The 115,343-nt window shown below is 49.0% G+C and carries 108 protein-coding genes, 2 tRNA genes, 1 pseudogene and 1 other annotated feature (2 of these 112 cut by a window edge); of the genes and pseudogenes, 59 read left to right on the forward strand and 52 right to left on the reverse strand.

Translation table 11 applies throughout. From position 1 onward, the window contains the following. Window positions 1-1,321, reverse strand: partial view of a GntR family transcriptional regulator gene (locus BN6539_RS13390; protein ID WP_067539524.1) — the 5' portion only. The gene continues 137 nt to the left of window position 1, outside the view; only the first 1,321 of its 1,458 coding nucleotides appear in the window; it begins with the start codon at window positions 1,319-1,321; the stop codon falls past the left edge of the window. 166 nt (window positions 1,322-1,487) lie between these two features. Here BN6539_RS13390 and BN6539_RS13395 point away from each other — a divergent pair, with 166 nt between their 5' ends. The 4 genes from BN6539_RS13395 to BN6539_RS13410 all read left to right on the forward strand — a co-directional run bounded on the left by BN6539_RS13395 (window position 1,488) and on the right by BN6539_RS13410 (window position 8,101). Next, on the forward strand, window positions 1,488-3,911 hold the full coding sequence (locus BN6539_RS13395) for a PAS domain-containing hybrid sensor histidine kinase/response regulator (RefSeq protein WP_082907519.1): 2,424 nt from the start codon (window positions 1,488-1,490) through the stop codon (window positions 3,909-3,911). Window positions 3,912-4,054: 143 nt separating this feature from the next. Then, a complete protein-coding gene (locus BN6539_RS13400; RefSeq protein ID WP_067539527.1) occupies window positions 4,055-5,758 on the forward strand; it encodes a hypothetical protein in 1,704 nt (567 codons plus the stop codon). A 35-nt stretch (window positions 5,759-5,793) separates the two neighbouring features. Then, window positions 5,794-6,591 (forward strand): hypothetical protein, encoded by a 798-nt coding sequence (locus BN6539_RS13405; RefSeq protein ID WP_067539530.1) that lies wholly within the window; start codon window positions 5,794-5,796, stop codon window positions 6,589-6,591. A 4-nt stretch (window positions 6,592-6,595) separates the two neighbouring features. Continuing rightward, entirely contained in the window at window positions 6,596-8,101 is a 1,506-nt protein-coding gene (locus BN6539_RS13410; RefSeq protein ID WP_067539533.1) for a Hint domain-containing protein, read from the forward strand. Window positions 8,102-8,332: 231 nt separating this feature from the next. Here BN6539_RS13410 and BN6539_RS13415 read toward each other — a convergent pair. Both BN6539_RS13415 and BN6539_RS13420 read right to left on the reverse strand, forming a co-directional pair. Further along, window positions 8,333-8,405 (reverse strand) — tRNA-Ala (locus BN6539_RS13415). 91 nt (window positions 8,406-8,496) lie between these two features. Next, window positions 8,497-9,558 carry a BtrH N-terminal domain-containing protein gene (locus tag BN6539_RS13420; RefSeq protein WP_067539536.1) on the reverse strand — a complete coding sequence of 354 codons (1,062 nt, stop codon included), beginning with the start codon at window positions 9,556-9,558 and terminating at the stop codon, window positions 8,497-8,499. A 125-nt stretch (window positions 9,559-9,683) separates the two neighbouring features. On the opposite strand from BN6539_RS13420, the gene BN6539_RS13425 reads away from it, so the two are divergent. The 7 genes from BN6539_RS13425 to BN6539_RS13455 all read left to right on the forward strand — a co-directional run bounded on the left by BN6539_RS13425 (window position 9,684) and on the right by BN6539_RS13455 (window position 18,007). After that, window positions 9,684-10,511: a MerR family transcriptional regulator gene (locus tag BN6539_RS13425; protein ID WP_067543358.1), complete on the forward strand. Its 828-nt coding sequence runs from the start codon at window positions 9,684-9,686 to the stop codon at window positions 10,509-10,511. A 28-nt stretch (window positions 10,512-10,539) separates the two neighbouring features. Then, window positions 10,540-10,632, forward strand: a tRNA-Ser gene (locus BN6539_RS13430). Window positions 10,633-10,803: 171 nt separating this feature from the next. Then, entirely contained in the window at window positions 10,804-11,379 is a 576-nt protein-coding gene (locus BN6539_RS13435) for a manganese efflux pump (protein WP_082907520.1), read from the forward strand. A 342-nt stretch (window positions 11,380-11,721) separates the two neighbouring features. Continuing rightward, entirely contained in the window at window positions 11,722-14,136 is a 2,415-nt protein-coding gene (locus BN6539_RS13440; protein WP_067539539.1) for a hybrid sensor histidine kinase/response regulator, read from the forward strand. Further along, on the forward strand, window positions 14,133-14,741 hold the full coding sequence (locus tag BN6539_RS13445) for a response regulator (RefSeq protein WP_067539542.1): 609 nt from the start codon (window positions 14,133-14,135) through the stop codon (window positions 14,739-14,741). Before BN6539_RS13440 ends, BN6539_RS13445 begins: the two co-directional genes overlap by 4 nt. 157 nt (window positions 14,742-14,898) lie before the next feature. After that, window positions 14,899-15,306 (forward strand): hypothetical protein, encoded by a 408-nt coding sequence (locus BN6539_RS13450; RefSeq protein ID WP_147363135.1) that lies wholly within the window; start codon window positions 14,899-14,901, stop codon window positions 15,304-15,306. 13 nt (window positions 15,307-15,319) lie between these two features. Beyond that, window positions 15,320-18,007 (forward strand): carbohydrate-binding domain-containing protein, encoded by a 2,688-nt coding sequence (locus tag BN6539_RS13455; protein ID WP_067539548.1) that lies wholly within the window; start codon window positions 15,320-15,322, stop codon window positions 18,005-18,007. 70 nt (window positions 18,008-18,077) lie between these two features. Here the strand turns inward: BN6539_RS13455 and BN6539_RS13460 are convergent, their stop codons facing one another. Continuing rightward, entirely contained in the window at window positions 18,078-18,353 is a 276-nt protein-coding gene (locus BN6539_RS13460; RefSeq protein ID WP_330385088.1) for a TIGR04076 family protein, read from the reverse strand. 120 nt (window positions 18,354-18,473) lie between these two features. On the opposite strand from BN6539_RS13460, the gene BN6539_RS13465 reads away from it, so the two are divergent. The 5 genes from BN6539_RS13465 to asrC all read left to right on the forward strand — a co-directional run bounded on the left by BN6539_RS13465 (window position 18,474) and on the right by asrC (window position 22,749). Further along, on the forward strand, window positions 18,474-19,136 hold the full coding sequence (locus BN6539_RS13465) for a Crp/Fnr family transcriptional regulator (protein WP_067539551.1): 663 nt from the start codon (window positions 18,474-18,476) through the stop codon (window positions 19,134-19,136). Between the two features lie 80 nt (window positions 19,137-19,216). Continuing rightward, complete coding sequence (locus BN6539_RS13470; RefSeq protein WP_067539554.1) at window positions 19,217-19,984, forward strand: formate/nitrite transporter family protein; 768 nt, start codon at window positions 19,217-19,219, stop codon at window positions 19,982-19,984. 2 nt (window positions 19,985-19,986) lie between these two features. Beyond that, window positions 19,987-21,006 (forward strand): anaerobic sulfite reductase subunit AsrA, encoded by a 1,020-nt coding sequence (gene asrA, locus BN6539_RS13475; protein ID WP_067539557.1) that lies wholly within the window; start codon window positions 19,987-19,989, stop codon window positions 21,004-21,006. Beyond that, on the forward strand, window positions 20,993-21,787 hold the full coding sequence (asrB, locus tag BN6539_RS13480) for an anaerobic sulfite reductase subunit AsrB (protein ID WP_067539560.1): 795 nt from the start codon (window positions 20,993-20,995) through the stop codon (window positions 21,785-21,787). The genes asrA and asrB overlap by 14 nt, the downstream gene beginning before the upstream one ends. Then, window positions 21,787-22,749 carry a sulfite reductase subunit C gene (gene asrC / locus BN6539_RS13485; RefSeq protein ID WP_067539563.1) on the forward strand — a complete coding sequence of 321 codons (963 nt, stop codon included), beginning with the start codon at window positions 21,787-21,789 and terminating at the stop codon, window positions 22,747-22,749. Before asrB ends, asrC begins: the two co-directional genes overlap by 1 nt. 41 nt (window positions 22,750-22,790) lie before the next feature. Here the strand turns inward: asrC and BN6539_RS13490 are convergent, their stop codons facing one another. Continuing rightward, on the reverse strand, window positions 22,791-23,576 hold the full coding sequence (locus BN6539_RS13490) for a hypothetical protein (protein ID WP_067539566.1): 786 nt from the start codon (window positions 23,574-23,576) through the stop codon (window positions 22,791-22,793). A 770-nt stretch (window positions 23,577-24,346) separates the two neighbouring features. Between BN6539_RS13490 and BN6539_RS13495 the strand changes: the two genes are divergently transcribed. Beyond that, entirely contained in the window at window positions 24,347-24,856 is a 510-nt protein-coding gene (locus BN6539_RS13495; RefSeq protein ID WP_067539569.1) for an HD domain-containing protein, read from the forward strand. A 4-nt stretch (window positions 24,857-24,860) separates the two neighbouring features. After that, window positions 24,861-26,870 carry a hydantoinase/oxoprolinase family protein gene (locus BN6539_RS13500; protein WP_067539572.1) on the forward strand — a complete coding sequence of 670 codons (2,010 nt, stop codon included), beginning with the start codon at window positions 24,861-24,863 and terminating at the stop codon, window positions 26,868-26,870. 45 nt (window positions 26,871-26,915) lie between these two features. Here the strand turns inward: BN6539_RS13500 and BN6539_RS13505 are convergent, their stop codons facing one another. Both BN6539_RS13505 and BN6539_RS13510 read right to left on the reverse strand, forming a co-directional pair. Next, the gene (locus tag BN6539_RS13505) at window positions 26,916-27,947 is read right to left on the reverse strand and encodes an ArsR/SmtB family transcription factor (RefSeq protein WP_067539575.1); all 1,032 of its coding nucleotides are present in this window, start codon (window positions 27,945-27,947) and stop codon (window positions 26,916-26,918) included. Window positions 27,948-28,026: 79 nt separating this feature from the next. Next, complete coding sequence (locus BN6539_RS13510; protein WP_082907522.1) at window positions 28,027-29,706, reverse strand: ABC transporter ATP-binding protein; 1,680 nt, start codon at window positions 29,704-29,706, stop codon at window positions 28,027-28,029. A 154-nt stretch (window positions 29,707-29,860) separates the two neighbouring features. Here BN6539_RS13510 and BN6539_RS13515 point away from each other — a divergent pair, with 154 nt between their 5' ends. Further along, window positions 29,861-30,334: a GNAT family N-acetyltransferase gene (locus BN6539_RS13515; protein WP_067539581.1), complete on the forward strand. Its 474-nt coding sequence runs from the start codon at window positions 29,861-29,863 to the stop codon at window positions 30,332-30,334. A 15-nt stretch (window positions 30,335-30,349) separates the two neighbouring features. On the opposite strand, the gene tsaA is transcribed toward BN6539_RS13515, so the two are convergent. Next, window positions 30,350-31,030, reverse strand: coding sequence for a tRNA (N6-threonylcarbamoyladenosine(37)-N6)-methyltransferase TrmO (gene tsaA / locus BN6539_RS13520; protein WP_067539584.1), 681 nt, complete (start codon window positions 31,028-31,030; stop codon window positions 30,350-30,352). Window positions 31,031-31,161: 131 nt separating this feature from the next. On the opposite strand from tsaA, the gene BN6539_RS13525 reads away from it, so the two are divergent. After that, window positions 31,162-34,815 (forward strand): PAS domain-containing hybrid sensor histidine kinase/response regulator, encoded by a 3,654-nt coding sequence (locus BN6539_RS13525; RefSeq protein ID WP_067539587.1) that lies wholly within the window; start codon window positions 31,162-31,164, stop codon window positions 34,813-34,815. Between the two features lie 313 nt (window positions 34,816-35,128). Here BN6539_RS13525 and BN6539_RS13530 read toward each other — a convergent pair whose 3' ends face one another. From BN6539_RS13530 to BN6539_RS13570, 9 genes are all read right to left on the reverse strand, one after another. Further along, entirely contained in the window at window positions 35,129-36,505 is a 1,377-nt protein-coding gene (locus BN6539_RS13530; RefSeq protein ID WP_067539590.1) for a TrpB-like pyridoxal phosphate-dependent enzyme, read from the reverse strand. 158 nt (window positions 36,506-36,663) lie between these two features. Next, window positions 36,664-36,919 (reverse strand) — a binding site (T-box leader). 116 nt (window positions 36,920-37,035) lie between these two features. Beyond that, window positions 37,036-37,827: a ZIP family metal transporter gene (locus BN6539_RS13535; protein ID WP_067539593.1), complete on the reverse strand. Its 792-nt coding sequence runs from the start codon at window positions 37,825-37,827 to the stop codon at window positions 37,036-37,038. Between the two features lie 60 nt (window positions 37,828-37,887). Next, on the reverse strand, window positions 37,888-39,129 hold the full coding sequence (locus tag BN6539_RS13540; protein ID WP_067539596.1) for a glutamate-5-semialdehyde dehydrogenase: 1,242 nt from the start codon (window positions 39,127-39,129) through the stop codon (window positions 37,888-37,890). Between the two features lie 7 nt (window positions 39,130-39,136). Continuing rightward, on the reverse strand, window positions 39,137-39,934 hold the full coding sequence (gene proB / locus BN6539_RS13545; protein ID WP_067539599.1) for a glutamate 5-kinase: 798 nt from the start codon (window positions 39,932-39,934) through the stop codon (window positions 39,137-39,139). Next, a complete protein-coding gene (hydF, locus tag BN6539_RS13550) occupies window positions 39,927-41,156 on the reverse strand; it encodes a [FeFe] hydrogenase H-cluster maturation GTPase HydF (RefSeq protein ID WP_067539602.1) in 1,230 nt (409 codons plus the stop codon). Before hydF ends, proB begins: the two co-directional genes overlap by 8 nt. Beyond that, on the reverse strand, window positions 41,131-42,561 hold the full coding sequence (gene hydG / locus BN6539_RS13555; protein WP_067539605.1) for a [FeFe] hydrogenase H-cluster radical SAM maturase HydG: 1,431 nt from the start codon (window positions 42,559-42,561) through the stop codon (window positions 41,131-41,133). Before hydG ends, hydF begins: the two co-directional genes overlap by 26 nt. Before the next feature lie 227 nt (window positions 42,562-42,788). Beyond that, window positions 42,789-43,829: a [FeFe] hydrogenase H-cluster radical SAM maturase HydE gene (gene hydE / locus BN6539_RS13560; protein WP_242869416.1), complete on the reverse strand. Its 1,041-nt coding sequence runs from the start codon at window positions 43,827-43,829 to the stop codon at window positions 42,789-42,791. Further along, complete coding sequence (locus BN6539_RS13565) at window positions 43,822-44,067, reverse strand: TM1266 family iron-only hydrogenase system putative regulator (RefSeq protein ID WP_067539617.1); 246 nt, start codon at window positions 44,065-44,067, stop codon at window positions 43,822-43,824. The genes hydE and BN6539_RS13565 overlap by 8 nt, the downstream gene beginning before the upstream one ends. A 76-nt stretch (window positions 44,068-44,143) precedes the next feature. After that, entirely contained in the window at window positions 44,144-45,541 is a 1,398-nt protein-coding gene (locus BN6539_RS13570) for a sigma-54 interaction domain-containing protein (protein WP_067539619.1), read from the reverse strand. Between the two features lie 168 nt (window positions 45,542-45,709). Here BN6539_RS13570 and BN6539_RS13575 point away from each other — a divergent pair, with 168 nt between their 5' ends. From BN6539_RS13575 to BN6539_RS13585, 3 genes are all read left to right on the forward strand, one after another. Further along, window positions 45,710-46,513 (forward strand): DAPG hydrolase family protein, encoded by an 804-nt coding sequence (locus tag BN6539_RS13575; RefSeq protein ID WP_067539625.1) that lies wholly within the window; start codon window positions 45,710-45,712, stop codon window positions 46,511-46,513. A gap of 17 nt (window positions 46,514-46,530) precedes the next feature. Next, window positions 46,531-46,740: a hypothetical protein gene (locus tag BN6539_RS13580; protein WP_067539628.1), complete on the forward strand. Its 210-nt coding sequence runs from the start codon at window positions 46,531-46,533 to the stop codon at window positions 46,738-46,740. A gap of 191 nt (window positions 46,741-46,931) precedes the next feature. Continuing rightward, window positions 46,932-47,540: a glycosyltransferase gene (locus tag BN6539_RS13585; RefSeq protein ID WP_067539631.1), complete on the forward strand. Its 609-nt coding sequence runs from the start codon at window positions 46,932-46,934 to the stop codon at window positions 47,538-47,540. 405 nt (window positions 47,541-47,945) lie between these two features. On the opposite strand, the gene BN6539_RS13590 is transcribed toward BN6539_RS13585, so the two are convergent. After that, entirely contained in the window at window positions 47,946-48,473 is a 528-nt protein-coding gene (locus tag BN6539_RS13590) for a TetR/AcrR family transcriptional regulator (RefSeq protein ID WP_067539634.1), read from the reverse strand. Window positions 48,474-48,640: 167 nt separating this feature from the next. Here BN6539_RS13590 and BN6539_RS13595 point away from each other — a divergent pair, with 167 nt between their 5' ends. The 9 genes from BN6539_RS13595 (at window position 48,641) to BN6539_RS13635 (ending at window position 57,525) form a co-directional block, all read left to right on the forward strand. Next, window positions 48,641-49,537: an alpha/beta hydrolase gene (locus BN6539_RS13595; protein WP_067539637.1), complete on the forward strand. Its 897-nt coding sequence runs from the start codon at window positions 48,641-48,643 to the stop codon at window positions 49,535-49,537. Between the two features lie 340 nt (window positions 49,538-49,877). Continuing rightward, a complete protein-coding gene (rihC, locus tag BN6539_RS13600; RefSeq protein ID WP_067539639.1) occupies window positions 49,878-50,792 on the forward strand; it encodes a ribonucleoside hydrolase RihC in 915 nt (304 codons plus the stop codon). Window positions 50,793-50,802: 10 nt separating this feature from the next. After that, window positions 50,803-51,705 (forward strand): ribokinase, encoded by a 903-nt coding sequence (locus BN6539_RS13605; RefSeq protein ID WP_067539641.1) that lies wholly within the window; start codon window positions 50,803-50,805, stop codon window positions 51,703-51,705. Between the two features lies 1 nt (window position 51,706). Further along, window positions 51,707-52,240, forward strand: coding sequence for a cysteine hydrolase family protein (locus tag BN6539_RS13610; RefSeq protein ID WP_067539644.1), 534 nt, complete (start codon window positions 51,707-51,709; stop codon window positions 52,238-52,240). An 11-nt stretch (window positions 52,241-52,251) separates the two neighbouring features. Further along, entirely contained in the window at window positions 52,252-53,013 is a 762-nt protein-coding gene (nadE, locus tag BN6539_RS13615; protein ID WP_067539647.1) for an NAD(+) synthase, read from the forward strand. Between the two features lie 59 nt (window positions 53,014-53,072). Continuing rightward, complete coding sequence (locus BN6539_RS13620; protein ID WP_330385089.1) at window positions 53,073-53,999, forward strand: cation diffusion facilitator family transporter; 927 nt, start codon at window positions 53,073-53,075, stop codon at window positions 53,997-53,999. Between the two features lie 118 nt (window positions 54,000-54,117). Further along, complete coding sequence (locus tag BN6539_RS13625) at window positions 54,118-55,539, forward strand: UDP-N-acetylmuramoyl-L-alanyl-D-glutamate--2,6-diaminopimelate ligase (protein ID WP_067539649.1); 1,422 nt, start codon at window positions 54,118-54,120, stop codon at window positions 55,537-55,539. Window positions 55,540-55,597: 58 nt separating this feature from the next. Beyond that, a complete protein-coding gene (locus BN6539_RS13630; RefSeq protein ID WP_067539652.1) occupies window positions 55,598-56,854 on the forward strand; it encodes an AfsR/SARP family transcriptional regulator in 1,257 nt (418 codons plus the stop codon). Window positions 56,855-57,093: 239 nt separating this feature from the next. Continuing rightward, on the forward strand, window positions 57,094-57,525 hold the full coding sequence (locus tag BN6539_RS13635; protein WP_082907524.1) for a DUF2383 domain-containing protein: 432 nt from the start codon (window positions 57,094-57,096) through the stop codon (window positions 57,523-57,525). Window positions 57,526-57,533: 8 nt separating this feature from the next. Here BN6539_RS13635 and BN6539_RS13640 read toward each other — a convergent pair whose 3' ends face one another. From BN6539_RS13640 to BN6539_RS13670, 7 genes are all read right to left on the reverse strand, one after another. Beyond that, window positions 57,534-58,115 (reverse strand): phosphorylase family protein, encoded by a 582-nt coding sequence (locus tag BN6539_RS13640; RefSeq protein ID WP_082907525.1) that lies wholly within the window; start codon window positions 58,113-58,115, stop codon window positions 57,534-57,536. 31 nt (window positions 58,116-58,146) lie between these two features. Continuing rightward, window positions 58,147-59,823: a recombinase family protein gene (locus BN6539_RS13645; protein WP_019727566.1), complete on the reverse strand. Its 1,677-nt coding sequence runs from the start codon at window positions 59,821-59,823 to the stop codon at window positions 58,147-58,149. A gap of 100 nt (window positions 59,824-59,923) precedes the next feature. Continuing rightward, window positions 59,924-60,151 (reverse strand): transposon-encoded TnpW family protein, encoded by a 228-nt coding sequence (locus BN6539_RS23115; protein ID WP_004607973.1) that lies wholly within the window; start codon window positions 60,149-60,151, stop codon window positions 59,924-59,926. 417 nt (window positions 60,152-60,568) lie between these two features. Continuing rightward, entirely contained in the window at window positions 60,569-60,829 is a 261-nt protein-coding gene (locus BN6539_RS13655; RefSeq protein WP_019727567.1) for a helix-turn-helix domain-containing protein, read from the reverse strand. After that, entirely contained in the window at window positions 60,810-61,250 is a 441-nt protein-coding gene (locus tag BN6539_RS13660; protein WP_008978027.1) for an RNA polymerase sigma factor, read from the reverse strand. The genes BN6539_RS13655 and BN6539_RS13660 overlap by 20 nt, the downstream gene beginning before the upstream one ends. A gap of 535 nt (window positions 61,251-61,785) precedes the next feature. Next, window positions 61,786-62,775 carry a 23S rRNA (adenine(2503)-C(2))-methyltransferase RlmN gene (gene rlmN, locus BN6539_RS13665; RefSeq protein ID WP_008978028.1) on the reverse strand — a complete coding sequence of 330 codons (990 nt, stop codon included), beginning with the start codon at window positions 62,773-62,775 and terminating at the stop codon, window positions 61,786-61,788. A gap of 22 nt (window positions 62,776-62,797) precedes the next feature. Next, entirely contained in the window at window positions 62,798-62,977 is a 180-nt protein-coding gene (locus BN6539_RS13670) for a cysteine-rich KTR domain-containing protein (protein ID WP_002588768.1), read from the reverse strand. A gap of 382 nt (window positions 62,978-63,359) precedes the next feature. Here BN6539_RS13670 and BN6539_RS13675 point away from each other — a divergent pair, with 382 nt between their 5' ends. The 4 genes from BN6539_RS13675 to BN6539_RS13690 all read left to right on the forward strand — a co-directional run bounded on the left by BN6539_RS13675 (window position 63,360) and on the right by BN6539_RS13690 (window position 65,934). Then, on the forward strand, window positions 63,360-63,713 hold the full coding sequence (locus BN6539_RS13675) for a helix-turn-helix transcriptional regulator (protein ID WP_008978029.1): 354 nt from the start codon (window positions 63,360-63,362) through the stop codon (window positions 63,711-63,713). 267 nt (window positions 63,714-63,980) lie between these two features. Next, window positions 63,981-64,310, forward strand: a complete 330-nt coding sequence (locus tag BN6539_RS13680; protein WP_008978030.1) for a plasmid mobilization protein — start codon at window positions 63,981-63,983, stop codon at window positions 64,308-64,310. After that, on the forward strand, window positions 64,271-65,617 hold the full coding sequence (locus BN6539_RS13685) for a relaxase/mobilization nuclease domain-containing protein (RefSeq protein ID WP_008978031.1): 1,347 nt from the start codon (window positions 64,271-64,273) through the stop codon (window positions 65,615-65,617). The genes BN6539_RS13680 and BN6539_RS13685 overlap by 40 nt, the downstream gene beginning before the upstream one ends. A 65-nt stretch (window positions 65,618-65,682) precedes the next feature. Beyond that, window positions 65,683-65,934, forward strand: a complete 252-nt coding sequence (locus BN6539_RS13690; RefSeq protein WP_002585088.1) for a helix-turn-helix domain-containing protein — start codon at window positions 65,683-65,685, stop codon at window positions 65,932-65,934. A gap of 177 nt (window positions 65,935-66,111) precedes the next feature. Here the strand turns inward: BN6539_RS13690 and BN6539_RS13695 are convergent, their stop codons facing one another. The 20 genes from BN6539_RS13695 to rpsT form a co-directional block, all read right to left on the reverse strand. Further along, on the reverse strand, window positions 66,112-66,477 hold the full coding sequence (locus tag BN6539_RS13695) for a cysteine-rich VLP domain-containing protein (protein ID WP_067539660.1): 366 nt from the start codon (window positions 66,475-66,477) through the stop codon (window positions 66,112-66,114). Then, complete coding sequence (locus tag BN6539_RS13700) at window positions 66,474-66,686, reverse strand: transposon-transfer assisting family protein (RefSeq protein WP_004607965.1); 213 nt, start codon at window positions 66,684-66,686, stop codon at window positions 66,474-66,476. Before BN6539_RS13700 ends, BN6539_RS13695 begins: the two co-directional genes overlap by 4 nt. Then, a complete protein-coding gene (locus tag BN6539_RS13705) occupies window positions 66,683-67,636 on the reverse strand; it encodes a hypothetical protein (protein WP_008978032.1) in 954 nt (317 codons plus the stop codon). Before BN6539_RS13705 ends, BN6539_RS13700 begins: the two co-directional genes overlap by 4 nt. Before the next feature lie 3 nt (window positions 67,637-67,639). Then, a complete protein-coding gene (locus BN6539_RS13710) occupies window positions 67,640-71,008 on the reverse strand; it encodes an antirestriction protein ArdA (protein ID WP_008978033.1) in 3,369 nt (1,122 codons plus the stop codon). 240 nt (window positions 71,009-71,248) lie between these two features. Next, window positions 71,249-73,339 carry a DNA topoisomerase 3 gene (locus tag BN6539_RS13715; protein WP_008978034.1) on the reverse strand — a complete coding sequence of 697 codons (2,091 nt, stop codon included), beginning with the start codon at window positions 73,337-73,339 and terminating at the stop codon, window positions 71,249-71,251. 200 nt (window positions 73,340-73,539) lie between these two features. Beyond that, on the reverse strand, window positions 73,540-74,241 hold the full coding sequence (locus tag BN6539_RS13725; RefSeq protein WP_002585094.1) for a DUF4366 domain-containing protein: 702 nt from the start codon (window positions 74,239-74,241) through the stop codon (window positions 73,540-73,542). Continuing rightward, on the reverse strand, window positions 74,234-74,512 hold the full coding sequence (locus BN6539_RS13730) for a DUF4315 family protein (protein ID WP_002569175.1): 279 nt from the start codon (window positions 74,510-74,512) through the stop codon (window positions 74,234-74,236). Before BN6539_RS13730 ends, BN6539_RS13725 begins: the two co-directional genes overlap by 8 nt. 38 nt (window positions 74,513-74,550) lie before the next feature. Continuing rightward, entirely contained in the window at window positions 74,551-76,389 is a 1,839-nt protein-coding gene (locus tag BN6539_RS13735; protein ID WP_456318618.1) for a CHAP domain-containing protein, read from the reverse strand. A gap of 266 nt (window positions 76,390-76,655) precedes the next feature. After that, window positions 76,656-77,615 (reverse strand): DNA-methyltransferase, encoded by a 960-nt coding sequence (locus tag BN6539_RS13740; protein WP_008978036.1) that lies wholly within the window; start codon window positions 77,613-77,615, stop codon window positions 76,656-76,658. Continuing rightward, window positions 77,612-80,050: a VirB4-like conjugal transfer ATPase, CD1110 family gene (locus BN6539_RS13745; protein ID WP_067539662.1), complete on the reverse strand. Its 2,439-nt coding sequence runs from the start codon at window positions 80,048-80,050 to the stop codon at window positions 77,612-77,614. Before BN6539_RS13745 ends, BN6539_RS13740 begins: the two co-directional genes overlap by 4 nt. Beyond that, the gene (locus BN6539_RS13750; protein WP_067539664.1) at window positions 80,001-80,402 is read right to left on the reverse strand and encodes a PrgI family protein; all 402 of its coding nucleotides are present in this window, start codon (window positions 80,400-80,402) and stop codon (window positions 80,001-80,003) included. The genes BN6539_RS13745 and BN6539_RS13750 overlap by 50 nt, the downstream gene beginning before the upstream one ends. 177 nt (window positions 80,403-80,579) lie before the next feature. Next, the gene (locus BN6539_RS13755; RefSeq protein ID WP_016289915.1) at window positions 80,580-81,449 is read right to left on the reverse strand and encodes a VirB6/TrbL-like conjugal transfer protein, CD1112 family; all 870 of its coding nucleotides are present in this window, start codon (window positions 81,447-81,449) and stop codon (window positions 80,580-80,582) included. Between the two features lie 19 nt (window positions 81,450-81,468). After that, window positions 81,469-81,684, reverse strand: coding sequence for a Maff2 family mobile element protein (locus BN6539_RS13760; RefSeq protein WP_002569168.1), 216 nt, complete (start codon window positions 81,682-81,684; stop codon window positions 81,469-81,471). A 411-nt stretch (window positions 81,685-82,095) separates the two neighbouring features. Beyond that, window positions 82,096-82,266, reverse strand: coding sequence for a hypothetical protein (locus BN6539_RS22645; protein ID WP_002569167.1), 171 nt, complete (start codon window positions 82,264-82,266; stop codon window positions 82,096-82,098). Next, complete coding sequence (locus BN6539_RS13765) at window positions 82,253-84,061, reverse strand: VirD4-like conjugal transfer protein, CD1115 family (protein WP_016289916.1); 1,809 nt, start codon at window positions 84,059-84,061, stop codon at window positions 82,253-82,255. Before BN6539_RS13765 ends, BN6539_RS22645 begins: the two co-directional genes overlap by 14 nt. Beyond that, on the reverse strand, window positions 84,058-84,534 hold the full coding sequence (locus tag BN6539_RS13770; protein ID WP_002569165.1) for a PcfB family protein: 477 nt from the start codon (window positions 84,532-84,534) through the stop codon (window positions 84,058-84,060). The genes BN6539_RS13765 and BN6539_RS13770 overlap by 4 nt, the downstream gene beginning before the upstream one ends. A 41-nt stretch (window positions 84,535-84,575) precedes the next feature. Further along, complete coding sequence (locus BN6539_RS13775; protein ID WP_002569164.1) at window positions 84,576-84,797, reverse strand: DUF5348 domain-containing protein; 222 nt, start codon at window positions 84,795-84,797, stop codon at window positions 84,576-84,578. Window positions 84,798-84,828: 31 nt separating this feature from the next. Then, window positions 84,829-85,812: a DUF6017 domain-containing protein gene (locus BN6539_RS13780; RefSeq protein WP_008978068.1), complete on the reverse strand. Its 984-nt coding sequence runs from the start codon at window positions 85,810-85,812 to the stop codon at window positions 84,829-84,831. Between the two features lie 284 nt (window positions 85,813-86,096). Next, the gene (locus BN6539_RS21935; RefSeq protein ID WP_330385090.1) at window positions 86,097-86,270 is read right to left on the reverse strand and encodes a hypothetical protein; all 174 of its coding nucleotides are present in this window, start codon (window positions 86,268-86,270) and stop codon (window positions 86,097-86,099) included. 116 nt (window positions 86,271-86,386) lie between these two features. After that, window positions 86,387-86,659, reverse strand: a complete 273-nt coding sequence (gene rpsT, locus BN6539_RS13785; protein ID WP_067539667.1) for a 30S ribosomal protein S20 — start codon at window positions 86,657-86,659, stop codon at window positions 86,387-86,389. A 114-nt stretch (window positions 86,660-86,773) separates the two neighbouring features. On the opposite strand from rpsT, the gene gpr reads away from it, so the two are divergent. From gpr to BN6539_RS13830, 10 genes and pseudogenes are all read left to right on the forward strand, one after another. After that, window positions 86,774-87,661, forward strand: a complete 888-nt coding sequence (gene gpr, locus BN6539_RS13790) for a GPR endopeptidase (protein WP_067539670.1) — start codon at window positions 86,774-86,776, stop codon at window positions 87,659-87,661. A 32-nt stretch (window positions 87,662-87,693) separates the two neighbouring features. Continuing rightward, window positions 87,694-88,542: a stage II sporulation protein P gene (gene spoIIP, locus BN6539_RS13795; RefSeq protein ID WP_067539673.1), complete on the forward strand. Its 849-nt coding sequence runs from the start codon at window positions 87,694-87,696 to the stop codon at window positions 88,540-88,542. 203 nt (window positions 88,543-88,745) lie between these two features. Beyond that, complete coding sequence (gene lepA, locus BN6539_RS13800; protein ID WP_067539676.1) at window positions 88,746-90,554, forward strand: translation elongation factor 4; 1,809 nt, start codon at window positions 88,746-88,748, stop codon at window positions 90,552-90,554. A 176-nt stretch (window positions 90,555-90,730) separates the two neighbouring features. After that, window positions 90,731-91,087, forward strand: coding sequence for a nuclear transport factor 2 family protein (locus tag BN6539_RS13805; RefSeq protein WP_067539680.1), 357 nt, complete (start codon window positions 90,731-90,733; stop codon window positions 91,085-91,087). A 41-nt stretch (window positions 91,088-91,128) separates the two neighbouring features. Further along, the gene (locus tag BN6539_RS13810; protein WP_067539683.1) at window positions 91,129-92,058 is read left to right on the forward strand and encodes an alpha/beta hydrolase; all 930 of its coding nucleotides are present in this window, start codon (window positions 91,129-91,131) and stop codon (window positions 92,056-92,058) included. 397 nt (window positions 92,059-92,455) lie between these two features. Further along, a complete protein-coding gene (locus tag BN6539_RS13815) occupies window positions 92,456-92,653 on the forward strand; it encodes a hypothetical protein (protein WP_067539686.1) in 198 nt (65 codons plus the stop codon). A 69-nt stretch (window positions 92,654-92,722) separates the two neighbouring features. After that, window positions 92,723-92,908 (forward strand): annotated as a pseudogene (locus BN6539_RS21940) (nucleotidyltransferase substrate binding protein); the annotation flags it as partial. 1 nt (window position 92,909) lies between these two features. Further along, window positions 92,910-94,013, forward strand: a complete 1,104-nt coding sequence (gene hemW / locus BN6539_RS13820; RefSeq protein ID WP_067539693.1) for a radical SAM family heme chaperone HemW — start codon at window positions 92,910-92,912, stop codon at window positions 94,011-94,013. A 101-nt stretch (window positions 94,014-94,114) separates the two neighbouring features. Continuing rightward, window positions 94,115-95,605: a glycerol kinase GlpK gene (glpK, locus tag BN6539_RS13825; RefSeq protein WP_067539697.1), complete on the forward strand. Its 1,491-nt coding sequence runs from the start codon at window positions 94,115-94,117 to the stop codon at window positions 95,603-95,605. A gap of 24 nt (window positions 95,606-95,629) precedes the next feature. After that, window positions 95,630-96,763, forward strand: a complete 1,134-nt coding sequence (locus BN6539_RS13830) for an acyltransferase family protein (RefSeq protein WP_067539700.1) — start codon at window positions 95,630-95,632, stop codon at window positions 96,761-96,763. A 310-nt stretch (window positions 96,764-97,073) separates the two neighbouring features. Here the strand turns inward: BN6539_RS13830 and BN6539_RS13835 are convergent, their stop codons facing one another. Next, on the reverse strand, window positions 97,074-97,862 hold the full coding sequence (locus BN6539_RS13835) for a Uma2 family endonuclease (RefSeq protein WP_067539702.1): 789 nt from the start codon (window positions 97,860-97,862) through the stop codon (window positions 97,074-97,076). Between the two features lie 187 nt (window positions 97,863-98,049). Between BN6539_RS13835 and BN6539_RS13840 the strand changes: the two genes are divergently transcribed. From BN6539_RS13840 to yaaA, 6 genes are all read left to right on the forward strand, one after another. Next, entirely contained in the window at window positions 98,050-98,526 is a 477-nt protein-coding gene (locus tag BN6539_RS13840; RefSeq protein ID WP_182435448.1) for an RNA polymerase sigma factor, read from the forward strand. Beyond that, window positions 98,523-99,392 carry a hypothetical protein gene (locus BN6539_RS13845; RefSeq protein WP_067539707.1) on the forward strand — a complete coding sequence of 290 codons (870 nt, stop codon included), beginning with the start codon at window positions 98,523-98,525 and terminating at the stop codon, window positions 99,390-99,392. Before BN6539_RS13840 ends, BN6539_RS13845 begins: the two co-directional genes overlap by 4 nt. 167 nt (window positions 99,393-99,559) lie before the next feature. Continuing rightward, window positions 99,560-99,646 (forward strand): type II toxin-antitoxin system HicA family toxin, encoded by an 87-nt coding sequence (locus BN6539_RS23475; RefSeq protein ID WP_408606594.1) that lies wholly within the window; start codon window positions 99,560-99,562, stop codon window positions 99,644-99,646. 28 nt (window positions 99,647-99,674) lie between these two features. Then, window positions 99,675-100,067, forward strand: coding sequence for a type II toxin-antitoxin system HicB family antitoxin (locus BN6539_RS13850; protein ID WP_067539711.1), 393 nt, complete (start codon window positions 99,675-99,677; stop codon window positions 100,065-100,067). A 459-nt stretch (window positions 100,068-100,526) separates the two neighbouring features. Further along, complete coding sequence (locus BN6539_RS22965; protein ID WP_242869417.1) at window positions 100,527-101,105, forward strand: DUF4190 domain-containing protein; 579 nt, start codon at window positions 100,527-100,529, stop codon at window positions 101,103-101,105. After that, window positions 101,099-101,839, forward strand: a complete 741-nt coding sequence (gene yaaA, locus BN6539_RS13860) for a peroxide stress protein YaaA (protein WP_067539714.1) — start codon at window positions 101,099-101,101, stop codon at window positions 101,837-101,839. The genes BN6539_RS22965 and yaaA overlap by 7 nt, the downstream gene beginning before the upstream one ends. Window positions 101,840-102,035: 196 nt before the next feature. Here yaaA and BN6539_RS13865 read toward each other — a convergent pair whose 3' ends face one another. Genes BN6539_RS13865 through BN6539_RS13885 form a run of 5 tightly spaced genes read right to left on the reverse strand, consistent with a single transcriptional unit; the run spans window position 102,036 to window position 106,986 of the window. Further along, entirely contained in the window at window positions 102,036-102,830 is a 795-nt protein-coding gene (locus tag BN6539_RS13865) for an SDR family oxidoreductase (RefSeq protein ID WP_067539717.1), read from the reverse strand. Window positions 102,831-102,844: 14 nt separating this feature from the next. Next, complete coding sequence (locus BN6539_RS13870) at window positions 102,845-103,741, reverse strand: fumarylacetoacetate hydrolase family protein (RefSeq protein ID WP_067539720.1); 897 nt, start codon at window positions 103,739-103,741, stop codon at window positions 102,845-102,847. Between the two features lie 12 nt (window positions 103,742-103,753). Further along, entirely contained in the window at window positions 103,754-104,791 is a 1,038-nt protein-coding gene (locus tag BN6539_RS13875; RefSeq protein WP_067539723.1) for a Gfo/Idh/MocA family oxidoreductase, read from the reverse strand. A gap of 13 nt (window positions 104,792-104,804) precedes the next feature. Further along, a complete protein-coding gene (locus BN6539_RS13880) occupies window positions 104,805-105,782 on the reverse strand; it encodes a succinylglutamate desuccinylase/aspartoacylase family protein (protein ID WP_067539725.1) in 978 nt (325 codons plus the stop codon). A 13-nt stretch (window positions 105,783-105,795) separates the two neighbouring features. Beyond that, complete coding sequence (locus BN6539_RS13885; RefSeq protein WP_082907527.1) at window positions 105,796-106,986, reverse strand: pyridoxal phosphate-dependent aminotransferase; 1,191 nt, start codon at window positions 106,984-106,986, stop codon at window positions 105,796-105,798. A 168-nt stretch (window positions 106,987-107,154) separates the two neighbouring features. On the opposite strand from BN6539_RS13885, the gene BN6539_RS13890 reads away from it, so the two are divergent. The 6 genes from BN6539_RS13890 to BN6539_RS22775 all read left to right on the forward strand — a co-directional run bounded on the left by BN6539_RS13890 (window position 107,155) and on the right by BN6539_RS22775 (window position 114,164). Further along, window positions 107,155-108,963 carry a sigma 54-interacting transcriptional regulator gene (locus BN6539_RS13890; RefSeq protein ID WP_067539727.1) on the forward strand — a complete coding sequence of 603 codons (1,809 nt, stop codon included), beginning with the start codon at window positions 107,155-107,157 and terminating at the stop codon, window positions 108,961-108,963. A gap of 218 nt (window positions 108,964-109,181) precedes the next feature. Beyond that, window positions 109,182-110,711, forward strand: coding sequence for a Na+/H+ antiporter NhaC family protein (locus BN6539_RS13895; RefSeq protein WP_067539729.1), 1,530 nt, complete (start codon window positions 109,182-109,184; stop codon window positions 110,709-110,711). 65 nt (window positions 110,712-110,776) lie between these two features. Continuing rightward, window positions 110,777-111,709: a dimethylarginine dimethylaminohydrolase family protein gene (locus tag BN6539_RS13900; protein WP_067539731.1), complete on the forward strand. Its 933-nt coding sequence runs from the start codon at window positions 110,777-110,779 to the stop codon at window positions 111,707-111,709. 6 nt (window positions 111,710-111,715) lie between these two features. Continuing rightward, window positions 111,716-112,648 (forward strand): dimethylarginine dimethylaminohydrolase family protein, encoded by a 933-nt coding sequence (locus tag BN6539_RS13905; RefSeq protein WP_067539732.1) that lies wholly within the window; start codon window positions 111,716-111,718, stop codon window positions 112,646-112,648. 2 nt (window positions 112,649-112,650) lie between these two features. Then, a complete protein-coding gene (locus BN6539_RS13910) occupies window positions 112,651-113,757 on the forward strand; it encodes a DegT/DnrJ/EryC1/StrS family aminotransferase (RefSeq protein WP_067539734.1) in 1,107 nt (368 codons plus the stop codon). Between the two features lie 239 nt (window positions 113,758-113,996). After that, window positions 113,997-114,164 (forward strand): hypothetical protein, encoded by a 168-nt coding sequence (locus BN6539_RS22775; protein WP_207645100.1) that lies wholly within the window; start codon window positions 113,997-113,999, stop codon window positions 114,162-114,164. A 28-nt stretch (window positions 114,165-114,192) separates the two neighbouring features. On the opposite strand, the gene BN6539_RS13915 is transcribed toward BN6539_RS22775, so the two are convergent. Then, on the reverse strand, window positions 114,193-114,936 hold the full coding sequence (locus tag BN6539_RS13915; protein WP_197492890.1) for a creatininase family protein: 744 nt from the start codon (window positions 114,934-114,936) through the stop codon (window positions 114,193-114,195). A gap of 157 nt (window positions 114,937-115,093) precedes the next feature. Here BN6539_RS13915 and BN6539_RS13920 point away from each other — a divergent pair, with 157 nt between their 5' ends. Continuing rightward, window positions 115,094-115,343, forward strand: partial view of a purine-cytosine permease family protein gene (locus tag BN6539_RS13920; protein ID WP_067539736.1) — the 5' portion only. 1,184 nt of this gene lie beyond the right edge of the window; the window shows 250 of its 1,434 coding nt (coding positions 1-250); its start codon is at window positions 115,094-115,096; the stop codon falls past the right edge of the window.

Below are 115,343 nucleotides of genomic sequence, written 5' to 3' on the forward strand. Positions count from 1 at the left end.
CTTTCTTAAGGGAGGCAATCATCTGTTTTGTAAACTGAATCGTCGTTTCCTCTATACCTGATTCTTCTCTGCGATGTCTCAGTAAAGGAACTCCCCAGAGCATCAATCGATATAGTTTTTCGTAAACTTCTCTTAGTTCTGGTAATGGACTGTAAGTAGAGATAAATACAAGCAGTTCGTTTGACGCAAGCTGGCTGCTATGGGACTGCAGATGCGACTCCAGATGTTTTATCAGATCATTTCTGATTGAGGGGGAAATGACCGGCAGGGTGATGCGGCTGATGCCTTCAATGGAAAATTTTAAGATTTCAAACGCGTTAATAAAATACGCCAGGTTGCGCCTAATGGCAGGGTTATCAAAATTTGGCTCATGCCCTTGTTCATCAAAAGAAAGAATATGCGTCCCTTTCCCATTGATGGAATGAACCGCTCCAATTTCATTGAGAAGACGGATGGTCCGCCGTATAGTACTGAGAGATACTCGATATTTATCTGCCATTGTCTGATAGGAAGGCAAAAAACTTTCCTTGCGGTATTCGCCTAGATAAATATGATGAAGAATACGCGTTGCCAAATTATAACAAATCTGTGGACGATCTCGATAGATTCTCCAACGAAATGAAATCGGTTTCCTGACAGTTTCTTTTGACGTTTGCCCAGCTAAATAGTCGATAAACTTTTCTGATATATCTCGCTCTAAAGCACCTTGAGAGTCAATGATTAATTTGTGGTCCTTTTTCTGACCGCTTGTGATTAATTGAGAAATACGTTCTTTCATCAGCTCGATACTATAAAAACCAGGCAGGTCAATTTGATTCAAAGAGGGAAATCCCAAGAATAGTGAGGTCTCCCAAAAAAGATTTAATACCAGAGGATTCTCCAATTTCTGCAGTAGAAAGCAATATAAATTGACTAAGTCGTCAGTATTTAAACGCTCTGTAATATGGCGAAGATAGGTCAAATCTTTTTCATCCATGCGCTGAAAACTCTCTACGTAAAGCGGTAGAAATATCAAATCCATTGTTTTGTAAAAGCCAGAGTACAAGGGAACGCGGTCGGCAAAGAAATCTTGTTTAAATTGTCTATACGCTGATTCATCCTGCTGAAAGGTCACTTGGGTGCATTTGCCATGTTGGATAGACACATAACCTTCTTCTTGCAGACGCGTGAGGGCCGCCTTGACGGTTAGGGGCGATACACCGAATTTGCGGCATAACGTTTCGATTGGAGGGAGCTTGTCTCCATATTTATAATATTGGAATTGAAAACGCAAAACAAAGTATTCGTAGATTAATTTTGAATAGGCAGGCTCGTTATGCATAAATAATACCTCCGATCATTTTATTTCTCTTTCCATTTTAACATTTTTAGAAACAAATTTCTACGGAGTGTTGAGCTATTTGTTTTTCTGTATTATAATAATAGAGATATATACATGAACAAGGTTGTCCGACCTTGCTGCTGGGGTGAATTCGGAGGAGAATGACATGACAGATTTGGAAAAAGAGATGGTGAAATCAGACGGTAATAGACGTTCATGCCCGTCTGATTACGAATATGATACTTTGATGCAGCTGCTGGGAGTCAGCGTGAGTAAACATTTGCTCGATGAACACTTCACTGTTATCTGGGCCAATGATTTTTATTATCAGACCATCGGTTGGGAAAAAGAAGAATATGAAGAGGTCTTTCAAAACCGGCCGGATCTCTATTATGCGCAAGATCCTGAGGAGTGGGAGAAACTGATGGAAACGGTCATCGCCGCTCTAAACAATCAGGAAAATGGATACAAGCTGGCGGCACCCATGCGGAAAAAGAACGGCGATCGCGTATGGGTTCAACTTTCTACGGCTTTTGCCGACGAGTATGTAAATGGGTATCAAGTTGCTTATACTGTCATGACCAATATTGACGATATTGTGAAGATACAAAGAGAGAAGTCCATTGCATACGAAAGTCTGCCGGGATTTGTCGCTAAATATCGCATCGGTCTGGATTACAGTCTGGAGTTATTAGACAGCAATTCCAGGTTTAAAATGTACTTTGGGGAACCTTCTGACAACAAAGAGGCCATTTTCCTGCACATGAGCAATATACGGCACAATAGGGAGGTGCTTGAGGCACACAAGACGGATATTATGGCGGGCAGGCCCACTCAGTTTGTCCTGCAGGTTGACGATTTTCGTGGCAGAAATCTCTGGCTGCAGGTCAGTGCGACCTGCATTGAGTGGCAAGAGGGCTGCCCGATTTATCTAGCCATTTTCATCGATATCACTGACGTGACAGAATTGAGAGAGATGCAGAAGAAGCTGACGGAACAGACAAAAGCTTTACAGAATGCGCTTGAAGCTGCAGAAGAGGCCAATCGGGCAAAATCTGATTTTCTCTCACGGATGAGTCACGATATCAGGACACCGATGAACGCCATCATGGGAATGACGGCTATCGCATCTTCTCACCTGGACAATCCTGAGCGGATTGAGGATTGTCTTGGTAAGATATCCGTTTCCTCTAAACTATTATTGAATTTAATCAATGAAGTCCTGGATATGTCAAAAATAGAAAGTGGTCATATGGTGTTGGCAGAGGAAGAAGTCAGTCTGGCAGAGCTGGTTCACGGAGTCGTTACCATGGTACAGCCTCAGATTTCTGCAAAACGGCTCTCCTTTAACGCTTACATTAATGATCTTTCCCACGAAACAGTAATCAGCGATATGCAGCGGCTGCAGCAGCTGCTGTTAAATTTGCTGTCTAATGCCGTAAAGTATACGCCGGAGAGGGGCCGTATCACCTTGGATATCAATGAAATCTCCTCCCCGTGTTCAGGGACAGGTTGTTACGAGTTTATCGTGTCGGACACGGGAATTGGCATGAAGCCAGATTTCTTACATAAATTATTTGAACCCTTTGAGCGGGCAAATGACGAGAAAATTAAAATGGTACAGGGAACTGGATTGGGTTTATCTATCTGTAAAAGTATCGCAGAGTTAATGGACGGCACCATTGAAGTTGAAAGCGAGTACGGAAAGGGCAGCCGCTTTACTGCGAGAATTCAACTGAGGATTCAGGATGAACCGATTGGATATGGCGCTTTGGCGGATCTGTCTGTGCTAGTCGTGGATGATGATGAACTCATATGCCAGAGCACCTGCACGAGGCTATTGGAACTAGGGATGAAAGCAGACTGGACGCTGGAAGGAGAGGAGGCAGTGAAGATGGTCATGGACGCCCACCGTAAGGGCGAGGACTATTTTGCTGTCATCGTCGACTTAAAAATGCCGGCAATGGATGGAATGGAGACGACACGCAAAATAAGAGAGGCAGTCGGCTTTGATCTGCCCATCATCATGATTTCAGCCTATGACTTGTCCGATCAGATGGATTCGGCTATCAGTGCCGGCGCGAACGGTTTTATTACTAAGCCGCTGTTCCGCTCCCGTCTCATTTACAAACTCAATCAGTTTGTTGAATCAGGTGTAAGACAGAGGATAAGTGAGTCAAAACCGCTAGAGCGCCGCCTATATGCAGGAAAGCGGGTTTTGTTGGCTGAGGACAATGAGTTAAATCGGGAAATCGCGGTAGAACTGATTTCTTCTACAGGGGCAGCCGTTGAATCAGCAAAGGATGGAAATATTGCATTGGACATGATGGCATCTTCGCCAGAAGGATATTATGACCTGATTTTCATGGATATGCAGATGCCGGTGATGGACGGATGTACTGCCGCAAAGGCGATCAGAGAGCTGCCGCGCAAAGACGTTAAGAGAATGCCTATCATTGCAATGACGGCCAATGCCTTTGCCGACGACCGGCAGAAGACGAAGGAAGCCGGCATGAATGAGCACTTGGCAAAGCCGGTCGATATGGAACAACTGCATCAGGTTCTGCATAAGTGGCTGTCAAAGAAGTGAACGATTTAGATATAACAAACACATCCTTTGAGTAGTCGTGCAGCTCCCCTCTGTAGAATTGACAGAATAATTTGACCATTTGTACGATATATGATACAATCATATATTATAAATATGGTACCATTGCGGAATGGAGGTAGTAGATGTCAATTAAGATAAACTCGATTTGCTTTAACCAGGACGGCGACCCCGCTGCGGGAAGTCTGCACTGCCGGGTAGACGGCAATAAGCCGATCCCGCCCAGGTTCGAACTGGGGGCCGGATTGTCACCCGTAGGTGTATTTGTTCCGAGCGCATTGGGACCAAATATACCTATAGAGATTGGGGTAGACAATACCGCACCGACGCCGATAAACTTAATCATTACGGCAAAGGAAACCTCCCACCCGTCATTGTTTGGAAACCTTACTTTTCCGGGGGTCATGGTTCCTCCGCGCGGCAGCGTGGTTTTAAACCTGAATGTTCCCAGTGCGCATTTTGCATCGCCAGCTTTGGCAAACCAGACCATGCGATTGCTTCAAAGCTTTGATTGGTACTATCAGGAAGCAGGTTCAGCAATTAAGCAGAAGATCACTTCCACAGACCAGACAGTCTATCTTTTACCAGATCTCCCTTTTGAACCGTGGTTGAGTGACAGCGAAACATATTCTGAGAGCGAAATTAATTATGTCTGGACGTCGGTGCTTGATATCTGCTGTTCTGCTTGTGATGATTATGCCGCGGCTCACGCCGGCGTTAGACCCAATACCTTTGCTCAGCACCTGGAGGCTTTGACTGAAGAGCTGAACACTTGCGGGCGTTTTCGTTACGATACTCGTCATGGCGCCTGTTTTTATGCCGTACCTGCTGACGATGAAAACGGAATAAAGCTGCAGAAGTACATACACGATCGCAAGTTTACAACCCCGAGCAGGCTGAATTGTTCTGACTGTGCAACCATTGTAGCGACCGAAGCACTGGCATTAGGCGTACCTGCCGGAATTGGGCACATATACAATCCGGTCCCTCCACACAATGGCTTTGCATGTAATCCGATTATTTCTATTGGCGGGAACGCGTGGGCGCCGCCATTTGCCGGCAGCTTCCATTATCACGAGGTCACTGTCGATGGTGCAGCATCAGTTCAGAACACACCGGTGTTTGACGCCTGCCTGAAGATTGACGCAGGCACAAATCCGGGATTGCCAGGGCCAGCAGGAAAAGCAGCGCAGCTGCCCCTGGGAATCCCTTTTGCGGAGACTGCCCTTAATAATGTAAACGTACCAGTGGGGGTGCCTTATGTTAACATGTTTTATCGTGAACGTCTGGTCGCTGACGGAGAGGACTGCAATTTTTTTGCCGTCAACGCCAAGGAAGTAGGCGGGCTGAGTATGGAGAATGCTCTGCGTGTTATCTACGATTCAGAAACAGATAAAGGCCAGTACTGGCGTTTACTCCAGCGCTTTGGTGTCATTGAAAATCCGCTGCCCCTTGCGATGCGCAATCTTAACAAGGAAGCAGCGTCGGATTTCTTCGAGGAGTCGGGATTAACAACTTGTATCATGCTGGAAGAGTCGGAAAGTCATACCGTTTATGATGTAGTGCATGCGGGAGAACAATATCAGATTGAACTGATTTTTGCCCCCGGTCGTGAGGAGACGTTGATGGTGATTGCCTCAAAGCTGGCTGGAGTGGCAAATCCAGAGATCAAGAGTCTTGCCCTCGACTTTACTAACTTTGCCTTCGGAATAGACCATACATTCTGGCTTTTCGTCATAGAAAATGCAGTCGTGCAGGTTTCCAGTGAAGGCGCAGACATCGCACCTATTTCAAGACGTCTTGCCGAAGCATTGGCTGTGCGTCAATAAACAAATAGTACCCAGATAGAGAAAGGAAATACAATATGAAAAATGGAGTATTAGAAACAATTGGATCTACACTGATTACAGGCATAGGTCAGCTTATGGGAAGGCTGATCGGCGTAAACAGCATAGAAGATGGGATTCTTTACTTTGTACACCAGCCGGCAAAGAGCGGCCAGCAGGGAGATCTCGCCAGCACTGTATTCGTCGAAGATGGCAAGTACTATCTATATAATCCAGAGGTTCAAAAGAATGATCACTTTGTATCTGGCGCGTTGCCTGGAATGGGCAATATCGGCGCCCAGACGGTAACACTGGGCAAGCGGCAGTCCTTTGATATTACGCCCTTGTTTCAGCAAGGCGCCGATCACGATAATACTAGTTTTGAAATTACAGCTTGCCAGGCAGGTCAGGTAAAACTAGGTTCACAGCAGTCTTCTTTGGTGCAAATTTCCACTTCAGGTAAGCTCCTTGAAGTAGGGCAGCAGAGACAGTCTCTCGGTGCTTATATGGATGTGCAGGTTTCACAGGATGAAGTCACAATACTGCCTAAGGGGAAAATAAAATTGGATTCTTTACCGACGATCACAGTACAGACACAGGGTCAGGGTGTGATGAGTGCAGCCAATATTGAAAGCCAGGGTGGTGAAGAGGCTGTATTTCCACTGACCCAGCAGCTGTTGTCCTCAGATCTTGTCAACGTCTCCGTTACTGCCAATGTCGATACTATGGACACAAAGGAGTTTTTAACGATGCAGCCTTTCGCACATCTCATTCAGACCGTTGACGATGAGACTGCTGCCAGAATAGCAAAAGCGCCTAGACTCAACAGGAGGTAAGGTTATGAAGTCTTATGCTTTACAGCAGCTTGGAGGAGAGCAGATAAAATCAGAATTTCCAGTGGCGTATGCGGTTCTTTCAAAAGTGCAGCGGCTAGATAGCCGCGCGCTGGCAGTAACCAATGGTAACGACAGTTCGTCCGATATCTACGCTGAAATTGAATCAGCCTTTCTCAGCTCTCACGGTTTCAATATATTGATGCGCGCCGCGATTGCCGGAAAACCAAAGATTTTGTTTGTCGTAGCGGAAATCTTTGAACTGGAGAGCGGCAAACGTGTCGATGCGATTCATCGTTATTATGAAGACAGCGCCTATAATGAAATACGGATCCAATCTAATAATTCTCACACGATGGCGGCAGCTAGTGAAGGCGTGCGGATTAAAAGTACTTTCTCCTGGAGTATTGACGGGGTTTCTACAAAAGAAATCACCCGTGAGTATACCCTTCCAAAGGGAGATAGCCGGGGTGCGGAGATGTTCACCGAACTTTCTATTTCGGCGCCACGGGCAAAGGACGGCAAGCTGACTCAGGTTCTCTATGATCGTGAGGAACAGGTCAGCGAGCATACTGACTATCACTATACAAACACAGTCGATCGCTACAAAAAAGTTGCACATGTAAAACTTCCGTACAGTGGAAAAATCAGGGTTGACGATAAGCTGCACATAAGAAGTGTAATGAAAAACCCAGGAGAAGAGCCGACACTGAGCTTGATACTTGAAAACGGCAAATCAATTCAGTATCAGAATCCAAAGGGAATCATAGGACAATATGTCATTAGTCCCAATGAGAAAGAACTCAATTGGAACTTCGATGTGGACTGGCGTGCAGATCTGGATTTCAGCAACTTTTCTGTCCAGACTGTAGTGAATCTCTCAGCAAAATTTACACTCAGTATTGTCCATGAGGATTATCCGGGCTACGCATTACATCCGGTGATTACAGTGGATAGCGTCTTGAACCCGCAGACCAATGTTTCAACTGTGGCAGAGATCGAACGCATACAGATCAAATGGGGCTGTGTTGCGGCCGATACACTGATTAAAATGTCCGATGGTTCCTGCCAGCGGGCCAGTGAGATTCAGATTGGAGAAGTCGTTGCGACGGACCACGGCCACAGTATCGTTCGCAACATATATAAAGGAACAGAGAAGACGATCGTCCACCTTGAGACGATGGATGGACACATGTTGCGTGGAACTCATGAGCACCCGGTTAAGACCGGCAGGGGTTATATGCCGATGAAAGAAATCAACGCTGCAGACCTGATCTGCACGGAAAATGGAAATTCTCAAGTAAAGTACATTTACGAAATAGGGTACGGTGATGCGGTGTACAGCTTTGACTTGAGCGAATCCTCCGCCATGCTCTGCGGTGGCATCTGGGCCGGCGATTTTGCAATGCAGAATGGTTCGGCATGCAATCAAAGCACAGATGGCCCAAAAGAAAGGAGCGCCTTGCAGAAGGAGATGTATGAACTGGTCTCAAAGGCTGATATGAATACGTGATTAGGCATATGATGAGCGGGCGACATGTGGAAAAAGGGATCTTTGATTCCGTTCTTTCCTCGCTTACGCTCTTGCCCTTGCGGCCTTTTTCGCGCAGCTTTAGCTGCAGTGCGAAAACGGACAGCGAAGCATGGTGAAGCCATGCGGAGGAGTGAACGAAGTGAACGTTGGTTCGAATCCCAATAATTTAGATACAACAAAACCATCCCGAATGGGATGGCTTTGTTGTAATGGACCCGAAGGGATTCGAACCCTCGGTCTCCGCGTTGCGAACGCGGCGCTTTCCCAGCTAAGCTACGGGCCCATACTGATTTATTACACAACATATTATAGTACAAATTTTCTTGAATAACAATATGAACTTGTCTTTTTTCGATTAGTTTGTAATAATTCAGTCACAGTCCGAGTTTATGATATGCCTGTTTCATTAACGATAAGACATCAGAAAATAAATTGGCCAGTTGCTCTGTTTCATCTCTTTCATCTGCCAGATAGGCGATGATGATAAGGGATATCTTTTCAACGACAATGCTGGCGTGAAAAAAATAGTTTGCAGCTTCCAGCCATTGGGAATTTCCATACTCCTCCCCCATACACCTCAGCATTTTGCTCATTTTATCAAAACTGCCTTTGAACACCACTTCATCCGGCTCATTGACACCCTTTAAAACGTTCGGCAGGGTGGGTACGGTGCCAAAGAAGGTAACCATATTCAGCAGAATTTTATCATACTCTTCTTTCCCCAGGGTTAGTCTCAGAGTCGGCAGGTCAGCGATGAACTTCTCAAACCCCCGATAGCCCAGAAAACCCCGGGGAGGATTTAAAAAAGACTCCCTTTTGAGCGCTAATGCCTCCTGGGCAATTTGATATTTATCTTTTTCTGCGTTCATGCGTACAGTGCAGATTGTATTTGCTTTGCTCAGCCCCGGATAGCTGCAATCCATCGCTTTGCTGAGTTGGTCGTAGGACAGCGTCTGCAGTTCCCTGCGCCCACAGTCGTGAAGATAGATACAAGCCTGCTCCTCATCATATCCGACCATCAATACATAATGAAAAGGAATGTGTTCTCGATGATACAGCTTTTCCAGATAAGGCAGATGATACATATCCAGTGCGCCTAAGACGACGGGATGATTTCTGTCAATCTCCAGTTTTGCTTTCCTAAGGGCCTTGTCAAAGGTGCCGTAAGAGTAATGCCTGTAGTCAAAACCGACGATAGGAGCGAGAAATTCATACATTTTCTTTGTACGGCCGTCTCCCAAGGCAATCATTCTTTTCAGGTCCGACTTTTCTGTTTTCATATAACAAAAGGAGCCGAACCCGGAAAGCAGAAAGAATAGGTTCTCAGGTAAAATTTCGCCCGTTTTGTCCATATATAAATCTTCAATCCCATTCCACATACATTCGTAGTCATCCTTGTGATGCTTTATTTCGATTATCTTCTTTGTATTATCCATATCTTTTTAACCTCCGTTTCTTTTAGTCTATAGTCTCGCATAATGCCAGAGTCAAGGCACAGTATTTGATTTTTTTGCAGCAATGTGATACGATGACCAAATATCAATGATAAGAGGTGATGATCGTGCTTAAAATTGGAGATTTCTCAAAACTATCTAAGATCAGTATCTATATGCTGCGCCACTATGACAAACTTGGCCTGCTTGTTCCCGCACATATAGACGAGGACAGCGGATATAGGTATTATGAGGAAAAACAATTGACCATCGCTAATCGGATTCAGGCTCTTAAGGCCATGGGTCTGGGTCTGAATGAGATAAAAGACGTAATTTATCAATATCGCGATAACCAAAGCCTGGCGGACTTTTTAAAGATTGAAACTGCCAAAAAACGCAAGCTGGCGGAAGAACTGCAGCGGCAGATCAGACAGCTTGAAACGACTATAACGGCATTGCAGCAAAGGGAGGGTATACTGCGCTATAGTATTGAAATCAAGGAAGTGCCAAAGCGGCTTGTCATGTGCACGAGGGATCGAATCCCGGCGTATCATCATGAGGGACAACTATGGAGAAGATTGGCGGAAGTACAAGAGGGGCAGGGGCTGACACCTGCATCCTTGTCTTACCATATGGCGATTTTTCATGATGGAGGTTTTGTAACGAAGGATGTGGATGTGGAAGTACAGATAGCAGTCCTTCAAAGGGGATGCGATACAGAAATAGTAAAGTTCAAGGAAGTTGAGCCTTTTTTGGCAGCAGTCCTTACCTACGAAGGCAGATATGAGTTGATTACGCAAATCAATGAGACCATAGCCAACTGGGTACATGACAACGGTTACGAATTTTGTGGTCCGCATTTTAATATCTACCATGTTTCACCCCAAACAGAAGCAGACGCTGATAAAATGGTCACAGAGGTCGGGTTTCCAGTGAAAAAAGTGTTGAATGAATGAATCTGCTATGATATAATTTAATAGTTATGGAGATGTACCCAAGTGGCTGAAGGGTCCGGATTCGAAATCCGGTAGGTCGGTTTTTTCCGGCGCTAGGGTTCAAATCCCTACATCTCCGCCAAAAACGACAAATCCCCGTCTGGGGATTTGTATTTTTTTTGTAATTTATCTTCGCCAAACAATTCTAATCCATCCGCTCCCCGTATCACATCCAGGAACAAAGACATCCCTGACAGCAATATAATGATTTATAAAAAGGAAATTTCTCTTCCTTGCAGGAAAGGGTGTTACTATGCAAATACATTTATTGTCGGCCCTGCTCTTCGGAGTATCCTCCAACACGGATAATCTGGTAGTAGGGATGTCTTATGGAATCAAGAAAATGCCGATCAGGTGGTCGGAAAACCTGATTGTAGCATTGATTACTTTTATGGGAACGGTTTTGTCCATGATTCTGGGCAAAAGCGTGCTCTTATTTTTACCGCAAAAACTGGCAGGCATTCTGGGAAGCGTAATCATCATTCTGATTGGCGCAGTGGGCCTGGTGAAGTTCTTTATGAAGATGAAAAAGCCTGAGGAGGAAAGTGAGGAGGAGACAGAACTGGCACTCCAGACTCTTACACGGACAGAGGCCCTGATTCTCGGTCTGGCATTGACCTTGAACAATATCGGTCTGGGCATCGGCGCCAGCATTACCGGCCTGCCTGTACTTTCTACAGCCCTCTGCTCGTTTCTCTTCAGCCTTCTATTCCTCTACATAGGAAATCTGATCGGGCGTTCAAAAATTGCAGAGCTGGTCGGTGAATTCGCAGAGCCGCTTGCCAGCCTTTTGATGATCGGTTTGGGTGTATACGAGATATTCGTCTGACCTAGTGGCAAGAAATCAACCAAAGGGTGTATAATGCAGGAAGGTCATTGGGCCAGTTCCAAAATAGAGGATCGCTTGCAGGATTGCTTTATGGTATAATGATTCCACAATCCTTCGACTTCGTCGCAAGGTAGGAATCATTGAATCATGTGCTGCGATTGTATTTTCAGCGGAATGCACATGGTATAATAAACGCAGATAATCCCACAGCTTCGCTGTAAGGAAGCGTTCATTGAATCATGTGCTGCGATTCTATTTTCACCGGAATGCACATGGTATAATAAACGCAAATATACTTTTATAAAGAACGGATCAAAGAATGAAAGAGAGGATGAGCCCTTCATGAAAAAGCTGAAAAAGATACTATTTGACGGTCAACCTGATTTTCGCATCCGGATTTTCAACCTGCTTGCACTGGGCGGGATCACCATCAGTTACGTAATGGCGGTGCTTTGTTTGCTGGTCGGCAATGATTCTGTTACAGGCCTGGTTAACTTTTTGGCGGGCACCATGGCTGTATTTCTGCTGTATTATACCAATCAAAGCGGACGCTATCAAATGGGCTATCTGATTACAATCATCGTCGTATTTCTCATCGGCTTTCCCATCTTGTTTTTTACGGGCGGCGGCTATAAAGGCAGTATGCCCTGTTTCTTTATCTTCGCCTGTCTTTTTACCGTTTTTATGTTGGATACAAAGAAAGCAATCTTCTTTGTATCGATAGAATTGACAGTTTATGCTTTCTGTTGTGTCTACGCTCATCTGAATCCAGCCTGTGTGATTCCCTTATCAGGTGATTTGTCCCTGACTTTTGATATCATCTTGGGGTTTGTGGTGGTCAGCCTGGTTTTAGGAACCGTCATCATGCTGATTTTGAGACTTTACCGCCAGCAGCAACAGAGCCTGGAACTGGCAAGAGAAGAAGCCGAGGCAGCCAGCAGGGCGAAGAGCACTTTTCTGGCGAACATGAGTCATGAAATCCGCAGCCCGCTGAATACGATTTTGGCTATGAATTCTCTTATCGAAAGAAACAGCGTTTCCCGAGAAATTCAAGATTATGCGAGAGACATTCAGCGCTCTGGTAAAATGCTCCTTGAAATTATCAGCAACATTCTTGACTTGTCAAAGATTGAGGCGGGGAAATTTGATGTGGAAAATCGGCCGTATCAAGTCACGTCTCTGCTTTCTGACTTGATTCTGTCCTGCGAATTGCAGACAGAGAAAAAAGGCCTTCAGTTTCACTATGAAATTGATCAGATGATACCGACAGTCCTCATCGGTAGTCCCCTTCACATAACACAAATTGTGATGAATTTTGTTAGCAATGCGGTGAAATATACGAAAGCGGGAACAGTAACTCTTCTGGCAGAGGCAAAAGAGGCTGACCATCCCGGCTATCGAATGATGAGAATTACAGTAAAAGATACGGGAATGGGAATCGGCCAAGAAGGACTAAAAGACCTTTTTCTTTCATTTGAACGAGGAAAGCAGCCGGATGGGCAGCGGACGGAAGGTACAGGCCTGGGGCTGGCCATTGCCAAAGAGATTGCTGATCGGTTGGGCGGACAGATTATGGTGGAAAGCCAGAAGGGCAAAGGGAGTGCATTCTGCATGGAACTGCCCCAGAAGGTCGAAAGCTTTGAGCCCATCGGACCATGTGGACAGTGGCTGATGCGGGATACGCAGGATAGTGAATACGGCAGCTTTTTAGCGCCTGAAGGACGCGTCTTAATCGTAGATGATAATGATGAAAATCGCAAAGTCTTCTGCGCGCTTCTCGAACCAACCATGGTTCAAATCGATACTGCTGCCAGCGGCAGGGAAGCCATAGAAATGGTGAAGCGGAAAAACTATCATGTGATTTTTATGGACTACATGATGCCGGAAATGGATGGTATCGAAACCCTGCAATTGATGAAGAAGGAGCATCTGGCGGATGGGACTGCCATCATCGCGCTGACTGCCGATGCCGTCACAGGTACTAGAGAAAAGCTGCTCAGAGAAGGCTTTTCCGCCTATCTTTCCAAGCCTGTAGGAACCGGCAGTCTGGAAAGCGCTATTCTGGCCTGCCTGCCGGCAGATTTGGTGACTCGTACTGACCACCAAGTTCCCGCGCTGATTGGCGACGAAAAGATGAGTTTCATCAAAGATAGGTTGGCATCTTACGATATCATATTGGAGAACGGCCTCATCTACTCAGGGAACGATTTAATTTTGTATTGCAAAAGAGCATATTATTTTATTGAAGCCTACCCTAAAGCCAGAGAATCGGCAGAAAGGTCTTTCCATGAAAAGGATTTCGAAAACCTGGTTTTTCCGATACATTCTTTGAAGTCCAGTGCGCAGGCAATTGGCGCGGAGGATCTCCAGCATATATCCGCCCGCATTGAAAAGCGCTCAGGTGACTTAAGCTACTTTGAAAATTCTATGCCGCTTTTATTCTTAGAGTGGCAGCGTGCATACGATGGTCTCCGCTGGCTTTTGGATGAACTCAACGAATTTTTACCGAAGTCGGAGGCTGAACCTGATAATGAAAAGTTGTCCCCGTTCGCTTATGGCCGTCGTGCTGTGCTGGCAGTGAGAATGTGCAACTGGACCCAGGCCCGCTGCGATGTTGCCGCATTGTTGGATCTTGAGGAGGACGAGGGCAGAAGAGGACGGCTGCAGCAGATGGCAGCTTTAATTGAGGAACTTTCCTTTGAAGAAGCACAGCCTTTGCTGGAAGACTATCTTGCTGAAATGGAGGCGAAGGAATGATACAGAAGAAATACCATATTCTCGTCATAGATGATGACCCTGTAGTGCTGAAAACTGTGGCAAGCTATCTCAGTGAAGAATACATTGTCGGTTTGGCCAAATCTGGAGAAATGGCTCTCCGTTTTTTGGAAAGAGAGGATGTGCCCGACCTGATTCTGCTGGATATCGATATGCCGGTGATCAACGGATTTGCAGTATTGAAGGAATTGAAAAACAAAGAGAAGACGGCAAACATTCCGGTGGTTTTTCTTACGGGTCTTTTGGAAGAGGAAAATGAAATCCGGGGGTTGGAGCTGGGTGCAATGGATTATATCAGAAAACCGGTGAGCCGCGCCGTACTCCTTGCTCGGGTTCGCCTTCACATCAATGCCAATCAAAGATTTTGTCAGCGAGGGCAGTTTGACGAAGAAAAGGCATCTGCGATTGCCGTACCTCTCAGCAATCGCGAACTAGAGACTGCCAGGCTGTTGGCATTGTTCTATTCTAATGAGAAGATATGCCAGACTCTTCACATTTCTATGTCCTATACTAAGAAGCTGGTTGCCGCCGTGTTAAATAAACTGGACCTTGACAATCGAGACGATATTCGTAAGTTCCTGCGATAACATTTTCTACTGAACATGCGATAGAATGGGGGCACATTCCGCTAACAGATCAAATCTGTTGGCGGATTTTTTTTGTAAGGCAAAAGAGTGTACTTTTAGGACGTATCGCTGCAGAAAAAAATCGTATATGCTAAAGAAAAGTAAGGAGAAAGCCGAGGTGATGAGTTTGAGACAGGTATATTGTGAAAACAGTGGCGTCTATGTGGTTTTCGGTAATGTCTTTCTGCAGTGGGTGCAAAACCGAGGCAGAGACCAAGTTCTGGAGGTTCTTTACGCCGCAAGGGAACAACAGACGATTCACTACACCCAGGTGCTGTACAGCGCTTTTAATGAGGAGTCAAAGAACCTGCCGATTTCCGTGGCGGAGCTTTTGCCAGTTAAAGCTCTGTGTGAGCTGAAACACGCTCAGGCCATGATCCGTATGCTTAAAGGTGGTGTGCGTAACATAGAAGCGCTGCTGGACGAGGCCGAAGCGGCAGGCTGTCATCTTTATCTGCACTATGTAGGAGAGAAAGACGAGTATCCGATTTTAGCAAAAGATGTGACGATTACGATTGATGAATAGGAGGTATATAAACATGAAAAAGAAATTATTTACCCTGTTTCTTGCCTTGTGCATGGTGCTGACTTTGATGCCGGTGAGTGTACTGGCTGATACGTCAGGAGGGGATGGGCAAAATAAGCCGACGGAGATCTGGGTCAACGGAGTTAATATTTTGACGGATGAAGATAAAACCCTCACATGCGGCGATGGTACGGCGGTTTATGAGGAGAGCAGCAATACGCTGACCCTCAATGCGGCGAAAATCACTGCCCGCGAAGGACGCGAAGGCGCGGGGATTTATGCTACCGGCGATTTGAACATTGTACTCAGCGGTAACAACCTCATTGACAGCACTGTTGTTAGTGAAGGGAGTGAAGTTGTCTCTGTGGGCATCAAGGCGGACGGAGCTTTGCATATTTCGGGAAGCGGCAGTCTGAATATTGATACTGAGTTTCTAGCTATTACATCGGCCGGTGATATGACAATTTCCGGGGGCGCTATTACAGCGGCTTCTGAAGAGAGAAACGTATTTTGGGCAAATGGAGGGACGATTACAATTTCCGGCGGGGATATCACGGCAGTTTCAAGCAACAATTACCCTGCGCTCTGGGCGGATACAGACATGACGATCACCAGCGGAAAAGTGAACGCTACTTCGACTGGAAGCAACGGCATGGGTGCCGGAGGAAGCCTTTCCATCAGCGGTACGGCTAATGTAACGGCGGAAGGACCTTATCCCGGCCTGTTCGCAACTGGCGATATTTCTATTAGTGGAGGCAAGGTAAATGCAACGGGCACGAACGATTCTGGCATTTTTACAAATGGCGCACTTTCCATCAGTGGAACGGCGGACGTAACTGCGACGGGAGGCTTATATTGTGGTCTACAGGCCGTGGGTGCTATCACAATTTCGGGCGGAAAGGTGAGTGCAATTTCGTCTCAGGACAGTGCGATCTACACACCTGCCAGCATCACGGTCACAGGCTCACCGGAAATCATAGCAAGAGGAGCTTTGCGGGCGCTGCAGACCGTCGACCTGGATATTTCCGGCGGTATTATTGACGCCGAATCTGCCAATGAGTCCGCCATTACGGCAACGGAGAAACTCTCCATCACCGGCAATGCGCAGGTAATTGCCAGGGGCAAGGTGTGTGCGCTTCTTGCAGAGGATGAGATGATTCTTTCGGCAAAAAATATCAAAGCTTATTCAGACACCAATTATGCGGTATCCAATGTGGGCACAGGTAAAGACATCGCGATCGGCGGAAAACTGACTGCTGAGAGTGAAAAGGTATATGCGATTCGTTCGTACGGCGATATTATAACCGACAGCAATGCGGATATCTCCGCTACAGGGGGCTGGGGAGGCATCCAGGCAGACGGCGACATCACCATTACAGGCAGCAAAATTGAAGCGGTAGGCAAAGATGATGATGGCATCTATTCCACAGGCGTGATCTCCATCGACGGCGGCTCCGTCCGCGCAAAGGGCGGATCGGGATATGCGGCGATCCGTGCAAAGTCCGTACAGGCTGCAGATGAAGCGGCAGAGGCAAAGATCCTGCTGAGCGGCAATTTGGTCGAGAAAAATGGCGGCAAGATTGCATTTATCGACTGGTTTGTTAACGAAAAGGAATCCAAAAGCTTTACCACCTTTATCGGCAAAAATGATACTGTGCTCGAAACAAGCATGTCCAACGCGTTAAATGAGGTATGGCTTTCAGCGCCTGTCCCGGTAACGCCGGTAACCCCGTTACCTTCTCCTGAAGAGGATGTAGTCAACGATCCCAGCGACAAGACCACCACTGCGGACACCAAGCCAACTGTTACAGACGGCAAGGCAGAGGTGCGGGTAGATCAGTCTTTGGCAGACAAGATCATCGGTAAGGCTGCGGCAAATGGGTCAAAGGAAATTGTTATAGACGCTGTAACCTCCAAGGGTGACACAACTGGAGCAGAAATCCAGCTTCCGTCAAAGATCATGGAAGATATCGTGAAAAAGACCGAGGCAGATCTGACCATCAAGACGGATGCAGGGACGTTAACCTTTGATCAGAAGGCGGCTGAAGCCATCGCGGCCAGCGTTACAGGCGAGAACATCACCATCTCCGCCGACCTGACAGAAAAAGAAGGACAGATATATCTGGAACTGAAGGTTGTGGACGGAGAGAAGACCATCGGTAGCTTTGGCGGCGGCAAGGTCACCGTCACGGTAAGACTCAGTGAGGAACTGAAAGACAAGGATGTCGTCTGTGTCTACATCGACGAGGACGGCAGATACCACAGGATGGAAGGAAAGAAGAACGACGACGGGACCTTTACCTTTACAACCGGGCATTTTTCAACCTTTGCCATTATGACGGCAGAAGAGGCGGAGAAGGTCATTGCAGAGCAGACAGCGGCGAGAATCAAGGCAGGTGTCAAAGCCACCACCATCAAAGCCTCATCAACGGCAGGCAAGGGCTGGATCAGGATCAAGTGGAAAAGATCGAAAGGATTCAAGGTGGACTACTACCAGGTGTTCCGTTCTACCAAAAAGAACAGCGGATATGGGACGAAGCCGTTCTATACGACGAAGACCGGTACACAGACCACCTACAAGAATACTAAGGCTGTAAAGAAGGGCACCCGGTATTACTACAAGGTCAGGGGCGTAAGGATCCTGGATGGAAAGAACGTGTATACCAAGTGGTCCAACAAGGCTTACAGAATCGCAAGATAAGCATAAGAATAAGCACTGACACTTGAATTCAGTGAAAACGGCACAAAGACCACTCGTGGTATGTGCCGTTTTACTGTATGCTGCTTTTATTCGCTGGCTTCCAGCTTGAAGATATTGATGACATCGGCATCGGGACAGCAGAAGCGGAAGTCTCCGTCCTTGCCTGTGGGCAGAGTGCCGCCATAGCGCAGGATATCGATATTGGGAAAGCCACGTGCATGGCCATGGGGCAGAGCGCGCCCCGCTCGGTATCAAAGTCGAAGGAGTCTCCGATTTTGTGACCGCGGTGGCAGCCGCAGGTTCCTTTTTGATCCACCAGGGTGATTGTAATCTTCGGTTTTTTCATGATAGCGCCTCCATTTCTTCTAATAGTATACAGCATAACGGCGGAGAACAAAATAGGCTGTTGCCGTTGCAACACATCTCAAAAAAGATTATAATAATAATCACATTGTGAGGTGAGAGCATGAGAAATTACATAGATGAAATCAAGACGCTGCCATTGTTTACAGGGATTAAGCACGAGGATTTGGAGCCGATGCTGACCTGTCTGGGAAGTTATCTGAAGACTTACAAGAAGGGCCAGTTCGTTTCACTGGCGGAGGAACCGCTGAAATGTGTCGGCGTGCTGCTTTCCGGCAAGGTGCATATGATCAAAGAGGACTTGTGGGGAAATAAGACGATTCTTGTTTTGATCAAGGAAGGCGGCGTCTTTGGCGAAACCTTCGCCTGCGGCAGTGATATGGTGTCTACCGTAACCTTTGTGACGGCTTCGGAGTGCAAAGTCCTCTTCATGCCCTTCGATCGGATTCTGCATTCCTGCAACCTGTCCTGCGTCTTCCACCATCGGCTTATCGAAAACATGGTAAGGCTGATTGCCGATAAAAACGTCCAATTCTTAGAACGTCTGGAAGTAGCGTCAAAGAGGACCCTGCGGGAGAAGATCCTGTCATTTCTGTCAGCCCAGGCGGAGTTCCATGATAACCGTGAATTCGTCATCAGCATGGGGCGGTTGGAATTGGCCGACTATTTGTGCGTCGATCGGAGTGCACTGACCAGAGAACTTTCCAATATGGAAGACGACGGCCTGATAGAATATGAAAAAAACAGATTTAAAATTTTGCAGTAAAGGACCTTTATGTTGCCAGTGCAACATAAAGGTCCTTTTTTGTTTGTTAAAATACAAACAAAGCATAAGGAGGAAAACGTATGTACAGAGAAGAAATCATCGCAATTGGAAATGCTGCAAAAGCAAAAATTGAGTTCCTTAAGAAGAGCCCTCTGGGTTATCTGCTGGCGTCTGTCTTGGCAGGGATGTTCATCGGATTTGGCATCTTGCTCATTTTCACCATCGGCGGGCTGCTTGACGGAGCGCCTTATACGAAAATCATCATGGGCGTCTCCTTTGGCATCGCCCTCAGCCTGGTCGTTATCGCAGGCGCAGAGCTTTTTACGGGAAACAATCTGGTCATGACAATCGGTATCTTAGAAAAACAGGTGAGAATCGGCGAAGCAGTCAGGCTGTGGATTGTGTGCTGGGTCGGCAACTTAGTCGGTTCCATCATACTGGCTTTGCTGTTCACTGGCGCGGGCTTCGCAGAAGGACCGGTGGGCCAGTTTATCGCTGGCGGCGCACTAGCGAAGATGACGCTGCCGGTACTGCCGCTTTTCTTGCGGGGCGTGCTCTGCAACATTTTGGTCTGCCTGGCGGTGTGGTGCGGCTTCCGCTGCAAGACGGAGAGCGGAAAATTGATCATGATTTTCTGGTGTCTCTTCGCATTTATCACCTGTGGGTTTGAGCACAGCGTCGCCAACATGACGCTGCTGACCATCTCGTTGCTCTCACCTTGCGGTGCGGCGGTGACCTTTGGGGGATATTTCTACAATTTACTCGTCGTCACCCTGGGGAATATGGCCGGCGCAATTCTTTTCCTGGCAATTCCCTATTTCATGATGGCAAAGAAAAGAGAGGTGTAACTATGGGATACAAGTTATCAAAAGACGCTTTTGACGCGTGCCTGGCGCAGTTGTCAAAGGACTACGATGTTTATGCACCGGTCCGCATGGCTGGCGGCAATCCGTTTTCTGATACGGACTGCATCAGGTACGGCAAAATCAAGAGCATCGAAGAAGTGGTCTTTGATGAGAAATCGGACTACTCCTACAAAGAGATTTTGCTGCCGCTATCAGAAACCCTGTTCTATTTTACAGAGAAGGAAATCAAAGAGGCTGATCCAAAGGAGAAGGGCGGCGTGATCTTCCTGCGCGCCTGCGACCTTCACGCCGTCAGACGCATGGACGAAATCTATCTGCATAACGGTTTCGAGGATTACTATTACAAAAGGCTCCGCGAAAGGGTGAAATTTGTGCTCATGGGCTGCAAAGCGTCCTTTGAGAACTGTTTCTGCGCTTCCATGAGCACCAATGAAAGCGGCGATTACGACCTGGCCGTGGAGCCGGGCGAGGGCGGCTACCTGGTGGACTGCAAACTGAAAGAATGGCAGGAACTCTTTGCGGGTAGAGGCACAGAGAGGGCTTATGAACCGTCTCATGTTGCAGAAAATCCGGTCGAGGTGAAGGTTCCGGAGAATCTGTCTGCCAAGGTTTCTGAATCGGAAATGTGGCGGGAATATGACAGCAGATGCATCAACTGTGGAAGGTGCAATTTTGCCTGTCCGACCTGCACTTGCTTTACCATGCAGGATCTCTTTTATACCGATAACGGAAAAGTCGGAGAACGGCGCAGGGTGCAGGCATCCTGTATGGTAGACGGCTTTACTGACGTGGCGGGCGGCGGCTGCTATCGGGCAAAGAACGGCGACCGTATGCGCTTCAAGGTATTGCACAAAGTCCTGGACTACAAGCAGCGATTCGGCTACCACATGTGCGTCGGCTGCGGCAGGTGCGACGATATCTGCCCGGAATACATCTCTTTTTCGGGAGCAGTGAACAAATTGAGCCAGGCTATGACGGAGGTGGAAACAGATGAACAAGAATGAATATATCCCTTTTCTCTCTGAAATCAAAGAGATCAAGAAGCATACGGATATCGAATATACCTTTACCTTTGACTATGACGGACCGGTACGGCCGGGACAGTTTTTTGAAGTTTCGCTTCCCAAATACGGTGAAGCGCCGATTTCTGTCAGCGGGATCGGGGAGGGCGCCATCGATTTTACGATCAGAAAGGTAGGAAAAGTCACAGGAGAAGTGTTTGAACAGTATATCGGTGATAGGCTGTTCCTGCGGGGGCCTTACGGCAACGGCTTTGACGTGTCTGACTTTCGGGGCGGTGAATTGGTCATCGTGGCAGGCGGCACGGGCCTTTCACCCGTGAGAGGCGTCATCGAACACTTTTATGAGAATCCCTCAGAGACGAGCGGGCTGACCGTGATTAGCGGCTTCAAATCACCCCAGGATGTTTTGTTCAAGGAGGATTTGGCAAAGTGGCCGGAACAGATGCAGTTAATCGTCACCGTGGACAAGGCGGAGGGAAGCTGCGCCTACCCGGAGGGGCTGGTTACCGCCTACATTCCTGACCTTGAGGTGCGCGATGCTAATACGGCAAAAGCCATCGTAGTGGGGCCGCCGATGATGATGAAATTCTCCGTCAAGGCTTTGCTGGATCGGGGTTTAAAGGAAGAGAATATCTGGATTTCACAGGAACGGAAGATGTGCTGCGGCATCGGCAAATGCGGACACTGCAAGATCGGGGACAGCTACGTCTGCCTGGATGGTCCGGTGTTCAATTATACGAAGGGAAAGGAGCTGATCGACTGATGGATGTGAATACAAAGGCTTTAAAGAAAAACGCTTTTCGTGTGACGAAGGAGCGGGGCATGACGGCGTCGAGAGTCAGGGTGCCGGGCGGCCACATGGATGCATATTTATTGGGGCTGGTTCAGGGAATCGCAGAAAAGTACGGCAATGGGACGGTACATATTACCAGCAGACAGGGCTTTGAAATTCCGGGAATTCCTTACGAACGGATGGATGAAGTCAATAGAGAACTGCAGCCGATCATAGAGGGGCTTTCTATCAATCAGACGGCGCCGGGCAGCGGCTATCCTGCTTCCGGTACGCGCAACGTGACGGCCTGTGTAGGTAACCGTGTCTGCCCCTATGGTTGTTATGATACCACCACGCTGGCTCAGCGGATTGAGAAAGTACTTTTCCCCAATGACCTTCATTTTAAAATCGCCCTGACGGGCTGTCCCAACGACTGTGCAAAAGTGCGCATGCACGATTTTGGCATCATGGGCATGACGGAACCGCAGTTGGATCCGAACCGCTGTGTCAATTGCGGCGCCTGCATCAAATTCTGTCGCAAGAAGTCGGTAGAAGCGCTGAAGGCGGTCAACTACAGACCACAGCGCAATGGGGAGAAGTGCATCGGCTGCGGCGAGTGCGTGCTCAACTGTCCGACTCGTGCCTGGACCAGGAGCAAGGAGAAATATTACCGTCTGACCCTGCTGGGCAGAACCGGCAAGAAAAATCCGCGTCTTGGCGAGGACTTTATCAAGTGGGTGGATGCAGACAGCATCGTCAAAATCATCCTCAACACTTATCAATACGTAGCGCACTATATCGACAAAGATGCGCCCGGCGGCAAGGAACACATCGGCTACATCGTCGACCGGACCGGCTTTGAGGAATTTAAAAAGTGGGCCTTGGACGGTGTGACTTTGCCAGCAAAGGCAGAAGTCTATACGCCGATCTATTGGCACGGTGTGAAATATTAGTTTACTCAGAGCGGAGGGAGGTCCTCCGCTTTTTGTATTTTTTAAACACAAAACTGATCGATGATCCAGCTTATGGTCTGGGCATCAATGCCGCCATCCTGCGCCTCAAAGGTAAAGATGATGTCGTCCCATGGGACGAATTTATAGCTGAAGTAAAGCCGGAGCTTCCACAGGCATTCCTCCAGATATTTGGAACTGCTGAGCATGCCAAAGTGTTCAAGCCTTCGAAATCTGCGCTGACTTGCCACTGCTACCTTAAAATCAGGCGCAATGGTTTCCTTTCCGAGTATGAGATTCTCCTCATAATGATATTCGATTCCTTTTAAAAACAAAATATCTGCGATGATGACTTCTGACTTTGATCTGACACATTCCCCTTTGACCGTCCGGTGAATCAGCTTTTCCGGGTATTTGGTGTTTTTGTCGTACTCTGCGCTGCCCCATTCCTGCAGGTCAAGCCAGTTGGTAAGTTGATAATTATTCTGTTTTGAGAACTGGTAAGCCTTGGGGATTTTGCTGTTGATGATATCCGGCTCAACGCTTTGGTACTCTTCCAGAAGATGATGCAGCGCAGTACAGTTTCTTTCGATGCGCTTTAGAGCTTCGGTCAAATGCGCCCTGGTCTGCAGCAGATTCACTTCTTCGCAGTCAGCTTTTCCCAGATACAGCTTCTTTCCATCGACTAATTTATAATAGTAGGTCGTGCCTCTTATGGTAGACGTAGAAAGCTTTCCCTCTGGCAGCTCCAACAATTTGTGGCGATATTGCTTGGCAAGAGATTCCTGACTTTCTAAGTCAGCCATGATATAGCTGATGCTGTTATACATTTTACTTCTCCTTCCTTTATTTACATTATTTTACATTACGTGAGCGGGAAAAGCAAGCTGTTTTTATGTGCCATTTCTATTTGACGCATTTTGGCGGTGTGCGGTTACGCATATGCTAGTGTCAGGCGGCGGGCTGCTTAACAAAACAGGACAAATCAGGCGAAACTGCGTAACACTCCCTTTGCAGAGAGGGGTCAGTTACGCATATGCTGGTTTCAGGCAGCAAACTGCTTAACAAAACAGGGCAAATCAGCCGAAACTGCGTAACACTCCCTTTGCAGAGAGGAGTCAGTTACGCATATGCCAGTGCCTGGCAGCGGGCTGCTTAACAAAATAGGGCAAATCGACCGAAACTGCGTAACACTCCCTTTGCAGAGAGGGGGTCAGCTACGCATATGCCAGTGCCAGGCACCGGGCTGCTTAACAAAATAGGGCAAATCGACCGAAACTGCGTAACACTCCCTTTGCAGAGAAGGGGCAGTTACGCATATGCCAGTGCCTGGCAGCAAGCTGCTTAACAAAACAGGGCAAAACGACCGAAACTGCGTAACACTCCCTTTGCAGAGAAGGGGCAGTTACGCATATGCCAGTGCCTGGCAGCGGGCTGCTTAACAAAACAGGGCAAATCAGCCGAAACTGCGTAACACGCCCCTCTCAAAAGCCTGCCATCCGTCCAGTTCCAAATAAAATACCAAGTTTTCTGTTGCTGGTGCAACGACTTGAAACCGTTCTTGTGCTATACTGATAGCAAAGAAAGAAGGAGTCCTCACATGAACAAATTAAATCAATTATATATGGAAATGATTCGCTATTACGAGAGCGATGCGCCACGTATCCAGCATTTTGTCAAGGTTCACTCCTTTGCCAGGCTGATTGGCGAGGCAGAGGGGCTGGACGAAGAAACGCAGTTCACATTAGAGGCAGCGGCACTGGTACATGACATCGGCATCGGAGCCGCCGAGAAGAAGTATGGATTCAGCAACGGCAGGTTGCAGGAGCAGGAGGGGCCGCCCCTGGCAGAAGAAATGCTGGAAGCCCTGAATTTTGATAGGGCCGTGACGGAAAGGGTCTGTTATCTGGTGGCACACCATCACACCTATGAACCTGTGGACGGGCTCGATTATCGGATTTTGCTGGAGGCTGACGCTTTGGTCAATCTTTACGAAGAGGAAACACCGGCAGAGGGCATCAGGGAATCTTATAAACACCTATTCAGGACAGAGACGGCCAGAACCGTCTGCAAGACCATGTTCCAAATAGAGGAACAAGAAGAGAGGTAGAGAAATGATTGGAATCGGAATTGATACAGGCGGCACCTGCACGGACGCAGTTATCTTTGATACGAAGAGCCACAAGGTATTGTCACAGAGCAAGACACTGACTACCAGACAGGATTTGAAGGTTGGAATCCTGAGAGCCCTCGGCGGACTGGACCAGGATCTCGCCCGCAACGCATCCTATATTTCTCTTTCTACCACTTTGGCAACCAACGCCTGTGTAGAGCACAAGGGAGGCAGGGCAAAGCTGGTGTTTATCGGTGTCAACCCGCAGGTTGTGAAGAAGATGGGAGGTGAATATGGCCTGCCGCCCATGGGGGATATCTATTTCATGAAAGGTGACGCCGGGCAGCCGGACAGTCTGGAGAACACCCCGGATTGGCAGAAATTCGAAGAGGACATTGTACAGGATTTCAGAGACTTTGACAGCGTGGCGATCGTCCAGATGAATCCTAAATACAACGACGGTGAGTACGAGATCAAAGCGGAACAGATCATCAAAAAGACGTTGGGTCTCCCTTGCGTAAGGGGGTATGACCTGTTTCAGGAGCTGAACGTACAGAAGCGAGGCGCGACTGCGCTGCTCAATGCCAGATTGCTACCTGTCATGGAGGATTTCTTTGATTCTATCGAAGGATCCCTAGCGGAACTGGGGCTGGATCTGCCTATAGTCATCGTCAAAAGCGATGGCAGCATCATGAGTCGTGAATTTGCCATGAGCCGTCCGGTGGAGACTTTGCTCTGCGGTCCTGCGGCTAGCATCATCGGCGCCATGGAACTGTCCAAATATCAGGACGCTTTGATTGTAGATATGGGTGGTACCACTAGCGACGTGGCCATGGTCAAAGACGGCATCCCCGTTACAAGCGAGAGTGGTATTTCTATCGGCGAATGGAAGACCATGGTCAAAGGCGTCTCCATCGACACCTTTGCTCTGGGCGGCGACAGTGCCGTAAAATATAAGAGGGGGCAGCTCTATCTTGATAACCGACGCTGTGTGCCGCTGTGCATGGCGGCCAGCCAGTATCCGAAAATGCGTAAAGCGCTGAAAACACTGGTGTTGATGGATCGCCCCTTTGATTATCCTGCCCACGAGTTCTTTATGCTGGTGAGCCTCCCCACAAATCTGGATAAATACACACCGTCGGAACGGAAATTTATCCAAGCCCTGGAGGATGGACCGCTGATTTACAGAGAGGCTGCAGCGGCAATCGGAACCAGTCCCCATGTCCTGAACATGAAACGGTTGGAAGATGAGGGGACGGTCATCCGTATCGGGATGACGCCCACCGATGTGATGCATGTCTATGGGGACTACACAGAATTTGACAGCGAGGCATCCAGGATGGGCGCTGCGTACCTTTCGGCAGTGACAAAGGGGACACCTGCGGAAGTCTGCAAGGAAATCTACGATCTGACAAAATGCAGGCTATACAGCAACCTGGTCCGCATCTTTATGAAATATGAGACGGGCAGGGACTTGAATCTGCAGGAGTGTGAGGATTTAGAGAAACTAACCGCTTATATTTTTCGTCACTCTGGCCAGAATTTGGCTGACTTTGCCATCCGTCCTGTTTTTTCCACTCCGTCAAAACTGATTGGAATTGGTGCACCGACAAAGATCTTCTTAGCAGACGTTGCGAAACTGCTGGGGACAGAAGCCGACTTTCCGCAGGATGGAAAGGTAGCAAACGCCATCGGAGCTGCCATGGGCAATATCAGTACAGAGTGTGTTATCAAAATTGAACCGTACAAAGGCATCAAGAGCTCCTATCTGACCTACATCATCAGCGGCGGCCATGAGACCTACTCCCTGCCGGATTATGACGATGCCCTGGTGGAAGCGAAAAAAACTGCTCGCCAGTGCGCCATCCAGCGGTCGCGGCAGCAGGGGGCAGTCGGAGAAGTTGAAGTAGAAATAGAGGTAAAAGAGAACACCTATCAGAGAAACAAATATGCGCTGGCAGAAATTATCGAGACTTTGGTCATCGCAAGAGCCATATCAGAAAAAGAATAACGAAAAAAGGAGGCGCTGCCGTTAGGGACAGTGCCTCCTCTGTACTTACATTAAAAACTGCTTCTCGAGCAGCTGGATCAGTTCGCGGATTTTTTCCGGAATGAAGTGATAATATACCTTGGCATCCTGCTTTTCGATGGTGACAAAACCGTTTGTCATCAGGAGATTCATGTGATGGGAAGCTGTTGGGGCTCCCAGCTGCAATTCTTCTGCGATTTCCAGATTGTACCTGGCGCCCTTTTTGAGCAGAGCTAGGATCTCAAAACGGCTTTTATCAGAGAGCATCTTCAGACTGGATAGGAGAGAGGCTTTTTCCTGCTCCTGCAGGCTGCCGAAGCCATAGGCTTTGTTGACGAAAACACCGTAAAATCCTACAGTGGAGAGACCCCATTCCAGCACTGGAGAAATGATGGATGGGTAGATGGTCTCAATGCCTGGAAACTTGCCCATGATATCCTGAAAGACAGCGTGCTGAAAGCCTTCGGTTGCTAATTTCTCCAACAGACCGTCGATGGCAGTCTGATTCTTGGAAACAGCATATTCATAGGCGGGAAGATTTTGTTTATAAATTTCAATCATGGATTTCACATATCGCTTTGGGTCACCTAACAGCATCATGGTTTTCCACTTTGAAGAATCAGAAATTTCCGGCTGCTGATTGAGAAAATCGATGCGGCTTTCTAACGTGGTAAGGTCCGGTGCCATACCGTCCCCGTTGATTTCATCCACAAACATCTCTGAGAAAGTTCGCAGAATCTGCTCTTCGCTGATCTGATCCACCTGGTCGATCCAATGGGGATTTTCGACGATGCTGGCCATGACGATGTAGGTGGTGTCCATATCCAGATCCATGGAACCGAACAAGACCTCTTCATCTATATGGGGTTCGTATTTTGTGGCAAAGTCGTCGGCATATTGGTTGATCAAAGGGTAATTGTGATCGTAGAAAAGCTGTCCATCCACACCGAGGCGATTGAGTGCCTCGACGGTCTCCTCACAAATGTCATCTTTATATTTGATATAGCAGCACAATCCGATGGTCTCCAAGATAGGATTGAGTTCTTTCTTAAACTTCATGTTGCAGCTCCTTTCTTGCACGTATTAACATTATACCATGAATATTCCTTGCAGCGAAGCTGTAGGATCTATGCGTTCATTATACCCCACAGAAATTACGGAAGGAAGGATTATTTTCCAGCAACTGTTCATAAGCGGCCATGCCCTTTACTGCACCATTTTCCATGTAGATCACTTGATCATAGCGCGAAAGCAGAGCGGGATTCAGGGAATGGGTGATGGTGACCACAGTCAGGTCCTCTTGCGCCAGCAGCGTATTTTCAATCTCTACGGCAGTTTTGGGATCCAAAGCAGAAGTTCCTTCGTCCAAAATGATGACTTTGGCATCCCTGATGAGGGCTCTGGCCAGGGCGACTCTCTGACGCTGGCCGCCGGAAAGGCGATTGCCGTTTTCGCCGACCTGGCTGTCCAGGCCATTTTCCAGCTGGGGCAGAAATTGACTGACACCGCTGGCCGATAGGGCCTGCTGCCATGTTTCTTCATCAAAATCTCCAACCAGAGCGATATTGTTTTTAATCGTATCATTGAAAAGATACACACTCTGATGGAGGACGGAGAGGATAGACCCCAAGTTCCTTGTATCCAGCAGGCGCAGAGAATCTTCATCGTACAGTATTTCCCCCTGATAATCTCGGTAGTAGCCAGAAAGGATTTTGATCAGGGTACTTTTTCCGCAGCCACTGTGGCCGACCACAGCGTATTTCTCCCCTTTGACAAAACGCAGGCTGACGTGATGCAGGGCGTCGAGGTTTCCATCGTAAGAGAAGGTCAAGTCTTGTGCTGCAATTTCCCTTTCAAAGGACGGATCTTTGCCATGTTCTGCCTCAACCTCTGTATCTGCATAGTCGCACAGACGCTTCACGATGGGTTTGACGCTTTTGATTTTAGGTAGGTTCTCCATAATCAGCAGGACCGGCGTCAAAAAAGAACCGCTGAGCTGAAGGAGAGCCATCAGGGTACCCATGGTGATGGAACCTTTGATTACGAAGAAAGCCGAGGTAAAGATGACGACCACGACGCAGAGATAGGACAGGGTGTCAGAGAGACCTTCGTTGAGAGCAGTCACTTTGTCCGCGGCAAATTTGCAGTCCGCAGTCCTCTTGTTCTCCTCCTCAAACTTCAGCCGCATATTGGGCAGCAGGCGATAGCTCCTGATGACTTCAAAGCCGGAGAGGATATCCTTTGTTTTTTCCGTAAACCTTGCCAACTGGCGGGATACGGCATCCTGCCTCTTCTCCAGCAGCTTCCCCATCAGAGCAGGCACGGCGAACATCAGCAGCAGCGTCCCTAACAGGATGGCAGTAACGGCAGGACTGAGAACCAGCAGCAGTACCAGAGTAGATACGAACATGACGATGACCTCGATATTGAGCATGAGGGGAAGGATGTAATTTTCCTCGATAATCTTTACGTCATTGATTAAACTGGAGATATAATCCGCTGTATTCGTCTTGTAGAATTCACCTGGATACTGATGCATCACGCCTTCGTAAACATCACTGCGTATCTGCCGCGTCATCCTCTGCACCAGAAGTTTGGATGCCAGCGAACCAAAGTAATTCATCAGACAGAGCAAAATCATATAGCAGGCTGCAAAGAGCAGCAGTTTCTTAAATAGCGCCATATCTCCAGACACAGCAGTATCCGTCACCTGCTGCAGCAGCAGAGAGACAAAAGTGGTCATCAAAGCTGCTACTGTGCAAAGCAGCAGGGCAGCGGCCAGTAGTAGCTTATTTCTCTTCCAATACCGTTTCATCATTACCTCCTTGGTTTCATGTTAATCTAATAAGTTTTATTTCTATAGAATATAACATGATATTTTATCTATGTCAAACTAATTTTACGAACAACAAACCATATTTCTCTGACGAGGTAAGAGAAATATGGTAAAATAGAGGAAGGAGGCAGTAATTATGAAGATAAGAACAGCGACCACGGCGGATATGGATGTCATATGTAGATTATATGATACGTTATTTCAGGAGATGGCGGATCTGCAGGCGGACTATTTTCAGATGACCAGCCAGAACCGGGATTTCCTCTCCTCCATCATTGAAGAAGAGAAAGGGGATGTCCTGCTGGCGGAAGAGGCGGATCGGCTCATCGGTTTTGCCCTGGTGCAGCAAAGCAGCACGCCGCCTTTTGGCTGTCTCGTGCCACACCGATACGCCTACCTGATGGATGCCTGTGTCACAGAAAGTGAGAGGAGCAGAGGTGTCGGAAGACTGCTGATTGAAGCCGTAAAGACCTGGGCAGAAGAGCGACGTCTGGATTACGTAGAACTGAACGTATTGAGCAACAATAGGAGAGCCATTGCACTCTATGAACGAGAAGGCTTTACAGAAGAGATGCGCACCATGCGCTGCAAATTAAAAAAGGACGGCTGAGGCCGTCCTTCTCTGTCAGATGATTTCTACGACTTCCAGGTCTTTGCCGGCGACGCGGAATCTGACTTCAAAATCGGCAAAGCCGAATCCGTAGATTCGCATCGGGTCCTCCTGGTAAGAAGGCCTGGGGTCCTGTGCCAGGATGGAATACAGTCCGTCCTGCAGTGTCTGAGGGATTCTGGCAAGGAGCTGGGGCGCAATGGTGACGGACAGACGGTGTCCCTGGGTATGATCGGCAAAACCGCAGACGGCGTCCGGGTGACAGTCTGCAGGAATATACGGCTTGATGTCGTAAATGGGCGTGCCGTCCATCAGGTCTGCGCCCCAGACAGAAATGACAGTTCCTGACCTGGGATCTGTTCTGATGGCTTCTATTTTTACGGAGGAAAGACCTAGGGGGTTGGGTCTGAAGGGCGATCTGGTAGCAAAGACTCCCATTCGCTGATTTCCGCCCAGGCGGGGAGGTCTGACCGTAGGAGACCAGCCGCTTTCTACATTTTCTGAAAATCCCCATATAATCCAGAGATGAGAGAAGTCGGACAGTCCGCGGAGGGCCTGGGGACTTCGAAACGCCTCTTCAAAGACGATTTCACTTCTCAATGTTTCCGTCAGCCCGCTTTGGCGGGGAATTCCAAACTTTGATGGAAAAACGCTGCGGATGTGGGCAATGGGTCTCAATGTAAGATCTGTAGTCATGGAGCACCTCTTTTCTGAAATGATAGGTACTATTATACTGAATCTCTATTGAAAATTCAAATCATTGTGATAAACTAAAAAGGAGAATGACGCGGACTTAAGCTTATTTATGTCGCTGAAGAGGAGAACGAATGAAGAACTTGAAAGAACAAAATGACATACAGACAGGGACACAGAGCCACCAGGAAGAGATCGAGTATCTCAAAGAACTGGCAAAGCGAAAAGACAAGGAACTGGAAGGCGTTATCGGCGCAGCGGCCGACGCAGTAGGTAAATTTATCTGCAATCCAGAATTCACAATTTTGTACTATACAGAAGGTCTGGCGAGTTTGGTAGGGACGACGAGAGGGCGTATAGAAAAAGAAGGGTTTGACAGCAGTCGGTACATCCACCCTGACGACTATGAATATGTCATGGAAAAGACCGCCAAAGCGATAGAAAAAAGTAAACCCACCACTTTGACTTATCGACTGAAACATCTGAGCGGAAAGGATGTCTGGGTAAAGGCAAGGGTCATTTTTCTCGAAGAACTTTATGAAGATCAATATCCCATCGCTTTTTTTGTCTACACGGACATCACGGAACTGAAGGAAGCCAATGCGAGAGCGGAGGAACGATATCAGAGCTTGATCGAAACCTATGACGAACAGCTCTGCGGTATTATCTGGTTCACCATAAGCCGCCGTCCGGTTTTGCGATATATGAATTTGAAATCTTTAGAATGCCTGGGATTTACATCGAAAGAGGATTTCGAGAAAAAGAATCAGTGTGAGATGCTTTCCTACATATTTGGTGAGGATCGGGACAAGTTCACCAACGCTTTAGAGTACCTAAAAGATGAAGGTGATGTTACGAGTCTGGACGTTCGTTTTCAGTCGTCTACAGGAAAGATTGTTTGGGCAGTCTGCAATATTATGTTGAAGCGTGCTATGTCCGGAACACTCTTATACTACATGGTGTTTACCGACATCACCCCTCAGAAGGAAGAGGAACTGAATCTGCGGGCGGAGCAGGAGAAGATTAATATCGCCTTAGAAAATACCGACATGTTGATCTGGCAGTATGATATTGAAGAGAAAAAGATGCAGTATCAGAGAAACTCCGCCAGATATTTTGGCATTGAGGATGTCGTCTATAACGTGCCGCAATCTTTTGTGGAAGCGGGGTTTGTACACGATGACTCCATCAGTGATTACTTGAAATTATACCAGATGGTAATCGACGGAGAAGAACACGCTCAGGCGGATATCCACTTTCTGGACGAAAAGAACAATGACCTGTGGCTGCGAATCATGTTGAGACGGGTTACTGACCGGGGTGCGTCTTTCAATCAAGTAATCGGCTGCGGCGTCAATATCACAGAAGAGAAGGTCAAAGAAGAGCGTTATGTAGAAGAACTGGTATATATGAGCGGTCTGCAGAGTGAAGATCTTCTGGCTAAATTCCGCGCAGATCTGACGCGCAACATCGTAGTGGACTATGTGGGCAGCAGTGATGTGCTGCTGGCAGACGATAGTATGACCTATTCCGGTGTTATAGAAGAGGTCGCTTCCGATATGGTAGCGGATGACATGAAGGAGAAATTCAGAGAATCTCTCAGCATCGGTTCGCTGATGTCGCTTTACTATGAGGGAAAAAACGAGTATGCTATAGAATACCAAAGACGTATGAAAAACGGCACCCTCTGCTGGGTGAAAACCTATGCGAAGATTTTTAAAAGTCCAGAGCAGAACGACATCATGTGCTTTTTATATACCTACAACATTAACGGTTCTATGCTGAGTCAGTTTGCATTGCAGGCAATTGTAAACACGACTTATGATTATGTAGGCATCATCGACCGGGAGTTAAATCGATTTTATTGCCTGGCCCGTTCCAATCAGGACTATTTGCCGGAGGAAAGCGATGACTACGATGCATCCAATATCGCCTTCGCCCAAAAATATCGGGAATTTTTCCCAAGCGAGGAAGAATACCTGATTGTCAGAGACAATGCACAGATGGAAGCAGTGGTCAAGGCACTGGAGCAGAAGCAGGTCTACGAATTTAATGAGAAGATATGGAACAGAAAGAAAACGGTGCTTCACACCTACAGACTGAGTTACAGTTATATTGACGGAGAAAAAACACAGATTCTGGTGCGGCGCGCCAACATCACGGAGTCCATCCTGGAGGAGCAAAAACAGCAGGATCTGCTGCGAAACGCTTTAGCGCAGGCGGAACAGGCCAGCAATGCCAAATCCGATTTCCTGTCCAGGATGAGTCACGAGATCAGAACGCCGATGAACGCCATCATCGGCATGTCCGCCCTGGCTGCACAGTGTGTCAATGACCCGGAACAAGTGGCGGACTGCATCTCCAAAGTGGGGATTTCTGCCAGGTTTTTGCTATCGTTGATTAACGATATATTGGATATGAGCAGGATTGAAAGCGGCAAGGTCGTCGTCAAGCGGGAAAAAATTCCTTTTGAAGAGTTTATCAACGGGATCAACACCATCTGTTATGAACAGGCAGAAGAGAAAGGCATCGACTACGAGTCCATATTGACCAGTTTTACAGAAGATTACTATATCGGCGATGCCATGAAGCTGCAGCAGGTGTTGATCAACATCATCTCTAACGCTATCAAATTCACTCCATCCGGCGGAAAAGTGCAGATGATCATCCACCAGGGCAGAATCAAAGACGGCAAGGCGAGAATGACCTTTACAATCAATGATACCGGCATTGGCATCAAAGAAGAGTTCATGCCTCATTTGTTCGATCCTTTTGAACAGGGCAATGATAATACAGCGCGTTACAGCGGGACGGGTCTGGGTCTGGCCATTTGCAAGAACCTGATCAACATGATGGGCGGCCATATTTCGGTCAACAGCATCGAAGGAGTTGGATCTGAATTTACGGTGGAATTGGATTTGGAACTCTGCGAAGAGACAAAACGGATCAGCCGCAGTAAGGCAAAGATTAATTTTGCCAAGCTGTCCGCTCTGATTGTCGATGATGAAATTACGGTCTGTGAGCACACGAAGAACATTTTGTCCGATATGGGCATGAAAGCAGAGTGGGTTGACAGTGGAGAAGGAGCCGTAGAAATTGTCAGAAGAAAGTGGGAAAAGAATACGTATTTTGACGTGATTTTCATCGACTGGAAAATGCCGGGCATGGATGGTATTGAGACGGCGAGAGAAATACGTAAAATCGTCGGGCCGGAAGTGACGATTATCATCATGACCGCTTATGACTGGGTTTCTATTGAACAGGATGCCAAAAAGGCCGGTGTCAACATGCTGATCTCAAAACCGCTGTTCAAGAAATCACTGACTTCCACGTTCCAGAAAATCTACACGGAAAGAGAGCAGAAGCAGGAAGCGGCAAAACCGATGGAGTATGATTTTACGGGTAAGACGATTCTGCTGGTAGAAGATCATGTGCTCAACATAGAAGTGGCAAAACAGTTACTGATGAACAAAGGCGCCAAGGTGGAAGTCGCTGAAAATGGCCTGGTGGCCATTGAAATGTTCGCCACTTCGGCGGTGGATTATGACGCGATTCTCATGGATATCCGCATGCCGGTCATGAACGGCCTGACGGCAGCCAGATCCATCAGACAGTTAAAGAAAAAGAAAGCAAAGACAGTGCCGATTATCGCTATGAGCGCCAACGCCTTTGATGAAGATGTAGAGAAATCCCGGGCAGCAGGTATGAACGCCCATCTGGCGAAACCAATCGAACCGCAGCTGCTTTATGCGACACTGCAGGAATTCATATTTCCAGAAGAAGAATAGAACGAAAAAGGGAGAAAACGGTTTTCTCTCTTTTTTTATTCTGCCCCCCGATTCGGTGTCTTCCTCTTCGATCTTTGCCAAAATGATGATTTTTTGCCGAATTGGAAAAAAGTTTTTGAGCAAGCAATTGCAAGGGTTGCAGAAGTTTTTTTGAAGAAATTCTGCTGGATTTTAATGAGAAATGGCTGAATTCCAATGACAAAAAGAGTTTTTCAAAATTAGCCTTTTTTGACGATTTTAGCAAAAAACAGTGCAGTGCAGTAGCAGTGCAATAGGAAAGAGGAAGGCTAAAAGCCTTCCCCTCTGCTTTGTATTATACTCTTGGCAGTCCGTCGAAACTGATCTGCAGTTCTTCATCGGTAGGGATGTGATCGCTCATCTGACCGTTGTTGAACTGTTCATAGGCTTTCAGATCGAAGTAACCTGTGCCGGTCAGGCCGAAGAGGATGGTCTTTTCTTCCCCTGTTTCTTTGCACTTCAGCGCCTCGTCCATCGCTGCCTTGATTGCGTGGCTGCTCTCTGGCGCAGGCAGAATGCCTTCAATTCTGGCGAAATCCTCTGCCGCCTTGAAAACCTCTGTCTGCTCTACACTGCGGGCTTCCATGAGTCCCTGATCGTACAGCTCGGAAAGAACAGAACTCATGCCGTGGTATCTGAGGCCGCCAGCGTGATTGGCACTTGGAATGAAGCCGCTGCCCAGGGTGTACATCTTGGAAAGCGGGCAGACCATGCCGGTATCGCAGAAATCGTAGGCGTACTTGCCTCTGGTCAGACTAGGGCAGGAGGCGGGTTCGACGGCGATGAAACGGTAGTCCTTTTCCCCGCGAAGTTTTTCACCCATGAATGGAGAAATCAGTCCGCCTAAGTTGGAGCCGCCGCCGGCGCAGCCGATGATGATATCCGGTGTGATGCCGTATTTGTCCATGGCCGTCTTTGTCTCCAGACCGATGATGCTCTGGTGGAGCAGGACCTGTGATAGCACGCTGCCCAGCACATATCTGTAGCCTTCCCGGCTGGTAGCAGCTTCTACGGCTTCGGAGATGGCGCAGCCCAGGCTTCCCGTGGTGCCGGGGTGGTCTGCGAGGATCTTGCGGCCGACTGCCGTTGACTCGGAAGGGGATGGCGTGACCTTTGCGCCATAGGTCCGCATGACCTCCCGTCTGAACGGCTTTTGCTCGTAGGAGACCTTTACCATGTAGACGTCACAGTCCAGGCCCAGGTAAGCACAGGCCATGGAAAGGGCAGTGCCCCACTGGCCAGCGCCTGTTTCTGTCGTCACGCCTTTGAGGCCCTGCTCCTTGGCGTAATAGGCCTGGGCGATGGCGGAGTTCAGCTTGTGGCTGCCGCTGGTGTTGTTGCCTTCGAATTTATAATAAATTTTAGCAGGTGTCTGCAGACGTTCTTCTAAGCAGTAAGCTCTGACAAGCGGTGCAGGGCGGTACATCTTGTAGAACTCTTGTATTTCCTGTGGAATATCGAAATATGCCGTGGTGTCGTCCAGCTCCTGTTTTACCAGTTCGTCGCAGAAGACGCCCCGCAGTTCATCAAAGGTCATGGGCTGCAGGGTACCCGGGTTGAGCAGGGGAGCCGGCTTTTTCTTCATGTCCGCCCGGACATTGTAATACTGAGTCGGCATTTCGTGTTCCTCGAGATAAATTTTGTAAGGGATCTTCTTTGTTTCGTTGTTCATTTTTGTGTGCTCCTTTCAATTTTACACTGGACAGGAGCAAAAGCGTGGTAATTTCCACCAAATCAGAGATTTGGGGAATTCTGACGGCTGACCTACCAACGATTTGCTTATGCAAATCGGGTTAGGGCAAACAAAAACTCCTGTCCCAGACAAACTTCTGCTGGGACAAGAGTAATAAGTTCTCTTGCGGTGCCACCCGGCTTGGCGTAACAAAATTACGCCCGCTCTGCGCATACTACCATATGCCGATTTTGTTAACGGAGTATCTTCTCCGGCGCCCCTACTAAACGGTTCCATCGTTCGGTTTGCCCTCAGGAGTCCATTCGGCTCTGCCTTTCCATGCTGCAATCTCACCACCTGCAGCTCTCTCCTATGTAAGTATCAAAGCTTACTACTCTCCCTCAAAGGTTTGTCTGTGTTATTTAATTTTCTCTATAGTAACATGCAAAATTGACGCTGTCAACAATAATTTGTGAAAAATCACAAGTTTTTAATTAAATACATATGGTAAGTTGACAAATGTCACAATCTCAGCCTAGACTGACGTCCAGAATCATCATAATTAAAAATCCCGCGATGAAGCCTAAAGTGGCTGTTTTGTCGCCTTCACAGCCCTGTGCCTCGGGCAGAAGTTCCTGCACTACCACGTAGATCATGGTGCCGGCAGCAAAAGCCAGGAGCAGAGGCATGAAGGATGTAATAAACGTCGTCACTACGGCGGCGAGAACGCCGAAGATCGGTTCTACGATGGCAGACATGCTGCCGATCAAAAACGCTTTCTTTTTGCCCATGCCGTCTTTGATGAGAGGCAGAGCCACGGCAGTGCCTTCGGGATAGTTCTGAATACCGATACCCAGAGCAAGGGCTATTGCGCCGGAGAACAGCGCCGGGTCAGAGGTATCCGACATAGCCAGAGAGAAAGCAAGACCGACAGCCATTCCCTCTGGAATGTTGTGTATGGTAATAGCCATGACCAACATCAAAGTGCTCTGTTTTAGTTTGGTCTGCTGACCCGTCTGCAGCCGCCTTAAGTATTGTTTTTTTAGAATAGCGTCGGCAAATAGCAGTAAAATGACACCCAGGAGAAATCCGCATGTCATGACTAGCCAGCTGATTTGACCGTTTTGTTCAGCTCTTTCTATTCCAGGAAGCAGTAAAGACCAGACTGAGGCCGCAATCATGACGCCGCCGGCAAAACCTAAGAATATACATTGAAAGGTATTGCCAACTTCTTTTTTGACCCAAAAAACATTTAAGGCACCCAGAGTGGTTACCGAGAAGGTAAACAGGGTGCCGATCAATGCCCATGTTATTCCATTCATATCAATTTATCATCTCCTTTGATATATCAATATGAATATTCTGGAATATTGTGCATATATTTATCTAATTTGCCCACTGCCGGAAATCACATATTTGTAGGAGACAAGCTGGTTTACACCCATGGGGCCTCTGGCGTGGAGTTTCTGGGTGGAAATGCCGATCTCTGCCCCCAGTCCCAGCTCGCCGCCGTCGGTGAACCTGGTAGAAGCGTTGTGATAGACTGCAGCAGAATCTACGGAAGCCAGAAAACGGTCTGCAGCAGCCTGGTCAGAGGTGACGATGCAGTCGCTGTGGTGAGACGAATATCTTTCAATGTGGTCGATGGCATCGTCGATGCTGTTCACGATTTTGACGCCCATGATGTAGTCCAGATATTCACGGCTCCAGTCTCCCTCGGAAGCTGCTTTGGCATGGGGCAGCAGGCGGCAGGCCGCTTCGTCTGCTCTCAGCTCCACGTCTTTTTCGGCCAGCTTTTCGGCCATGGCAGGTAAAAAGACCGCCGCAATCTCTTTGTGGACCAAAAGCTTTTCTGCCGCATTGCAGACGGAAGGCCTGGAGGTCTTTGCGTTGAAAACGATATCAAGGGCCATGGAGATGTCGGCGGCTCGATCCACGTAAATGTGGCAGTTACCGACACCGGTTTCTATGACCGGCACTTTGGCATTGTCTACGACTGATCTGATCAGACCGGCGCCGCCTCTTGGAATGAGTACATCGAGATATTCTGTCAAAGCCATCATTTCAGCGGCGGATTCCCTAGAGGTATCTTCCACCAGCTGGATGCAGTCCGCGGGCAGGGCAGTGGAGGAAAGCGCATCTCTCATGACCCCGGTGATGGCCATGTTGGAGTGAAAAGCTTCTTTTCCGCCTCTGAGGATGCAGGCGTTGCCTGCTTTGATGCAGAGGGCTGCGCAGTCGCTGGTCACGTTGGGACGAGCTTCGAAGATGATGCCGCAGACACCAAGGGGAACGGAAGTCTTCTGTACGTGAAGACCGTTTGGAAGATCTCGTTCTTCCAAAACCTGACCCACAGGATCGGGCCACTTGGAGACGGCGATGACAGCGTCTGCCATGGACTCGATGCGTTCTTCACTTAGAGAAAGCCGGTCAATCATGGAAGGTGACAAGCTGCCTTTGGCTGCTTCTACGTCCAGGGCGTTGGCGGTTAATATATCAGCCTTGTTTTGCAGCAGGGCAGAAGCGATTAATTCTAAAGCTTCTGTCTTCACTGAAGAATCTTCTATTCGAAGGGTTCTGGCGGCGGACTTTGCCAGAGCGCCCATGTTTTCTAAATTTGTCATAAATGATTTACCTCCCGGCTTTAAAAATAGTTCCAATTGTCTGCCCCTCAAATAGGGGATAGAGGTTAGCTGGATTATCTCCTTTGATGACACAGCAGGGAATGCCGGCTCCAGTGGAGACTTTTGCTGCGCTGACTTTGGTAGTCATGCCGCCAGTGCCGAAAATTGAACCAGCGCCCCCTGCCAAAGCTTCCACCTTCGCATCAATTTTTTCTACGACAGGGATGCGGCGAGCGTCGCTGTGCTTTCGCGGATCTTTGTCGTAAAGTCCGTCGATATCGGTGAGAATCACCAAGAGGTCGGCGCCAATCAGCTTGGCGACGATGGCGGAGAGATTGTCGTTGTCGCCGAAATTGTTTCCCTCCAACTCGTCTGTTGCGACGGTATCGTTTTCGTTGACTACAGGAATGATGCCCATATCGATCAGCTCTGTAAAAGTATTCTGCACGTTTTGACGTCCCACCTTGTTGTCAACCACGTCGGCTGTCAGCAGAACCTGCGCGACGGTATGATTGTATTCGCCGAAGAATTTGTCATACATGAACATCAGTTCACACTGTCCGATGGCAGCCAGGGCCTGCTTTTTACTGGTCTCATTTGGACGGGCCTTTAAATTGAGTTTTCCCACGCCTACACCGATAGCCCCGGAGGAAACCAGGGTGATTTCCTTGCCGGAGTTCTGCAGGTCAGCGATGACCTTGCAGAGGTTTTCGACGTGGCGGATGTTGATCTTTCCGCTGGGATGGGTCAAGGTAGAAGTTCCCACCTTGATGACGATTCTTTTGCTTTCCATAATCCTATTCATAAAAAATCTCCAGGCTTCGGCCTAAAATGCCGTTCATCTGTGCGATGAGGATGCCGTAATTGGTAAACGGTACCCCCTGCTCTTCTGCTGATTCCTGTCTGCAGACCATTTCTCTTTCACCTAACATACAGCCCCCACAGTGGACTACCAAGGCGTACGCCGATAGATCCTGGGGGAAATGCCCGCCGCTGGTGAATTCAAAGAGCAGCTTTTTACCGCTGTACTTTTTGATCCAGCCGGGCAGCTTGACGGTTCCGATATCCTCGCACTGCCTGTGATGGGTACAGCCTTCGGAGATTAAAACGGTATCGCCGTCTTTCAGCTTGTTTAAATACTGGGCGCCGTAAACAGCCGTGTCCAAAATACCCTTGAATCTGGCAAACAGAATGGAGAAGGAGGTCAAAGGGACGCTGTCAGGCACGATTTCCTTGACCTGCTGGAAAGCCTGGCTGTCGGTGACTACCAAGGCTGGCGGCTCTTTCAGTGCGTTAAGACAGGCCGAAAGCTCTGCAACTTGCGTTACCATGGCGATGGCCTGCGTATCTAAGATGTCCCGTATGGTCTGCACCTGGGGCAGAATCATTCTCCCTTTAGGCGCCGAAGCGTCGATGGGCGTCACCAGGACGACGATGTCGCAGTCAGCAATTTTGTCTGCAATCAGCTTCTTATTGCTCTCCAGAGGCTTGCCGATTTCTGCAATCTTCTCTTTCAGTTCTGTAATACCTTGACCGGTAAGGGCGCTGACCAGGATGTGAGGAAAATCGTACTGTTCCTTATTCTCCTCGTCAGCGCCTGTAATGAGGGATTCCATGTCGAGGTCCACTTTGTTCAGGACTACGATATAAGGTATGTTCTTTTTCTTGAAAAGCTTTATCAGCTCCAGATCTTCTGCGGCAGGACCTACGAAATTGTCGATGACCAGCACTGCAACATCAGTCATGCCCAGTATCTGGTAAGATTTTGCCACTCGTTTCTCTCCTACTTTGCCGTCGTCGTCGATGCCGGGGGTGTCGATGATCACCACCGGTCCCAGGGGTAGCAATTCCATGGCCTTTTTGACTGGGTCTGTGGTGGTGCCTTTTACCTCTGATACGATAGATAAATCCTGCCCCGTGACAGCATTGACAACGCTGGATTTTCCAGCGTTGCGTCTGCCAAAGAAACTGATGTGCAGTCTGTTTGCACTGGGGGTCTTATCAAAATCTAAAGTCTCTTTTTCCATCTTCAATCTCCTTGATATACTCTTCCGCAATCTGGCGGACTTTTTCTTTCGGGATGTTGGTGAGCTCCTTGTCGATGAGAGCTTCGCCGACGGATCTGGTCTCAGGGCTTGCGTAATCGACCAGGTATTCTTTCAGGGTCATCAGCGCGTTAGGATGACAGCAGTTCTGAATCTGGCCGTTTTTGCACAGAGTCATGAAGCGGTCTCCCGTCCTGCCTTCTCTGTAGCAGGCGGTGCAGAAGCTCGGAATGTAGCCCATATCCATCAGCCATTTGACCACTTCATCCAGAGTTCTCTTGTCGTCGGTTTCGAACTGTGCGGAGTTTTCTTCTTCTGGTTCCGGCTCGTCGTAGCCGCCGACGCTGGTCTTGGAAGCGCCGCTGATTTGAGAGATTCCCAGGTGCAGCGCCTTTGCCCGCATTTTCTGGCTTTCTCTGGTGGACATGATCATGCCCGTATAAGGAACGGCGATTCTGATGATGGCGATGATCTTGGCGAATAGGTCGTCGGTGAGGCCTCCATCGACACCGGCGTCAAAATCGTCAGGGTCGATGTCGTCTGCAGGTCTGACTCTCGGCACGCTGATGGTATGCGGTCCCACGCCCTGGGCAGCCTCCAGATGCTCTGCGTGCATCAACAGGCCTGCCAGTTCGTAGCGGTACATTTCCAGGCCGAATAAAACACCCAGGCCCACGTCGTCGATACCGGCTTCCATGGCTCTGTCCATGGCTTCGGTATGCCACGCATAGTTGTGCTTTGGACCGGTCGGATGAAGCTTTTCATAGCTGTCCTTGTGATAGGTTTCCTGAAATAAGATATATGTACCGATGCCTGCGTCTTTCAGCATCTTGTATTCTTCCTTGGTAGTGGCGGCGATGTTGACGTTGACGCGCCGGATGGCGCCGTTCTTATGGTTGATGGAGTAGACGGTCTTGATGCACTCCAAAATATATTCGATGGGGTTGTTGACCGGATCTTCTCCGGCTTCCAGGGCAAGTCTCTTGTGGCCCATATCCTGCAGAGCGATGACTTCTTTTCTGATTTCTTCCTGGGTCAGTTTCTTTCTGGCGATGTGTTTGTTCTGATGGTGGTATGGACAGTAAACACAGCCGTTGACACAGTAATTGGACAGATACAGCGGTGCGAACATGACGATACGGTTGCCGTAGAAGTCCTTTTTGATTTGTTCCGCCAGGCTGCAGATTTCTTTGGTGATTTCTTCGTCTTCGCAGGCCAGCAGCACAGAGGCTTCTCTGTGGCTGATGCCTTTGCGCAGGGCAGCCTTATCCAGGATTTGCCGGATCAATTCCTTATTGTCTTTGTTTTCGTCGGCGTAAGCCAGGGAGTCCATGACTTCGTCATGGCAGATGAATTCTTCTGCTTTCAGTGATTTTGGATCATACATTTTTTTCTTTTCCTTTCTTTCGAGTCAGGTCCTGCAAGGGAACTTCCCCGTTAGTGACATTCTGCCCAGCGAACATGAGTGGGCGGCTTGGCAACACTTCGCTCCTCCGGGAACTGCGTTCCCTGTGCTGTTCGTTTTGCCTAGCCAAGCAAGCTTGGGGCAAAAGGGCAGAATTTATACTGGCACTCCCCGGCTTCAGCCGGAATGAAGTGCGTCGTATGAATATATTATACTAAATAATCGCCGCGGGCGGTGACTATTTCGTAGCCTATTTTTTTCATGGAGGCGGTCAGATGACGGATACTTTCGGCAGCCTCGTCTCCAGTTGCGATTTTGCCGTCGTAGAGGAGATATTTCTCCCGCACCTCCAGTGGGGACAGGTTTGGCATGATGACGTTGGCACCTGCCAGGATGCCTCTCTCCCGACCATCGTGTTCCGCTGTGCCCAGGGCAGTGGTTGCAGGAAGCAGAACTCTCGGATGCAGCAGTCTGACTATACTGAGCAGCTTGATTGTTAGCTCACTGGAACCGGCAGGTTCACGTTCAAAAGGCGTGTTTGCCGCCGGCAGAAATGGTCCGATGCCGACCATCTGCGGTTTGAATTCTCGGATCAGACATAGATCTTCGACTAGATGATCTATGGTTTGATAAGGGGAGCCGACCATAAAGCCGCAGCCGGTTTGAAAACCGATTTCCTTCAGGGCCTGCAGACAGGAAAGGCGATGTGCCAGGGACAGTTCAGCTGGATGAAGCCTGCTGTAATGCTCTGAATCGGCTGTCTCGTGGCGCAGTAAATAGCGGTCTGCACCGGCGTCAAAGAGCTTCTGATAGCTTTCTCTGCTCCGTTCTCCCATGGAGAGGGTGATAGCGCAGTCGGGGTAACTCTGACGAATGGCGCTGACGACCTGACAGGTTCGTTCATCTGTCCAGTAAGGATCTTCGCCGCCCTGCAGGACGAAGGTACGAAATCCCAAATCATACCCCTGCCGGCAGCAGTCAAGAATCTGTCCCTCAGTCAGACGGTAGCGGCTAACTGCGTCATTGCTTCTGCGGATGCCGCAGTAGTAACAGTCATTTCTGCAGTAGTTTGTAAATTCGATCAAGCCGCGGATAAACACCTGGCGGCCGTAAATCTGTTCTCTGGCTGCATTTGCCCGTTCTGCCAGATAGGCAGCGATTTCGCGGCTGTCGTCTGTAATCAATCTCGCCAGTTCCTGACGGGTCAGTTCTCCGCCGTCAGCCAGTTTGTCAATCAGATGTCTATTCATTGGCATAGGCCACCTTGCTGCTGATTCCGCTGATTCTGCCGATCTTGCCGGAGAGGGCGTTGATCACATCGGAAGGCGCATCGACTGCCACGCTGATGATGTGAATATTCTTCTCACGATAGGGAATGCCCATCCGTCCGATGATATACTGACTGTATTGATGGAGAATATCGTTAAGCTCCTCCACGACACCGGAATCTTTGAGGATGATTGAAATTAATGCAACTCTGCTGTCCATAGTCCTTCCTTTCTTCTCGCATTTGATCATATTGTAACACAGATTTTGGTATATTTATACACCAACTTTCCAGTGTTTAACCTTTTGGAGCAAGTCCATATTTTTTCAATTTGTTATACAGGGTGCCGCGGCTGAGCCCCAACTCCCTGGCAGCGGCGGAAATATTGTTTTTTTGATTGCGCATGGCAATCAAAATGGCGCTCCGCTCAGTGTTTTCTATGACGGATAAAGGGGTGGTCTCATCGTCTTTGGTGAAACCGAAGGCTTCATTGTAGGTGCGCTGACCCACACGCAGTTCCTGGGCGATGTCTTCTTCGGTAATCTGTTTGTTCTCGTAGAAAATTGCCAGCCGTTGTGTCAGATTGCGCAGCTGCCGCACATTTCCCGGCCAGACATAAGCGGCCAGAAGACGAAGAGCGCTTTGCGTCAGATCTAGTTTCGTTTCCAGTTCATCGCAGAAGTGGTCCAGCAGCAGAGGAATATCCTGAGAACGCCTGCGCAGTGGCGGAACAAACAGTTCTATTGTATTCAGCCGGTAGTAGAGGTCGGAACGGAATTTCTTCTCCTCGCTGAGAAGAAAGAGATTCTTGTTGGTGGAGGCGATAATGCCAGCCTGCAGAGGGATGATCCTGCTGCTGCCAACCCGTTCAAACTCCTTGGATTCCAGCACGCGCAACAGTTTTGACTGCATGAAGAGGCTCATATCGCCGATTTCATCTAAGAGAATATCGCCGCCGGCTGCAACTTCAAATTTGCCTGGCTTTGCTGCGTCTGCACCGGTAAAGGCTCCCTTTTCGTGACCGAAAAGTTCTGATTCTAACAAATTTTCCGGAATGGCTGTGCAGTTGATGGTTACGTAAGGTGCGTACTGCTCATTATATCGTCTATTGTGAATCGCGCCGGCGATGATTTCTTTGCCAGTTCCCGTCTCGCCGATAATCAAAACAGGCAGATGACTGCCGGCTGCTTTCTTTGATTTCTCAATCAGATCTTTGACTGTAGGGTCTTCGCCGACAAAGTCGTGAAAGGTGTAGCCGCTTTCTATACGGGAGATACTGTTGTAGATTTCTCCCAGGTCGTCAGGCCCGCCGCTGTCGCTGCCTGCGAACATGCGCTTGACTCGCTGCAGATTGCGGAAGACGATAGTGCCGATGGCGCCGATGATCTGCCCGTCCTCTTCAATAGGAAAAATATTGGAGACGCATTTGCGCCCATGAATTTCTAACAGCAGGCCGGTTGAGGCTCTGCCTGTTTTCATCACGTTCCGAAAAGGAGAAATGTTGTCCAAAATGGTGATATCCTGGCCGATGACATTGGTGCCTTTGGGCATGTCTTTGTAAGAACTTTCACTGATGTGAACAATCTTGCAGTCCGCATCGATGAGAATGGAAACATCGAAGAGATTGTTCATCAGTTCGTCCAGGATGCCTCCGCGGGTATGCATGTCTTTTTTTGTCAGATGAATCTTGTTCATAGAAACCTCACTGTACAATTTTTATTAGGTGTTATTTTAACATGTGTTCAAGATTTATACAACCTGTCATTGGCAGAAAATTAGAAACATTGAATTTCAGAGGTTTTTAATCTTGGCACGGCACTTGCTTTAGTATGTGTCATCAGAAAACGAAAGGAAGTAATGATTATGAGTCAGAGACCTGTTCTAACAGCAGAAGAGAGAAAACTCCCTTATGCCAAATATTACGATTTACCAATTACACCGATTCCAGCAGAAAAGATTGCTGTCCTTGAAGCGGGACCAATCGACCCATCCCTAGCCCTGAAAATTGAAGACAGAAACAAGCTCTTCGAACCCGGTTATCTACCTTGTGAAATCGGTTACTGTGTCATGGAAGACGGCTCAGCCTACCTGGCCAACAGAACGGAGATGCCGGGGGTGACGCCGGAAATGTTCGAATGGTGGTTCGCATGGCACGGTCTTGAGGATATGAGATACAGAATATGGGATCCTGAGGATCACTTCTATGCCAGACAGCAGATGCGGGAAAAAGTTCTGGATCCGAAGGTGCCGATGAGAGAGAAGACCTGGGGCACTGTACATATCGTCCGCGAAGACATCGGAGCAGGACCTGACGATTTGATCTTGGAATTCAGATATCCTCATGAGCTGGGATACGACGAGTCAAAGGTCGGTACGAAGGATTGCGCTGCCATGATGTGTGCAAACGGACACGGACCCGTACCAGGACAAGGCGTAGCAGCAGTCATGACCCATATGGTCAGAGAGATAGAAGGCGGCATTGAACTTCGCAGCAGATTTTGGATCGGATGGGGTCTGGTGAACGGACAAGTAGTAAAGCTGGTGCCAGACGGCGTCAGAGTTCCAGTTGAAGTTCCTATGGGACTGTTCGCACACAATTTAAAAGAGTTTGGACATCTGGCGACGATTTTGCCGGATCTATATAAAGAAGAAAAAGATCATTTTTAAAAACGGAGGAAAAGAAAATGGGAAAAGACGCAATTAAAAATTTTGTTATCGGCGCAATCGTCAGCGCAGTGCTGACAGCCTTAGTCATCGGTCTGATTATCGGAGAAAAAGGCGTACCCGATTCTGTAAGCGGCAATGTGATAGGCAATGTGGTGACGGCCATCATCTGCGGCGGATTATCCGGCGTGGCAACGACCATTACCTTGTACAAAAAACTTGCAAAATAGATTGAAAAGAAGAGACTGCTGCATTAGAGTACAAACTGATGTGCGCAGTCTCTTTTTTAATTCATAGGAGTGGCGTCAGCCACTTTTTTTAGAATGAATTTTCATTCACAGCACCTCCACAAAACATTCAAGGAAAAGGTGTATGGTATAGTTGTCAGCTGATGAAGTTGATGAAAAGGGAGGTAGATGAAATGAACTTTGGGATTATCATTCCTTCGGACTGTCCTGACGAAAAGCTGGTAAAGCTTGCAAAGGAACTGGTTCAAAGAGAGGAAACCATGATTGTCGTCATCGACGACGGCTGCGGAGAAGACATCGTCTATACGAGGATTTATCAGATGATAGAAGAAATAGGGGGGACCGTATTACACCATAAGCACAAACTGGGCAGAGGCACAGCCATTAAGACGGGCATGCGTTATGCCATGAAACACTGTGAAAAGCTGGGGGGCATTGTCACTGTAGATGAGGACGGATGGTATGGGGCAGAGGATGTCTTTCGTGTCTGTGACCAATTAGAAGAACATGAAGACAGCATCATATTGGGGACCAGGAACTTAAAGAAGAGAGAAGTTCCGGCCTTTTATCGGCTGAAAAATACCCTTGCATCTCTGCGCTTTCGATTTGCGACAGGCATCTCCTGCGACGACGTGCAGAGCAAGCTGCGAGGGATTCCCCAAAAGTGCTTTGATATGGCCTTGTCCACAGAAGGCAACGGATATCGGTATGAACTGACCTTTCTGACGGAAGCTGCGAGGACGAAAGTGCCGTTGATTTTCCTGCCCAGTTGTCAGATCTGAATAATCATAAAGAGCAGATGAACGTCGGTTTATCCGCTAATCATTCAATTTCGAGGAAAAACTTCCCTTATTTGAAGGGATTGAGGTTACAAGGAAGTATTTTCTGGTTAGGCGGTATAGCCCCGTTTACAATGGGCTGTACCGTCTTTTCCTGTTTTCCATTCGTATTTCTCTTTTCACTACCTACAATACTGCACAGGGCAGTTTTGCAAAAGTCTTCTCACTTCTTAATACGGGGAAAATCCCAAATGCTAAACAGACCGCAGAAAAACGCTGCAATCCTAATAAAAGATTGCAACGCTTCTCAATTCCTATTCAGTTGCGGCAGACCCGCCCCCCTTGTTACCTATACCGCCAAGCGACGTATTGAGCTCTCTGCGTTACGCTGTATAGATGTATCTGTTTTTAATCACGAGCATTAGCGATTCGTAAAAACTCGTTTGCCATATCTTCCGGACTTTCCTTTGCGCCATTTTCCAACCAATGAATAACCATATTATAAAATGCGCCTGAATAGTAATATAATTCATATTTTGAGATGGAACTTGCCGGCATATCTCCATAAGTATCAACAACAAAGTCGTTAATTACCGCCAGCAGGGTTTGCGGCGTCTGTGCGTGATGAAAGGTCAGTAAAAGGCTTGCGTGTTCCTTAAAAAATCGAAATTTGAAATACATCAATTCTTTATTACGAAAATTTTCATCTGGTGATGGATTTTCTTGATTATATTTTTCATTTATTTTTGCAATGCCATAGTCAATAATATCTTCAATAGATGAAAAATTGCGGTAAAAAGAAGACCTCGCTACTCCTGCCTGTTTAATCAGTGCAGTAATAGAAATAGTCGACCAGTTGCATTGTTCTGCTAATTCAATAAGTGCATTTAATAAACTGTCTTTTACTTTCTGATTTGCTACTACTCTTTTATCCATAAGACATTTCTCCTTATTTTGTGTCAGGTCAAATGATTGACTTATTGGCTCCATGTGATACAATTTGAATCAGATATAAAATGTATCATATCATAAAAAAAACAGATATGTCAATCCTATTAGGATAAAACAATGTATGCTCGTAGAAAGCGAGAGAAAGGAAGCACATGAATCAAAAATTTATTCGTGAAGATGTTGATTTTTATTCTAACGCAACCAGGTGCGGCGCATGGCTGTATTTGCCCAAAGAAGAGGGGAATAGAAAGTGTCCGGTCATTGTAATGGCGCATGGATTAGGTGGTGTTCGTGAAATGCGGCTAAACACATATGCAGAACGCTTTTCTACTGCCGGATATGCCTGTTTTCTATTTGATTATCGTAACTATGGGGCAAGCGACGGAAATAAACGTCAGAGGATTAATGTGAAAGAACAGCTTGTCGATTGGGATTGTGCTATCAACTTTATCAAAAAGAGCGACAAGGTTGACGGAAGTAAAGTTCTGCTGTTTGGAAGCTCGTTCAGCGGCGGCCATGTGATAACTCTGTCTGCAAAACGAAAAGATATTCTTGCTGCCATAGCACAGTGCCCCTATACAAACACACAGGCCACTTTGGGTACACTTTCACCGCTAACCGCTTTAAAAACAATTCCGCTTGTCATAGCCGACCTATTATCATGTTTAACAGGATATCACCCGGTTATGCTGAAATTAGGCGATGCTCCTGGAAAAGCCGCCATGATGGCAGTTCCCGACTATAAGGAGTTTTTTGAACAAATTCCTGCAAACTCAAGTTTTGTAAACAAAGCGCCTGCAAGAACGCTTTTGGAATTTCTCAAATATTCCCCCAGCAGATATACAAAAGATATAGAAAAGCCAATCTATTATGCAGTTTGCAAAAAAGATACTTTGGCTCCCGCTGATGCGACGATCAAATGCGCGAAACTTTCTCCAAAAGCTGTCATAAAAGAATATGAATGTGGGCATTTTGGTATTTATTTGGGGGATTTTTTTGAACAGGCAATTAAAGATTATATCAATTTTTTTGATCAATATTCTAAATAGCTTTAAAACATCGTTAAGCAACTATATTATTTGAGTGCAGAAAATTCAGTTGTCACAACAATTTGTTACATCCTATAGCATAGCCGTCTGTTCAGTTTTGCGCTGTACGGGCGGTTTTGTTATAGCTCCCTTTGCTGCAAAATCAAGACAGGGGGAGTTTTTTTGCGCATAAATTCATAAGAGGTTTGTTTCACCAGTTGTAACTTTTCCCTTGCATGTGTTTAAGCTCAAACCGCGGTGTATTTTCCTTCTGTCCCTTGCTCATACTTTATATAGTTGCTCTGTTTGTTGCAAAATGGTACAATGGACCTGAGAACATGCAGAAGAAAAGGAGATTATAATGAAGCCGAGAAATATTATTATCGATACAGATCCGGGGATTGATGATGCAGCCGCCATAACGATCGCTGTCCGGAATCCTGCCTTGAACGTGCAGCTAATCAGTACCGTCGCCGCCAATGTGGAAGTGGAGAAGACGACGCAGAATGCATTAAAGCTGATGGAGTTTTTGGAGGCGGATATACCAGTCGCCAAAGGCTGCGACGCGCCTTTGCTGAAGAAGTTGGAACCGTGTCCGGAGATTCACGGTGTCAGCGGGATGGACGGCTACGATTTTCCAGAGGTAAAGAGACAGCCCTTGCAGAAGCACGCCGTTGAGGTCATGAGGGAAATGCTGATGGAAAGCGAGGAGAAGATCACTCTGGCGGCTCTGGCAACCCACACGAATATTGCGATTTTGTTGAGGCTGTATCCTGAGGTCAAAGAGAAGATTGACGAAATCGTCATGATGGGCGGCGGCCTTTCAGGCGGCAATACCAATACTGTGGCAGAGTTTAACCTTTATAACGATCCTCATGCCGCTTACATGGTCTTTGAATCGGGGCTGCCGATTACGATGCTCGGCCTGGACGTGACCAACAAAGCTCTGCTGCGGAAAGACACCATCGAGAAAATCAAAGAGAGCGGAAAAGAAGGCGAGATGCTGTACTCTTTGTTCGAGCATTACCGCAGCGGAACCTTTGAATCGGGGCTGAGAATACACGACGCCTGTGTTATGGCCTATATGCTCAAACCAGAACTGTTTCAGACAGAAAAATTGTATGTGGGCATGGTAACGGAAGGGTATGCTGCAGGCGCTACGGTGGCAGGCAAAGTGAACCCCATTGCTCCAGGCCGGGAACCGAATGTAAATGTCTGCGTTGACGTAGATGAAGTCGCTTTTGAAGAATGGTTTGCAGGTGAATTCTGCAGATAGGGGTGAACCGATGAAGATACTGAATTTTGGATCGCTGAATTTAGATTATGTGTATGCGGTAGATCACATGGTACAGCCGGGAGAAACGCTGGCTGCCTCTACCATGGAAACCTTCTGCGGAGGGAAGGGGCTCAACCAGTCTATCGCATTGGCCCGAGCAGGGGCAGAGGTTTATCATGCTGGACTGATCGGCGAAGAAGGAGAAATCCTGCGAAAAGCCGTTGCCGACAGCGGGGCGGACACTTCCTGCATCGAGACCATTGCCGGAAAATCCGGTCATACGATAATCCAAGTAGATCAGAACGGTCAAAACTGTATCCTGCTTTATGGAGGCGCTAACAGGAGTGTGACCCGGGAGTTTGTCGACCGGGTGATATCCAAATTTGATCGAGGCGATATCCTGCTTCTGCAAAATGAAATCAACGAACTGTCCTATATTATCGACAAAGCCTATGAAAGAGGTTTGGAAATCATCTTAAATCCTTCGCCCTACGATCAGAATTTGGAAGGCTGCGACTTTGGCAAAATATCCATGTTCCTGCTCAATGAGATTGAAGGCGAACAGATTACAGGTGTTTGTAAGCCAGAGGAGATTTTAGACGAGCTGAAGGAACGATTTCCCGGCGTGAAGGTTGTACTGACTTTAGGCGGCCAGGGCGCTGTTTATCAGGATCAGGAACGGTGCTGCCGGCAGGGCATTTACCAAGTAGAAGCCGTAGATACGACGGGTGCAGGCGATACCTTTACCGGTTATTTTATCGCCTCGATGCTTCAGGGCGAAGAACCGCAGCAATGTCTGACTTTGGCGGCAAAAGCATCTGCGATTGCAGTTTCCCGTGCCGGCGCCGCGCCATCAATCCCTGAAAGAGAGGAAGTATTGCATACAGATTTGGCAGAGAAAAAGGAGATTTAGAATGAACAAAGACAAACTACTTCTAGTAATCGATATGCAGAATGATTTTGTCACTGGCACTTTGGCCAACGAAGAAGCTGCAAAAATCATCGGGGCGATTGCAGCTAAAATTGAATCCTATCAGAAAGATGACCACCCCGTATTTTTTACGAGGGATACCCATGGAGAAGAGTATTTAGAGACGCAGGAGGGAAAGCTCCTGCCCGTTCCTCACTGCATAAAGGGTACAGAGGGCTGGCAGCTCGTTGATCAGCTAAAGGTTTTGGCAGTGGAAGAGGATGTTTTGGATAAGCCGGTTTTCGGAAGCCTGCAGCTTCCGCAGTGGATTGAAGAAAAGCTTTCCGCCGTGCCAGCGGAGATTGAACTCTGCGGCGTCTGTACAGATATCTGTGTAATTTCAAATGCAATGATTCTGAAGGCGGCTTTTCCAGAAACGACAGTTACCGTAGAGGGAGCGCTTTGCGCAGGCGTGACGCCTGAGAGCCATCAAAATGCCCTCGCCGCCATGAAGGCTTGTCAAGTCAATGTAAAATAGAGGTGATGCAAATGTATGAATTTGATGCAAGAAAAGTAAAAGAGAATCTGGTAGAATGGATTCAGGACTTTTTTGAACTGAATGGAAAAGACTGTACGGCAGTGGTGGCCATCAGCGGAGGCAAAGACAGCTCAGTGGTGGCGGCTTTATGTGTAGAAGCCTTGGGAAAAGAACGCGTTTTCGGCGTTCTGCTGCCTAATGGAGAACAAGCGGATATCGACGCGTCAAAGCTTCTCGTTTCTCACTTGGGAATCGATTCTGCCATTATCAACATCAAGGACAGCTTTGAGGGTATGCTTCATGAAGTGGAAAAGAAACTGCCCGGCACGGTATCCAAACAGACTGTGACCAATCTTCCTGCCAGACTCCGCATGGCGGCCACTTATGCCGTCGCGCAGTCTATGAACGGACGGGTAGCTAATACCTGTAATCTGTCAGAAGATTGGGTGGGTTATGCGACCAGGTACGGGGATGCAGCAGGTGACTTCAGCCCGCTTTCCCGCTTAACTGTCCAGGAGGTCAAAGCCGTAGGCCTAGAACTGGGACTGCCGGAGAAGCTGGTCCACAAGACGCCGATAGATGGCCTTTCCGGTTTGACAGATGAGGAGAATTTGGGCTTTTCCTATGCTGTTCTTGACAATTACATCCGTACAGGTGTCTGTGAGGACAAAGAAGTAAAGGCGAAAATCGACCAGAAACGGAGAATGAATAAGTTCAAGCTGGAATTAATGCCTAGCTTTCAATATGACGGACCGATAAAAGCCGCGGACTAATAAAGTTTTGTAACGAGATTCCTCTCATATTAATAAGATAATTATGGAGGAATGTTATCGTGAAAAACAGAGCAAAGATTTACGATCCGGCGGAAGCCCATCACCTTGTAATGAAGGTTTCCGTCGTCAGTATCGTTGTTAATATTTTACTGTCCGTAATGAAACTTCTGGCTGGAATCATAGCCCGGTCCGGTGCGATGATTTCTGATGCCGTACACTCGGCGTCAGACGTATTCAGTACGATTATCGTCATCATCGGTATCAATCTGTCGAGCCGGAAGTCAGATACGGAGCATCAATATGGGCATGAGCGAATGGAATGTGTTGCAGCCATGGTACTGGCAGTGGTACTTGCGGCCACAGGCCTTGGTATCGGGTATACGGGAGTTGTAAAGATTCTCAGCTTCAGTGCGGAAGGTATTGAAATACCGGGCAGATTAGCCTTAGCGGCAGCTGTGATTTCTATCATCGTGAAAGAGTGGATGTATTGGTACACCAGAAGAGGAGCAGAACGTATCAATTCTGGAGCATTGATGGCGGATGCCTGGCATCACAGATCGGATTCCTTGTCATCGGCGGGCGCTTTCCTAGGCATTTTGGGAGCCAGGCTGGGTTATCCCGTGTTGGACCCTTTAGCCAGTATCATCATCTGTATGCTGATAGCAAAAGCCGCTTATGATATCTTTCGGGATGCCATGGATAAGATGGTCGACAAATCTGCGCCAGATGAAGTGGTAGCAGACATGAGGCTTGTCATCGCCCAGCAAAAAGGTGTTGCAGGAATTGATGAAATTAAGACGAGACTCTTTGGCGCAAAGGTTTATGTAGACGTAGAAATTGCGGCTGACGGCAGTCAGCCTCTGACGGAAAGTCATCAAATCGCAGAAAGGGTGCATCACGCGGTGGAAGAAAACTTTCCGGCGGTAAAGCACTGCATGGTACATGTCAACCCGCTGCCGCCATCAGAAAAGACAAAGAGACGATAATTCTGCGGCTGCAATCTGTTGAAAATATAACAGATTGCAGTTTTATTTTGACATGTGGTGGGGAAGATACTATAATAAAATGTAAATGATATTGAGATAAATGATAAGGAGGCAGTATATGCTTTTATCAGAGATGTTTGAAGGAGCGCCGGAAATTGAAATTCAGGGACTTTGCATAGATTCAAGAAAAGCAAAAGCAGGAGATTTGTTTTTTTGCCTGAAAGGGCTGGAAGCAGATGGGCATCAATTTGCCGAGAAGGCATGTAAGGCTGGGGCTGCAGCAGTGGTTCATTGTGATGAATTGAAGCAGTGCCAAGGCGTATTTTATATAAAGGTAGATAATGTAAACGAGGAACTGAATCGGATCTGTGATCTTTTTAACGGGCATCCCAGTCAGAAAATGACCGTCTTTGGGGTGACAGGAACCAATGGCAAGACGACGACCACCAGCATTATCAGTGATGTTTACAATAAACCCTGCGGTTATATGGGAACCATCGCCGTCAGGTATGGCAGCGTCAATAAAATCCCAAATCTGACTACGCCGGATGCTCTTGAAATCCATGAAAATCTGAAGGAAATGACGGATTACGGCATGGCAGGCGTTGCCATGGAGGTCAGCTCCCACGGTCTTGCCATGGGCAGGGTGGATGCGGTGGATTTTGATGTGGCCATTTTTACGAATCTGACCTACGACCACCTGGACTACCACAAGACCATGGAGAACTATTTTGAAGCAAAGAAAATCCTCTTTAAAAATATGAAACGAGACGGCGTAGCGGTTTTGAATGCCGACGACATCAGTTTTGAAGCTTTGGCAGAATGCGTAAGCTGCAGATATGTCAGCTATGGCGTAAATGCCGATGCCGATTACCGGGCGGAGAATGTGAAGTTATCACCTGACGGTTCCGTCTTTGATCTGCTTCACGACGGAAATCGTTATGCGGTTAAGACCAACCTGGTGGCCTTGTATAACATCTATAATCTTTTAGGCGCTATTGCTGGAATGCATGAAGCGGGCATGGCCATTGAAGAGATGCTGCCTCGTCTCACGAAGATTTCTCAGATAGAAGGCAGAATGGAGAATATTGCTGAGGGACAGGACTTTCATGTGATCGTAGATTATGCCCATACCCCGGATGGTTTCGAAAAAGTGTTTCAGTATGGACAGGAAATCGCAAGGGGCAAAAAAATCTATGCAGTCTTTGGCTGCGCGGGAAAAAGAGACAAGGTAAAACGAAAGGTTTTGGGCCAGATTGCCGGCAAATACTGTGATAAAGTATTTGTTACAGAGGAGGACCCCAGAGACGAAAGGGCTGAAGAGATTGCGGCTATGATTATGTCCGGCATCCCGGAAGGCAAGGCAGTCTTCATTGCAGATCGATATGAAGCGATAGAAGCGGCAGTGCGTACGGCAGAACCGGGGGATTGCGTTCTGATCCTGGGCAAAGGCGATGAGTCTTATATGTACTATCAACACGGCAGGGGGCCGTGGATGGGTGACAATGAGGCTGCAAAGAAAGCTTTGAAAAAATTGTGAAATAAAGTGTTGTAAAGTTGTGATGTTGTGTTGATGATGGAGGAGGAACGGAAGCAGTATGGACCCAAATGAAAAGTTTGTGATAAAGGTACTAGGGGGACTAGAAATACGTTATAGAGATAAGGCCATCGGTGTAAACGAATCAAAGAACAAATCGAATAAGATTTGGGTTCTCTTTGAATATATTCTTTTAAATCATAACCGTAAGCTTTCTCAGGACGAATTGATTGAAATGCTTTGGCCGGAGATGGAGGTTTCAAATCCTGCCAACTCTCTGAAAGGACTGATTTTTAAGCTGAGAAAAGAAATCGACTCTTTGGGCTTCCTGCCCGGCAAGCAGGTTATTCCCAGTGTCAGCGGCTCTTATACTTTTAATGAAGACGTGCCCTATACGGTGGATGTATATGAGTTCGAAAAATACCTGACGCTATCACAGGAATCTGCCCTGAGTGACGATGAGAAATTGAAGTATTTGCTGCAGGCAGTAGAATGTTATAGAGGCAATATTCATCACGATGCCCGCAAGGAGCCTTGGGCGGCCTCGATACAAACCCATTATGGAGATATGTACTTGTCAGCCGTTCGATTATGTACAGAGCTTTTAAACAAGAAGGGCAATTATCAGAAGATTATCGAGATTTGCAGAAATGCGCTTTTGATCCAGCCTTATACAGAAGATTATTATTATCATATGATCAGAGCTTATGCGTCCTTGGAAAACTACAGTGCAGCATCAGATCTGTATGCACGGGTCAAAGAACTGATGCAGCAGGAATACGGTACGACACCCGATACCAAATTTGAGAACGCCTATAAAGAATTGATGAAGAAGCGGCCAAAGAAAAACCAGACTGCAGAGGAGCTGACAGACGACTTCGTCGAGAATACAAATTATATGGCGACCTTCAACGTGGAATATGGTGAATTTAAACAGATTTACAGGCTGACGGCAAGGCGTCTTGAACGAATTCAGAAAGACGCGTTTTTGTGCCTCTATACTTTAGGAGCGCAAAAGGGCGTCACGGTAGACCTGAAAGAAAAGAACAAGCACCTGCATATTCTGGGAGAGGCATTGGCCTTTGGTCTCAGGCAGGGAGATGTATTTTCCAGAGTAACGCCCTGGCAGTTTGCCGTCATATTCGAGGATGTAACAGAAGAGAATACCCTGGCTATTGCTGAAAGGATTAAAAAATATTTTGACAAGAATAAAAGCAGCGATGCCTTTGGCATCTTACATAAAGCCGTCAAAATCAATCCTTCAGACTTTGAAACCAGACATATAGGTGGGATGAAACAAGAGATAACTGAAAAATAACCTTTGTAGTCTATAATGCAGTTAAATAATTCATATGAGTTATTTACACACGACACACAACACACACACAACATACTGCAAAGCAAATTTAATTTAATTAAAATTGCTAATCCCCCTTACATCGGGAGCCTTTTAGGCTCCCTGTAAACCTTTTTTGCCATAAATACTGTTTCGGCCAGGCCGAAGCGGTATTTTTTATTTTTTGATGCGCATACTAACAAAAAAGGAGGGAAGTACTGATGAATGAAGATAGTATAAGACTTTTAAAAGAGGTCAATTCGGGATGTAAAAACGCCACAGACAGTTTTGGTCAGGTAATGGAGTTTGTAAGAGATGAGAAACTGAAGAACCTGATCGACGAATATAACAAAAAACATGTCAAAATTGGAGACGAATGCCATCAGATGCTCAACGATTACGGCAAAGACGAGAAAGATCCGCCTACCGTGGCAAAGGCCATGATGTGGTTCACCACGGAAGTAAAGATGCTGATGGATGACGACGACAGTCACATTGCAAAACTGTTAGCTGACGGATGCAATATGGGAATGCAGTCCTTAAACAAATATATGAACGAATTTGAAAAAGCCGGCCAGGAAGAAGTGAATCTTGCCAGCCGGCTCGTCGATATTGAATCTGAACTCTACGATAAATTGATGCCGTATATGTAAAAAAGCAGTTATTTGATCGCTGCTTCTAAGGCCAGTTTCATCATATCGGTAAAGTTGTTTTGACGCTCTGCTACGGTAGCCTTTTCTCCGGTCACAAAGTGATCGCTGATGGTCATCATGGCCAGAGCGTTTTTTCCTTTGTAGGCGGCGTTCATATAGAGGGCTGCCGCTTCCATTTCTACCGCCAGCACGTCCATTGAAGCCCATTGTTTCCACCACTGATCACCGAGTTCATAGAATACGTCACAGGAAACCGTATTGCCGGCTTTGAAGGCGATGCCCGTGCCTGCGCCTGCATTTATCACTTTTGTCAGCAGATCAAAGCTGACGGAAGGGGAATACTGTCCGGGAACCTGAAAGGCATGCTGATAATTGGAGTCGGTGGAAGTAGCCAGGCTGACAAGGATGTCTCCTACGCTGATATCTTCGTGGAACGCACCGGCAGTACCGATGCGAATAATATTTTCTACCTCGTATTCTGAAAACAGCTCAAAGGAGTAGATCCCCATGGACGGCATGCCCATGCCGCTGCCCTGGACGGATACAGGTACGCCTTTTGTTGAGGTAAGATAACGTAACCTTTTTTGCAGAGGGTGTTATCTTACCTCTTTTTGATGTATGTTAGATAGCATAACTCTTTACGTCGGCTCCAATCTGTCTGAAATAGGAGATACTTTCAGTAGGCTTGTCGCCTGTATCAACTCTGCCGACAAAGCTATAAAAGATTTCGATTTTGCGGGTGTTCGTTTCCTTATCCAGTTCGTGAATAAGAATGCGGTCAATAAATTCATGGACGTTTTCGTAGGTCAGTTCGGTAATGGCGGTGTATTTGCGTACCAGTGCGACAAACCTTTTCACGTCCGCGCTGCGCTCGGTGGCGTTGTCAATTTCCTGTGACAGTTCCGCAATCCTCCGGGTCAGCGTCTTTTTTTCTTCGTCATAGCCGGAAGTCAGAAAAGCAAATTGTTCATCTGAAAGTTTCCCTAAAGCGTTGTCCTCATAGAGCTTGCGGAACAAGATATTCAGCTCGCTAATCCGGCTCTGCGCCTTGTCAAGCTCTTTCCGTTGCTGCGTCAGCGTCTTTTGTACTGCCTTTGCGCTGCACTCGTTGGCGGTTTCGATAAACTCCTGTTCATGCTCTTTCACATAGGACAATACCCTTTGTAAATCGGCAAGGACAAGTTCTTTAAGGACGCTCTTTCGGATATAATGGGTAGTGCAAAGCTCGCCAGTCCTTATCCTGTTTCGATACTTGCCGCAAGTGTAGGCGTGTTTGCGTTCCAGTGTCCCGGCTCCCTGTTGCAGATACATTTTATAGCCGCAGTCCCCGCAAAAGAGAAGCCCCGAAAAAATGTCAATTTCATCAACCTTTGTAGGGCGGTGTTTGGTGGCAATCCGTTTCTGTGCAAGCTCAAAGGTTTCTTCATCAATCAAGGGTTCGTGTGTGTTGGGGAAGAAGTAACGCTTTTCCTCCGGGTTCTTCTTCGTCTTTTTCGATTTGTAAGATACCTTATAGCTCTTGCCTGTAATGGTATGCCCCAAATACTCTTTACGCGCCAGAATGTCATAGAGCGTCTTATCCGGCCAGTTGTAAATACAATTCGGGTGTGGGCGGGGGTGCCTGTGGCTTCCTGTGCGCCTGTACTGCAATTCTGCAACAGTCAATACCTCATGTTCCCGTAGCCAGTTCTGGATTTCGCAGATACGGTCGCCGCGCACATACATAGCGAAAATCTGTTTTACAATGTGCGCCGTTTCCGGGTCGGGCAATAGATGATTGCGGTCGTTGGGGTCAGCTATGTACCCATAAGGCACTTGCCCGTTGACGCGCTCGCCTTTCTGCGCCTTTGCCTGTTTGACAGCCCGGATTTTCTTTGAAGTGTCGCGGGCGTAAAACTCGTTGAACCAGTTCCGCAGAGGGGTAAACTCGTTATCTTCCCTTGCTGTGTCTACACCGTCGTTAATGGCAATGTAGCGCACTTCATATTCGGGAAAAACAATCTCTATCAGCTCCCCGGTTTTCAGATAATTACGTCCCAGACGGGAGAGGTCTTTTGTTATGACGGTCGCCACGTTCCCGGCTTCAACTTCGTGCAGCATGGCTTGAAGCCCCTCACGCTCAAAGCTCACGCCGGAAAATCCGTCGTCTACGAAAAAGCGCGTGTTGAAAAAGTGGTGTTCGTCAGCATACTTTTGTAAAATCATCTTTTGGTTCTGTATGCTCTCGCTTTCCCCGGCCTGCATATCTTCCTGGCTCAATCTGCAATATAAAGCGGTAATCTTGTCTGTCTGTAACATTTTGTCCTCCTTTCCGACGACAGACAAGCATGGCATTTGTACTGTCTATATTATACCACATACCGCTGCCTGTGTCATGTATAAAATGTGAAGAAACGCCCTATTTCCGGGCGTTTGCGGGGTTCAGTTCCATGTCTTTGCGAATGAGTTTTTTTATCTTTTTATCCAGTGTGTCCGTTGCGCGTTCACTTGCGGACGAACATACAAGGTAAGTAACTTTTCCTATTTTATGCTCCGTTGTGGTAACGGGCGTTTGGTTTTGCGTCAAAGAAAATCCCCCTTTCTTTCGCAAACATATAATACAGTCTATGAATAGCAGCAAGTCCACTATTCAATAAAACAAAGGCTTTAATCGGACGGTTATTAGCATAACCTCATGGGAATTTCACCCCGGCATGGTTCTCATGCAGCCCTACCCATTGCCTGCGACGCTCTTAACGCTCGGACTGTGGCTGTAAGGAAGTATCATTGTATATTCTGCGTGTCGTCGCCCGCAAGCCGCTACACTTGCTTTCCGGCGCGGTGTTGGTCGCTCGGCTGTCCGGGCGGGGATAACCTCACCCGGATAGCGTCATGGCGCACCCGCCGTATGGCTCGGCGCAAAAGGAACGTATCCGATTTGCCCTATGCTGCGCCGCCGTTATCTTGCGCCGCTTTCTTTGTCAAGGTTCAGAATGGCTTTGCTGCCGCGTCAGCAGCGGAACGGAAAAGGGGGAGAGAGAAAGCGTCCCGCCGCCGCTGCGGTTTATTCCTCTGCCTTAAAGGTGAGGACAGCCATCATCAGTTTTGCTTGCAGCCGTTCCCGAATGTCGTGGTCTACGCCGAAATAGACATTCCCGCGCTCGTCGTACAGCTTCCGCATGGAGAGGCGGGCTATGTAGCCGCTGAAATGCTGCAAGACAATCTTCATAGCGTCCGGGTCGCCCTTTGTCGCTACCACAATGACAGGATAGGGAACAAGGGCATTTTCCGGGTAGCCGGGTTCGTTACCATTCGTCCCATTCATCAGCATTTTCCTCCAGATATTTTCTTAATCTCTCAAAAGAGCTTGTCCGCCTGTACTGTATCGTGCTTCTCGACGTATTGAACAGTTCCGCAATCTCGGTATCGTTCATTCCCTCGAAGTAATACAGCAGTATGGCTTTGCGCTTTTCTTCCGGCAAAGTACGGATTGCTTCAAGAAGCAGCTTTGGCGTGATTTTCTTCCCGGCTTTCTCAAAGACGGTTTCAACAGTTTCCCGTTTGAAATATTCATCAAACGTATGAAGCTGTCGCGCTTCGTCTAAGGTCATGTCGGAAAAGGTCACTTCCTTTGCCCTGTGTCTGCGAAGCTCTCTATGAGTGTCGCACGCTTCATTGTGAAGTACCGTATTACAAAACTTCTGAAAAGCACACTGTTTGTAAAACTCCCTGCTGTTAGGTTCCACATTCTCACCTCCTTTCTCGTTGGAAAGTTGGTGGTGCTTCCCCCTTTTCGCGGGGCAATACGGCGGTTTTCAAAAACGCCGAAGATTTTTTGAAATTTCTTCAAAAAATTTTTTGAGCAGCAAAATGCGCCTGTCCGAAAAGCCCGGACAGGCGCATTGGTATTGTGAGTAGTATTTAGATGATTAGACAGTTCATATATACAAGCGTAATTTCCCCCGGTGGTGGTCGGGCTTTTTTTGATGTGTCAATGACCGTCGGATTTTGTCGATATGGTATGTGCTTCATGGCGGCTACCTCCTTTAGCCGCCGCTTTTAACAGTGATACCGCGTCATTTCTTGAGAAGATAAAAAGAAACGGCGGCTTTGATTTTTCAAAGCTGCTGCGGAAATCAAAGAACGACAAGCAACAGTTCTGATTTTGCTCCAATATGGTTATTGGGGGCACAAATTAAATCAAAAAAGAGCCGATAACAGCAGTATTTCAAACTGCATATTATCGGCTCTGCGTCTGTGCGTCTGGCTCTTTTAATTAAATTATTTTTGTTGTTTTTTGGCTTTATTATATGTATTAGCTAACTGTCCACAAGCTGCTTTAATCTCTCTACCATGAGAAACTCTCATGGTAACTTCAAGTCCTGTTTGCTCTAATTGATGTTTGAACGCAACCATTTCTTGTTTTTGTGGTGCTCTAATTTTTGAATTACTCGTCGGGTTGTATTGCAGCACGTTAATCATAACATTTTTGCCCTTAAACCATTTTGCAAGTTGCCTTATATCTGAGGAACGGTCATTTATACCTGGTAAAAGCAAATACGCAAATACCACTTTTCGATTATGCCTTTGTGAATAGGACAATGCTTGCTTAACAACATCTTCAATAGCGTACATGTGCATATGAGGAATGATACAGTTTCTCACAGCCTGTGTTGCTGCATGTAAAGATATTGTCAACTGAATTTTTAGATGTTCTTCGCGCAATTTTTTTAATTGATTAACTGGACCAACTGTTGATATGGTAATGCCGTCGGTTGGAAAGTTAAGTCCATTTCTATCTCGAAGAATATGGATTGCTGCAATCAAGTTGTCGTAATTGAATAAAGGTTCTCCCATTCCCATAAAAACGATACGATTTACTTTTTGACGTATCAATATGACCTGCTGCACAATTTCAGACGGTGTTAGATTACGAACGAAACCATTGCGTCCGGACTCACAAAAAATACAGCCAACAGAACAACCAACTTGCGTACTTACGCAAACAGTCCCACCATCTCGCCGTTTAATAAAAACCGTTTCGATATACCTGTTGTCTTTCAATTCATAAACATACTTTTCAGTATCGCTACTTTTATAGACTTTTTTTGTTGATATTGATAGATTTTTTTTGTGAAATGGCTGTTTATACAATTTCGCATATAAGGCTCTTGCTTTATCCTCTCCAATTACTTCCGACATTTCTTTGTAAGTAAATCCGTATGGGTCATTCAATATTTCCGTAGGTGTACTTTTAGGTAAGTGTTTCATTTAATATCCTTCCTTTTCAAAATTAAAAAGTTTGTTTTTCAGAGTTTTTGATTATGATTTCTAATTTTTCAACATCAACGATATGTGTTAATTTACATTTAGGGCAGAAAAGAGGAAAATTTCTTAATACCGTATTATAAAATACTTGAACCCTCGTCTTTCCGTTACAAATTGGACATTTTATCCAATATTTTTCAAGCATAATATTTCTCCTTTTGCGCAAAAAAATACAGGTCAATTCTCAACATGAGCATTGACCTGCATTTATACATATAACACTACAACAAAATTAAGGCATAGTTTTTATACTATGTCTATACATCGTTAGTTTTGTTGTATAGCATACGCAAAATAAGCATGACAAAAAAGCCCATATTGAAAATGGGAAAAATCTTTTTTAATTTCAATGCTTATCGAATACGCATGCTATGTAACATAAACATTTCCCCCCTTTTAATAATACTATACAAAAAAAGCGGCTAGTTGTCAACATATACATATGAATTATTTTAGTCAACTGATAGAACAGTGTAGACATATCCAAGAGGAAAGGTGAACAGTAAAATGTAATAGGGTGAATAATTATGGCAAAAAGACCAGTACCGAAATACGACTTCAAGGCTTTTGGGGCAGCGATAAAGGCGGCGCGGACAGGGCGCAAGGAGAGCCGCAAGAAAGTAAGCGACGAAATGTTTATCTCGCCGCGTTACCTTGCGAACATTGAGAACAAGGGGCAGCACCCAAGTTTACAGATTTTCTTTGAGCTTATGCTCCGCTACAATATATCCGTAGACCAGTTCCTTTTGGAAACGCCGCCGGAGAAGAACACGCAGCGGCGGCAGCTCGACGCGCTTCTTGACGGTATGAGCGATACAGGCATACGGATTGTGACCGCAACGGCAAAAGAGATTTCCGAAGTCGAAAAAGAGGGCGAATAGGAATGTCCGGCTTAAAACTGAACAGGATTTAGAAAGCGTTGCAATCTTTTTTGAATTGCAGCGTTTTTCTTTTGCGGAAGTTTGGCAAAATAGCTTTTTCTCCGTAGTAAGGGATAAGGGCATAAGGGATAAAAACATTCGTAGCAAGCATAGGAAGCGGGTACCCACTTCCGTATTTTCGCCCTCCCGCGCTGCGGCGCGTCGGTTGAAAATGGCTTGTTGGGAAGTGTCCCAAACCCTCGGAACGGAAAGGAAAGGAGCGAAGCAATGGACGGACGGAAAAGGACGGTGCAAATCAAATTCAGAGTGACGGAAGCGGAACGGGATTTAATACTGGAAAAAATGAAGCTCGTACCCACCCGGAACATGGCGGCGTATCTGCGGAAGATTGCCATTGACGGGTATATCATTCAGATAGACCACGCCGATATAAAGGCAATGACCGCAGAGATACAGAAAATCGGTGTCAACGTCAACCAGATAGCCCGCCGCGTGAACGCGGCGGGGAACGCATACCAAGAGGACATAGAGGAAATAAAGGGGGTGCTTGCGGAGATATGGCGGTTACAAAGATTAAGCCTGTTAAAAGCACCCTAAGCAAAGCCCTTGACTATATCGAAAACCCGGACAAGACGGACGGGAAAATGCTCATATCCTCTTTCGGCTGCTCCTATGAAACGGCAGACATTGAGTTCGGCTATACCCTCTCGCAAGCACTGGATAAGGGCAGCAATTTAGCCTTTCACTTGATACAGTCCTTTGCGCCGGGGGAAGTGGACTATGAGAAAGCCCACGAAATCGGGAAGCAGCTTGCCGACGCGGTGACAAAGGGGCAGCATGAATATGTTGTGACGACGCACATTGACAAGGGGCATATCCATAACCACGTCATTTTTTGCGCGGTGAATTTTGTAGACCATCACAAATACAATTCCAACAAAAGGAGCTATTACGGCATACGGAACATGAGCGACAAGCTGTGCCGGGAAAATGGCTTGTCCGTCGTCGTCCCCGGCAAGGGCAGCAAGGGAAAGAGCTATGCGGAGTACCAGGCAGAAAAGACGGGTACAAGTTGGAAAGGCAAGCTAAAGATTGCCGTTGACGCGCTTATCCCCCAAGTTTCCAGTTTTGAGGAATTGCTAACGCGGTTACAGGCGGCGGGCTATGAGATAAAGCCGGGGAAATATGTTTCATGCCGCGCCCCCGGACAGGAACGCTTCACCCGCCTAAAAACCCTCGGCGCAGACTATACAGAGGAAGCCATAAGGGAACGGATAGCGGGCAGACGGGCAAAGGCGGCGAAAGCCCCCAGAGAGCAGCGCGACGTTTCGCTGCTTATCGACATTGAGAACAGTATCAAGGCGGCGCAGAGTAAGGGCTATGAACAGTGGGCGAAAATCCACAATCTGAAACAGGCAGCTAAAACCATGAATTTCTTGACGGAACACAAGATTGAACAGTACGCGGATTTAGTCAGCCGGATTGAGGAAATGTCAGCGGAAAGCGGACAGGCGGCAGACGCATTGAAGAACGCGGAAAAGCGGCTTGCGGACATGGCGGTGCTTATCAAGAATGTTTCCACCTACCAAAAGACAAAGCCCGTCTATGACGCATACCGCAAGGCAAGGAACAGGGAGAAGTACCGCGCCGGACAGGAACAGGCGATTATCCTACATGAAGCCGCCGCAAGGTCGTTGAAAGCGGCGGGCATTGCAAAGCTCCCGAACCTTGCCGCGCTGCAATCGGAGTATGAAGCCCTCCAAGCGCAGAAAGAAGCCCTTTACGCCGACTATGGGAAGCTGAAAAAGAAAGTCCGGGAATATGATATTATCAAGCAGAACATTGACAGCATTTTACAGGCAGACAGGCAGCCGGAACGTGAAAAGGGAACAGAGCGCGGATAAGGATAGCAAAATCCCCGCCGCTGTGCTATGATAAGGCTATCAAATACAGACAGGAGCGTTGAAGCATGGAAAACCAGAAAATGCCGGAATATGAAACCATACGCGCCGCCGTTGCCGGGGAAAAATGGGCGGTGGAGAAAGTCGTGGAGTGCTACAAGGACGAAATCGACAGGCTATCGACGGTAGCGGTCAGACAGCCGGACGGAAGCACGAAACAGGAAATCAACGAAGATATGCGCCAGTCTATCACAAAGAAGCTGATAGAAGCCCTCCCGCAGTTCCCACTTGAAGAAATGGAAAAGGGAAATGTCAGATAGGCAAAAAAAGAACAGGACGCGGAAGCCGGTATATGACTTCCGCGCCCTGTCTTTTTATGGGTGCTGTTTTCGTGAATGTTACGCAGTAGAACGCCATTTTCGGGGATAAAGGTATAAAGTATCGCCTATCCGATTTTCACGCCCGGAAAGCCCTGTAAATCAAGGGATTTTCCGCGCCTACTGCGTAACAGGGGTGCGTCTTTTCCTCATGCGCTCGGCGGCTTGTCTGCGGGTGATACGCTTCCGGCAGACGGGGCAGTATTTGACACTGTTAGAGGTTGACGCAAAGAACGCGCCGCACTCGGTACATTTCTTCTTATCCCCTGTCTGGTAAAGCTCCGCATAGAGCAGCCTGTCGGCGGGAAGCACCGCAACCCGGAACCACTTGCAGAGAAGCGAATAGGAAATGAGCTGCGGACATACGCATTCGTCTCCGTCGTCCAGTAAGATACAGTTCCCGTTATCATAGTTGCAGCACGTCCGGCGCACAAGGGCGTTGACTTTCCGGCTCTGGGGCGGCGTCAGCCGCTTAACCCCGTTCATACTTCATCAGCGGCGTAAATGGGAAGCTCTGCAAATTCCGCTTCGGTCAAAGCGTCCACTTTGGAAAGGGTGCGCTTTGCAAGCTCCCGCATATCCGCGTCCATGTAGGGCAGCGCGGCGTTGACATTCTCAATCAAAGCCCGCTTGCCGCCCTCGTTGTAAATGCTCAAAAGGTTTGTTTCTTCAACAGTCAGTCTAATCATGCTCATACCTCCATATCGTGATTTTTTGTTTTTGCCGCCGCCTTTTTCGGGGCGGTCTTTGCCTTGTCTGCTTTAAGCTGCGCCCGGATAGAGGGGCGGGGCTTCCTTATCTCCCTGTCCCGGTTCTCCCCCTTGTCAATCAGCGCATACGTCCCATGTCTGCCCTCGATTTTGGAAAAGGAAAGAGTCTTATAGGGCAGCATGGAGAAAAGGCGGTCAGTGTCCTTTGTGGCTGCAAGCCGCATGAACGCCGGGGAAAGCTCTGCCATGAAATGGGTCTTGTTCGGGCTATTCGGCTCATAGTGCCGCTTCATTTCCCGCACAATGCGCCGCGCTTCCGTTTCAATCAGCCCGTCCCGCAAGGCTGTGATATGCGCCTTGAAGTCCCCCGGTGGAAGCTGCTCCCGGCTGCGCCGTTCTTCCTGTAAGAGTGATTGCAGCGCGTCCGGGTCGTCGGGTAGGGCTTCAAAGCGTTCAAACTTCCCAAGCTGCGGGTCTGGGTTGCCGTTGAAGAACCGTCCGGCGGGTATCTCCCTTTCCCCTCGCTCATAAATCAGCTTCACCGTATCGGCGGGCAGTTCCTTTTCCTTGACGCGCTCATAATGTTTAGCGTAGTCCAGTTCGTACAGATTGCCCTTAATTTTCCCGCGCTCCTTTCCCGTCAGCTCGATTGCATAGGCAAGGACGCGGTCGCTTGTCTGCTCCATGTAGAAACGCCATGTGTTGTGGGGCGCGGTGTCTTTGAGGAAAACGTCGCGCTCCCGGAAACAGTGCGTCCCGGACGGGCGGCAGAACCACAAAAGGGTCTTGTCCTCCCTGTTGGGGCTTGCCGCCGCCTTTGCGATAATCTCTTTGTCAATGTCTAAGTCGCTCTGGTAAAAGCCTGTGTTCTGCTTCATAATCGCTTCAAGGGAAGCGAACAAATCCACGTTTTCAAATTTACTCTGTTCCGGCATGGGTCAGCTCCTTTCCAAGTCCTGTGACTTCTGCTTTGCGTTTTTCTTCTGCGCCTTTTCCTTGTCGGCTCTAAGCTGCGCCCGGATAGAGGGCTTTTTTTCCGGCTTCGCTCCCTTGCCGCGCTCCTTGTCGGCTTTGACAGCGTTAGCCAGGTCAACAAGGGAAATCTGCTCGCCCGCCTTTACCTTTGCTTCCAGTTCGTCAACGGTGGGGGTGTTGTTGATGATACCGTCAATCATGTTTCCGTTCTGCTCTATGGTCTGCTCGGCGGTTTTCAAGGGATTGTCCCGCTGCGCCTGTTCTGCGGCAACGGCAAACGCCCGCGTCCCATTCCCCATAATCAGATACTTTCCGTCGTCCGACTGGTGGTGAAAGCCATATCCGGCGGCTTCTATCTGCTCCCGGCTCATAGCGGTTACATGGAAAGTCCCTCTCGGTGTTTTGACAGTTTCGCCCGTTTCCAAGTCGTCCGGGGTAAGCTGCTTCTGCTCCTGTAAAAACTCCGGCACTTCCCGGAAACCTACACTGTCAACGAAATGCGCCGCGTCCTGTCCGTCCTGATGAAGCACTACCACGTCCGAAACGGAAAGGCTGTGTCCCTTAAAATCTTTGGGGTGGTCGATATTGAAACGGGTGTAAATATCTTCAAGGGAAGTTTCCGGCGCAAGGGGCGCGGAATAGACAAGCTCATAGTTCGCCCTGTCAACCACATTTCCCGCCGCCTGCAGGCGGTCGTATGGCTCAAAGCGGAAATCCCTTGTTTCGTCCCCGCCTTTTATCTGGTAAATGGAAAAGGTGTCTTTGTCCTGTCCGGCGGTCTGCGCCGTTTCCTGTGCCTTTGCGTAAAGCTGCTTTACGTCGCCCTCGGTCAGCCCGCCGCTTTTGAGCTGCCCCATAAGCTCGCGGCATTTCTCCGGCGTTCCCGTATAAAGCACGTCGCCCATTTTCGCCCGCCCGTTCTCCTGTGTCACATAGGCTTGCAAGAGGTGGCTGTTTTCCGGGCTGTCGCCGTAAGGGTTCCGGCGCATCTTGTAAATCGTTTCCGGGGTAAAGGCTTCTTTCGGGGCTGCGCCCGCCTTTTCCTGTGCGCCGGATTTTCCCGGTGCGGCTGCTTCCGGCTTCTCTTTCCCGGCTGTATCTGCCTTTGCCGGGGCTTCCGGCTGCGGCTGTTCTTTCGGGGCTGCCTTTTCCTCTCTGGTGGGCTGCTCCTGTCCGGCGGTCTGCTCCTTGTCCTGTGCCTTTTGCAGCTCCGCAAGATTTTCGTCTATGGAATTGATAATCTCGGCGGCTGCGCTGCGTATCGTTTCAAGGGAGCTTTTCAGCTCGGACAGCTCCCGCCCGCTGCTCCACCCGGCGACATAGCCGAAAGAGTAGTCCGACGTGTCAAGCCCGTAATGTTGGCAGACAGTATAGGCGACGCTTTCCGCTTCGACTTCGCGGGTGCGGCGGTCAACGTGGGGCTGCTGCTCGTCCTTTGGCGCGTTGAGGTCAATGTCGTGCAGCTTCGCATGGGCGATTTCGTGAATGGCGGTCTTTAAGGTCTGTAATTCGCTCATGCCCTCGTTGATAGCAATGCGCTTGTCCTCCAAGTGGTAGTAGCCATGAGAGCCGCCCTCGATATTCTCAAAGGCGATAGGAACGGGGGAAGTCTTTTCAAGGGCTGCGAAAAAATCCTTGTAGCGGTCAACGTCGCCCGTCAGCTCGTCAACGGCAATATCCGGCAGCTCCTTTCCCTCGGTCTGGGAAACGTCAAAGACGGATACCACCTTGTAGGCGGGTATGGTGACTTCCTTTTCCTCGGTGACGGGCTTTCCATCCTTGCCGATTATGGGCTTCTGTGTGTGCGGGTCGATTTTCTGCATTTCCTGTTTGATTTTATAGGGCGACGGGGCAATGATTTTAATTCCCTTTTGCCCTTTCATCACGTTTCGCTCAAAGTTATTCTTCCAAGCGGAAAAGCCCGCCACAAGGGAAGCGTCCGGCTTCTGCATGGCGATAAGGACGGTGTTTCGGAAGCTGTAATTATGGAATTTTGACATGACTTTCAGATATTCCTTGTAACGCTCGCTGTCAAAGAGTTCCGCAATACCCTGTTCCAGACGGTCGGTAATCTCTTTTAATTTCTCGGCGGGCTTCTCGCTCGTCAGCACGATAGGGATAACCGGGCGCGGCTCCTGTGGCTGCTCTGCGGTCTGCGCGGTTCTCTGCCCCGGCGCGGCTGCGTCAAAATCTGCTTTTTCCGGGTCGGGGCGTGACCGCTGCGGGGGCTGCGGCGTTACCCGGTATTCCTGTGGAACGTCGCGCCCGTCGTACCATTCTGTAAAGGTGTTGCGGTTGTTGTAGATATAGCCCTTTTCGGTAAACATACCGTCGTCGTTAATGGAAGCGTCGCGCCCGTATTCCTCATACATGAAATACTTTTTCGCTTCTTCGGGCAGTTCGGGTTCTTCCAGTTCATCAACCAGATAACGCCCGTATTCTTCTTCATTGTGGACGGACGGATAAATCCAGTAGCAGTCAAGGTTTTGTGCAAGGTTGATGATGTCCTGTAAGCTGTCGGCATGGTCGCCGTATTCAATGGCTGCAATGAATTTCTCCCGGTCGTCGTCAAACTGCATTTCCAAGAGCTTCCCTAAATAGTTCAGCTCGTCGGGGTGGGAATACTCGCTTAAATGTTCCGCCAAGCCGGGGATAGGGGATTGAAATTCTGTGAAATGCCATTCCTCGTAATGCTTGAAGTCAATCCCGATACGGTCAAAGACTTCTTTCAGATGTTCGGCAGTCGTGGGGAACGTCACCCATTCGCCCGCGGGTCTGCCCTCGGTGTACTTCCCAAGATTGGAAAGATAGCCGCTTAAAATCGGTTCTGCCATTTGTTCGCTCCTTTCTTTTTCAATCATGCGGTGCATAAGCTCAAAATCCTCAATGCTCATGCTCCCGTCAAATACATAGGGGTTAAAATCCTCTCCGTCCCGGTAGGGCTTTTCGGAAAAGGGAAGCCCCGCTTCATGGGCGGCTGCCCTCGCTTCCTCGATAACCTCCGGGGGAAGCCTGTCGTCATGCGCCCCGATAAAACCGTCAATGTCGTTCATGCTGTTTTCGTAGTGGTAGCGCACTCCGGCGGTCAGCTCGTCAAGGCTCATGTCCTCGCCTAAATGCCCGCAGTAATAGCCGTTTAGGATAACGGCGGCGGGGTCGGTGCTTTTGATTTCCTCTAACCGGCTCCTGTCCTCCGGGTAGAGGGTGTCGTCCATATCAAGATGAAAATATTCCGCGTTCCATGAACGCCCCTGTTTCCAGAACGCCACCCATGCGATACCGTCCCTAAGCTCGTCTTGATAGTCCTTTACGGTGTCCCGTAAACTTGCCATAGTGAAAAACCTCCTTTCTTTGGGGCAGCGTCACAAGCTGCATTTTTGGGCTGCATGGTCTACTACGGGTACGCCCGCATTTCTGCCAAAGATTTCTCAAAAATTTTTAGAGGGTGAAGCCCTCCGCAAAAGAGGGTTTGGGAAACTTCCCAACAAGCAAAATCCCCGTCCGGCGCGTCAGCGTCGCAACGGGGATTTACGGAAGTGGGTACCCGCTTCCTATGCTTGCTATTCAAGTTTTTAGTTCTTCTGTACTTCGATACGGTAGTTGACGTATTTCCCGCCAGTGTCAGCCAGAACGATAGTTCCGTCATAGGTCTTGCCTGTTTTCGGGGAATAGAGCTTCTTCACATTCACTTTGCCGGATTTAAGGAGCGCGGCGGCAATCTTCGCGGAAAAAGCGGTCTTGCGTTCCTCGAAAAAGCGGTCATTCTTCCACATGACAAAGGCACATTCTTTGTTGCTGCAATAATAGTTTTTCTTCCCCTCATGGACGGGGGAACCGCAACGGGGGCATTTGCCGACAGAGGGCTTTTCCTCCCGGAACAAATCCTTTTTCCCGTCCAGTGCTGCGGCGTGTGTCTGCACAAGCTCCCGCGCCATAGCTTCAATGCCGGACAGAAATTCGCCGGGGTCTGCGGCTCCCTTTGCTATCTGCGTCAGATTGTTTTCCCATTCTGCGGTAAGCTGCGGGGAAGTGAGCATATCCGGCAAGACTGATATAAGGGCGGCTCCGTTCTGCGTGGGGATAAGCTGCTTCCCCTTGCGCTCTGCAAAGCCGCCCTTTACCAGTTTTTCAATGACGGCGGCGCGGGTGGCGGGAGTGCCAAGCCCCCGGCGTTCCGCGTCCGGGTCGGTGTCCCCGTTCCCGGCTCGCTCCATAGCAGAGAGAAGCGACGCTTCGCTGTGGGGCTTCGGCGGCGTTGTGGTATGCTCCGTTACTTTTGCGGCGGGGTTAGGAAAGTTCTGTCCCTCGGAAAGCTCCGGCAGCGTCACGCCCTCATTTTCCCCGTCCTCTGCTTCGGGCTTATCTTTCAGCGTCGCCCGGTATCTGCGTTCAAGCTCTTTCCAACCCTCCGCAAGTACGGTCTTTCCCCTTGCGGTGAAGTCTGTCCCGGCGCATGAGAAAACCGCCGTAACCGCTTCATAAATATGCGGCTCGGCGGTGGCAAAAAGCAGACGCGCCCCCGCAAGGGTAAGGATATTCTTCTCGCTTTCCGGCAGCGCGTCCGGGTCAGCCTTTGCAAGCTCCATAGTGGGAATGATTGCGTGGTGGTCTGATACTTTCTTGCTGTCTAATACCTTTGCAATCTCCGGCGTGAAGTCCGCGCCCGCCATAAAGGGGAGCTTTTCGCAAAGCAGCGCGATAATGTCCGCTGCGGTGCCGCCCATGTCGTCAGTAAGAAAGCTGCTGTCCGTCCTCGGATAAGTAAGGAGCCGCTTTTCATAAAGGGATTGTGCAAGGTCAAGGGTCTGCTTTGCGGTGTAACCGAAAATGCGGTTCGTTTCCCGCTGCAAAGAGGTAAGGTCAAAGAGCTTTGGCGGGGCTGCGGTTTTCTTCTCTCTGGTAAGGGAAACGCATACCGCCTTTCCCGCTTCGCAAGCCCCTTTCAGCGCGTCGGCTTCTGCCTTGTCCGAAATCCTTTCGCTTGCCGCGTCCGCGCCGGATAAATCAAGGCGAACATGATAATATTTTTCTTTCTGGAAATGGGAGATAGCCGCGTCCCGGTCGGTGAGCATTTTTAAGGTCGGGGTCTGGACGCGCCCCACGTTCAAGGTCTTTCCATACAGGCAGGAGAAAAGCCGGGTGGCGTTAATGCCGATAAGCCAGTCAGCCTTTGCGCGGCAGAGGGCGGACGCAAAGAGCGCGCCATAGTCCCGCCCGTCTTTGAGGGAAGCAAAGCCCGCCTTAATCGCCCCGTCCTCCATTGAAGAAATCCACAAGCGGCGCATGGGCTTCTTGCAGCCCGCCACTTCGTAGACAAAGCGGAAAATCAATTCACCCTCGCGCCCCGCGTCACACGCATTTACCACTTCGGAAACGTCGGCGCGGTGCATAAGCTCTTTAATGGTTTTGAATTGCTTCCCCTTGTCCGGGTCAACGGCGTACTGCCATTCCTCCGGCAGAATGGGTAAGCTGTCAAAACTCCATTTTTTATATTGCTCCCCGTAGGCGGCAGCTTCCGCAAGCTGTACCAAATGCCCGACGCACCATGAAATGAGGTAGCCGCCGCCCTCGATATACCCGTCCTGTTTCCCCTTAATGCCAAGCGCGGCGGCGATAGTCTGCGCCATGCTCGGCTTTTCTGCAATCACAAGTCTAAATGCCATGAAAAAATCCTCCTTTCAGCGTTCCGGCGCGGTGTGCTTCTTCTCCTGTGCCTGTTTCAGACAATAGCCGATACAGGGGGATTGCGCCTTATAAGGGCAACGCATACACGCCGGGGATTTTGGAACGGGCGGCGCACTGTCACGCCGCCCGGTGGGTCTTTGTACCATCATTTTTTCTAAAGGGTTTTCGGTGAAAAGCGTCATGCTTCCTCGTCCTCCTGTTCTTCATCAGAAAGCCCGTCCCCCTCGTCCTCGTCGTAATCGTCAAAATCGAAATCTTCAAGGTCGGTGTCGCCCTTGACGTTCTGCTTTGGCTTCATAAACTTAAAATAATAGAACGCGCCCCCGCCGCCAAGAAGTGCCACGACAAGGAAAAGCACAAGCCCGCCTGTATTGCCTTTCTCTTTGGGCTGCTCTGTTGGTTTCTCGGTTTCCGGCTCCGCTTCCTTGCCGCTGCAAGCGGTCATGTTGTCCTTGCAGACAGGGCAGCTCACATTTACCTTTCCGGCTTCGCATTTATCGGTGCAACTGCAAACGGCGGGCGGGGCTGCTTCGGTGCTTCCGTCCTCCATAAGTGCTAAGAGGTCGGCTTCGTCCACTTGATTAAGGAAATGTACGGTGTCCTCGCCCTCGTCGTCCCGGTCAATGAGGATATAAAAGTAATTGCCGTTTTTGGTCGTTACGGTGATAAGCTGCTTGTTGCCGCCGAAATCGTCTACAAGGGTCGCGTTCCCGTCCGGGGTAAGGGGTTCTTCCTTTTGGGGTTCCTCGTAGACAACGCCGCTGTCGTTGGTGTCGTCCTCTCCCTCCGGGGTCTGTGCAAAAGCGGTGACGGAAAAGCCGCCCATAAGTACAAGGGCGGCGCAAAGTGCGGTCAAGGTTCTAAGGATTTTCTTATTCATTCTCGGTGTCCTCCATTTCTTCGGTGTCATGGTCTGCGGGTTCTGCGGGGTAGCCCGGCGCGGCTTCCATACCCGGAATACCGCCCCCGGAAAGCATAGCGGAAAGCTCATGCGGGGAAAGGCGCATGGAGCGCACAAGCTGTACGATTTGCAGGTTTTCCGCTTCGGTTTTCTGCGCTTCAAGCCCCCTTAATCTGTTCTGGTACTCGGTGATTTTCTCGCGGGTCTTTGCAATCTCTTTGTCGATACGTTCAATTTTGTTCATAGCCATCAATAAATTTCTCCTTTCAGATTTTCATTTTTTTGTTGTCAGTTCCAATTCATTAAGCCGTAGCCCTTGATACAGGAGTAATTGACGGGGTAGCTCTTTATCTTGCAGGCGTCGCCGGAATTGCCCTCGACGGTATAGACGCGCTCCCCGTCCGTTCCGATAACAAGCCCCACATGGTCTGCGCTCCCGTCCCCGTCCCAGTCGAAAAAGATAGCGTCGCCGGGGGCGATATTCTCATAGCCCCTCGCGCCCCATTGCCCGCGTGACTGGAACCAGGGTACGCCCTGTGACTGGCACCCGGCAAAGCGCGGCTCGCTCTTTCCGGCTTGATTGTAGCACCATGAAACGAAACAGGCGCACCATTCCACGCGGCTGTTAAATCCGTACCAGCTCCAAAAGGGTCGCCCGCCCACGTTGCCGACTTGCCGCTTCGCAAGGTCTACAACGGCGGTGTTGCCGGGGCGTGTGCCGTTTACAAGCTGTACGCCGCTTAAATCCTCGGACGCGCCCATATCGGGGGAGCCGCCGCCGAAAATCAGCGGTTTGTTTCCGCTTGTTTCCAGATAGACGCGGTACATTTCAAGCTGCTGTGGCGTTAGAAGTTCCTCCGCAATCTCGGAAATGGGCTTGTTCGTCAGCTTCACGTTGAGGATATGGTACTCGTAGGGTACTTCCTCGGTGGTCGTTTCCCCTGTTTCCGGGTCTGTGCTTGTTTCTGTGCGGTAGCGGATTTCCGTTTCTTCTGTCAGCGTCAAAGTGTACTGCATGGCAAAGACGCGATTTAGCTCTGCCTGTGCGCTCTGCGGGGTGTAGGTCTGCAAAAGGGCGGTGAGGTAGGACGCTAACTCATGGGGGTTATGCCCGATACTGTCAAGGTCATAGCGGTATTCGTCATAGCCGGGGTGGGTGCTTTCGATATTGTCAATCTGCTGCTGAAGCTCGTTTTCCTTTGCGGCGTAATTGTTCTCCGTCGCCACAAGGTCGCTGTCCTCCGACGTGTAGGAAGTCCCAAGTATGCCGTTCATCAAGCCGGAGAACATGGAACCGCAAGAGGAAAGCCCCGCCGATACCATGATGAATAAGAGCAGCGCGGCAACGGCGATACATACGCCCGCCGGGTGCCGCCCTACAAAAGCGATTGCCTTTTTTGTTTCCTCGGCGGTCTTTTTTGCCGCCTTGCGGGTGTTCTCTGCGGCTTTCTGCGCCGTTTTTGCGCCGCCTTTCCTTGCCGACTTTGCATACTGCCGCTTGATTTGCTGCTTCTGCATGAAGCGGGAAAGGGGATTGCCCGCAATCTGCGGATTGTCATGCAGGGCTTTATGGTACTGGAAATCCACATTCGCCTTGAACGCCGCTTTCTCTGCCTTTGCCGCCGCCCGGTAGGGTTTGAGCTTGTGGCTGTGGTAGCCCTCCTTGACTTTCCGCGCCCCGTACTTTGCGCCGCGCTCTGCCAGTTCTTCGGATTTGTGCGCCCCCTCAACGCCGGAATTGTCCTTTTCAACGGAATGTATCTTGTTGTGGACGAAAATACCCGCTTCCTGTGCGGGGCGGGATAGCGGGTTATTGTGGGGCTTATTCTTTCCTATGGGCTTTTCCTGTTCCTCAAAATGTAGGCGGGTCTTGCCTTTCCCGGTGGCTTCATCAAAGGTGCGCTCCCGTACAAGTTTCTTTTCTTTGGGGATAGCCGCCTTTGCCGCGTCCAGACGGTCGGCTGCTTTGTCCGATTTTCGGATATACCTTTCAAGCTCCGGCGTTGCCCGTTCCTCGTCGGTAAACTGCAAGCGGGAAGATTTTTCTTTTGCTGTGGCTTCTGCCTGTGCTTTCCTCGCCGCCTTTTTGCTCGCCTTTCTGGTACGCGCCCCGTCGATACGTTCCAAGACGCGCTCGGCTGCTGCGGTGTCCTGTTCCCGTTCTGCCCCCGGCGCATGGGGAAGCGGCGGCGTGTCGGTTAAGGGCGGGGAAGTTGCGCCGCCCGGTAGGGGCTGCGCTGCCTGTTCCGGCTGCGGTGGGGCTTCGGTCTTTGCAAAGTCCGCGTCCCTTATCCGCTTGCTGATACGTTTCTTTTTCCCGGTAGCGGCGTTTACCTCGACAGCCCCCTCGCGGGTCATTTTCTGCGTGACTTTTTCACGCGCCTTATATTGTTTTATGTGTCTGTCCCTCCAATCCGCGCCCTTGCAAGGGCGCAATACTCGGCGTTTATCTCAATGCCTATATAATGCCTGTCAAGCTGCTTTGCGGCTGCCCCCGTCGTGCCGCTGCCGAAAAAGGGGTCAAGCACAACGCCGCCTTTCGGACAGCCCGCCTTGATACAGGTTTCGGCAAGTTTTGGCGGGAACGCGGCGAAATGCCCGCCCTTGTAGGGAACGGTATTGATAAGCCACACGTCCCGCCTGTTCCGCATGGTCGGCATGAGGGCTTCGTCGTAGTAGCTGCCGCTTCGCGCCCGGTTAAGCCCCTGTACGTTCCCCTGTCCGGGTACTTCGTCCGCATATTTCTGTCCCGCGCTGCGCCCGGTGCGGTACCGCGCCGCCGTTGTGGGGGCTAACGGCTCGGCTATGGCGGCTGCGTCATAAAAATACTTCTTTGACTTCGTAAGCAGAAAGATATGTTCATAGCAGCGGGTAGGGCGGTCTTTCACGCTCTCCGGCATGGGGTTTTCTTTCTGCCAGATAATGTCGCTCCTTAAATACCACCCGTCAGCGCGTAGGGCAAAAGCTAAAAGCCAGGGAATACCGATTAAGTCCTTTTGTTTGCAGCCGGAAACGCGGTTGTTTCTTGCAATCTGCTGTCCGTTTCTCCCTTTCGGGTTCTTCGGGTCTGCATGGTAGCCTTTATTTCCTGTGCCGCAGTAGGTGTCCGCGATATTCAGCCAGAGCGTACCGTCAGAACGCAGTACCCGGCGCAGTTCGCGGAAAACCTCGGTCAGCCTGTCAATGTACTGCTCCGGCGTGTCCTCCCGCCCAATCTGCATATCAAGCCCGTAATCCCTAAGCGCATAGTAGGGCGGGCTTGTGACGCAACAGTGTACGCTTTCCTCTGGAAGCTCCCGCAAGGCATAGAGCGCGTCCCGGTTGATAATGGTGTCTGTCCTTAATTTTGTCATGCTTCGCCCACTTCCTCCGGCTTCGTCGTCATTACCCGGTAAAGCTCGGTGTCTTTCGGGAAGCGGTCTACAAAGGGCAGCACCACGTTCCCGTAGAAGATAAGCCCCTCGCCCGCTTCGGTGTGGGTGACATACTTCATCTGCTGCGGGGAGATGTTGAGCTGCTTTGCAAGGATAGCCCGGTCGCCCGCCGCCTGATTGAGCATGAGGACAAAATCAGAGTTTTCAAAGATATTCTCCACTTCGCGGGAAGCAAGCAAATCCTTGACGTTCTGCGTAATGGCTGTGGGTATGCCGCCCCATTTTCTGAAACGCTTCCAGATTTCAACGGAATAGGCGGCGGTCTGTTCCTCTTTCAAGAGAAGATGAAATTCGTCCATAAAATACCGGGTGGATTTCCTTTCTGCCCGGTTGACGGTGACGCGGTTCCATACCTGGTCCTGCACAATGAGCATACCTAACTTTTTGAGCTGCTTCCCAAGCTGCTTGATGTCAAAGCAGACAAGGCGGTTAGAAAGTTCCACGTTGGTACGGTGGTTAAAGACGTTCAAGCTGCCGGAAACGTAAAGCTCCAATGCCGCCGCGATACGCGCCGCTTCCGGCTCCGGCTGCTTCAAAAGCTCGTCGTAGAGGTCGCCCAAGATAGGCATTTTCTCCGGGTCGGGGTCTGCAAGGAAAGGGCGGTACACGTTCCTAACGGCGCGGTCAATGACGGTCTTATCGACGGGCTGCAAGCCCTCCTTGCCGCCGATTACAAGCTCGCAGAGGGAGAGGATAAAGTCGGATTTCAGCGCAAGGGGGCTGTCGTCCTCGGAATAGTTGAGGTTAATATCCATAGGGTTCACATACTGGGGCTTCCCGTCAATGCCCTTGCCCGTAGGCGATAACCGTATCACTTGCCCGTCAAGCCGCTGCACAAGGGAAAAATACTCTGCTTCCGGGTCGCAGATAATTATGTCGTCGTCGGTAATGAGGAAAGCGTTTGTCATTTCCCGTTTGGCGGCAAAGGATTTCCCGCTTCCCGGCGTACCCAAGATTAAGCCGTTGGGGTTCTTTAGCTGCTTGCGGTCGCAGAGTATCATGTTGTTAGACAGGGCGTTTAAGCCGTAGTACAAAGCCGCGCCCGTCTGGAAAAGCTCCTGTGTGATAAAGGGGATAAAGATAGCGGTGCTTGACGTGGTAAGCCCTCTTTGAATGGGGATAAGGTTCTCCCCAAGCGGTACAGAGGACATAAGCCCCGCTTCCTGTTGGTAGTCAAGGCGGGTCAAGGCGCAGTTGTTCTTCTGTGCAATGCCCGCCGCCGCGAATACGTCATTTTCCAGTTTCCGCTTCGTGTCCGCCATGTTCACCACAAGGAACGTCAAGAGGAACATTCTTTCATTCCGGCTCTGCAAGTCCTGTAAGAGGTTCTTCGCTTCGCTGCCGAACGTGGCAAGGTCGGACGGGATTATATCCATGTCGTAGCCGCTGCGTACCGCTTTTTTCTGTTCCTCGATTTTCATTTTGTCAAGGTCGGTGATTTTCCGCTTGATTGTCTTTATGGCTTCGGTCTGGTCGATACTGTGGATATGCAGATTGACGATAACGCCCGTTTCCAAGTCCAGAATATCCGATAAGATACGGTCGTTTAATTCCGGCGCAAGGATTTCAAGGAATGAAACCGCGCCGATTTTGCGCCCCATGCGGAAATAACGCCCCTCGCCAAAACGGAAAGAGGATGGGGCGATAAAGTCCTTTGTGGAAAGCCCGGACGGGGCAAGCCATGAAAAATCAAAGGCAAACTGCCCGCCCTCCGGGTGGAAAATGCCATGCAGCATTTTAAGGCGTTCATAGCCTGTCATGGGGCGGGCAGACACGCCCAAGAGCTTAAAGTTGTTGAGTACGTCCGTTTCGATACGGGCAAGGCGGGATTTCGCCGCGCCCAGACTGTCGGCTTCAATGGCAAAGGTGATATATTTTGCTTTGACAAGCCCGTTGTTTCCCTTTGCAAGCTGGTTTTTCAGCATATTCCGGTATTCTGTGCGGATAGAGTTGAAAGCGTCCTCCTGTGCCGGGATATTGACCGCCTTTTCCGCTTCGCCCCGCTGCGTCCCCTGATTGATGAAAGAGAGCTGCACCGAAACGGAAGCGTCAAAGTAGTTGAGGAAGTCGCACCAGTTCTCAAAAATGGCGGTCTTGTCGTCTGCCTGTGCAAGCTGATAGTTAATATCTTCAAAGGCGACGGTCTTTGAGTATTTCCGTCCCGTAACCTTGCAGATACCGTCCGGGTACATCTGGATATAGGGGATTGTCTGCTGTGCGGTGTGGGCTTTCCCGTCGCCCTTTGCCTGTCTGATGATTTCCGCAATCTGCTTTTTCTCGGCGCGGGTGAGCTTGCGGGGCGGGTTAGGCTTTGCGCTTCCCGCCGCGCTGTTTCTTCGTGTTTCCTTTTGCAATCGCTGATACCTCCTTTTCAAGTTTTCTCTGCCGTTCTAAGACGGAATAAAAGTTGTCTGTCCTGTATGGTCGTTCTTTGGGGGCTATGAATTTCGTCCGTATGATGTTCTTCACCACCACTTCAAGGGGCTGTCCATGCTTTTCATACATGGCGAACAGGAAACAGGGCAGCATGACGGCAATCATAGCCATAGACGCAAGGCTTGTGCCTGTGCTGTCTTTGAGCAGAAAGAAAAGCGGAAGCCCTAACAGGAGAGCTACCGCAAAACATACAATCTGCCGTTTGGTAAGGTTGAAAGCTACTTTTGTCTTGACTTTGGATAAGTCTTTGGGTACGGGTACATACGCCAAGTGGAAACCTCCTTTCTCTGGGTTTTTTGCTGCTGTAAGTTCCCATAGGGGTAATCAAGGCAAAGGTCAATTTCTGCCCTTTGCCCGTCCCTATTCTATGGGGTTTTCCCGCGTCAAGGTCGGGTAGTATTTTCGCCGCTTTGCTCTGAAAATCTCCACCCTACCCTTGACACGCCGCTAATGCGCGGAGAAAATCGACTTCGCCAGTGCGCCGGATTTGAACAGGGAGAAACAGAGGATAACGGTATAGGCTGCAAGGGAAAAAATCGCGCTGTGCAGGTTGTCCGCTATTATCATGTTGTTCACCAAAACCGCGTAAATGCCGACGCATATCATTATGAGGAAGCCTTGAAAGCCAAGCGCGAACAGGGATTTTAGGTAGTTGTTCCCTATCTGTCCCCATTCCCGATTAGTCATTGTTGCGAACGGGATAGGCGATACCGAACAGTAAAGGTAAATTTCTATCATTCTGCCGTAGAGGATAACGGTTATCAGTACGGACATGATTTTCATGCACAAGCTCACAAGGCTTGTTTCCATGACAAGTAAGAGCAGTTCGGGGATTTCCATAGCGTCAAGCCCGCTTTGCATGGAAGCAAGGGCGGCGGCAACATCAATCTCTGTGCTGCCGCCGATTACCCCCGCCGCGCCGGAAACAACGTGCTGCGCCATATCGAACACCGCCATAGTGATGTCAAAGGTGTGCGTCACAAGGTAGACTGCCACAAACGCCTTGAACACCCACTTGAAGAACATGGAAGTGTCAACGTCGTGCATATTGTTCTTTTCCGTTACCATGCTGATAAGCTCATAGCATAGGACGTAGGTAATGACAAGCCCCGCAATGGGTACGATTACATTCTCACTAAGCGTCTGTATCATGGAGAATATATTTGCGTTCCACCCTTGCGGGGTCTGCCCTACCTCTGCGGCGATAGTGCCGACTTTCTCGTTTACGTCCCCGAACATAGTTGACAGATTACCGTTTATGGCTCCTATGAGGATTTCCTTTATCCATTCGTTAATCGCGTCAAGTATGCTCTGCATAAGCCTTTACCCGCGCTTCTTAACCGAACAAGCCGGAAAGCAGCGGTACAAGGGTCATGCCGATAAGGGCAACGCCGCCGCCCGCCATAAGCTGCTTCATGCCCTGGCTTTTCGCGCCCGGATTGTCGTTGCCGTAGCCTTCCATGAGGTTAATCACGCCCCAGATACCAAGCCCGGCTCCAAGTGCTACAACAAGGGTCTGCAAAACGTCTACTGCGCTATTGAAAAATGCCATAAATATATCCTTTCTGCCGCGTCTGCGGCTGTCCGGCAAGCGGACAAAAGGCGGTCAGCGTATGGTCGCCGCCGCATAAAAAAACCGCCCTCTGGTAAAGGCGGCTGTCCCCGCGCTGCGTAAGTCCTGCGGCGCGGCGGTATTCAGTTGTAAGGGGTGCGGCTCCTGCCGCTGTGTACTGCGCCGGAAAGTGGGGGCGCGTATCATGTAGCCGGTATGGATAGATGTGATTGCTTCAATCGCTCCTTTCTGTGTCCCGCTGTGCTGCCGGACGTTTTTTTCAGACTTGCGGGAAGTGAATAGCTTGCGTAGCAAGGTGTTCGCTTCCCGCAAGTTCACAAAGGGGTAGCTGCCGCAAGGCAGCGTAGGGGAAGTGTAGCTTCCCCTGTCCCCCGGCGGTCTGCCATGCTGTCACTGTTGCGGGATAAGCCCCCGGCGCGTGACATACTCCGTTGCAAAACGGCGGTGTTCCGCTTCCTTTTCCCGCCAATACTCCCATAATGCAGCGTCGGCGGCTTCCGCAACATTCATTAAAAACCGTTCAAGCTGCTTTTGTTTTTCCTCTGCGCTACGTTTCCTCATGGTCTGCGTCCTCCTGTAAGTCTGCTGCGTCAATCTCGTAATAGTCAAAAACCTCGTCGGGCTTGACAATGGCGGGGCGGCGTTTAAGGTGCTTTTCCATGTCAAAGGCGTTCTTCGGGTCTGCGTCGGATAGGTACTTGTATTTCGGGTGTTTCGTTATGTCGAATTTGTCCGAAAAGAACGGGCGCACCCCGCGTAGCTGCAAGATACATTTCCCTCCGTCCATGACTGCGATTTCATCTTCCGTCATAAGCTGCTTTCCCAATTTCTGATAGTTCAGCCCATGCGAAAGCTCCCGCCCTCTGGTTTCGGAAGTGTTGAAGCTGTCTATCGTTTCCTTGCCTAAAATCTCCGATATTTCTTTGAGGGTGGTTTTCTCCTTGCCGCCCAAGAAAAGCGTGGTGTCGCAGTTGCCGACTATGGTATCGGCGTTGTCCTTGTAGATTGCCTTTAGCTGTGACTGGCTCTGCAAGATGATTGACGCGGAGATTTCCCGGCTCCGTATCGTTGCAATGAGCTTTTCAAACTTTGGTATCTGCCCGATATTCGCAAATTCATCAAGTAAGCACCTAACATGGACGGGAAGCCGCCCGCCATATTCATCATCTGCTTTGTCGCATAAAAGGTTGAATAACTGTGTGTAGAGAATACTCACGACAAAGTTAAAGGTGTCGTCGGTGTCGCTGATAATCACGAAAAGGGCTGTCTTTCTGTCGCCTATGGTGTCAAGCTCCATTTCGTCGGTTTCCATAAGCTCCCGCAGCTCCTTAATGTCGAATGGGGCTAACCTCGCGCCGCATGAGATAAGTATGCTTTTTGCGGTCTTGCCCGCCGCAAGTTTGTATTTTTTGTACTGCTTGACTGCAAAATGCTCCGGGTCTTTTTCTTCCAGACGTTCAAACATGAGGTCAACCGGGTTCTGGAAGTCCTCGTCGTCCTCGCGGGCTTCCGACGCATTTATCATTTCAAGCAGCGTCGTGAAGTTCTTCTCGTCCTCCGGGGCTTCATACCAGATATAGCCGATTAGCGCGGTGTAGTAGAGCTTTTCCGCTTTCACCCAGAAATCCTCGCCGGATTTTTCCCCGTCGCCTTTGGTGTTGGCGATAATGGTATTGACTAACTTCAAAATGTCCTTTTCGCTCCGCAGATAGGCAAAGGGATTGTATTTCATGGATTTTTTGAAGTTAATCGTATTTAGCACTTTGATACGGTATTTGTACCGCTGTAACATTTTCCCGGTTTCCAAAATCAGTGTTCCTTTCGGGTCAGTGACGATATACGACGTTGGAAAATCCTTTGACGTACATTGCATGAGCGACGGTTTCACAAAGAACCGGGTCTTGCCGCTGCCGGAACCGCCGATTACAAGGATATTTTTGTTTCTTGCGTATTTCGGCTGCTTCGGGCGGCTGTTCATGGTAAGCCGTTCCGTCTGCGTTAGGGGGATATTGTTCTCAAATACCGGGTCGGTGTACGGCTTTATGTCGTCAGCCCCGCCCCAACGCGCCGAACCGTATTCTGTCCCGCGGCGGTATTTCTTCGCGTTCTTGCCTTTGGTGTAGATAATCAGCCGGACAATGACCGCCCCCGCAATGCCTAAAGCTAAGTCTGCCGGGTGGAAGCTCGGCGCGATACTGGAAAAGGCGGCGGTAAAACCGTCCCCAAGATGTAGCAGCTTTGCGCTCGCGTCCGCGCCGGGGGAGAGCCGGACAGCCGCGCCCACTTTATCAAAGAGCCAGACAAAGAGCAGATACGGGAGATTTAAGATAAGCAGCTTCTTGATTTCCGGCTTCATAGCGATACCTCCCTGTCTTTGTTCTTGACCTTTGCCCGTTCCGCGTTCTTGCCCTGTGCAGCTTCTTTGAGGGTAGAGAGCAGCTTTCGGATTGAGGGCTTTTTCTCCTGTGTCAGCTTTTTTGCGGAAAATTCCTTAAAGGCGGCGGTCAGCACGTCCGCGTCCCGCCCCTTGAAGAAAACCAGATAGCGGGGCGGGCTTTCCGTCGCGTCCTTTTTCAGCGCAAAGTCGATACCGTACTTTTTCGCCGTACTCTCAAAGGCTTTGATATTGCCCTCGGTAATCTCAATGTTGGAAACGCCCGCGTTCTGCTTCATAAGCTGCTTTAAGCTCTGCTTGCCCTGTGGCGGTTTTGCAAGCTGCTTTTTGCCCTTTGACAGTATGGCTTTCATTGCCTTTTGGAGCGTCTGCGCGGTCAGCTTCCCGGTCTTGATGTAAAGGGCTATGGTCTTTTCGTTTACTTCGTCCTGCAATTTGTCGCGTCCTCCTTTCGCGTTTCTTTATGGGGCGGCGGTCAGATACGCACCCGCAGCCCGTTCAAGTCCTCGGCTCTGATACCCACAAGATACCAGTTGTCGCCGTACTCAATCCGGGTCGGCTTCCACTTGCCCCGCACGAATACGTCAAAGCACTCGCCGCAATGCAAGCCCCCGTAGTAGCTGTTTAAGTCAAAGCGGATGTCGTAACGGTCGGTGCGCTCGTCAAATACCAATGCTCCTGTCATTTTCTGTGCCATAATAAAATCCTCCTTTTGTGGTTGTGGGTGGTTACAGGCTTTCGCCCTCGTTGCATGAATAATAGTCCGGGTCGCCGTACTGCGGCTTTTTCGGTGACAGTGCGCCGCTTGCCATGTCATGGGCGACAAGGGAAGTGTAATAATTGCCGATAGTGGACGGGGCGTTGAAAAGGGCTGCTTTCAGATATTGCTTGATGTTGCGGATTTTCGTTGTGTTCTCCCGCATACAGTCAAGCACAAAGCGGATATGCTCGCCGTCCAGTTTCATAAACTTAGATTTCACAAGCTCTGCCGGGTAGTCGTCCCCCGCAATCCGTACCCGCTTTCTGGCGGTGCATACGGTTTCAAGCATGAGGTCTACAATCTCGTCAAGCCTGTCACTGTCAAACTTCATGTCCTGTTTGAGAATGTCGTAGTCGATATTGTCCTTGATGATTTCCCGGTATATATCAACTGCGCTCTGTGCTGTCGCTTCCGTTCCTTTCCGTTCCGGCGGCGTAGCCGCTTCTCTGCAAGGAGAGGGGTTAGGGGAAAGGATAGGAATGGAATGGGTACTTTGTTCATCAGTAATTATTTTTTCTTTTTTTGGTAAGTCAGTTCTTTGTATATCTTTATTTAATTGCGTTGGATTTTCCAACGTAGGTTTTTCCAATGTTGGTTTTTCCTGTGTTGGATTATCCAATGTTGGATTTTCCAATGTTGGTAAATCCGGCGTAGGCGGCTGCGGCTGCTCGAATATCACATAGTCCGCGCCCCGCAAGCGTCCTTTCTCGTCGCGCTCCCTTGAACGGACGATATACCCGGCGCGTTCAAGCTCCTTAATGGCTTCGCGGATAGCGTCTATCTTCTCCCGGTTGATAAGGGATAAGCCTTTCAAGGTGTAGTCCCAATCTTCGGGGAGTGACAGCATTTGCGACAACAGCCCCTTTGCCTTTAGGGAAAGCTCCTTGTTGCGTAGGTGGTGGTTGCTCATTACGGTGTAGCCCTTGTTCCGTTCCACTCTGAAAACTGCCATAGTTCATAGCTCCTTTGCTTTGGATTTGTTACGCAGTAGAAGCGCGGTTTCGGGGAATAAGGTATAAATCCCTTGCCGCGCCAGATACACACCCGCAAAACCGCTTGTAGCAAGGCTTTTTCTGCCCCTACTGCGTAACAAAGGGCATGAAAAAAGCGGCGTTCCTGTTCTCCCATGTAGAGAGTAAGAAACGCCGCTTCTGCGTCGTATTCAGTTTTTAGTACAATACCCTGCTTGTCCGTCGCTCGAAAAACCTTGATTTTCCAGTGTTTTCAAAAGTATCGTTATCTAACGTCAGCTTTGTAGGTACCGGTGTAGCCGTACATATTGCGTATTTCAGAATACCTGACGGCATTGTCTAAAAAATTCTCTGCGATAAACTGCGCCCGCAGTGGATCGCCTGGCATTAAGACCGTTTGTGCAATTTGCCCTTTCGTGGCGCCGATATGTAATGACATAAAATCAGTCCTTTCTAATTATTTTTGGTAAAGAAAAAACGATGGGAGACACATCCATCGTTTTCGTAGCTCTCGCTTGTGTATTTAACTTATACACCGGTGGGGACGGGTGAGACTTAGTTAGCTGCTTTTGCAGCGTTGAATCTTTTTGCCAGTCTGGAAATCTTTCTAGAAGCAGATTTCTTGTTGATCGTTCCTTTTGCGGCAGCCTGCATTAACTTCTTTTCTGCTAAAGTAAGTTTTTCTGCAGCCAATTCGAAGTTTTTCTCTTCTAATGCGCCGTCAAAGCTCTTAAGAACTGACTTAAGATGATCTTTTACTCTTCTGTTTCTAGCTGTTTTCTTGTCGATGACCTTGATTCTTTTTTTTGCGGATTTAATGTTTGCCATAATTGTTCACCCCACTATATAAATTTTTAGCATTTTTTTAGCTAAATTCGCACATCTTAGTATATACGAAGACAAGCTAGTTTGCAAGGAAAAATTAAAAAAAGGAGGAAAAATATGAAATATAGAACAGACCTTGCCGTGGAAGGCATCGAAAACCTGTCTGAAACAGGCGTAAAACCGAAAGAAAAGGATGGGATTATCATAGATAAGGCGGAAATCGATCAGGATATCAAGGTTACGACGATCGACATCGTCAATCCGAAGGGGGAGCTGATTCTCGGCAAGCCCTGCGGCAGATATGTGACAATGGAGGTCAAAGGTGTCATTGAAGAAAAGGACGACATCATTCATCGTGCGGCAAAGGCTTTGGCAGTGGAATTGTCCAAGCTGGTAAAACATCATTATTATCTGAAGGTTCTGGTAGTAGGATTGGGTAATGAAAAGGTGACGCCTGACAGTCTGGGGCCTAATACTGTTTCAAAGGTCAAAATTACCAGCCATCTGTTTAAAATTTTTGATTGTGAGGGTGATGAGGAGATGTCTAATGTGAGCGGATTGGCTCCTGGCGTTACAGCTACCACAGGAATGGAAACGGCTGAGCTGATTGAGAAGGCGGTAGACATGACAAAACCTGACGTAGTCATCGCTATTGACGCCTTGGCCGCTAGAAATATCGACAGGGTCAGCACGACGATTCAGATCAGTGACACTGGAATTTCTCCAGGCGCAGGGATGGGCAACATGAGAAAACAGCTCAATGAGGAAACCCTCGGCACCAAGGTGATCGCCATCGGCGTGCCAACGGTTATCGATTCTAAGACGGTAATTATGGAGGCTATGGAGCAGATTCGCGTGCCTGAAAATCAAGTCAGCAGCTATCTGGCTGACAGAGATTTTGACATGGTTGTCACATCTACGGACATTGATATTGTCATCAAATATTTCTCGGACATTATTGCAAAAGCCATTAATATTACGCTTCACCCAGGCATATACTCTTAAAGGATTATGATGAAATCCTGCCAGGGGGGAGTATGAGTAAGAAAAATTTAATTGTTTTTTTTGTGTTTATATATCTTGTGACAGTGGCGCTGCTTATCAAGGACATGGCAGGGACAGCGGTCAGTGGGGACAATCTTACTGCCATGTGCCTGGAGAGCAGCCTTCCCTGTATGGATATTGTAGCAGATGACGGTCAAAAACCGGAGCCGGCAGATAAGGCGACGACGACGGATTCCACCGATCAGTCGGAAAAACCGGTAACCAAGTCAGTGAAGAAAGGGAAAAACGGCGATCCAAAGGTGCTAATCTATCATACCCATGCAACAGAGAGCTATCTGCCTTCTTCGCAGGGTAACTTTCATATTTTGCAGGAAGAAAATACAGTTCGTGATGTAGGAAACGTGCTTGAAGCGACATTGGAGGATGCAGGAATCGCAGTAGTTCACGATAAGACAATCCACGACAACCCATCTTATGATAATTCTTACACGCGAAGCTACGAAACGGTAAAAGCGCTGTTGAAGAAGTATCCGTCCATCGAGTGTATCATCGACTTGCATAGAGATGCCACTGCAGGCAGTGAAGCGGGACCTGTTCAAACGGTTAACGGCAAAACTTGTGCCGTTTACTCTTACGTCATCAGCAACACGACAGAGACCTACAGCGGCAACAGCAGCTTTCTGGGCAAGCTGAACAGCATTGCGCAAAGCTACGACGGATATACGGGAGAGATACTGGAGCGGCCGTATTGGTATAACCAGGAACTTTCCGAAAAATCCATACTTATAGAAATGGGAAATAACAGGAATAATATAAAGGAAGTCAGAAACTGTGCCGAGGTTTACGGCAAGATTCTGGCAAAAGCACTGAAAGGGAGTTGATAAGTTGAAAACCTTCAGAAAATCAATTGTACTGTTCATCGTCTTTTTACTGGGAACCGTTTCGCTGGTTCATGTAGACAGACAGTGCGCTCAAATTGATGGAAGTCATGTCCCAGTGATGGAAAGATTAGAAAATTTCATTGATAAATAGAGCTGTTTGCTATAGAATATAGATTGAATTAGTACGCAGAAGAGAGGTAATTATGGATTATCAGAAATATATTAGAAATTTCAGCATTATAGCGCATATAGATCATGGCAAATCTACACTGGCAGACAGGATTATTGAAAACACAGGTCTCGTCGCACACCGAGATATGAAAGAACAGTTCCTGGACAATATGGATCTTGAACGGGAAAGAGGCATCACAATTAAGCTGCAGACCACCAGGCTTGTCTACAAGGCAGAAGATGGCAATGAATACATCTTCAACTTGATAGACACGCCCGGTCATGTAGACTTTACATACGAGGTTTCGAGAAGTCTGGCTGCCTGTGAGGGAGCCGTTCTTGTCGTTGACTCAACCCAAGGGGTAGAGGCGCAGACCATGGCCAACGTCTATCTGGCCTTAGATGAAGATTTGGAGATACTGCCCTGCCTGAACAAAATCGATCTTGCCAGTTCCAGACCTGATGAGACGAAGGAAGAAATTGAAGAGATGATCGGCATCGACGCATCCCAGGCGCCATTGGTTTCGGCAAAGGAAGGACTCGGCATTAACGACCTGTTAGAAGCCGTAGTTCAGACTATTCCCGCACCGGAAGGGGACGAGCATGGAAAGCTGAAAGCTTTGATCTTTGACTCGGTGTATGACAACTACAAAGGCGTGGTCATCTATGTGAGAATTTTTGATGGACAAGTCCAGGTGGGCGACGTGATTCGCCTGATGAGCACCAACAAGAAATACGAAGTCACAGAGGTAGGCGTCATGGCGCCCGGCCATGTTCCTACCAAGTTCCTCAGGGCTGGCGAGGTAGGTTATATCTGTGCATCCATCAAACAGGTCAAAGATGCCCGCGTGGGCGATACGGTGACGTTGGACAAGGATCCGACGGAGGAAGCGCTTCCGGGCTACAAGAAGGTGCAGTCCATGGTCTACTGCGGCATCTATCCGGCAGAAGGGGAGAAATATGAAGGCGTCAAGGACGCGCTGGAAAAGCTCCAGGTCAATGACGCTGCCTTTTTGTTCGAGCCGGAGACTTCTACGGCTCTCGGCTTCGGTTTCCGCTGCGGCTTCCTGGGCCTTCTGCACATGGAGATCATCGTCGAGCGTCTGGAAAGAGAGTTCGGCCTGGCCGTCATCACCACATCGCCCAGCGTCGTATATAAGGTCGTCATGAACGACGAGTCTGTAGAGATGATTCAGAATCCGACCAACCTGCCGGATTTGACTTTGATCGACCACATCGAAGAACCCATTGTAAAGGCCGACATCATGATACCAAAAGAATATGTCGGGGCCATTATGGAGCTTTGCCAGGATCGACGGGGCAAGATGCTCCACATGGAATATGTGGCGGAGACCAGAGTGCAGCTGCACTACGAGCTGCCTCTCAACGAGGTTATCTATGACTTCTTCGACGCACTCAAATCCAAGACTCGCGGATACGGCTCCCTGGACTATGAGTTCATCCGTTACGAGAAGTCTCAGCTTGTCAAGCTGGACGTGCTTCTCAACAAAGATCTGGTGGATGCCTTCTCCATGATCGTTCACGAATCAAAGGCTTACGCCCGCGGTAAATTCGTCTGCGATAAACTGAAGGAAATCATTCCGATGCATCAGTTCGAGGTGCCGATCCAGGCTGCCGTGGGGCAGAAAATCATCGCTCGCTCCACGGTCCGCGCCTATCGTAAGGACGTCATCGCCAAATGCTACGGCGGCGATATCTCCCGTAAGAAGAAACTGCTGGAGAAGCAGAAAGAAGGAAAGAAGCGTATGCGCCAGTTCGGTAAGGTAGAAGTGCCCCAGGAGGCCTTCACCGCAGTGTTGAAGTATGATGAGAATAAATGACCATATTTCTCACCGCTGTCTGAAAATATGGTGCATTTATCTGCGGGTTAGTTGCTTGGGATTCTGGCAAGGATGCCTGAGATTTGATGATAAACAGTCTGCAATCCTGACAAGCTGCCAGTTTAGCAGTGAATTGAGAAGAAAGAAAATTAGAATTTGAGGAGGTAAAAGATATTATGTTAAGACCAAAAGAAGTAGTGTGTAAGTGGGTAGATGCCTTTAATAATCACGATGTAGAGGCAATTACAAGTCTTTATCACGAAGATGCAACAAATCATCAAGTAGCCAATGAGCCTGCAATTGGAATAGAAGTAATTCGTGCAATGTTTACTGATGAATTTGCGATTGCAGATATGACTTGCATTGTAGAAAATATATTTGAAGATGGGCAATGGGCAATTTTAGAATGGAAAGACCCATTAGGCTTAAGAGGCTGTGGATTTTTTCATGTTGTTAATGGAAAAATTCTGTTTCAAAGAGGATATTGGGATAAACTATCATTCTTGAAACTACGAAACTTACCTATCGAATAAATTTCAGTTTGCAGAGGTAATAGAAGAGGGCTTGCCGATAGATGAAATACAAAAAGCAGATCGATCCTGAATTAAGGTCAATAGCAAGAAACGTGCCGTATAATAAAGTGCTGATAAAGTGCGCCAATCTATTTCAGGCGATTTCTTTTGGACTAACGACAGTTCCCAAGGGAATCACGAACAGAAATATCACGATGGAAGGATATAGAGGGTTGAAATTCAGGACGGAGATCTTTGAACCGTTGAATGAAAAAGGAAAGCTGCCCTGTCTGATTTATGTCCATGGAGGAGCATTCAGCTATCGGGCTTCTGCCTATCACAAGAAACTTGCGTGCATCTATGCAATGGAGGCAAACTGCAGGGTCTGCTTTCCGGATTATCATCTGACACCTAAGTATCCATACCCAGCCGCATATGAAGATGTTCTGACCCTATATCGATGGATTATGGAAAATGCAGATGAATTTGGAATCGATACTGAAAAGATCGGAGTGGCTGGAGACAGCGCCGGGGCATCTATTGCTGCCTTGATTTGTAACAATTATAATTCGGAAGAATTGAAACAACCGTGTCTTCAAATGCTTGTATACCCTTTGACGGATATAGAGATGCAGACGGATTCCATGAAAAAGTTTTCTGATACACCGTTATGGAACGCCAGAAATAACAGGCGGATGTGGTCATATTATTGTAGGGACTTGAAAGTTGAAGATGCATATAGTGCTTCTCCAATGCATAACAATCTGCCTCAGATCATACCAAATACATATATCGAAACTGCAGAATATGACTGTCTGCGTGATGAAGGCATTCTATATGGAAAGAGACTTTCGAGAAGCGAGGCCAAGGTTGAAATAAATCAAACAAGAGGAACCATCCACGGTTATGATTCTGCTTTGAATACCCAGATTGCAATGAGTAATATTCAAAAACGCATTTTGTTTTTGAAGAAGGGGTTCGACGCTGGGTGAATCGTGTGATGCGTATTTGAAAATGTCTATGATCATGAGGTTTGGAAGACGTATAGGGGATGGGGGTATATGATGCGCGTTTTGTACGATAAAGTTAGGTTTTTTGACGCTGCATCGCAAGTCTCGCGTAACTCCGCGACGATAAAACAGCCATTACCCTGGAAAACAGACGTGACTGCTCACAATATCTGTGGATATACCACATGTGGTTACTTTTATGAAATGTAGATGGCATTTGAACGATTGGAATTCATACAAAAAATAACCGGAATCAGATATACCCCTCTGCTGATGCGCCTAAATCTTAACCCAGTTACGCGGGAATGCCCGGATATAGCTCCAAAGCCTAACCTTATTGAAACGGAACATGCTTTGATAGAAGAAAAGGAGATCACTCATGAGCAGCGAAGAACGGCTCGCACAATTTGAGAAAATGAAAAAGTCCATCGAGGAGCAGCATGCGGACATTGTGTGCAAACTGGACAAGCTGCGGGGCGAAGGCAAACAGAAGTCAGCGACCTACATGCAGCTTCTGAGCAACAAGATGACCTTTGAAAACATGCTCAAGCTTTACGAGCTGTACGACATCGATTGAGGAACGGAAAATGTTTGAAGAAACGAGGATAAAGGTAAAAGTCATTGAAGAAATCAGAGAGCTGGCTATCGTCTATGGAATAAAGCGGGATTGATCGATGACGAAGAGACGTGGTTATCTGCCTTGCTATCCAAAAATAATGTGTCCCATTCATATGATAAATGTATGGCGAACGATATCATAGAAAAGACAAAACAGAAATATGTCACGATGTTTAGCGACCTGAAAGAAAAGATAGAGAGAAGCTGGTTATAATATGAAACCTTTAGGCATTTACATTCACATCCCCTTCTGCCTGTCAAAGTGCAATTACTGCGGATTTTACTCCCGTGGCGGCACGTCGGCAGCGGAACAGGAGTCCTATATAGAATCGCTGATAGACGATATAAAGACGTACAGCAGCTTATATGGCAGCCGTTATCTGGTGGATACCGTCTTTATCGGCGGCGGCACGCCTTCTATCCTTGAGGCGGGCCTGGTCGGAAAGGTGCTTGCAGCCCTCCGGGCACACTTTGACATCGCAGAAGATGCGGAGATCACCATAGAGTCCAACCCCAGGACTTTGACGGAAGAAAAGCTCACAGCTTACAGGCAGGCGGGGGTCAACCGGCTGTCTATGGGACTGCAGTCTTTTGATGAGAACTGTTTGAAGACTTTGGGCAGAGTTCATACCGCACAGGATTTTGTCAGCAACTACCAGATGGCAAGGGCCTGCGGCTTTGACAACATTAACGTGGATCTGATGTTTGCTGTTCCTGGTCATACCATGGATATCTGGCAGGACACCCTGGAGCGGACCATCGCCCTTGCACCGGAACATATTTCCTTCTACAGCCTGCAGATCGAGGAAGGAACCCCCTTTTACGATCTGTTCATGGCAGGGGAGTTTGACCAGGTTCCCGACGATGTGGACAGGGAAATGTATCATACTGCAATTAGGCGATTTAAGGAAGCGGGTTACGAGCATTATGAAATTTCCAACTGCGCAAAGCCGGGCAGGCAGTGCAGACATAACCTGAAATACTGGTCCATGGGGGATTATCTGGGTATCGGCAGCGGCGCCAGTTCTTATGTAGACGGAATCCGCTTTACCCAGCCGCCTTTGTCGTTCTTTCATGAGAATGGGTTTGCCGATGATACGGCAGAATTTGTTTTTACCGGTCTTCGGAAGACCAGGGGAATCAGTTTGGCTGAATTCAAAGAACGTTATGGCAGGGACTTTTGGAAGGTCTTTGTGGATCGGCGCGGTGCGCTCAGTCCCTACTTTGAAAGCGGACAGCTGGTGGAAGAAGATGGGGTTCTTAGACTGAGCGAAGAAGGATTTGATATATCCAACGCCATTATGGCGATTTTCGTATAATGGTTCTTGTTACAATTTGTTGTGTTGTGGATTGCCACGTGCTAAAGCACCACCCGAGCAGAAGCGAGCGGTCTGGCGTTAGTCGTATAGGAGGAAACGTTATGAACAAGTATATCTTAGCATTAGATCAGGGGACGACCAGTTCCCGCTGTATCATCTACAATAAAAATGGCGAGATGGTCAGCGTGGCACAGAAGGAATTTCACCAGTTCTATCCGCAGCAGGGCTGGGTAGAGCACGACGCCGACGAAATCTGGTCTACCCAGATGACAGTGGCCCACGAAGCCATGCTCAAGGCGGGTGTGACGTATCAGAATATCGAGGCCATCGGCATCACCAATCAGAGGGAAACGACGGTGGTCTGGGACAAGCATACAGGGCAGCCGGTACATCACGCCATTGTATGGCAGTGCAGACGTACCGCGGAATACTGCGACCAGCTCATGGCGCAGGGGCTGGCAGCACAATTTAAGGAGAAGACAGGGCTCTTGATCGACGCCTATTTCAGCGCGACAAAGCTGCGCTGGATTCTGGAAAATGTAGAAGGCGCAAGGGAAAGAGCCGAAGCCGGGGATTTGCTCTTTGGCACCATTGAAACCTGGCTGATCTGGAAGATGACTGGAGGCAGGGTTCACGTTACTGACTATTCCAACGCTTCCAGGACGATGATGTTTAACATCAATACCCTGCAGTGGGACGATGAGATTCTTTCGATTCTGGATATTCCAAAGTCCATGCTGCCCGAGCCGCGTCCATCCAGCGAGGTATACGGGGAGACGGAGAGCACTCTCTTTGCCGGTCCCATCAAAATCGCCGGTGCGGCAGGAGACCAGCAGGCGGCTTTGTTCGGACAGACTTGCTTTCAGCAGGGAGAAGCTAAGAGCACCTATGGGACAGGCTGTTTTCTGCTGCTGAACACGGGGGAAAAACCGGTATATTCGGAGAACGGTCTTTTGACGACTATCGCCTGGGGACTTGACGGAAAAGTGAACTATGCCCTGGAGGGCTCGGTCTTCGTATGCGGCGCGGCGATTCAGTGGCTTAGGGACGAGCTTTCTCTGATGAAGAATTCTGCCGAGTCAGAGCGGATGGCGCTGTCGGTTGCAGATGCCAACGGGGTCTACGTCGTTCCCGCCTTTGTCGGATTGGGCGCCCCGTATTGGGATCCTTACGCGAGGGGCGCGATCTTCGGACTGACCAGAGGCGCCAACAAAAATCACCTTGTCCGTGCGACCTTGGAGTCTTTGGCATATCAGGCCAGCGATCTTTTGGGCGCCATGGCCTCGGATCTGGGCAAAGAGCTGGTATCACTGAAAGTGGACGGCGGTGCCTGTGCCAACAACTTCCTGATGCAGTTTCAATCTGATATTCTGGGCAAAGATGTCCTGCGTCCGCAGTGCATCGAGACCACGTCCCTGGGTGCGGCTTATCTGGCGGGACTTGCGACGGGATACTGGAAAAACCAGGACGACGTGCTGGAAAACTGGCAGATTGACAGGACATTTACGCCATCCATGGCAGATGAACAGCGGCAGACGCTTTTGTCCGGCTGGAAAAAAGCATTGGAGCGCACCATAGGATGGGCAAAATAGCAGCAATTTAATGGAGGACTTTTTATGGGTGAAATCAAACAGAGAGATTATGTATTCGACACCTTTCGAGGCTTGTGTATGTGGTGTATCCCGATTTCCCATTTTACGAGAATGGCAGGGCACTTCAGCCACGACTCCGTCAGCGGTGTCATCTATATCACGATCAATGTATTTGTCATGCAGGCGTTTATGTTTCTGTCCGGCTATTTTTCGAAAAAACCGGAAAAGAGCAGACAAATTGCCTTTAAGATATTTTTATGGCCTTATATATTGAGTATCTTTTTCTTTTATGGGGTGAGAACCCTGCTGTGGGGTCATGCGAATCTGTACTTCGATCAGCCGCCCTTTGCCATGTGGTTCATGTTCGCGCTGTTCCTGTACAAGTTGTTCCAGAAAAATTACATAAAGGTTCCGCATTTCTTTGCAATCACCTTTGTGTTGTATCTGGTGGCGGGATGCATCCCATTCTTGACGGAATATCTGTCGCTAGGTCGGCTTGTATCCTATTTCTCCTTCTTTTTCCTGGGATACTACTGCAATGCGGAACACATCGCCAAGATCAAATGCCTCAAGAAGTGGCAGAGTCTGGTCTTGGGCATCGTGCTGGTGGGTATTTCAATCTATCTTGCCTACGGACTTACTGGCATTCCGGTGGAATGGTACTTGCTCAGACGGCCAGGCGCGGAAATCGGCGTTGTCTGGTATGTGGACATCTTGATGCGCTTCGTGCTGTTCGTCCTCGGCTGTGCATGGCTGGTTCTGATGTTCAACATCCTGCCGGGCAAAGACAATTACCTGGCCTATGTGGGCAGAAATACCATGCCGGTCTATATCTTCCATCTGGTTGTGCGCCAGTGGATCAAAAAACACGGTATCACCATGGGATTTTTTGCCCTGCCGCAGGCGGGCAGTCCGCTGTATCTGCTGCTGATCCTGGGCTTAGCGTCCCTATGTGTCGTGGTATTCTCGTCAAAACCGGTGTCGAAGTTCTATGACTTTGTGGTAGACGGATTGTACGATATCTTCATGTGGGTCATCAATCACATTGTGCTGGTCATCTTCGGCGCGGTGGAGAAGGTCTTGGTGCTGGCCGGCCTGGGTACTGTGGACTGGCTGGGCAGACAGAAGACAGCCGCTGAGCAAAAAGTAGAGGATTAAAAGAAACACGAGATAACGAATCGAATGATGAAATCTGCCATAAATGTCTGCTTTTTTGATGCTTTCGGGCACTTTTGCCACGATGAAGAGGTGTTTAATGGTCTGTTTTTCAAAAAACAGGCGGATTTTTATAAATAGAAGTCCTATATAGTGGGATTCGTCTATATGAAAAATGGTGATTTTGGTCACAAATTGATGCAATGAGCCTAGCGGCAAGTGCAAAATATTCTTTCGCAACATAAAATCTGCCAGAAATGCCTTTAAAATGGCATCTTTCTGGCAGATTTTTGAATTTGGATATTAATATACATCAGTCCTCGTAGAGGAAGCTGATGTAGTTGTACATCTCCCTAAAGTCGATCTGGCACTGGCCGTCCAGAATGGATACGGTAACGTTATCTTCAAAGCCGCAGATGAGCGGATAGTCCTCGTGCTCGAAATCGTAGATGGAGACGACCTTCTTGTCCGGGTCGATCATCCAGTATTCCCGTACACCGGCATTCATGTACTTGTTCAGCTTGACGATCATGTCCTTCTTTTTGGTGGAAGGGGAGAGAACTTCCAGAACGAAATCGGGTGCGCCGTAGACGCAGCGCTTGATGACCTTGTTCCGGTCACAGACGACGATGACGTCCGGTTCGACCATGGTCTTGTCGTCACAGTCAAGCTGCACGTCGATGGGAGAAATCATCGGGAGGCAGTCGCCGTGCTTACTGGTGATGTGGTTAAATAGTTGATTGTAGATATACCCGGCGATCAGCTGATGGGCGGAAGCGGGCGAAGTCATGTTGTAAATGACGCCGTCAATCAGCTCGATGCGGTAGTCCTCTGGAAAGGCATAGTAATCCTCCAGGGTGTAGTCACCCTGTTTCTTGGTCAGATAGGGGGCAGTGGTTTCGTTGACGAAACACTTGCCCGTGGTGGAGGACGGTTCCCCCAGGACCTGTTCCAGCGCCTGCAGTGTTGCATAGCGGGGATAACTGGTTTCGCCGCTGAAAATCTTCTGTACAGTGCCGAGGGGTACGCCGGATAGCTCAGCCACCTTGGCGTTGGAGTAACCCAGTTCTCTCTTGCGGCGCTTCATTTCCTGGATAGTCATGATGATACGCTCCTTTCGGGTTAAATACGGTTTGAAATATATCCTGAATTTTCTTTATCATAACACGAATAAAACCGAAATACAACCGAATACGAAAATTTTGTTGACAAAAAAATTTTGTGAAAAAAGTTGACCATAACGCCTCGCCAACTGTATATAGAGTGAACCCATGAAGGAGTGTGATAGGATGAATATCAGGGAATTTGAAGAAAAGTACGACCAGTATAAGACCGTCATTTACCGCATCGCTTTTACCTATCTGAAAAACAATGAGGAGTGCGAGGACGCGATGCAGGAGGTCTTTCTGAAGTACCTGTTGTCCGCACCGGCATTTGAGAGTACCGAGCATGAGAAGCGGTGGCTGATCAGGGTGACCGTCAACTACTGCAAGAACAACCTGAAGCTTTTTTGGAATTCTCGCAGAGGTGCGATTGAGGAAATTGCGCAGCTTCCTGCAGATAACGAAGAGAAAGCGATTTTGGAAGAAATCTTCAATCTGCCGGAAAAGTTCAAAATCGTCATCTATCTGTATTATGTGGAAGGGTATAAGTGTGCAGAGATTGCGGAGATTTTGGGCATGAAGGAGTCCGCCGTCAAAATGCGGCTGAAAAAGGGACGGGAATTGTTGAAAATCCAATGGGAGAAAGGGGAGGTGTTCGCATGAATGAGAGCAGGATCAAAGGTGCGTTTGAAACCATGCATATCACGAAGGAGATGGATCAGAGAATCCTTGCGGCAGTTGCGAGCGGCCAGGAAACGCAGAAGGGGAGGCCGCGAAGAAGGAGCCGGAGGTTTTATCATAGACTGGCTCTGGCAGCAGCTATCGTGCTGACGCTGTTTACCGTATTTCAGATACCGCAGGTGGCGACCTATGCGGAGTCGGTGCTGAAAGAGTTTACTAAAATCTTCTATGTACAGGGAGACGAAGTCGAAATGGAAGGTAAATATATCAGAATCAGCGAGGATGCTGATAAAAGGTGGAAAAAGACCGACGGTCTCAAAGAAATTGAAAAAAACTTGAATGTCAGGCTCTTGAAATATGATGAGAGTTACGAAGGGGAGAATTCATGGGACTACTATGCCGGAATGATTGAAGGCGACAATGGACCGATTAAAGAAATCACTTTGACCAACTATTACTATATTTTAGGAGATTTGAAAAATGTCGACACGACTGTTTTTGATTCTGCGAGCACGGTGAATAGCATCACCTATACAAGCGGGAAGATTTTTAAAACGCCGGTCAGCTGTCAAATTGTCATTAAGACGGAAGCAGAGGCAGAGGAGGGAGAGGATGTAGAAGTAATCCCGGACTTTGATAGTGCAGAAGCCACCAAGTACAGATGCAAAAACCTCGGTACAGATGTACTGTTATACAGGGTGGATACCGACGGACCGGCAGCCTGGGAGCAGGTTCGTGTCAGGGAAATGACCAATATGGTTATTTTCTATGAGGGAATCGAGTATCATTTCCTAGGTGAAGTCAGCATGGACACCATGAAGGAAATCGCAGAGAATCTACATTATTAATAATGCTTACACACCAAAGAGCGCCCGTTGATTGCGGGTGCTTTTTATCAGGTGTTTACATAATTTTATAATTAATGGTAAAATAGAACCTGGATAAATCCAGGTTCTATTTTCATCGGACATTTGACGCACGTGTAAATACGTACAATAATATATAGGAGATGAAAATGAAAACATCATTTCCAAGACACCCTTCAAAAGAAATACCGACAGGACTCATGAACCGCATATTAAAGGATGCAGGGTTAAAATAGGAAGTGACGAATTGCATAGCGGGTACCTATGAAATACGTATACCCAGCTGTGTTTACCAAAGAGAAGGGCGGAAAATACGCAATTCATTTTCCTGATATTGAAAGCTGCTATACCTGTGGCAGTAATCTGGCTGACGGTCTGAAAATGGCGCAGGATGTGCTGGCCTTCACACTTTATGATTACGAAAAGGAAGGTCGTGAGATTCCTACGGCCAGCGATATAAAAGACATTGATGTAGCGGAGGATGAATTCGTCAATTACACTACCTGCGACACGATAGAATATCGCAAACGGCATAACAACAAAGCAGTCAAGAAGACTTTGACCATTCCGCAGTGGCTCAATGAGGAAGCTGCTACCAAGGGTGTCAACTTCTCGGCGGTGCTTCAGGACGCACTGCGGGACTACCTGGATATCTGAGCAGGCCGGTCACAGCAAAGGCATGAAACTGCGCTACGATACTTTTGTGCTTTTGAAGATTTTTTTGGTTATTTGACCTAAAAACCAGCTTCACAGCCGTCATTTTCGGCAGTTCAACATGGAGAAACTGGGATATTTCTGAGTGGAAAAGGGCTTCGTGGTTATTTCTTTCGATCTACAGGCATGGCATGACCGGAAATAGCAATCAAAATATCACCATAAAAGAAAAATCAGTGAAATTTTCCTCTGTGCTTCGTCTTTTGCAAAGGGTGTTTTAGGTCAAGTCACCAAAATCAATGGAAATAGCACAAAACTATCGTGAGAGCGGATTCCGGTCTGGACTGCCCGGCAACATCCATCTGCCGCAGGCCTCTTTGCCGGTTTTCCCCTCTGTCCATAACGAAAAAATTATGCTACAATAAACAAAACAATATCGCCGCACGATGAGGAGACGAGACCATGGATACAAAACCGAATTTACATAATGATAATACAAAAGAACAGGAACTTTATGCGCCAGAGGGTTATATCAGGCCCGGCGTCCAAACAAGACAAGGGACGCAAGCCAGCCGAGCTTCCCAAACAAGGCAGGCAGCCCAAGTCAGCCAAGAGGTGCAAGCCAGCCAAGTCGTCCAACCGAACCCAGATGTTCTCCCCGCCCCAGCCGCTCAAACTAGTGCCACCGCCGCCACGGTGGTAAAATCCGAACAGGGAGGTTCCACCATTATAGATTTTGATTACGACAAATATGCCGATGTGGAGAGAAAAGCGACCCATACCAACGCCATTGCCGGACTGACCTTGGGGATTTTGTGCCTGGTGACGATCTGGTTCAGCAAAATCCTTGCAATCATTCTGAGTATCGCAGGCATCGTCCTTTCCCTCAAGGGCAGGTCAGAGCCTGGCGGAAAGTCCATGGCTACAGCAGGTCTGATCTGTTCCATCATCGGCCTTGCCCTGTCGCTTCTATCTATCCTATGGACGATGATCTTCGTCATAGGCTTCATCGATGGAGTGAATTCCTTACGGCGATGGTAATCATCATTTCCCCGGCAAAGAAGATGAATGTCAATACGGATCTCTTCCCATGCAGGAATCTCCCCTGTTTCATGGAGGATGCGAAAAAACTGCTGGCTTTTCTGCGGGGACTCACTTATGAAGAGGCAAAGGCGGTATGGAATTGCAGCGACAAGCTTGCGGCGTTGAATTATGATCGGCTGCAGACCATGGATCTGGAACGGAATCTGACGCCGGCAATCCTGTCTTACGAAGGAATCCAGTATCAATACATGGCGCCGGGGGTTTTCACGACGGAGGCTTACGAGTACATCGAGGAGCATTTGCGCATTTTGTCCGGGTTCTACGGCATGCTGCGGCCTTTTGACGGGGTTACGCCTTACCGTCTGGAGATGCAGGCGAAGCTGGGCAGTGCAGAGATTGACTCTTTGTACGACTTCTGGGGATGGCGCATCGCATCAAAACTCTTCGAGGAGGCGGACACGGTCTTGAACCTGGCGTCAAAGGAGTACAGCAGATGCGTTTCGGACTATTTGCCGGAAGATAAAAGAATGATCACCTGTGTCTTTGGCGAACTGATTGATGGAAAGGTCAAAGAGAAGGGCACCATGGTCAAAATGGCCCGCGGGGAGATGGTCCGGTACATGGCGGAGAACCAGATCGAGGACATAGAGAAAATCAAAAATTTCGACCGGCTGGGCTATGCCTATGCAGAGCCGCTTTCAGATCAGCAAACTTACGTATTTTTGAAATAAAAAACGTGGAAATCACGAAGTCAAGCGGTCAAGTCTGCCAAATCGAGATTTGGGGACTTTTCCCATGAGACCTGCCAACGATTTACTTAAAGTAAATCGGGCTAGGACTTCAAGATTCCTATCTTCACATGTATAAACAAGAACCCCCTTCGCGGCATGAAAAAACGCGGAGGGGGTTCTATAATCTCAAGGTGGCTTATAAGGCCTTGACCAGGCCGCCGTCAACTAGGATGGTCTGGCCGGTGATGTAGGTATTGGCAGTGCTGGACAGCAGGAAGGCGGCCAGCTTGCCGTATTCTTCCGGCTTTCCGTAGCGCCCCAGGGGGATGGTCTTAAAGGTGTTGTTCTGCAGCTGCTCTACTGTGATGCCCTGCTTTTCGGCGCGCATCTTGTCCAGGTGGTCGATGCGGGCGGTGCCGATGCGGCCTGGGCCGATGACGTTGATCAGGATGTTGTATTTGCCCAGCTCCTGTGATACGGTCTTTGACCAGCCGACCACACCGGCTCTCATGGTGTTGGAGAGGCCCAGGTTGTCGAGGACCGCTTTGATGGAAGAAGAGGTGGAGTTTACGATCCTGCCGCCGCCGTTTTCCATCATGATCGGCGCAACCTCTCTGACTACCCGCTGATAGGAGAGAAGGGTCAGATCAAAAGCCCTGTACCAGGCTTCATCGTCAAAGGAGTTCAGAGGACCTGCAGGAGGTCCGCCGGCATTGTTGAAGAGGGCGTAGATGGGACCGAACTTGTCACAGGTGGCCTTGACCAGGGCTTTGATGTCCTCTGCCTTGGTCATATCGCCGCAGTAATAGGCCACATTTTCGTTGCCGGTTTCGGCGGTGATTTCTTCCTGTGCTTCTTCCAGCTGCTCTTCAAAAGGGCTGAAGAGCATGACTTTGGCGCCTTCCGCCGCCAGTTCTTTTGCAACGGCTTTGCCCAGGCCGGAGCTTGATGCCAGCACCAGGGCGCATTTATCTTTTAAACCTAAATCCATATTGTACCTCCAATTTATTTTCTTAACTTCAAATCGATGACCGGATTGACCAGGGGCTCCATGGCGAAGCCGTCAGGTCCGAAAATCCTGCACTCCAGGGTGTCGCCTTCCTGGATATGGACGGCTCTCGGCGTTCCTGTGGAGAGGACGTCGCCTGGCAGCCAGCCTTGCATATGGGAAACCAGGGAGACCAGGCGGGACGGGCTGTGGGTCATGTTGTCTACGGTGTTGGCCGCATGGACTTTGCCGTTGTGAACCGTCTGCACTTCCAGTTTGGAAACGTCCTTTACCTCGTCAGGGGTGACAAGCTGAGGACCAAAGGTCAGGAAGGTGTCAAAGCCTTTGACCAGGGTCAGATAGCGGGGATTGAGACGGAGAATGGACTCTTCCGTCATATCCAGGATGGTGGTGTAGCCGACAATGTAGTCCTGCCAGTCTTCCTCTTCGATGAACCTGCACTTCTTGCCCATGATGATGCCCAGTTCTGCTTCGCCGGTGGTCTTTTTTGCTTCTTCCAAAGCTGGAATGCAGATTTCATCTCCCGGTCCTGCGATACAGGAGGCCGGCTTGTAGAAACTGCCTGGAAAGCCTACGGGAGCGCCTTCACCCAGGTCGCCTGCGTGATCCTTGTAGTTGAGGCCGATGCCGAAGATGCGGGGCGGATTCCGGTAGAGGGGTCCATAGACCACCTGATCAAAAGGCACGGTTTCCATCTGCGCAAGTTCCTCGTGACCCCCGCCGTTATACCAGCGGGTCAGACCGGGAATTTCCTCGGCGCAGATCAAATCGTACATTTCTGTGTGCCAGGCGGTGCCTTTGTTACGGTTGATGGCGGCAATGGTGACCACGCCGCGCTCTGTTACGATGCCGGCCTGTTCGCGGCCGTCATATCTGATGGTTGCTAATCGCATGTTTCACTTACCTCACTTTACAAATTGATAGCCTCTGTGGATGTTGACCATATCCCGCAGGATGGACGCCGCCGCAGGAATGACGCCGGACGCGCCGCCGATGATGACCAGTTCTCCCAGGGTGTTGCAGCAGTAGCGGACGGCTTTGTTCTTGCCTTCTACGCTGTAAAGGAGCTGATCCTGGGAAAGCTTCTCCAGCTTGACGGTCATGGAAAGCTGGCCGTCTTCCTTTCGAAGGGTTTTGCCTACCAGCTTGTACTTGCAGTTTTCGCTGGCGGCCTGGGCCACTTCCGCTGCCGTCAGGTGGGTGATGCCTTCTACCTGGATGTCGTCCAGGGTCTTATTCTCCTGCATCAAAACGTTGGTCAGGATCAAAAGCTTGCCTGCCGTATCCCAGCCCTCCACGTCCAGGGTCGGATTGGTTTCCGCAATGCCGCAGTCCTGGGCTTCTTTCAGGGCCTCGGCGTATTCGCATCCTTTTTCCTCCATAAATTTGAGGATGAAGTTGGTTGTGCCGTTGAGGACGCCTTCAATCGACGTGATTTCACCGCCTGCCAGATCCATGAGGCCGCCGTTGACCGATGGAAGGGCGCCGCCTGTGGTGCAGCCGATGCCCAGTTGTACGCCGTGTTCGCGAGCCAGACGATAGAGCTTGTCGTAGTAGAGCATGACGGGGCCTTTGTCGGAGATGACCACGTGCTTTCCCGCTGTCAGCAGTTTGCGCACATAGTCTGCGCCGGGCTGCCCTGTCTCCTTGTTGGTGGGCGTCATGATGACAGCAAGATCCACGGTCTTGTCACTGGCGATATGATCTACGGTGATGTCCGCGCTGCCGCCTGTGAATTTGGTGATATCTTTCTCTTTTTCCGTAAAAGCGGCAAGCTCCTGAAGGTCGATGCCCTCTGCCTGGTAAATGCCGCCGTAATAATCGACGATGTAGGGAACGCGGATGTGCAGAAGATGGTCCTTTGCCAGAACCTCTTCCTGCATGTTGAGCAGGCGCACCAGGGCCTTGCCTACGCCGCCGTAACCGATGATTGCGATGTTCATATATGATTGCCTCCTAAATGACGCCGATGGCCATCAGATTGTCTCCCTTGCAGGCCGCAAAGGTTGACATGACCCAGAGGATGACGCAGTCTTCTTCTGCGTAGAACTCCTTGTAGATCTCCTGGCCGTGGTAGTCGGTGATGGTTGCCAGATGGCGCCCCTTTTCTATGCGGTCTCCCGGTCTGACAAAGCAGTGATAGATGCCGTCAAAATCGGATTTGAGCCGATAGAAACGGGAAAGCTCCTGCTGGCTGCTGTTTTCTGTCTTGACGCCCGGCAGCATGCCCAGATGAATCAGCACGTTGCGTGCGCCATTGTAGTGGAGCAGCTTGGTCTTGCATTCGATGAGGCCGATGCCGCCAATTTCCGGCTGGATGCTGGGGATGCCCAGCTCACTGACCGCCGCATAGAAGTTGCCCTTGTCCGTGGCCCCTGCACCTGCAGTCTCTGTATAGGAGACGTAATTCAGGCCGTAGACCTTTGCCATGGCTCGTGCAATTTCCGTTACGGCGGGATCCTGCTCGTTGATATGGTAAAATGCGTAAGGGTGGAGCCATTCGATGCTGTCACCGCTGTGCATGTCGATGTGGTACTGTGCCTTTGCTGCAAACTCGTGAACCAGGATGTGGCAGAGGCGTTCCGTCATGGTGCCGTCCGCGCTGCCCGGGAAGGTGTCGTTGAGGTTTTTGCCGTCGATGGGATTGACGAAGGGCTGCTTTGCCTGAAACGACGCGAAGTTGCACTGCGGCACGCCGATGATGGTGCCTGCCAGATCTTTGGTCTGTATGTCGTTATACAGTTTCAGATTGGCGCCGATGCCCGGATATTCCGTGCCGTGGACGCCGGACGTGATGCAGAGGACGGGGCCGTCCTGCTCTCCGGCGATGACGTAATAGGGCAGCAGAGTTTCGCCTCCCTGGCCGTCTGTCACCTGGTAATCTGTGATGAATTTATCTCCTCTGTTGATTTCTCTGTCTAAGATTTTTAACATGGGACCTCCCGATTTATTTTTTTAGCAGTTTTTCTGTGGCCTCTTTGATCTTGCCCATGGCCTTCTCGATGTTCTCATAGGAGTTGGAGAAAGCGATGCGCAGGTAGCCGCTGCCGTATTCTCCAAAGGCGGAGCCCGGAATCATGGCGACGCCGGCTTCGTTGAGGTAGTAGTCGGACGCTTCCTCGTCAGTGATGCCCAGGGCTTTGACGTTCATGAAACAGTAAAAGGCGCCCTTCGGGCAGTTGCAGCTGAGGCCTTCGATCTCGTTGATGGATTTGTATACCAGCTTTCTTCTCTCGTCGAACTGGACGCGCATCTCTTCGATACATTCCTGAGGACCGTTCAAAGCGGCTTCGGCAGCGTACTGACTGACAGAAGTGGCACAGGTCACGGTGTACTGCAGGACGCGGATCATGGCGCTGATGAAGTCCGGATTCTTGGAAGCGGCAAAGCCGATTCTCCAGCCCGTCATGGCGTAAGCCTTTGATACGCCGTTGATGATGATGGTGCGCATAGCCATGTCCGGCAGAGAGGCGATGCTGGTGTGCTTGCTATCATCATATAACAGTTTTTCGTAAATTTCATCAGAAAGTACGATCAAATCGTTGTCCTTGGCGATCTTGGCGATTTTCTCCAGGCTTTCTCTGCTGAGAACGGAGCCGGTCGGATTATTTGGCGAGTTGACGATGATCATCTTCGTCTTCGGACTGATCAGCCTTTCGATGTCCTCGATCTGCACGTTAAAGTCGTTTTCCTCTAAGAGAGGATAGGAGACGGTCTTTGCTCCTGCCAGATCAGCGCAGTAAAAATAGTGGAGCCAGGAAGGATTTGGTACCAGCACTTCGTCGCCGGGATCCAGCAGCGCCGTCATGGCGATGGATACAGCCTGGTTGGCACCTACCGTGGCGATGATGTCTTCCATCTTCATATCCAGACCGTTATCCCGGTTGAACTTGTCAGCGGCAGCCTGACGCAGACCTTCGGTACCGTAGTTGGACGTGTAGTAAGTATAGCCGTCGTCCAGGGCTTTTTTGGCGGCGTCCCTGATAAACTCCGGCGTATCGAAGTTGGGGCGGCCGATGCCCAGGTTAATGATCTCTTTTCCTTCTTTCTCTAACTTACCGGCAGCCTCAAAGACCTTTCGGATACCGGAGAAAGGAATGGCATCCATCTTCACGCTCTGCTTCATTTTATTTGTCATAATTAAACCTCCTTAAGATATATCGTGTATCGGTTCTGGTCCAAAATGGGAGACAGACCTTATGTAAGTATATAAAGCAAGGATTGTGCCAATCTGAATATCGACAAATTTTGACAGATTCGCCCACAGATGCTATGATAACGTTAATCTTTTTAGCGAGGTGTGAAAATGCTGAAAAACAATAATGATTTTTTGCAGGAGACCTGTGAGATCGTCTCCCAGCTATTTAATGTAGTCATCACCATTATCGATACGGATTTTATCAGGGTGGCAGGTACCGGCGAATATGAGGCGGAAGTGGGGAAGCATGTAGTCAACCCCAATATCTTCGAGAGTGTGATGGAGAAGAATGATACACTGATCATCAATCGTCCCGGCGAAGACCCCGTCTGTGCAGGCTGCGCAAACAAGGCGAGCTGCCGTGAAAAAGCAGCAGTCTACGCCCCCCTCCACGTCAAAGGGGAGATTCGCGGCGCCATGGCTCTGATCGCTTTTACGGAGGAACAGAAAAACAGCGGCCTCTTCGCCAAGGATGTCTTTGTCAATTTTACGAAAAAGCTCTCAGAACTGATCTCCAGCAAGATTGAAGCGGCGGAATATGCGGATCAGCTGATGGTCAACCTCAACGAGACCCTGGCGATTCTCAACTCTGTCCACGACGGGGTCATCGCCATGGATGACCAGGGTTTGATCTATCGAATCAATCAGTCGGCGACGAAGAAATTCGGCATTACGGAGAATCTCATCGGCGCGGACATTGCAGAGGTTCTGCCGGCTCAGGCGATCCGAGAGATCCGCAGGCGGAAGGAGTACATAGACAATGAAGTTACCATAAGGGGAGAACACGGTGAAACCAACGTATTGCTGACCTCCAAGAAGATCGAGCACGAGGGGAAAGACTACGGCACGGTCTTGATCATGAAGAGCATTTCGGAAGCCAGCAATATCGCCTCAAAACTGCTCCACGAGTCTGATTACAAGGTGGATTTCTCCGATATCGTCGGCGAATCAAAGGCCATTCAGGACGTGATCTCCTTCTCTTATAAGATTGCCGACAGCGACTCTACCGTACTGATCAGAGGGGAGAGCGGCACGGGAAAGGAACTCTTTGCCCGGGCGATTCACAACCAGAGCAGCCGCCGGAACGGTCCTTTTGTCGCCATCAACTGCGGTGCCATACCGGAGACTTTGTTGGAAAGCGAACTTTTCGGCTATGAGGACGGTGCTTTTACTGGCGCGAAAAAGGGTGGAAAGGTTGGAAAATGCCAGCTTGCCAACGGCGGCACGCTGTTCCTTGACGAGGTGGGTGACATCCCCATCTTTCTGCAGGTCAAATTTCTGCGCATGCTCCAGGAGCGGACCATCGAGCGAGTCGGGGGAAACAAGAATATCCCCATCGACATCAGAGTCATCGCCGCCACCAACCGCAACCTGGAGACGATGATTGAAAACAACGAGTTCAGAAGCGACCTCTACTACAGGCTCAACGTCATTCCTATTTTCATACCGCCTCTGCGGGAGCGCAGCGAGGATATCCTCATTATTTCCAAGCATTTTATGGAGAAATACTCGGCCCTTCTGCGCAAGAACGTCTACGACATGACGCCCCAGGCTGCCAAGATTCTAACCAATTATGATTGGCCGGGCAATATCAGAGAGCTGGAAAACACTATAGAATGTGCGCTGAACGTGGAGGGACAGGAGATTCTGACCAGCTTCAGCATTCCCGAGCGGGTCAAGCGCAAAGGCGCTGCAGAGCTTGCCGGAGCAGAAGCAGAAGTGCATGTGGCAGAAGATATACATGTCTGGGAGCGGGCTGACAGCCTGAAAGAACGCCGGAAGAAGGCGGAAATCGACGAGGTACTGAGAGCACTTGATAAATACGGATGGGATACCAAGGGAAAAAAGAATGCGGCGGATAGTCTGGGCATCGGCATCGCCACCCTGTATCGCATCCTAAAAGCTTATCAAAAATGATAAAGATTATCGATAATGATAAAAATTATCAATAATGATAACGATAGTGAGCGGGAAGAGAATGGGAAATTTAAGAAAATTCTTTCTTCTGAAATAGGGGCGAAAGCGTAGATAGAGGGGCTGCCGAGGTGATTCGAGGCGGCCTCTTGGCATGTGGCATACTTTTTGCTCTTGTTAGGGATACATGGAATACTCGTAGAAGAAAGGAGAAATACATAATGGACTATGGCATTCTATCATTATTTCCTATCGCTCTTACAATCGTTATCGCAATGTGGCTGAAAAACATCTCTATTGCACTCTTCGTAGGAGCCTTTGCCGGCCTGATGGTCATGGCAGGAGGTAACCCCTTTAACGCGATGATGTCCTATGTGGTGGATCATCTGGTTCCCAACATGACGGACTCCTATTGCGCGGAGGTGCTGGTATTATTGATTTTTATCGGCGGCTTCGTAAAGCTGCTGGAGGTTTCGGGAGGCGCCCATGCGTTTGCCTCTTCGGTAACCAAGTTTGTCAACAGCAGAGCAAAGGCGCAGATGGCCGGCTGGGTAGCAGGTATCATGGTGTTCTTCTCTGATATCGGAAGTCCGATCATCGCAGGGCCTATCGTACAGCCTCTGACAGACAAGATGAAGGTTTCCCGCGAGAAGCTTGCCTGGATTCTGGACACCACGGCTTCTCCGTTATCTATCCTGGTTCCGTTCCTGGGCTGGGGCGCTTACATCATGGGTCTCATGGGCACGGAGTTCAAGGCGGCAGGCATCGAGACTGCTGAATGGGACATGCTGCTGAAGGTATGGCCGTTTCAATACTACGCGCTGCTGTCTCTTTTGATGGTGCCGCTGGTAGCTTTTACAAAAAAAGAATTTGGCCCGATGCATAAGGCAGAGATGAGAGCCCTTCGCGGCCAGGTGGAGCCTGACGGTGTTGTGGCAGAGGCAGTCAAAATCGACACTGACGCAAAGCTGGAAAACAGCAGGCCGATGGTCATGATCATTCCGTTGCTGGTGATGATCGGCACCCTCTGCTTCATGCTCTGCCCGCAAGGGTTTCCGTTTAAATCCGTCGATGGCGACCAACTGAGAGGCGCGCTGATCGCAGGATTCGTATTCGGCGCGGCAGCCAACATCATCCTAGTGGTGATTTTCAAGATCAAGTCATTCAAGAAAATCTGCATGGATTACGTGGCAGGCCTGGAGAGTATCGCCAGCGTATTCATCACCCTGCTTCTGGCGTGGGTACTGAGCAGCGTGACCAAAGCCATGGGCGGACCAGAGTTCGTCGTCAACATGCTGCAGGATAACGTGCCAGCCTGGACGCTGCCAGTGATCATCTTTGTGGCAAGCGCCATCATATCCTTCTCCACCGGTTCATCCTGGGGTACCTTCTCCATCATGATGACTATCGCTGTACCGGCGGCTATGGCGCTGAACGCACCGATGCACCTGGCTATCGCAGCGGTATTGTCCGGAGGACTCTTTGGCGACCACTGCTCACCGATTTCCGATACGACCATCCTCTCTGCCAACGGCGCCCGCTGCGACCTGCTCTCGCACGTCAAGACACAGCTGCCGTATGCGCTGATGGTAGGCGTCGTCACCATTATCACCTTCGCAGTTGCCGGTCTGACAAAGGCCAACGTCGCCGTACTGATCGTAGGCATCGTATTACTGGTGGCAACTGTCATGGTGCTCTCCAAGATCTGGGGAAAACAAGTTTCTGAAAAAGAGACTGCAAATATCGCATAGCACGAAGCATAGTGGAGCCTGACTTTCGGCTTCACTATGTTAATGGATAGAAGGAGTGAGAATAAATGGCATTTTTAGAATTGAACAAAGATAAAAACTTACGAAGGGACGAGACGCCTTTTGAGGAACAGATCAGAGATTACTGGGGAGACTGGGGTATCAGTTCCCAGTGTGCGCCGCTGAAAAGCGTCCTGCTCAGAAGGCCGGGCAGTGAAATCAATGAATTCAGCTGGGAAGAAGCCAGATTCAGGGAAGGCATCGACCCCGATAAATTCAGAGAGGCTCATCAACGCCTGGTGGATTTGTATGAGGAAAACGGCGTCAAGGTTTACTTCCTCGACGAACAGAGGGAAGACCGTCCCAACGCCGTTTACTGCCGCGACCTGATGTTCATGACGCCGGAAGGTGCCATCATCGCAAGACCGGCTCTGCCTGTGCGCAGAGGGGAAGAAGTGGCTATGGCAAAGGCTCTGGCGGCTTTGAATATCCCCATCGTCAAGACCATCACTGGCACAGGCACCTTTGAGGGTGCGGACTGTCTGTGGGTTGACAGGAAGACGGCAATTCTGGCCAGAAGCTCCAGAACCAACGAAACCGGTTACAACCAGGTTGCCCAGGTGCTGAGAGAGCAGGGAGTGGAGACGATTCTGACTGTGCCCATCCCTTATACCAATGCCCACCTGGACGGCATCATGAATTTTGTCGATACCGACAAGGCCATCGTCAACACCAGACAGGTGCCGTATGACGTGGTGGAATATCTGATGAACAGGGGCTACAACATCATCGACGCGCCGGATCAGGATGAAGCCAGGTTCTCCCTGGGGCTCAATATCGTGGCGCTGCGTCCGGGCGTGGTCATCCAGGCACAGGGAAATCCGAAGACAAAGGAGGCCCTGGAGAAAAACGGCGTCGAGGTCATCAGCTTGGACTTTGACGAGATTTTGAAGGGCTGGGGCTCTGTACACTGCTGCAGCGCCACTTTGGCGAGAGGATAGGAGGATATGATGGAAAAATTACATACATTCAGAGAAGATTTGGAAAAAGTCTGGGGCGACCAGTGGAGCGTGACCTCAGAAATCGGCAAGCTGCGTTCGGTGCTGATGCATCGGCCGGGAAAGGAAATCGAAGGGATCACCGATCCGTCAAAGATTTATTTCCGTGATTTCATCGACGTGGAGAAAGCCAGATGGGAGCACGACCAGCTGGCACAGGTTTACAGAGATCACGGGATCGAGGTCAACTATGTGGAAGAGATGGATCCGGGCTGTCCCAATGCCATGTACTGTCACGACCTGATTCTGGGCACCCCGGAGGGGGTCATTGTCACCCGGCCGGGCATCGAAATCAGACACAAGGAAGTGAAGTATGCTGCCCAAAAGGCTGCGGAACTGGGCGTGCCTATCGTCAAAACCGTCCACGGCAAGGGTATCTTTGACGGCGCCTGCGCTACCTGGGTTGACAAGGAAACGGTCATCGTCGGCACCGGTTCCCGCTGCAACGCGGAAGGGCTGAAACAGGTAAGCGATACTTTCCGAGACATGGGTGTGAAGAACATTATCACTCTCTCCATCGCCAGAAACCAGAACCACCTGGACGGCTTCCTGTCCATCGTGGACACCCACGTGGCCGTGACCTATCCTTATATCACGCCGGACATCATCTACGAGGAACTGGAGAAGAGGGGCTTTGAATTTGTGGAGATCCCTGCCTTTGATGAGAAGATCAACTTCGCCGCAAACTCCGTAGCTTTGGAGCCGGGCAAGATCGTCATGCCGAAGGGAGCGCCGAGGACTGTGGAATTACTGAACAAAAAAGGCATCGAGGTCATCGAGCTGGATCTTGAGGAAATCAAGAAAGGCGGCGGTTCCGTCCACTGCCTGACGGCTTTCCTGAAGAGAGACGATATCCCTGTCTACGAAGTGAAAGAGGACTAGATATGCTGATCGGCGGATTTTACAGCGTAGACGGCGGCCTGCTGTGCGCAGAGCCGACCGGAGAGGACTTCGATCTGCGCCTTGACTCTGAGGGCGGCTACGACCTGAAAATCTACACCAACAACGGGCGGACGGCATCGGTCTACGCCATGAAGCACTGTGCGGACAGGATGCGGCACAAGAAGGTTTTGCTGCCCGATTACCTCTGTTTGTCGGTGATCAGTGCGGTGGAATGGGCAGGTATCGACTATGATTTCTATCGGGTGCAGGCGGATTTGACCGTGGATCTTGCGGATCTTTCTGCGAAGCTGGCTGATGACGTGGGCATGATCTACCTGATTCACTATTTCTCCGTGCCCCAGCCTTTGGAGGTGGTGCAGGCTGTCAAAGAAATGGCTGCGTCTCGTGATATCCTGATCATGGAGGATATCACCCAGGCGCTGTTTTCTAAGGACAGGGAGCGCATGGGCTTTGGCGACTACATCGTAGCCAGCACCAGGAAGTGGTTTCCGATGACCGACGGCGGCCTGCTTGCCATCAAAGATGGAACCTGCGGAAAGCTGCAGACTTTGGAACCTGCTTATGACGAAAGTGTTTACTGGGAACTGCTGATTTCCGTGGTGCGCATGCAGTATGAGATGAATCCCCAGATGGACAAGGCGCCTTACCTGCGTTTCGAAAAGGCGGCCAATGCCAGCAGGTATCAGGATCTGACGCCCCGCCGCATGACGGCGGCATCGCGGACGATTCTCTTCAACACGGATTTGGACGTTCTGATGAAGAAACGGATAGAGAATTACCGTTATCTCTATGAGCAGCTTACAGGACTTGAGGAAATTGAGATTCTCAGTCGCCCCCTGGATGCTGGCGGTGATTACGTGCCATTTGGGCTGACCTTGCTGGCAGAGGATCGGGACGGGCTTTATCGGCATCTGGTGGAACGGAATGTCATTCCGGAGATTCAGTGGCTCCTGCCGGTGGAATACTATGAGCCGGGGGAGGATGCGGTCTATCTGTCAGCTCACAACCTGATGCTGCAATGTGACCAGCGTTATGACCTCCCGCAGATGAAATACGTTGCAGAGGTGATAAGAGAATATTATGGATGACAGGAAGAAAGGACGAGGCATTATGCCGCGTCCTTTCGATTAGGGCGTATGAAACCGATACGCCTTCATTTTCTATTTTTTGCTTAGTTCTGGCGGATTTTTTGATTATTGTAAACCAATGCGCCTTCATTTGCAAATTCTTGTTCACTGCTTGCGCGTTTCAGTAATTCAGTGCAAGTAAAATTCCTTTATTTTCCATTTTTGAGAGTGTGCAGCTTCTAAAGCGGCCCTAAAGATTGATGAAAAAGACGAATTTGCTTGTTTCTCGCCGTTTTGCAAAGGGAGTAGCGCAAGTAAATTCAAAAACATCAAAAATGAAGGCGCGAAGGCAGGTTCAGACAGCGTTTTGTGCCATTAATCCCAGTTTTTTTGGAAATGAAGGCGCACAAATTGTTTCAGGACTTTGACGTGGCCCCTGCCCAATTATAGATTCTGTTATTTAAATTTCCACCCTCTAGCGTCCAGTTCTTTGAGTGTCTTTACCACGTATTCTACGATGGCGTCGTTCATCATCTTCCCTTTTTCTGCCGTAGCCTTTGTGGCATCGCCGGTCTGTGCTGTATCGGTCAGCTCGGAGAAGTCCCATTTGATGTCCAGATATTCCGGAAGGTCAGGAACGACAGATGTTGCCAGCTCCGGCTCACACCAGTCTCCGAAGAGATGATAAGCGATAGAGGTTTCACCTTCGCCGGCGTGGCCCAGGCCGCCCCAGACCTCAAAGGTGTCTTTTGGCAGCAGGTCTCCTGCGGCTACCCACCACTGTGTCAGGGCTGCAATCTGTGCCTGGGGATATACTTCTTTGATCTTTCTGGAAGCAACTTCGATTGGAGCGATGTTTCCGTCGTGGCCGTTCATCAGGAAGATGTGGTCGATTCCCTGGCGGATACAGGATTCTACGATATCGTAAATCACCTGCGTCGTCGTATCATAGCTCAAAGTCAGTGTGAAAGGAAAGGAATCGTAATGTCCGCTGTAACCTACAGTGATCGGAGGCAGTACCAGCATGCCTTCCACCTGGTCCGCAATCTGCTTGGACAGCTTGTAGGAAACCAAGGTGTCGCAGCCTTCTGCGATGTGCTGGCCGTGGGCTTCACAGGATCCGATTGCCAGAATCGCTTTGTTGAAGTTTCCTTCCTTTACCTGATGTGCCGTCATTTTAAATAATTCGTTCATAGCCATATAATAGTTCCTCCTGCATAAAGATTGATTTCATTTTGATTAAATTATAACTTTAATATGCTTTGATTGCAATAAAGATTGACGGAAAATAGCGGAAACGATATAATCGAAGTAAATTTATCGGTATTATCTAAGGCTTAATTGAAAGGAGCGTAAAATGACAGAAGAGAAGAAAAAAGCTAAAGTGGCAGAAGCTCTGACTACTGACGGCGAATTCATGCTGGAACCGGTTCCTCTGGATGCGAGGCGATCAACCAGGAGTCAGTTCATGGTCTGGATCGGATTCGGATATGCGGTGACAGGATTGATCGTGGGAGGCAACCTGGCCGGTTACGGAGGAACAGGCGGAATGGGTCCGATGATGGCATTCTGGGCCATTGCCCTGGGCATGGGAGCGCTGTATGTGA

The organism is Emergencia timonensis, assembly GCF_900086585.1.
In the GTDB taxonomy this organism is placed as follows: Bacteria; Bacillota; Clostridia; order Peptostreptococcales; family Anaerovoracaceae; genus Senimuribacter; species Senimuribacter timonensis.

Excerpts from the sequence above, each read along its gene's own strand:
- BN6539_RS13700 (WP_004607965.1), bottom strand. The coding sequence starts at position 66,686 with ATGAGCATGATTAGACTGACTGTTGAAGAAACAAACCTTTTGAGCATT.
- BN6539_RS13850 (WP_067539711.1), top strand. The coding sequence starts at position 99,675 with ATGAAATACGTATACCCAGCTGTGTTTACCAAAGAGAAGGGCGGAAAA.
- BN6539_RS13905 (WP_067539732.1), top strand. The coding sequence starts at position 111,716 with ATGATGGAAAAATTACATACATTCAGAGAAGATTTGGAAAAAGTCTGG.
- BN6539_RS13465 (WP_067539551.1), top strand. The coding sequence starts at position 18,474 with ATGAGAAATTACATAGATGAAATCAAGACGCTGCCATTGTTTACAGGG.
- hydG (WP_067539605.1), bottom strand. The coding sequence starts at position 42,561 with ATGTATGATCCAAAATCACTGAAAGCAGAAGAATTCATCTGCCATGAC.
- BN6539_RS13815 (WP_067539686.1), top strand. The coding sequence starts at position 92,456 with ATGAGCAGCGAAGAACGGCTCGCACAATTTGAGAAAATGAAAAAGTCC.
- BN6539_RS13580 (WP_067539628.1), top strand. The coding sequence starts at position 46,531 with ATGGGAAAAGACGCAATTAAAAATTTTGTTATCGGCGCAATCGTCAGC.
- BN6539_RS13675 (WP_008978029.1), top strand. The coding sequence starts at position 63,360 with ATGGCAAAAAGACCAGTACCGAAATACGACTTCAAGGCTTTTGGGGCA.
- BN6539_RS13455 (WP_067539548.1), top strand. The coding sequence starts at position 15,320 with ATGAAAAAGAAATTATTTACCCTGTTTCTTGCCTTGTGCATGGTGCTG.
- BN6539_RS13890 (WP_067539727.1), top strand. The coding sequence starts at position 107,155 with ATGCTGAAAAACAATAATGATTTTTTGCAGGAGACCTGTGAGATCGTC.
- BN6539_RS13895 (WP_067539729.1), top strand. The coding sequence starts at position 109,182 with ATGGACTATGGCATTCTATCATTATTTCCTATCGCTCTTACAATCGTT.
- asrB (WP_067539560.1), top strand. The coding sequence starts at position 20,993 with ATGAACAAGAATGAATATATCCCTTTTCTCTCTGAAATCAAAGAGATC.
- BN6539_RS13835 (WP_067539702.1), bottom strand. The coding sequence starts at position 97,862 with ATGACTATCCAGGAAATGAAGCGCCGCAAGAGAGAACTGGGTTACTCC.
- BN6539_RS13585 (WP_067539631.1), top strand. The coding sequence starts at position 46,932 with ATGAACTTTGGGATTATCATTCCTTCGGACTGTCCTGACGAAAAGCTG.
- BN6539_RS13420 (WP_067539536.1), bottom strand. The coding sequence starts at position 9,558 with ATGGATAATACAAAGAAGATAATCGAAATAAAGCATCACAAGGATGAC.
- BN6539_RS13460 (WP_330385088.1), bottom strand. The coding sequence starts at position 18,353 with ATGAAAAAACCGAAGATTACAATCACCCTGGTGGATCAAAAAGGAACC.
- BN6539_RS13685 (WP_008978031.1), top strand. The coding sequence starts at position 64,271 with ATGGCGGTTACAAAGATTAAGCCTGTTAAAAGCACCCTAAGCAAAGCC.
- BN6539_RS13670 (WP_002588768.1), bottom strand. The coding sequence starts at position 62,977 with ATGCTTGAAAAATATTGGATAAAATGTCCAATTTGTAACGGAAAGACG.
- BN6539_RS13730 (WP_002569175.1), bottom strand. The coding sequence starts at position 74,512 with ATGGCTATGAACAAAATTGAACGTATCGACAAAGAGATTGCAAAGACC.
- asrC (WP_067539563.1), top strand. The coding sequence starts at position 21,787 with ATGGATGTGAATACAAAGGCTTTAAAGAAAAACGCTTTTCGTGTGACG.
- BN6539_RS13590 (WP_067539634.1), bottom strand. The coding sequence starts at position 48,473 with ATGGATAAAAGAGTAGTAGCAAATCAGAAAGTAAAAGACAGTTTATTA.
- BN6539_RS13435 (WP_082907520.1), top strand. The coding sequence starts at position 10,804 with ATGCAAATACATTTATTGTCGGCCCTGCTCTTCGGAGTATCCTCCAAC.
- BN6539_RS13645 (WP_019727566.1), bottom strand. The coding sequence starts at position 59,823 with ATGTTACAGACAGACAAGATTACCGCTTTATATTGCAGATTGAGCCAG.
- BN6539_RS13715 (WP_008978034.1), bottom strand. The coding sequence starts at position 73,339 with ATGGCATTTAGACTTGTGATTGCAGAAAAGCCGAGCATGGCGCAGACT.
- glpK (WP_067539697.1), top strand. The coding sequence starts at position 94,115 with ATGAACAAGTATATCTTAGCATTAGATCAGGGGACGACCAGTTCCCGC.
- BN6539_RS13575 (WP_067539625.1), top strand. The coding sequence starts at position 45,710 with ATGAGTCAGAGACCTGTTCTAACAGCAGAAGAGAGAAAACTCCCTTAT.
- BN6539_RS13755 (WP_016289915.1), bottom strand. The coding sequence starts at position 81,449 with ATGCAGAGCATACTTGACGCGATTAACGAATGGATAAAGGAAATCCTC.
- BN6539_RS13605 (WP_067539641.1), top strand. The coding sequence starts at position 50,803 with ATGAAGATACTGAATTTTGGATCGCTGAATTTAGATTATGTGTATGCG.
- BN6539_RS13695 (WP_067539660.1), bottom strand. The coding sequence starts at position 66,477 with ATGAACGGGGTTAAGCGGCTGACGCCGCCCCAGAGCCGGAAAGTCAAC.
- BN6539_RS13870 (WP_067539720.1), bottom strand. The coding sequence starts at position 103,741 with ATGCGATTAGCAACCATCAGATATGACGGCCGCGAACAGGCCGGCATC.
- BN6539_RS13495 (WP_067539569.1), top strand. The coding sequence starts at position 24,347 with ATGAACAAATTAAATCAATTATATATGGAAATGATTCGCTATTACGAG.
- BN6539_RS13540 (WP_067539596.1), bottom strand. The coding sequence starts at position 39,129 with ATGACAAATTTAGAAAACATGGGCGCTCTGGCAAAGTCCGCCGCCAGA.
- BN6539_RS22775 (WP_207645100.1), top strand. The coding sequence starts at position 113,997 with ATGAAAAAGACGAATTTGCTTGTTTCTCGCCGTTTTGCAAAGGGAGTA.
- hemW (WP_067539693.1), top strand. The coding sequence starts at position 92,910 with ATGAAACCTTTAGGCATTTACATTCACATCCCCTTCTGCCTGTCAAAG.
- tsaA (WP_067539584.1), bottom strand. The coding sequence starts at position 31,030 with ATGACTACAGATCTTACATTGAGACCCATTGCCCACATCCGCAGCGTT.
- BN6539_RS13610 (WP_067539644.1), top strand. The coding sequence starts at position 51,707 with ATGAACAAAGACAAACTACTTCTAGTAATCGATATGCAGAATGATTTT.
- BN6539_RS13570 (WP_067539619.1), bottom strand. The coding sequence starts at position 45,541 with ATGAACAAGATTCATCTGACAAAAAAAGACATGCATACCCGCGGAGGC.
- BN6539_RS13710 (WP_008978033.1), bottom strand. The coding sequence starts at position 71,008 with ATGGCAAGTTTACGGGACACCGTAAAGGACTATCAAGACGAGCTTAGG.
- BN6539_RS13595 (WP_067539637.1), top strand. The coding sequence starts at position 48,641 with ATGAATCAAAAATTTATTCGTGAAGATGTTGATTTTTATTCTAACGCA.
- BN6539_RS13515 (WP_067539581.1), top strand. The coding sequence starts at position 29,861 with ATGAAGATAAGAACAGCGACCACGGCGGATATGGATGTCATATGTAGA.
- BN6539_RS13525 (WP_067539587.1), top strand. The coding sequence starts at position 31,162 with ATGAAGAACTTGAAAGAACAAAATGACATACAGACAGGGACACAGAGC.
- asrA (WP_067539557.1), top strand. The coding sequence starts at position 19,987 with ATGGGATACAAGTTATCAAAAGACGCTTTTGACGCGTGCCTGGCGCAG.
- proB (WP_067539599.1), bottom strand. The coding sequence starts at position 39,934 with ATGAATAGGATTATGGAAAGCAAAAGAATCGTCATCAAGGTGGGAACT.
- BN6539_RS13565 (WP_067539617.1), bottom strand. The coding sequence starts at position 44,067 with ATGGACAGCAGAGTTGCATTAATTTCAATCATCCTCAAAGATTCCGGT.
- BN6539_RS13845 (WP_067539707.1), top strand. The coding sequence starts at position 98,523 with ATGAATGAGAGCAGGATCAAAGGTGCGTTTGAAACCATGCATATCACG.
- BN6539_RS13875 (WP_067539723.1), bottom strand. The coding sequence starts at position 104,791 with ATGAACATCGCAATCATCGGTTACGGCGGCGTAGGCAAGGCCCTGGTG.
- BN6539_RS13775 (WP_002569164.1), bottom strand. The coding sequence starts at position 84,797 with ATGGCACAGAAAATGACAGGAGCATTGGTATTTGACGAGCGCACCGAC.
- lepA (WP_067539676.1), top strand. The coding sequence starts at position 88,746 with ATGGATTATCAGAAATATATTAGAAATTTCAGCATTATAGCGCATATA.
- BN6539_RS13635 (WP_082907524.1), top strand. The coding sequence starts at position 57,094 with ATGAATGAAGATAGTATAAGACTTTTAAAAGAGGTCAATTCGGGATGT.
- BN6539_RS23475 (WP_408606594.1), top strand. The coding sequence starts at position 99,560 with ATGAAAACATCATTTCCAAGACACCCTTCAAAAGAAATACCGACAGGA.
- BN6539_RS13535 (WP_067539593.1), bottom strand. The coding sequence starts at position 37,827 with ATGAATGGAATAACATGGGCATTGATCGGCACCCTGTTTACCTTCTCG.
- BN6539_RS13505 (WP_067539575.1), bottom strand. The coding sequence starts at position 27,947 with ATGAAGTTTAAGAAAGAACTCAATCCTATCTTGGAGACCATCGGATTG.
- BN6539_RS13740 (WP_008978036.1), bottom strand. The coding sequence starts at position 77,615 with ATGACAAAATTAAGGACAGACACCATTATCAACCGGGACGCGCTCTAT.
- BN6539_RS13400 (WP_067539527.1), top strand. The coding sequence starts at position 4,055 with ATGTCAATTAAGATAAACTCGATTTGCTTTAACCAGGACGGCGACCCC.
- BN6539_RS13830 (WP_067539700.1), top strand. The coding sequence starts at position 95,630 with ATGGGTGAAATCAAACAGAGAGATTATGTATTCGACACCTTTCGAGGC.
- BN6539_RS13445 (WP_067539542.1), top strand. The coding sequence starts at position 14,133 with ATGATACAGAAGAAATACCATATTCTCGTCATAGATGATGACCCTGTA.
- BN6539_RS13915 (WP_197492890.1), bottom strand. The coding sequence starts at position 114,936 with ATGGCTATGAACGAATTATTTAAAATGACGGCACATCAGGTAAAGGAA.
- yaaA (WP_067539714.1), top strand. The coding sequence starts at position 101,099 with ATGGTAATCATCATTTCCCCGGCAAAGAAGATGAATGTCAATACGGAT.
- BN6539_RS13725 (WP_002585094.1), bottom strand. The coding sequence starts at position 74,241 with ATGAATAAGAAAATCCTTAGAACCTTGACCGCACTTTGCGCCGCCCTT.
- BN6539_RS13705 (WP_008978032.1), bottom strand. The coding sequence starts at position 67,636 with ATGCCGGAACAGAGTAAATTTGAAAACGTGGATTTGTTCGCTTCCCTT.
- BN6539_RS13510 (WP_082907522.1), bottom strand. The coding sequence starts at position 29,706 with ATGATGAAACGGTATTGGAAGAGAAATAAGCTACTACTGGCCGCTGCC.
- BN6539_RS13910 (WP_067539734.1), top strand. The coding sequence starts at position 112,651 with ATGCTGATCGGCGGATTTTACAGCGTAGACGGCGGCCTGCTGTGCGCA.
- BN6539_RS13395 (WP_082907519.1), top strand. The coding sequence starts at position 1,488 with ATGACAGATTTGGAAAAAGAGATGGTGAAATCAGACGGTAATAGACGT.
- BN6539_RS13410 (WP_067539533.1), top strand. The coding sequence starts at position 6,596 with ATGAAGTCTTATGCTTTACAGCAGCTTGGAGGAGAGCAGATAAAATCA.
- BN6539_RS13840 (WP_182435448.1), top strand. The coding sequence starts at position 98,050 with ATGAATATCAGGGAATTTGAAGAAAAGTACGACCAGTATAAGACCGTC.
- gpr (WP_067539670.1), top strand. The coding sequence starts at position 86,774 with ATGAAATATAGAACAGACCTTGCCGTGGAAGGCATCGAAAACCTGTCT.
- BN6539_RS21935 (WP_330385090.1), bottom strand. The coding sequence starts at position 86,270 with ATGTCATTACATATCGGCGCCACGAAAGGGCAAATTGCACAAACGGTC.
- BN6539_RS13490 (WP_067539566.1), bottom strand. The coding sequence starts at position 23,576 with ATGTATAACAGCATCAGCTATATCATGGCTGACTTAGAAAGTCAGGAA.
- BN6539_RS13880 (WP_067539725.1), bottom strand. The coding sequence starts at position 105,782 with ATGTTAAAAATCTTAGACAGAGAAATCAACAGAGGAGATAAATTCATC.
- rpsT (WP_067539667.1), bottom strand. The coding sequence starts at position 86,659 with ATGGCAAACATTAAATCCGCAAAAAAAAGAATCAAGGTCATCGACAAG.
- BN6539_RS13680 (WP_008978030.1), top strand. The coding sequence starts at position 63,981 with ATGGACGGACGGAAAAGGACGGTGCAAATCAAATTCAGAGTGACGGAA.
- BN6539_RS13405 (WP_067539530.1), top strand. The coding sequence starts at position 5,794 with ATGAAAAATGGAGTATTAGAAACAATTGGATCTACACTGATTACAGGC.
- BN6539_RS13900 (WP_067539731.1), top strand. The coding sequence starts at position 110,777 with ATGGCATTTTTAGAATTGAACAAAGATAAAAACTTACGAAGGGACGAG.
- BN6539_RS13655 (WP_019727567.1), bottom strand. The coding sequence starts at position 60,829 with ATGAATGGGACGAATGGTAACGAACCCGGCTACCCGGAAAATGCCCTT.
- BN6539_RS13690 (WP_002585088.1), top strand. The coding sequence starts at position 65,683 with ATGGAAAACCAGAAAATGCCGGAATATGAAACCATACGCGCCGCCGTT.
- nadE (WP_067539647.1), top strand. The coding sequence starts at position 52,252 with ATGTATGAATTTGATGCAAGAAAAGTAAAAGAGAATCTGGTAGAATGG.
- rlmN (WP_008978028.1), bottom strand. The coding sequence starts at position 62,775 with ATGAAACACTTACCTAAAAGTACACCTACGGAAATATTGAATGACCCA.
- BN6539_RS22965 (WP_242869417.1), top strand. The coding sequence starts at position 100,527 with ATGGATACAAAACCGAATTTACATAATGATAATACAAAAGAACAGGAA.
- BN6539_RS13765 (WP_016289916.1), bottom strand. The coding sequence starts at position 84,061 with ATGAAGCCGGAAATCAAGAAGCTGCTTATCTTAAATCTCCCGTATCTG.
- BN6539_RS13630 (WP_067539652.1), top strand. The coding sequence starts at position 55,598 with ATGGACCCAAATGAAAAGTTTGTGATAAAGGTACTAGGGGGACTAGAA.
- BN6539_RS13625 (WP_067539649.1), top strand. The coding sequence starts at position 54,118 with ATGCTTTTATCAGAGATGTTTGAAGGAGCGCCGGAAATTGAAATTCAG.
- BN6539_RS13865 (WP_067539717.1), bottom strand. The coding sequence starts at position 102,830 with ATGGATTTAGGTTTAAAAGATAAATGCGCCCTGGTGCTGGCATCAAGC.
- BN6539_RS13440 (WP_067539539.1), top strand. The coding sequence starts at position 11,722 with ATGAAAAAGCTGAAAAAGATACTATTTGACGGTCAACCTGATTTTCGC.
- BN6539_RS13500 (WP_067539572.1), top strand. The coding sequence starts at position 24,861 with ATGATTGGAATCGGAATTGATACAGGCGGCACCTGCACGGACGCAGTT.
- BN6539_RS13885 (WP_082907527.1), bottom strand. The coding sequence starts at position 106,986 with ATGACAAATAAAATGAAGCAGAGCGTGAAGATGGATGCCATTCCTTTC.
- BN6539_RS13530 (WP_067539590.1), bottom strand. The coding sequence starts at position 36,505 with ATGAACAACGAAACAAAGAAGATCCCTTACAAAATTTATCTCGAGGAA.
- BN6539_RS13805 (WP_067539680.1), top strand. The coding sequence starts at position 90,731 with ATGTTAAGACCAAAAGAAGTAGTGTGTAAGTGGGTAGATGCCTTTAAT.
- rihC (WP_067539639.1), top strand. The coding sequence starts at position 49,878 with ATGAAGCCGAGAAATATTATTATCGATACAGATCCGGGGATTGATGAT.
- BN6539_RS22645 (WP_002569167.1), bottom strand. The coding sequence starts at position 82,266 with ATGAGGAAACGTAGCGCAGAGGAAAAACAAAAGCAGCTTGAACGGTTT.
- BN6539_RS13780 (WP_008978068.1), bottom strand. The coding sequence starts at position 85,812 with ATGGCAGTTTTCAGAGTGGAACGGAACAAGGGCTACACCGTAATGAGC.
- hydE (WP_242869416.1), bottom strand. The coding sequence starts at position 43,829 with ATGAATAGACATCTGATTGACAAACTGGCTGACGGCGGAGAACTGACC.
- spoIIP (WP_067539673.1), top strand. The coding sequence starts at position 87,694 with ATGAGTAAGAAAAATTTAATTGTTTTTTTTGTGTTTATATATCTTGTG.
- BN6539_RS13810 (WP_067539683.1), top strand. The coding sequence starts at position 91,129 with ATGAAATACAAAAAGCAGATCGATCCTGAATTAAGGTCAATAGCAAGA.
- BN6539_RS13470 (WP_067539554.1), top strand. The coding sequence starts at position 19,217 with ATGTACAGAGAAGAAATCATCGCAATTGGAAATGCTGCAAAAGCAAAA.
- hydF (WP_067539602.1), bottom strand. The coding sequence starts at position 41,156 with ATGGAAAAAGAGACTTTAGATTTTGATAAGACCCCCAGTGCAAACAGA.
- BN6539_RS13760 (WP_002569168.1), bottom strand. The coding sequence starts at position 81,684 with ATGGCATTTTTCAATAGCGCAGTAGACGTTTTGCAGACCCTTGTTGTA.